Origin of the sequence: Flexivirga alba, assembly GCF_042661025.1 — a bacterium.
Taxonomy (GTDB): Bacteria; Actinomycetota; Actinomycetes; order Actinomycetales; family Dermatophilaceae; genus Flexivirga; species Flexivirga alba.
Genome location: NZ_JBHSWH010000001.1, coordinates 4,137,015 through 4,247,983, shown reverse-complemented (window position 1 = coordinate 4,247,983; position 110,969 = coordinate 4,137,015). Strand labels below are relative to the sequence as shown.

The following is a 110,969-nucleotide window of genomic DNA, read 5'->3' as shown; positions in this document are numbered from 1 at the left end:
CGACAACCTGCTCAGCGGTGACGACGGACTGCACTTCATCGATTGGGACACCGCGCTCATCGCACCAGCAGCGCGCGATGTCTGGCAGGTCGGTGGCGCGTCCGAGCTGGACCACTACCGGGAGCTGACCGGGCGCGAGCTTCCGCAGGACGAGGTGGACCACTTCCGGCGCGACTGGGACCTCGCCGAGATCTGTCTCTACACAGCGGATTTCGCCGCCCCGCACGACGAGACCGCGGACACAGCCATCATGTGGGGCGGTTTCGTCGAGTCGTTGGCAAACCTTCTCGCCGAGAGGACACAAAGAGCACCGAGGGGCCCAGAAAAACACGGACAGACCACGTGATTTCCTGGGCCTCTCGAGGCGTTTCTTGTCCTGTCGGCGACGGGGCGGTTCGGGGACGGACGCACTTAACCGGCACCTCACAGGTTTTGTTCACCGAATTGTCAGGAAGCAGACACCGGGCGGATCGCAGGTGACCTTAGCGTTCGAGCAGCGCCGGTCCGGGGGAGCGGGCCGGCCGAACCACCCCGTCACTGTTTCGTCTCCTCGTGAGGAAGTTGTTCTGTGTCTGTAGAACCCCGTCCGCGCAGCCTGCCCATGGCCGATCACGTCGTCGGCAAGCGATCGCCCGTAACCTGCCAGCTGAAGTGCGCGAACGCCTGTCTCGCGCCGGTCCCGAACACCTCGGACAACTCCACTTTCCGTGACATCGCCGGCGCCGCGCTCACCCGCCGGTCGATCCTCGGCCTGGCCGGCGCGGGTGCGATCACCGTCGCGACTGCGGTGGCCGCGGGATCTCCCGCGGCAGCTGCGACGCCGACCGGGCGCAGAATGCGCCCGGGTATGTCGTTCCGGCCGATCGATCCGGTGGCCAAAACCGTTGACAGTCTGAGTGTTCCGGACGGATGGCGGTGGGACCCGATCATTCGCTGGGGCGACCCGGTGCTGGCCGGTGCGCCGAAGTTCGACCCGTCGAACCAGAGCGCCGCCGCACAGGCGATGCAATTCGGCTACAACAACGACTACACGGACATCATCACCACTGACCGCCGTGGTCGCGAGGGATTGCTCGTGTGCAACCACGAGTACGTGAACCCGGCGATCATGTACCCGCCGACGTTGTCCGACGCCGAGCAGCGCGAGATCTCGCTGGCAGCTCACGGGTTCTCGGTCGTCGAGCTCGAACGGCCCCGCGCAGGAAAGCCGTGGCGTACCAAGGACGTTCGCAAAGCCCGCCGCAATCGCCGGATCACCGGACAGACGCCGTTCGACTTCGACGGGCCGGCCGCCGGCAGTGCGCTGCTGCGCACAAAGGGTGACCCGACCGGTGAACGGGCCTTGGGCACGTTGGGCAACTGCTCGGGCGGCACGACGCCGTGGGGGACAGTGCTGTCCGGCGAGGAGAACTTCAACGGCTACTTCCGCGCCGACGGTACAAGTGCCGAGGAGAAGCGCTACGGCCTGGCGAGTGCGCCTTCGTCATACGGCTTCGAGACGATCGACCCGCGCTTCGACGCCCGCTCCGGCACCGGCTACGAGAACGAGCCGAATCGCTTCGGCTGGATCGTCGAGATCGACCCGCACGACCCGCACTCCACGCCGGTGAAGCACACGGCGCTGGGTCGGTTGAAGCACGAGGGCGCGAACGTGATCCTGTCCCGCTCGGGCAAGGCGGTCACCTACATGGGTGACGACGAGCGCTTCGACTATCTCTACAAGTTCGTCTCCTCCGGCACCTACCGGCCCGGCGACGACCGCCGCACCCGCGAGCACAACAAAACGCTGCTCTCGCAGGGCAGCCTCTACGTTGCCCGCTTCAGCGGCAACTCGCCGGCCGGCGAGATCGACGGCACCGGAAAGCTGCCCGCCGACGGCCAGTTCGACGGCTCGGGGGAGTGGGTCGCGTTGACGAACGACGGCCGGTCGGCGGTGCCCGGCATGTCGATCGAAGAGGTGCTGGTCCACACGCGCCTGGCAGCCGACACGGTCGGTGCCACCAAGATGGACCGCTGCGAGGACGTGCAGCCGTCACCGCAGACCGGCAAGGTGTATGTCGTCTGCACCAACAACACCGATCGGGGCAAGACGGGCAAGGAAGGCCCGACCGAGCCGAACCCGCGCAACGCCAACAAGCACGGGCACATCGTGGAGCTGACCGAGCTCGGCGATCAGAGCTCGACCCGCTTCGCGTGGAGTCTGGTGCTGGTTGCCGGCGACCCCGCAGCGGCCGACACCTACTTCGCGGGATATCCCAAGGACAGGGTCTCGCCGATCTCCTGCCCGGACAACGTCGCGTTCGACAGCAAGGGCGACCTGTGGATCGCCACCGACGGGATGCCGAGCGCGATCGGGCTGGCCGACGGTCTGTTCCGGATGCCCCTGTCCGGCGCGGAGCGAGGGCACGTCGAGCAGTTCCTCGCCGTGCCCCAGGATGCAGAGACCTGCGGGCCGGTGGTTCACGACGCGGACGGTCTGGTCTTCGTCGCGGTGCAGCACCCCGGAGAAGAGGGAACCTGGGCGCAGCAGCGGTCCTACTTCCCCGACTATGTGAGCGGCAGGGCCGGGAAGGGCGAGTGGAAGGGACCACGCCCGTCGATCGTGCAGGTCTACCGGTCCTGACGTCGACCTGATGCCGAGGGAGCGGCGTGCGCGAGAGATCGCGCGCGTCGCTCCTGTTGTTGGTGACGGCTAGCCGACGGTCAGGGCCAGATGTATGACGTCCCCGAGGCCGACGGCCTCCGCACGCTGGACGGCGACCTTCACCGGCACCAGGTAGCCACCGTCACGGGGGAAGATCGACGTGGTGAACTCCGTGCCGCCGATCCGCCCATGCGCCGGGATGCAGCCCCAGCCGTAGGTCACGTCACGGGCGATCTGGGCGAGATCATCAGCCTGCTCCGGCGGCAGAGCGGCAAAGAGGTATGGCGCAGGCCCGCGCCATTCGATGATCTCCGCGTCGAACTCCAGCTCCACGTCGACAACCCTAGATGGACGGGTCACGTAACTGCGCGCCACGCAGATGTATGGCGATGCCCGGCGTCGCGATGCGCACGATCTCCTCGGGCGAGGCGTTCGCCATCGTCGGCACCTTGAGCACGTAGCGCGTCATCAGCACACCGGCGATCGTCATCAGCACACCGGTGGCACGGGCCTCAGCGTCCCGACCGGCCAGCCGACCCTTGACCCGGCCGAGCAACTCGGTCTCCAGGAATTCAACGAAGCCGCCGGTGCCGCTCTGTTTCGCAGCTGTCGCGAGCACGGTCTGGACGAGCACGGGACCGACCTCGGGGTCGTCCCAGACCCGCAACACAGTGCGCAGGATGCGCCCGGGCCATTGCTCGACGGGAGCGTCCAGTGCGTGCTCGATCAGGTCGCCGGGGCGCACCGGCAGCTCCATCGCAGACGCGAAAAGTCCCTGTTTGGAAGCGAAGTGGTAACTCAGCAGGGCGACGTCGACACTCGCGTCGGCTGCGATGGCGCGCATCGACGTAGCGGCATACCCGGCGCTCAGGAAATGGTCGCGCGCCACCTCGAGGATCTCGGCGCGCGTGTCCGGATTGCCGGCCCGACGGCCTCGCGACTTATTCATCACCGTTGAATCTACTGCTCGCCGGGGCGGACCGTCAGTCCCGACGCGGTCAGCCGGATCGCTGCGGGAAGGATTGTCATGGAACGCACCAAGGGCGCACTGGTCGCCGTGTGTGTAGGGCTCGCGACGGTGGTGTCGGCGGTGTCGTCGCTGATGGTGGCGCTGCCGGATATGGCGCGTCATACAGGAGCGTCGCAGACCGAATTGTCTTGGATAGTAGACGGTTACGCGCTGACCTTCGCCGCGCTGCTCCTGCCCGGCGGTTACCTCGGGGACCGGCTCGGACGGCGCAGGGTGTTGCTCGGCGGGCTCGGCCTGATCATCCTCGCGGCGGCCGCCGGCGCGGTGGTGACCAGTCCCGGTGCGCTGATCGCGATCCGCGTGGTGATGGGAGTGGCTGCGGCGATGATCATGCCGGCAACGCTGTCGACGATCACCGCGACCTTCCCGCCCGCGGAGCGCGTGCGGGGCGTTGCGATCTGGGCCGGATTGGCAGGCGGCAGTGCGGTTCTCGGCCTCTTCGCCGCCGGCTTGCTGCTGGAATGGTTCTCCTGGCAGTCGATCTTCTGGTTCACGGTCGTGGTCGCCGCGGTCGCGGCGGCGCTGACCGTGCGGCTGGTGCCCGAGTCGCGTGCGCCGCAGCTCGGCACCTTCGACCTCGGCGGAGCCGGACTGTCCGTCGCCGGACTCGGTGTGCTGGTCTACTCGATCATCGAGGCGCCGATCGAGGGCTGGGGAGTGCGCGCACCGTCGGCGGTCTGGTCGCCGGTGTCTTCGTGCTGGTCGTGTTCGCCGGCTGGGAACTGCGAAACAGCGCACCACTGTTGGATGTTCGGCTCTTCGCGCGGCGTGGCCTCACCGCCGGGATGCTCACCGTGTCATCACTGTTCTTCGTCTTCTTCGGGTTCATCTTCGTCTTCATGCAGTACCTGCAGTTCGTCCGCGGCTGGTCGCCGTTGGTCTCCGCATGCGCGGCAGCACCGGTGGCGGTCGGCCTGCTGCCGGCGGCGCGCCTTGCGCCATACCTGGTGGAGCGGGTGGGTGTGCGCATCCTTTGCGGTACAGGTATGACGCTCGTGGCGCTCGCAATGGCCGGGCTCGCGACCGCTGGCGCCGAGACCCACTATTGGGTGATCGCGTTGCTGCTGTGGGTCGGTGGCACCGGCATGGGTTGGGGTATGACGCCCGCGACGGCCAGCATCACCGATGCGCTTCCGGAAGCCGAGCAGGGCGTGGCCTCGGCGATGAACGACGTCGCCCGTGAGGTCGGCGGGGCACTCGGCATCGCGGTGCTGGGCAGTGTGCTCAGCGGCGGCTACCGGTCCGCGCTCGACCTGCCGCCCGGCTCCGAGCGGATCGCGGGTGCTGCACGCGAATCCGTCGGTGTTGCAACGCAAATCGGCGGTCCGGTGCGCGACGCGGCACGGGATGCCTTCGTCTCCGGCCTCGGACACACGTTCGTGCTCGCGGCCGTGATCATGGTCGTGTGCGCGGTCGGTGTGGTCACCGTGCTCGGCGCTCGCCGCAAGCCGGTCACTTCACCTCGTATGTCGCTCGTCGGCCGACGCTGAACCGCACTGCGTCCGTCAGCCGTGCCTCAGGTGTTCAGCGCCGGATCCGGTGCTGGCCTCTGTTGACGACGACCCAGGCACGGACGAACCCGGCCGCAGACAGCACCGCGCCGAGGCCTTCGGCGACGGCGCTGATCGATTTGTCGCGAAACCAGATCGGCTCGTACATCGACGGCACCGGCCCGAATGCCGGCACGGCGACGTACCTGAAGAGCATGACGGCGATGAAGGCACTACCAGCGACGACGAACGCGGCGGCGTAGGCGGCTCGGCTGCCCAGCACAAGCACCAAGAGGGCCACCACGAGTGCCGCAACCGACTCCACCCGGAACAGCAGCCCCTCACTGAGATGACCTGGCGCACTCGCCAGCGCATACCGACTCGCGAGGCGAAGGTGCACCACACCGTCTGCGACCAGGCACGCGGCAACCAGCAAGCGCAGGCACCAGCCGACAAGACGGTCGCCCGTCATCCCGATCTTCACGAGACAACCAGTGTGTCGTGCATGTTGGCGTGGTAGGTGCAGTGGAACGAATACTTGCCCGGCTTGGTCGGAGCCGTGAACGTCTTGCTGCCCCCATTACTGGGGACCACATCGTCGAAGAGGCCGGCCTTGTCCGAGGTGACCGTGTGGTTGACGTCGTCGGAGTTCGTGACGGTGATCTTTTGGCCGGGGTGCACGCTGGCCGGCACCTGATATTTGAAGTCCTTGATGGTGATCTTCGCTGTGACGGAGGTCTTGGCGGCCGCCGAGGAAGATCCGCTGGACGAGGGCGCTGGCGGCATCGAGGATGTCGAGCGGGCTGCGCTCGTGGTCGATGACCCGCCCGCTGCGGGGGTTGATGCGCCTTGTCCCGTGGACCCGTTGCCGCAGGACGCCAGAAGGATGACACTGCAGGTCGCGGCGACCGCGCCCGCTGCCAGTCGAAAAGTCATGAGGGTCCATCCAATCGGGTTGAAAATGACCGGAAGAAGATTCGGTCTCTAGGAGTTCGTCGCCCTCGCATGCACAGATTGGGGACTCGGGCGATTCGTCCGCGCGTCGTGAGCGATGAGGACCTTCGCAACAACAGACCACCCGCATCGTCCGAAGGTGAGCAATGCGGGTGGTCTGCGTTCTGGGGCGTCGTCACCGGGCCCCTGCTGTCCGTGCCGTCGAGAGGTCGTTGGTCGGGCTCAGGTGTGGTGGCTATTGATCAGGTGCGCGTAGACGACGATGTTGTCCAGGTAGTGGCCGGTGGCGCGGTCGAATTTGCCGATGCAGGAGATCAGCCGCAGGCCCGCGTGGTTGATGTTGCCGTAGACGCGGTCGGTCGGGAACTTCGCCTTCGGGTAGTGCTCGAGGCTGTCGACCCGGAAGGTCGCGACGGTGTGGTCGGCCCGCGTGACTTGGATCTGGTCACCAGGGCGTAACTCGCCGAGCCGGAAGAAGATCGATTGCGCGTCCTTCTTCTCATCGGTGTGTCCGACGATCACCGACGGGCCGAGTTGCCCGGGGGTGGGGGAGCCGGTGTACCAGCCCGCCGGCACGCCGGGGGTGGCCGGCGGAACGGCAACGGCACCATTGGAGTCCGTGCCGTAAGCGGCCAGGTGGGAGTTCTTGATCCCGATCGCCGCGATGGTCAGAGCGGTCGGTGTGGAACGGGGCAGCACCGGGCCGACGGTCGACGGAGTGGCCGAGGACGCCTTTCCGGGTGCCGTGGTCGACCCGTGCTGGGGAGTCGACGGGGCGGGCAGGTTGCCCTCCGCCGTCGTGTGCGCCGCAGAAGCAGGCGGCGTCGCGGCGTGGACCTGGCCGCGGACCCCGATGATCACCAGCACCACCGCCGCGATCGTGAGCAAGCCGGCCACCACGGCCGCCCAGCGGCGACCGTGGTGATCGGGTGTGTTCGCACTCATGCCGGATTGGTCAACCCGGTCCTCAGTGCTGCTTGCCGAAACGGCGACGGCCGGTCAGCACAGCACCGGCACCCAACAGCAGCGCACCGGCCCCATAGAACAGGCCCTGGTCCTGGATACCGGAGGTACCGCCGCCACCGGTCTGCACACCACCAGTAGGCATGGTGTTCATCTGGGACTGCACCAACTTGCCGCACAATGCGGGGGCAGTGCCGATCAGCGCCAGCTTCTTGCTCGCACCGGGCAACGTGACACCCAGGGAGTTCGCAGTCGTCAACGACGCCTTCGGTGCGGTGGCGGGGTTCAGCCCGTGCACCACGATCACTCCCTTGTTGGCCTTGATCGCCGACAACGTGGCCTGGTTGATGGTGAACGTGCGCTTGTAGGTGAAGTTCGCGCCACCGGGAGCCTTGGTCACGTCGGTCGCTGCCTTGGCGCTGGTGTCGCCCTTGACCGACAACGTCGTGCCGATCTTGCCGTACGCGGGCTGACCCTCCACGGTGCTGATCACACCGTCACCGTTGGTGTCAGCCGACGCCGTCGGGCACATTCCGCCGCCATCGATGTGCACGTGCTGCACGTGCGGGAACGGGGCCCCGGCGAACGCGACCGGAATCCCCAGCGCGTCGAGGGTCTTCTTGTCCGTCGGCAACTTGTCCGCCAGCCCTGACACGGTCTCGCTGACCGTGGCCTGATCACCCTTGATCATGATCATCACGTGGCCCGAGGCCGCACCGTTCGGCGTGTTGAGCGCAACCGGTGCCAGATTGGCCTGGTAGCTCCAGCTGTCGGCGGCATGCGCCGCCGGAACACCCGCACCCAGTGCGGCAACACACGCCGCGGCGGGGACGGCTGCCAGGAACAGCTTCTTCTTCGTCTGCATGATTGCTTCCTTCTCCATCGGACGCCGGCGGGGCGATTGCCCCACCGACTGCTTCCCGCGCCCGGATCGGCAAGGACTCCGTGCGCCACATCTGTCTGCCATGGGTATTAACCGCACAGCAGCCGTACCGATCGCCGGCCCGGGCCACCTCGGAGCTGCCGGGTTGGTCCGTGACCTTGCCGTCACGGACCAACCCTTGAGGAAGCCCGTCGTACCGACGAACACGAGTAGTTCGGTGCCGATGGGGAAACGGATGGGTCGAATTTCAGTTGCCGGTCCAGCACCCCAGCACGACTGCCGCGATGTTGTAGGCAAACGCGGCGCGGCGTGGGTAGAGCCGGGAGTCTGGCGACAGGTGCGAGGTGTCGACCCGCATGGTGTCGTTGTCCTTCTGCAGCACGACGATCCCGTCGCTGGTGCCGAATGCGCCGGGGTTCAGCCCGGCCAGGCCCTTCTCGCCCTGCACGGTCGAACGCTGCCCGGCGGTGTATGCAGTCGCCGCGCGAACATCGGCGGCTTCATGCACGGTCAGGACGATCGGGCCCGTCGGTAGGCGGTAGGTGCATGTGTAGGTGTTGTTCCGCCAGGTCGAGACCGGCTTCGGAGCCGGCTCCACCGACAGCACCGTCGTGATGTTGTCGCGCGTCTCGTCGGTGCAGATCATCTTCGCGGCCTCCGACGGCGCGGCGCGGTCGACTACATGTGCCGTGGCCGTGTTCTTGGGCGTCGCCGTGCCGGGCGCCTTGCTGGACGTCGTGCCAGATGTCGTGCTGGAGGTCGCCGGGTGCGAATTTGAGGATTTCGGCGGCGTGCTGGCGGACGCGGAGCAACCGGCGAGCGGTACTGCTGCCGCGGCAAGTAGGCATGCCGCGAGTGTCTTGGCCTTCATCGGCATACCACCCTGGTTTCTCGGCCGTGCATCCCTGGACGGGTGACGGCATGGCCAGTCCTGCGAGTGCGGCGCGCAACACCCGTGGGCACGCGGTGTGTGTGGCTTCTATGCGTTGAGGCTTGTTCTGCGTTGGCGTCGCGAGTCGCAAGCTCCCTGCGACGCCAACGCAGCTCAAGCTTCCTGTGCCTGTCCAGAATCAACTTCGTTGTCATGTGAGCTATTCGTCGCCAGTGGCCGGATCGGATGGCCGCATGGCCGAATTTGTACCGACGGGCTGATGATCCTGTTACGGGGCACCGGTGGTCAGCGCGTATCCGCCGATGACCGCCATACCTATGGCGAGCAACACCGCGATCGGGATCCGCGCCGCGAGCCGGAATCGCGCCAGCCGAGCGGCCAGCGGGATCAGCAGCGTGAAGACCGGCAGCAGGTAGCGCGGGCGCGACCCGAAGTAGCCGGACGTGCCGATCGTCATCAGCAGCAGGACAACACTGAAGACCGTGAAGCCGACCGGCAGCCCGTCGCGGACTCCCTGCCAGATCAGCCACACCATGGCGAGCAACAGCACGACGACGCCGAGTCCCTTGGCGCTTTCCAGCCCACCGGCACGCACCAAACCCCAGACCCAGTCGGCGAAGTAGCGACCACTGTCCCAGCTGCGCGCCCACCCCTCGGTCGCGTGGAAGTAGCCCATCAACTCGTGCCGGCGCACGGCGACATACGCCAGATAACCGATCAGTCCCAGCGGCGCGATGGCGATCGTGGGCACGACCCGACGCCACGACGCCCCACCTCGCAGACCGGCGACGAGCGCGGCCACACAGACCGCCGCGACGACCGCGGCACCGGTCGGACGGGTCAGTCCGGCCAACGCCGCCAGCACGCCGGCGAGCAACCACCGCCGGTCGGCGACCGCCCAGAGCGCCCACGCCGCCAGCGCGCACAGCAGCCCTTCCGTGTAGGACATCGACAACACGATCGCGTAGGGGTAGGTCGCCCACAGCACCGTCGTGATGGTCGCGGTCCGGCGATCAGTGACACGCTCGGTGGCGGCATACACACCCGCTGCGGCCGCCAGTGAAGCCAGCCAATTGATGGCCATCCCGAGATCGACGAAGGGAAGCTGAATCACCGTGTGCACTGCGCGCTCGAGCAGTGGCAGCAGCGGGAAGAACGCGTAGTCCGAATGCAGCCCGTCGTGCGCCGCAATCGTTGTGCCGTAACCGTGTTCGGCGATCCCGGCGTACCACTGCCCGTCATAACGGGTGAGCATGTGATGCAACGAGCCGGCGTCCCGCACCCGCAGCACAACGTCCAGCACGACAACCCCGAGCAGCCGGATCACCACGAACAGGGCCAGTGCGTATGCCGCCGCACGTCGCGACCCATAGCGCTCCGCCCGACCCGTCATTCGGCCAGCGTAGAGAACACCGGCCACCGGACCACTACCTTGTCCCGGTGGCCAAACAACGTGTTCCCGAAGGGCCGGCACCCGAGCCCGTCGTGCAACGTCTGCGCGTGCGCTACGCCAAGCGCGGCCGGTTGCGCTTCTCGTCCACCCGCGACTTCCAGCGCGCGTTGGAGCGTGCGGTGCGCCGGGCGCAGCTCCCAGTGGCGTTCTCCGCCGGCTTCCACCCACACCCGCGGATCAGCTACGCCAACGCGGCGCCGACCGGCACCGCGAGCGAAGCCGAGTACTTCGAGATCCAGCTGACCCGCACCTGCGAGATCGAGCAACTGCGCGCCGACCTCGACGAAGCGTTGCCGGCTGACCTGGTCATCCTCGACGTAGCCGAGTCCTTGCCCGCAGCCCTCGCCGACCGGCTGGAGGCCAGTTGCTGGCAACTGGACTTCGCCGCCGAGGAGGCCGACGACGTGGCGGCGGCGACTGCGACCGTGCTCGCCCGAGATGACGCGACCGTCTCGCGGATGACCAAGCGCGGCGAGCGGGAGTTCGACGTGCGCTCGGCGATCGCCGCACTCACCGTCGACGGTCCGCGGGTCACGATCGTGCTGCGGCACCTGACCCCGCTGGTGCGCCCCGACGACGTCGTCACCGCGCTCACGACGTATGGCGCACTGCGCCCGACACGCCCACCGCAGATCACCCGGCTGAGACAGGGTCCACTGTTGGCGGACGGCGCGATCGGCGACCCGTTGCGGTGACTTCGGGGGCGGGTCCGGGCGGCGGCCGAACGGTTGGAGGCCGATTGTGTGCGACAATGGAGTCGGTCGTCGGCAGTGCCACAACCTGCCCGACGCCCCGTTGGCAACCACTCGAGCCCGCGAGATTTCGCGACCAGCCGAGTGCAGGACCGACGGCGTCTGACTGATCAGGTGCCCGCGATATGACGCGAACCTGACGGCGTGACGTAACAGACGACTTTCGCGTCGCCACGGCGAACGTTCGACCGTGAGTGACGGCCCAACCGCAACATGCGGGTGTGCAGGCTCTGCCTCGTTGTGGGTCACCCGCATGCTTGAGGAAGAAACGAGGGCCATGGCCCCGCAAGACACCAATCCGTTCCTGGCACCCGCAGCAGACACCGCCGCGGAGGGCAGCACCAGCACCGGCGAGCAGCCCGCCGAAACCTCCTCCGCAATGAACTTCGGTCTCCTTTTCCAGGCGCCGGACCTGCAGGCCCGCGCGCCGCGGCGAGAGCCCGAGCCCGAGCGGGCACCGCAGCAGGACAACGACTCCCACGACGGCTCGGCGTCGGACGACGACAACGATGCCGACGGTCAGGGCGCGAGCCGGTCCCGCCGGCGCGGCGGTCGCGGCCGCCGTAACCAGGGCGACGCTGCTGACAACAACTCTGACAATGGCAGCGCCGACAAGGGCACCGCTGACCGGGGAAGCGCCGAGAGCGGCGACTCCGACAAGCGCGACTCCGAGAAGAGTGGCTCCGATAAGGGCGGCGCGGCCAGGGGCGGAGCGGCCAAGCGGTCCGACGGACCCAGAAGCAAGACTGACACCGCGGGGGCGGCTCCGGTCCGGACACCTCGGATGACGATGACGACTCCGATGCGCAGACCGACGGCAACGGCCGCCGCCGCACCCGTCGCCGCCGCCGCAGCGGTGGCGCCACCGAGGGTGACGACCCGCCCGGCACCGTGACCAAGGTGCGCGAACCGCGCAAGGAACGCGACGAGGTCACCGCGATCAAGGGCTCCACCCGGCTGGAAGCCAAGAAGCAGCGCCGTCGTGAGGGCCGCGAAGCCGGCCGTCGCCGTACGGTCATCACCGAGGCGGAGTTCCTCGCCCGCCGCGAGAGCGTCGACCGCCAGATGGTCGTGCGCGAGAAGGCTGGGCGCACCCAGATCGGCGTTCTCGAAGACGGCGTCCTGGTCGAGCACTACGTGTCGCGCGAGGTCCAGCAGGCGTCGATGGCCGGCAACGTCTACCTCGGCAAGGTCCAGAACGTCCTGCCGAGCATGGAGGCCGCCTTCGTCGACATCGGCCGCGGGCGCAATGCCGTCCTGTATGCCGGTGAGGTCAACTGGGACGCCGCGGGCCTCGACAACGGCCAGGCCAAGCGGATCGAGAACGCCCTCAAGGGCGGCGACACGGTGCTGGTGCAGGTGACCAAGGACCCGATCGGCCACAAGGGCGCGCGACTGACCAGCCAGGTGTCGCTGCCGGGTCGTTTCCTGGTCTACGTGCCGGGCAACTCGATGACCGGCATCTCCCGCAAGCTGCCCGACACCGAGCGCGCCCGACTGAAGAAGATCCTCAAGGAGGTCGTGCCCAGCGACGCCGGCGTCATTGTCCGCACTGCGGCCGAAGGAGCCAGCGAAGCCGACCTGCGAGCCGATGTCGAGCGCCTGCAGAACCAGTGGGAGAAGATCCAGTCCGACGCCAAGTCCGCCAGTGCGCCAAACCTGTTGCACGGCGAGCCGGACCTGACCGTCCGCGTCATCCGCGACGTGTTCAACGAAGACTTCAGCAAGCTTGTCGTTGCTGGTGACAAGGCCTGGTCGCAGGTCCAGGACTACGTGGGTTCGGTCGCTCCCGACCTCGCCGAGCGGCTGGAGAAGTGGACCGGGGAGACCGACGCCTTCACCGTGCACCGCATCGACGAGCAACTCGCCAAGGCCATGGACCGCAAGGTCTGGCTGCCCAGTGGCGGCTCGCTGGTCATCGACCGCACCGAGGCGATGACGGTCATTGACGTCAACACCGGCAAGTTCGTCGGTTCCGGCGGAAACCTCGAGGAGACCGTCACCAAGAACAACTTGGAGGCGGCCGAGGAGATCGTTCGGCAGCTGCGGCTTCGCGACATCGGCGGCATCATCGTGGTCGACTTCATCGACATGGTGCTGGAGTCCAACCGCGACCTGGTGGTCCGGCGACTGCTGGAGTGCCTGGGACGGGACCGGACCAAGCACCAGGTTGCCGAGGTGACCTCGCTCGGGTTGGTGCAGATGACCCGCAAGCGCGTCGGTTCCGGCCTGGTCGAGGTCTTCTCCGAGCCTTGTGAGCACTGTGGTGGTCGCGGGATCATCGTCCACACCGACCCGGTCGACAAGCCGTCGAGCAACACCGGCGGCGGCAACGGTGGCAATAGCGGCAGCAAGTCGCGCAAGGGCAGGGGCAAGAAGCAGGCCGACGAGCCGGTCCAGCATTCCGGGCCGACCGCGGCACAGATCGCAGCTGCGGCGCACGCCGCCGCCCAGTCCGGTGGCAAGTCGGGCGACGCAGGATCCAACGTCGAGGGTGCGGACACCGAGATCGTCGATGTCGCCCCGGTTGCGGACACGGCGGCCGACGAGCAGGCTGAGGACACTGGCAAGAAGGGCCGTTCCGCTAAGAAGCGCACCAAGAAGCAGGCCGACGCCCCAGTGGTGACCGGTCGCGCAGGCGCCCAGCGTTCGGCTGTGGCCTCTGCCGATGCTTCGGACGAGTCCACCAGCGCAACCGCGCCGGAGGAGAACGCCGCGACACAGGCTCCGGCCCGCACGATGACCGGGCGCGCCCGGCGTCGCGCGACTTCGGCCGCAGGCGCCGCCCAGCACGTGACGCCGCCGACCACGGCACCTGCAGTGACTGCACCGGTCGTCGATACCGAACCGGCCGAGCCGGCACCCCAGCCGATCACGGCTCCCGAGCCGGTCACGCCGAAGCGCAAGAAGCGTGCGCGTGTGGTGGCACCGGCCGGCCCGCCGGCACCCGAGACCGACTGAACGATTTGGAGCATCACCGGCCGGGCCCGTAAACTCGTGCCTCGGTGTGCCCACCGCGCAGGCGTCCCGGTCCTTCCGGGGTAGCTGCTTGCCGGTTCCACGACAAGTGCGCATCAATGACGAAAGAGAGTTCCGACGTGTACGCGATTGTTCGCGCAGGCGGTCGCCAGGAGAAGGTTTCCGTTGGCGACGTCCTGACCATTGACAAGGTCGCCACCAAGGCAGGCGAGAGCATCGAGCTCAAGCCGCTGCTGCTGGTCGACGGCACCACCGTGACCACCGACGCCACCAAGCTGGCGAAGGTCACGGTCAAGGCCGAGGTGATGAAGCAGGCCAAGGGCCCGAAGATCACCATCGTGAAGTACAAGAACAAGACCGGTTACCGCAAGCGGCAGGGTCACCGTCAGCCGCTGACCCAGGTCAAGGTCACCGCGATCGACGCCTGAGCGTCTCGATCCGTCCACTTCTCTTCAGTAAAGGCTTAGAAAATGGCACACAAGAAGGGTGCATCGTCGACTCGCAACGGTCGCGATTCCAATTCCCAGCGGCTCGGCGTGAAGCGCTTCGGTGGCGAGGTCGTCAACGCGGGCGAGATCATCGTCCGCCAGCGCGGCACGCACTTCCACCCGGGTGAGGGCGTCGGCCGCGGCAAGGACGACACGCTGTTCGCGCTCCGCGCGGGCGCGGTGGAGTTCGGCGCCAAGCGCGGTCGCAAGACCGTCAACATCGTGCTGGCCGAGAAGGCCGAGGCCTGAGCCAGGCTTCAGCCAGCAGAACCTCCGTCGAAAGGGGTGGGTCCGAGATTGAACGGACCTGCCCCTTGAGGCTTGTTTGCCGCTGGCGTTGCTGGTCGCAAGCTCCTTGCAACGCCAGCGGTAAACACCTCTCCTGAGCCTGCTTTGGATGAACTTCCGTCGCCGTCATACAGCACCTGCTCGATCCTGAGCAGCTTCACTAGGAGAATCCCGTTGGGCACCAATTTCGTGGACCAAGTGGTCTTGCACGTGCGCGCCGGCCACGGCGGGCACGGTGTTGCTTCGGTGCACCGGGAGAAGTTCAAGCCGCTCGGTGGGCCGGACGGCGGCAACGGCGGCAAGGGTGGCAGCGTCATCCTGCAGGTCGACCTGCAGTCGACCACGCTGCTGGAATACCACCGCAGCCCGCAACGCGTCGCGCCCAACGGCCGGCCCGGAGCCGGCGACGAGCGCAACGGCGGCGACGGTGAAGACCTGATCCTGCCGGTGCCCGAGGGCACCGTCGTGAAGAACTCTCGCGGCGAGGTGCTGGCCGATCTGGTCGGCGCCGGTGCCACTTTCGTGGCCGCGAACGGCGGCCGTGGCGGCCTAGGCAACAAGGCGCTCGCCTCACCCCGTCGTAAGGCGCCGGGATTCGCGCTGCTCGGTGAGCCCGGTGGCGAGCAGGACATCACCCTGGAGTTGAAGACACTCGCCGACGTCGCGCTGATCGGCTACCCGTCGGCCGGCAAGTCGAGCCTCGTCTCGGTCATGTCCGCGGCGAAGCCGAAGATCGCCGACTACCCGTTCACCACGCTGGTGCCCAACCTGGGCGTCGTCACCGCCGGCTCGCAGCGCTACACGATCGCCGATGTGCCCGGTCTGATACCTGGTGCGAGTCAGGGCAAGGGGCTCGGTCTGGAGTTCCTCAGACACGTCGAGCGGTGCTCGGTGCTGGTGCACGTCGTGGACTGCGCGACTCTCGAGCCGGACCGCGATCCGTTGTCCGACCTCGACGTCATCGAGCAGGAGCTGGCCGAGTATGTCGCCGACGACTCCCTCGGCGGCAAACCGCTGTCCGAGCGCACCCGCATCGTGGTGCTCAACAAGGCCGACGTTCCGGACGCGCGTGAGCTGGCCGAGATGGTCAAGCCCGACCTGGAGGCACGCGGCCTCGAGGTCCACATCGTTTCCGCGGTAGCCCACGTCGGCCTGAAGGAGCTGAGCTTCTCGCTCGCCAAACACGTCGACGAGGCACGTGCGGAGATCGAGTCCAACGTCATCCCGCAGCGAATCGTGGTGCGGCCCAAGGCCGTTGACGATTCCGGGTTCCGGATCCGCAAGGAGATGCACGGCAACGACGAGGTGTTCCGCATCATCGGCGACCGGCCGACCCGCTGGGTCCGACAGACCGACTTCGCCAACGACGAAGCGGTCGGCTACCTCGCGGACCGATTGAACCGCCTCGGCGTCGAGGAGCAGCTCTTCAAGGCCGGCGCGGTGCCCGGGTCCACGGTCCTGATCGGCCCGGAGGAGAACGCCGTCGTCTTCGACTGGGAGCCGACCATGGCCGCCGGCGCCGAGTTGCTCGGCCCACGCGGCACCGATCTGCGCCTGGAGGACGGCGATGGGCGGGCGACCCGCTCGGAGAAGCGCGACGAGTTCCACCGCCGCAAGGATGCCCAGCGCGAGGCCCGTGAGGAGCTGAACGCCGAGCGCAAGGCCGGCCTGTGGACCGACCGCGACCCCACCGTGATCGACAGTGATGAGTGACCTGCGAGCTGCTGTTGCCGCGGCCGGGACGGTCGTGGTCAAGGTCGGCTCCAGCTCGCTGACCGGCGAGCAGGGTGGCCTGGACACCGTCCGACTCACCGCGCTGGCCGACGTACTCGCGGCCCGGCGGCTGGCCGGGACCAACGTCGTCCTCGTCTCCTCCGGAGCGATCGCCGCGGGCATGGTGCCCCTGGGACTGCGCCGTCGCCCGCGCGACCTGGCCACCCAGCAGGCTGCGGCCAGCGTGGGACAGGGTGCGCTCCTTGCGTCATACAACGTGGCGTTCGGGCGGCACGGACTGACCACCGGACAGGTGCTGCTCACCGCCGACGACGTGACCCGGCGCGGGCACTACGTCAACGCCCGCCGGACCATCGAGCGGCTCCTCGCCCTCGGCGTCGTGCCGGTGATCAATGAGAACGACACGGTCGCGACGCACGAGATTCGCTTCGGCGACAACGACCGGCTGGCCGCACTCGTCGCCCATCTCATCGATGCATCCGCATTGGTGCTGCTGTCCGACGTCGATGCCCTGTATGACGCGCCGCCGTCGCACCCGGGTGCACAACGCATCGGCGAGGTACTCGACCAGGCAACCCTCGACGCCGTGGACATCGGCGGCACCGGGTCGGCCGTCGGCACGGGCGGCATGGTCACCAAGATCGAGGCAGCGCAGATCGCCACCGCGGCGGGCGTGCCCACCGTGTTGACCTCGGCCCCACTCGCCGGCGCCGCATTGGCCGGTGAGGACGTCGGCACGATCTTCGGCCCGCAGGGGCACCGGCCGAGCGCACGGCAGCTGTGGCTGCGTTATGCCACCTCGCCGCAGGGCAAGCTGATCATCGACGACGGCGCCGTCGCGGCGGTCACCCAGCGCGGTAAATCGTTGCTGCCAGCGGGGATTCGTCAGGTTGCCGGGCACTTCTCGGCGGGCGACGCCGTTGACCTGGTGGATGAGTCCGGCCAGGTCGTGGCGCGCGGCCTGGTCAACTACGACGCCAAGGAACTACCCGATTTGCTGGGCCACAACACCCACGAGCTGGCACGCACCCTCGGCCCGGCATACGAGCGTGAAGTCGTGCACCGTGACCACCTGGCAGTGCTGACGCGGCGGACAATGCGATGAACGAGGATGGTGACGTGCCAGCAGGAGAACAGACCCGGCCGATTCCGGCATCGGAGGCCGAGGCCGAGCAGCTGGCGGCTGAGGCTGTCGAGCAGGATCCGCCCACCAAGGAGTGGTGGGACGACCCTCGTATGCCGTGGAAGGGCAAGCCCGGCCGGGCCGACATGTGGTGCATCGGGCTGATCATCGCCACGGGCGCTTACGGCCTGCTCACCATCCCGGTGCGGCCGTGGATCCTGGGCAACTTCTCGGCGCCTGCACGCGACTACATCCTGGCCTGCTTCAGCGGCTCCAACATCGCGATGGTCGACATCGGCGCGCTGTCACGTGTCGGCCAGCACCAGTCACTGTGGTGGCTCGCGATCATCGCCGCATCACTGACGTCGATCAAGTTCGACTGGCTGTGGTGGTGGGCCGGGCGCCTGTGGGGTCGCGGCGTCATCGACATGATCGCGGCGCGCTCGAAGTGGGCTGCGCGCACCGCGTATTGGGCGGAGAGCGTCGCGCGGCGCTTCGGCGGTCCCGCGGTTTTCCTGGTGTGGTTCATCCCGTTGCTGCCGAGCTCGATCATCTACGCGTTCGTCGGTGATGCCCGAATGTCGTTGCGGCGCTTCCTATTCATCGATTTTCTCGCCGGGCTCGTCTATCGCGGATTGTGGATGTACCTCGGTTATCGGATGGGTGAGCCGGCCAAGGACCTGGTCAACCAGCTGGCGAAGTACAGCCTCTACCTGACCATCGGCGGCATCATCATCGTCTTCATCGGGGTCTACCGGCAGCAACGTCGCTTCGCAGCCGCGCAGCACCAGTGAGAGTTCTCGTCACGGGCGGCGCCGGCTATCTTGGTGCCGAGGTGGTCGCGCAGGCATCTGCGGCGGGCCACGAGGTGATCGCCGCTTCGCGACGGCTAAGCGGGTCGAGTAGCGGCGAGGGACGAGCCGCGTATCGAGACCCGGGCTCGTCGACGATCCACCTTGACGTGACGGATGCGGACGTATGCCGTGCGGTTGTCGCGGATGTCGCGCCGGACGTCGTCATACACACGGCGTTCGTCCAGACCGACTGGGCAACGACCGCGGACGGTGCGGTCCACGTCGCGCTTGCGGCGCGCGAGCTTGGTGCCCACCTGGTGTTCGTGTCGAGCGACGCGATCTTCTCCGGCGCCGATTCGCCGTATGACGAGCAGGCACACCCTGACCCGGTCACTCGCTATGGCGCCGCGAAGGCCGCTGCGGAGACCGCGATCCGGGCGGTCCTACCCACCGCGACGATCGCCCGCAGTTCGCTCATCCTCGGCCCGGACTCGTCCATGGAACGTCTGGTGCACGCGCTCGCAGGCGGCGACGACGGCATACTCTTCACCGATCAGATCCGCTGCCCGGTGCACCGCGACGATCTGGCCGCCGGACTGCTTGAGTTGGCGGGGAGCGGCGAGCAGGCACCTTCCACTGCGGCGGCGCCGACGCCATCAGTCGCGCCGACATGGGCCGGTTGATCGCCCAACGCGACGGGCTCGATTTCGATCGGATCCGGATCGGGTCGCGAGCGGATCTCGGTCCTGGCCAGCAGCTCGACGTGCGGCTGGACTCGCGCCATACGCAGGAACTCCTGCGCACCACCTTGAGGGGTGCGCAGGAGTTCCTAACGACGATTTGATCAGCCGTTGGTTCGTTCGTTGACGCAACCCTTGCCGGCGATGCCCTTCGGCTCCGGCATGGCGGGGCCGTCCTGCGGCTTCTCCGAGCCGACTTCGCCGCGCAACGCATCGAAGATCGCGACGCCCTGGGAGGCGAGACCGGAGATCATGTCGGACAGTCCGTCGGAGCCGTTCAGCATCGTCACCTTCGCACCGGACAGACCCATCGCGGCCTTCTCGACGATCTGCGGCAGCTGGGCGATCAGTGCCTGGTCGAGCGCAACTCGGTTGCTGCTCGCGGCGGCCTCCGCCTGGATCCGGGTGCGTTCGGCCTCAGCCTTGGCCATGATGCGCAGCCTCTCGGCATCTGCCTGGGCCGGCTTGATGACCTCGGCTACCAGTTGCTCCTCGCGCAACGAGGCCTGTCGCTGCGCCAGCTCGGTCTGCGCATTGATGACTTCCTGCTGCGACTGCGCTTGCGACAGCGGACCGGCCTGAGCTGCTTTCGCCTGTGCCGCTTGGGTTTCCGCGGCATACCCAGCCTGCGTGATCGCGGTGTCCCGCTCGTATTTCGCCTGCTGCCGGAGTGACTCCTGCTGCGCTTCGGCGGCGGCCTGGTCGGCGCTGGCCTGGGCGATCTGCGCCTGCTGCTGGATGCGCGCGTTGTGCGGTGCGGCCATTGCCTTGACGTAACCCAGGCCGCCGTCGTCGATGCCCTGGATCTGCAGCGCGTCCACGATCAGGCCCATCTTGGCCATCTCTTCCTTGGACCCGTCGAGCACTTCCATGGCCAGCTTCTGCCGCTCGGTGATGATCTCCTCGACGGTCATCGAGCCGATGATCGAGCGCAGGTGGCCGGCGAAGATTCGGCCGGTCAGGGTCGGCATCTGCCGCTGATCGGACAGGAAGCGCTGTGCTGCGTTGACGATGGACTCCGTGTCGTTGCCGACCTTTGCCGCGATGACCGCCTTGACCGTCAGGGCGATGCCCTGCTTGGTGACGCACGGTTCCTCGACCTCCGACTCGAAGAGCGACAGCGTGAGGAACTGCACCTTGCGGAAGACCGGCACCACGAATGCGCCGTGCCCGGTGACGACCTTGAACGGTGCGGTGGCCCCGCCGCGTCCACCCAGGATCAGCATCGCCTGATCGCCCTGCGGGACCCGATATCCAAACATGTTCGTCCTTCTCTTTCCCCTGAACGCCCGGTGGTCCTGCCACCGGGTCGTGAAACTGGAATACCACCACAACCCGAAGATCGGCTCGGCGGGATCGCCAGTTGCTGACGGTGCCACGAGCGGTGCTGGTTCCGTCAGAGTTTGAGCAACGAGTCCTCACGCTCGCCCCACGCTACGACGGTCACCGTGCGCGCGCCGAGATCCTCGACGACATAGACCTGTTGGTCCTTTCGCAGCGGCATTGCTGAGTATGCCGTGAACGTTTCGCTCCCGCCGCGGATCGGCACCACGACTTCTCCGGGGCCGGCCTCACCGCGGGTCGCGACCGAAAGCCGGCCCAGCCGGCCGACGGGGAGGAGTGAGGTGTGTCCATGGACCGAATCGTAAAGTGCGACCGCCATACGCGCTCGTATCCTGGAAGGATGACCAGCACGATCGACCACTCCACCCGCGCCGACGCCACGGATCGGGTCCATCAGGCCGGGGGAGCGGCGAAGGTTGCCGCCAAGTGCCTCGCAGTGCTGACTCGCGCCGGCAAGGACGCTGCACTGCACGCGATGGCCGATGCGCTGCTCGCGTCGAGCGACCGCATCGTCGCGGCGAACGAATCGGACATTCTGCGCGGCCGCGAATCGGGTATGCCGGAAGGCTTGCAGGACCGGCTGCGCCTCACCCCTGAGCGAGTAGGTGCGATCGCCGAGGCGCTGCGACAACTCGCCGGCCTGCCCGATCCGATCGGGGACGTCGTGCGAGGTTCGACACTGGCCAACGGCCTGCAGTTGCGGCAGGTCCGCGTGCCGATGGGCGTGGTGGGCATGGTTTACGAAGCACGCCCGAACGTCACCGTCGACGCCGCCGGACTCGGGCTGAAGAGCGGCAACGCGATGATCCTGCGCGGTGGTTCGGCAGCCGCGGACACCAACCGGGTGATCGTCGACGTGCTGCGAAATGCGTTGGAGACACAGGGGATTCCCGCCGACGCCGTGCAGCTGTTGGATGGTGGTCACGAGGATGTCGACGCGCTGATCACGGCACGCGGATTGGTCGACCTGGTGATCCCGCGCGGTAGCGACCGGCTGATCCAGGCAGTCGTGCAGGGCGCCACGGTGCCGGTCATCGAGACCGGCATCGGCAACTGTCACGTCTACGTCGACGCCGCCGCGGACCTCGAGCAGGCGGTCGCCATCGTGCTCAACTCCAAGACACACCGGCCGAGTGTCTGCAACTCCGCCGAGTCGCTGCTGGTGCACCGGGACATCGCGGATGTGGTGCTCCCGAAGTTGTATGACGCCCTGACCTCCGCACACGTCGTGCTGCACACGGACCAGCGCGCCTCGCGGATCGCGGCGGCGGCGGGTGCGCCATACACACTGGCGACGGAGGTCGACTTCGCGACCGAGTATCTCGACCTGGAGCTGAGCGTGGCCGTCGTCGACGACCTGGACGCCGCGATCGCGCACATCGACCGCTACGGCTCGGGGCACACCGAGGTCATCGTCACCGGCGACCGGGCCGCCGCCCGCGCGTTCGTGGCGCAGGTGGACGCTGCGGTGGTGACGGTCAACGCATCGTCGCGGTTCACCGACGGCGGCGAGTTCGGCTTCGGCGCCGAGATCGGCATCTCGACCCAGAAGTTGCACGCGCGCGGGCCGATGGGCCTGCAGGAGCTGACCAGCACCAAGTGGGTCGTCGAGGGCGACGGCCAGATCCGCTGACCGGGCTCGCCACTCCTGCTCGAGATCAATCACGGAGTCACCGGACGATACGCGTCACGGTCGATTTCGACCCTTCTGCGACTGCAGCAAAGCTGAGGCATTTCGTTGGCATCAAGGCTATGCGAGTGGAAGGACGCCTCGCTCATCTGGGCTTGGCTGTGACCTTCAGCTGTCTCAGCGCAGTGTTGGTCGTGGCTAATCGCTGACCAGCTCAATAGAGAGATCTCGCTGAGGCGTTGAAGAGCCTGTCATCTGGGAGTCGAGGTACATTTCAGACCGTGTCTGGGTGGGACGATGCGACCAACGCCGAGAAGTACTCCGAGTTCACCGACTCGTATCCGATGTACCGAGAGACCAGCCGGGACCTGGTCGCGCGGGCTGGAATTGCCGATGCGAACCGGGTAGTCGACTTGTGCTCAGGAACAGGCGAGACCACGCAGGCGCTCCTTGAGCTGATGCAGGAACGCGCGCGACTCATCGCGATCGACCGGTCCGAGGCGATGCAACGGGTGGCCCGCGAACGGATCACCGTTCCACGGGTCCGTTGGGTGCAGTGTGCGGCCGAAAGCATTGACCATCAGGTGCAGGACCAGGGCGATCGAGGACTGGACTCGCCCAGTCTGGTCGAGCTGATGGTGCAGGTTGCGGAGGCAGAGCATGACTTCGTCCGACCCACGGATGTCCGAAGGCGGCGCCTGACGATCACCTCGGTCACCGAGATGCTCGCTACGGCCGGATTGGACGCACGGTGGGAGATCGTCAGCTATCCGCGCAGCGTCCAGCAGGCTCGTGCCTGGTTATCCGTTCCGGTGTTCGGTGGGATGTTTCGGACCTTGAGCTATGAGCAGCGACTCGATGTACTGGCCAAGGCATACGACCGCGTGGACAAGGACCAGACGATGACGGGTCGTTGGCTCCTGGTCACCGCCATCAGGTGACGGCAACGTCTGCGGCGTCGAGGGCGACGGCCAGATCCGCTGACCGGTTCTCGTCGGCAGCGGGCGCTGCGGACCACGTGCGGTCCTGTAGAAGACCTGAGGGGTCGGACGGGACTCGTGGGTCGGATGCGCTGAGCTGCCGGTCGGTGATGGCGCGTCGCAACATGACGGAATTGAGTTCGCTCAGGTCAGCACCCGCGAGAGTTGCCGTCAGTCGATCCCGTTGATCGCGAGCGATCATCGGGATCGATGGCCGCTACGGCAGCGGCGACACGGATGGCATCGATTTGAAGATGCGAAATGGCTTTCGGGGCAGGCGGATTGACGGCGCGGACGACTCCAACTCAAATCGGAATCGCCGCCGTGGTGGGGCTCAAGCAGAAGCGGTCTGGTGGCCGGGCATCCGGCCGGGTGTGAGGTCCCAAACCACACGGTCGGGTCGTACCTCAGCGGTGTAGCCCTGGCGGTGCACGGTCTGGTGATGTCGGCCGCACAGCATCGCCGAATCCGTCAGGGAAGTTTCGCCGCCGGCCCACCAGGGTGTGACGTGGTGGATTTCGCAGAAACCTGGTGGCCGATCGCAGCCCGGGAAGGAACATCCGCCGTCTCGCAGGATCACTGCGACCCGGATTGCTTTGGTGGCCAACCGTTCTCGCCGGCCGACATCCAGGGGTTGGCTGGGGCCGCCGAGCACGACCGGGATCAGGTCGGCGGTGCACGCGAACCGGCGGGCAGCACCCGCGTCGAGCACGTCACCGGTGCTGGTGGTGGCGCCGTGACCGGCCAGGAGTTCCTGCAATCCCATCGTCAGCAGCACCGTCGCCGCACTCGCCTGAGTACCTTCCCCGGCCGCTGCCCGGGCACCGGCACCAACCAGGTCCATGAGCGCGTCGGCCCGGCGCTTACCCGGCGACCGCTCATCCCGCACCGGTTGCCCTGAACTTGTGGACGAATCGTCAGTGTCGTCGTCGAGGTTGAGTCCGAATGCCGCACCCGACCCGTGGCTCCGAGCGGCTGGGGCAGCCTCGGCAGCAGCGTTGTCTGCCCCTGAGGTCTCGTCGGCTCCGTCGGTCTTGCCTGTCGGGTGAGTGGGTTTCGCGGGCCGGGGTGCGGACTTGGCGTTGATCGCTTCCTTGAGGATCGCTGCGTTCGCCGGCGACAGCTCCGCCACCAACCGCGTCATCCCCGTCGCAGTGGTGGACCAAGACAACGACTCGGTGCCCTCAAGCTTCTCGTCATCCTTGGACAGTTTCTCCGGGGCGAACCGGTCGATAATCGCCCGAGTCAACCTCGTCAACCCGTCACACCCCAGCGCGGGGTCAATCCGTAGGAACCAGCCCAGCACCTCGTCACGCTCGGCGGTCGGGATCACCGGGCCGACCTTGTCCGCCTGGATCAGGGCGGTCCGCGCGGACTCCACCGAGCACGATCCCTTGAGTAGGGCTTGGGTGATGACGGTGTTCTTGCGGTGCTGGCACGCGTCGGCGACTGACGCCATCGCCCGGATCGTCTTGGGCTCCAGCCGTGTCTCGCCACTCAGCCGCCCGCTGATCCACTGCCCGGTGGTGGCCGCATCCGACCTCGTGACCGCGCCCCTGTCGACCGCGTCCGCGGCCACGATCGCGCCCACCTGTGACGACCGGCCCTGTAACCGCAACAGGATCGACATCAGCTCTGCTTCTTGGTCGTCGCCGAGCTGATGCACCGCACCCGGAACCTCGTCAATCACCTGCGCCGCAGCCTGCAGGATCCCAAGCACTTCCGGTCCCCGACCCGGCGCCGCGACCGGGGCACCATCCACCACCGAATGACTGATGCTCATGGCGTGAATCCCCTTCCCCTGTAAGCGGTTTCGCTTACTTACAGGATACCTGGGACCCGTGTTAATGGCTAGCATTTCATCGAACACATTTCGGTTAATCCGTATACGCAGCGGCCGTCGCGCTGGGTGGTTCCGGCCTGGCTCTGGGAGGCACCGACCGTGCGGCAAGATGAGGACATGACCGAGATCCGGCCCGCACGCCCGACCGACGCCGAGGACATGGTGGAGGTGCAGAACGCGATCTACCGAGCAGGTCTGCGGGCGAGCCCGGTCGACCTCGCGTCGGTCTGCGAGCGCTACTTCGACAGGGAGCACGGTGTTGCGTGCACGGTCGCCGAGCAGGAGGGCCGCGTTGTCGGCTTCCAGTCGCTCAAGCGGGCATGGCAGGGGAACCCGTACGACGTGGCTGAGGGGTGGGGGATCATCGGCACCCACATCCGGCCTGACGCCGGTCGAAGCGGACTCGGTCGCCGCCTCTTCGCCACGTCTCTGGCAGCCGCAAAGGCAGCTGGGCTGCGACATATCGATGCCACCATCGGCGCCGACAACTCGCCTGCCCTGGCCTACTACGCGGCCATGGGTTTCACGCCCTACCGGGAAGGTGGCGACGCCATCCCGCACCGCTTCGACGTCGAATAGTCGAGTTTCAGTTCACCTTCGATTTCAGCGACGACTGGACGCATCGCTGCGTCGTCGGGCAGGACAAGATCGACCCGATGGAGGAGCTCGGAATTCATCCGCGGCTGCGGTGAGTGGCCGCGACAACGACGGCTGCGGACAAAGCTGCAGCGGGCCATCGAGGGCAAGGGCTCCTTCCGGCGTTTCCGTGATCTGATCCACGACGAGGACCTTGCCGACACTTGGTACGCCTTCTCCAACGACCGCCAGTTCGGTCGCGCTCGCGCATTCCTCGCCGACCAGGGCATCCATGTGAGCAGCCCCCGCCATACCCGATAAGCTGTCGGCCATGAGGTCGTCCTTGGTCCAGATCGCAACAGACTCCACCGTGCCCAAGCTGGAGGAGAACCATCTGCCGATGCCGCACATCCTCTACGGCTTGATCGCGTTCGCTGTGTTCCTGCTGTTGCTCGGCATCCTGTGGACGTTCCGCAACACCGCCGCCAACCTGAGCGACGGTGCTGAAGGGGAGAAGGAGCACTGACCGTCCGGCTGGGGGTGATGGGCGGCACGTTCGACCCCATTCACCACGGCCACCTGGTTGCGGCCAGCGAGGTGCAGACGCGTCTCGACCTCGATGAAGTCGTTTTCGTGCCGACGGGTCAGCCCTGGCAGAAGGACGGCCGCGGTGTCACCTCGGCCGAGCACCGCTACCTCATGACGGTGATCGCGACCGCGTCCAACCCGCGGTTCACCGTCAGTCGGGTCGACATCGACCGGCCCGGACCCACCTACACACTCGACACCCTGACCGACCTGCACAAGCAGCGGCCGGACGCCGAGTTGTTCTTCATCACCGGCGCCGACGCGCTCTCGCAGATCTTGTCCTGGCACGGCGTCGACCAGATGTGGCCGCTCGCGCAGTTCATCGGCGTCACCCGACCCGGGCACGTGTTGTCCGACCGGGGTCTGCCGCCCGAGCACGTGCGGTTGATGGAGGTTCCAGCGATGGCGATCAGCTCGACGAATTGTCGCCAGCGGGTCGTCGACGACGAGCCGGTCTGGTACCTCGTGCCCGACGGTGTCGTCCAGTACATCGGTAAATATCAGCTCTACAAGCCGGAAGCCGGCGCAATGAAGGAGGCGCAAGGGTGACAGCGACCGCACGGGCCATCGATTTGGCCAAGGCCGCAGCCGCCGCGGCGGAGGACAAGCTCGCGACCGATGTCGTGGCGATCGACGTCAGCGATCAGTTGGCGCTGACGGATGTCTTCGTCGTTGCCTCCGGTGAGACCGAGCGGCAGGTGAGTGCGGTCGTGGATGCGGTCGAGGATCGCCTGCGCGAGTTGGGCAGCAAGCCGATCCGTCGTGAGGGCGGCGGCCGCGAAGGCCGTTGGGTGCTCATCGATTTCGGCGACATCGTGGTGCATGTGCTGCACGAGGACGAGCGCGAGTTCTACGCCCTCGAGCGGCTCTGGCGCGACTGCCCGACCATCGACCTGACGGCGTGAGCACTGCACGAATGAGCGCGGCGCCCCGGCGCCTGGTCGTATGGCGCCACGGTGAGACCGACTACAACGCCACCGGCCGCTGGCAGGGGCAGTTCGACGCACCGCTGTCCGACCGCGGCCGCCAGCAAGCAGCTGCTGCCGCGAAATGCCTTGCGGCATACGACGTTTCACGGATCGTTGCCTCTGACCTGAGTCGCGCAGCCGACACTGCGCGAGCGCTTGCGGACGAGACCGGGCTTACCGTGGGGTTCGACCCGCGGTTCCGGGAGATCAGTGTTGGCAGCTGGGCAGGCCTGACAACACCGGAGATTCGCGCGACACAAGGCGATCTGCTGGACCGGATCAATGCCGGCGAGGACCTGCGTCGTGGCGAGACCGGGGAGACCGTCGCCGAAGTCGCCGATCGGGTGGTGGCCGGTGCGCGGGACGTCATCGGGCAATTGGAAGCGGGGAGACCGCCGCGATCGCCACGCACGGCTTCGCTGCCCGGACCCTGTGCGCGGCGCTCGCCGGCGTACCGCAGCGGGTCGCCTTCCACGCCTTCCACGGGATGAGCAACTGCCACTGGGCGCTGCTTGTCGAGCGCGCGGGTGGCTGGCAGATCGCCGGTTGGAACGTCCAGCAGTCTGCACACGTGATGGCAGGGGCGATGTCCCGATGAGCGATGCGAAGTCGTCCAAGTTCGGCGGTCGCCGCACCATCGCGCCGCGCTGGTTCGCTCGGGCGATGTGCCTCTACCCGCCGCTGCTCGGCGCGGGCATCCGGGTGCGTGAGTTCTCCGACGACTGGACCGTATGCCGAACTCAGTTGCGGCTCAACCGTTTCAACCGCAACCAGCAGGGCACTGCGTTCGGCGGCTCGATCGGGTCGATGTCCGACGCGTTCTTCGCGCTGCTGCTGTGGAACCAGTTGGGCAAGGGCTACTACGTGTGGGACGCCAAGGCTGAAATCGACTACCTCAGCCCGGGCACCTCGACGGTGCACGGTCGCTTCGAGGTGCCACGCGAGGTGGCCGAGCAGATCCGTGCCGAGGCCGAGTCCGGGCAGAAGGTCCTGCACTGGTTCGAGACCGACCTCACCCTGGATGACGGCACCGTCGTCGCGCACGTGCGCCGCCAGGTCTACATCCGCAAGCGCCAGGACAAGCTGTTGCATGCCCGGCCCCCGTGTGCCACATGACCTGCACGTCGTCTCGACGGAGACGCTCACCCCACACCTGACCCGCGTCTGGTTCGGCGGCGACGGGTTCGACGCCATCGCCGCACGCAGTCACACCGACGCCTACGTGAAGCTGGTGTTCCTACAGCCCGGCGATGCGGATCCGATTCGGCGCACGTACACGATCCAGCGGGTTGATGACGAAAACCGTTTGTTTGCAATCGATTTCGTCATACATGGTGATGAGGGTGTCGCCGGCCCGTGGGCTGCGAACGCGGAGCCGGGGGACCGGTTGCCGATGATGGGTCCCGGCGGTGGCTACACGCCGAGCGCCGACGCCGACTTCCACCTGCTGATCGGCGACGAGACCGCGCTCCCGGCCATCAGCGCCGCGTTGCGTGCAATGCCCGATGGCGCTCGCGGCGCGGTGTATGCCGAGACCGGCGACGTCGCCGACGAGCTCGCTCTGCCGCTCCCTGAGGGTTTCGAAGTGCACTGGGTGCGCCGTATCGGTGACGATCACTCGCAGCTGCGGGACGCCGTGCTGGACGCGCCGTGGCCGGATGGCATGGTGCAGGTGTTCGCCCACGGCGAGGCGGAAGTGACGATGCGACAGCTGCGGCCCTACCTGCGGAAGGAGCGCGGCATACCGGCGGCGCTGGCGTCGATCTCCGGCTACTGGCGGCACGGTCGCAGCGAGGAGGCGTTCCGCACCTGGAAGCGTGACTTGGCGACCGAAGACGCAGCTGCGCCTGTGGGCTGACCGAGGCGTCCCCGATTTGGTGCAGCCGCCTCCGGCTGGCTAGAGTATGGCGGTCGCCGGTTCTCCGGATCGACACCCACTCTGGGGCATTGGCGCAGTTGGTAGCGCGCTTCCATGGCATGGAAGAGGTCAGGGGTTCGAATCCCCTATGCTCCACAAAACGACGAAGGACCAGGCACGTTTTTTGCCTGGTCCTTCGTCGTTTTGTGAACACAGTGGATTCGGGAGGAGCCGCAGCGGAGCGAGGACGACGGCTCCCTATGCTCCACAGATCGAAAAGGACCAGGCACGCATCGCTGGTCCCTTTTTTGCGCGTTCTGGTGGTAGGTATTGTCGTTCATAACGACCGAGGAGATGCAGGAGCACGATCGATGACGGACCAGGCTGAGGCGGCTAGGGACCTGCGGATGAGCGGGTTGCCGCGCTTGAGCGAGACTTCTGGATTCCTCGCCGACATACGGCAGGGATGGCGGACCGAAAAGCGTGATCCTGCAGTCGTTTCCGGTGCTGCTGCCGCAGCTGCCGCCCATCGCGAACGACTCGCGGCGGCCCTGCCTGGTCGGGTGATTGTGGTCGGTGCGGGCCGGTCGCCGGTGCGCAACGACGACTGCAACTACGAGTTCCGTGCCCACTCAGACTTCCTGTGGCTGATCGGAGCTCCGATCGAGAGTGCCGTGGTCGTGATCCGGACGACCGGCGGTAGGCCCGATGCGACGCTGTATCTGCCGCCGCCCGCAAAGCCAGGTAGCGCCGGATTCTTCTCTGACATCATTCACGGCGAGCTGTGGACCGGGCCGGTGCCAGGCATTGCGGACTGGGCAGATGCCCTCGGTCTCGACGTGCGACCGCTGGATGACGTCGCCGGCTTGCTCGAGTCCGAGCCATCAGTATTGGTAGGGGGATTCGTCGACGAGGGCCTTGGCGTCATACGACCTGTAGGTGACACGACTCTCGGTGAGACTCTCTCCAGGTTGCGCATGATCAAGGACGAGTGGGAGATCGCGCAGCTGCGGTCCGCCGTCGACATCACGATCGACGGGTTCCGAGCGGTTGGTGCGGAGCTGCCGACCGCCGTTCGTGGCGGCGGTGAGCGTTGGCTGCAGGGCACCTTCAACCGGCACGCTCGTACCTTCGGCAACGACGTCGGTTACGGCACGATCGTCGCGACCGGACGCAACGCCGCGGTGCTGCACTGGACCAGGTGTGACAGTGCACTAGGCGAGCGGGACGCACTGCTGCTGGACATGGGTGTGGAGGGCAAGGCCTTCTACACCGCCGACGTGACCCGAACGATCCCGGTCGCAGGAGAGTTCACGCCGGAGCAGCGGATGGTGCACGACCTCGTCGAACGCTCGCACCGCGCCGGCCTGGACGCCGTCCGGCCGGGCCGGACGTTCCAGGACTTCCACCACCGCTCCATGGAGGTGATCGCTCAGGGGCTGGCCGATTGGGGCATGCTCCCGGTCTCCGTCGACGAGGCACTGTCCCGCGACGGACAGCAGCACCGACGCTTTATCGTGTGCGGCATCGGCCACCACCTGGGCCTGGACGTGCACGACTGCTCGACGTCGACGACGGCCGATTACCAGGACGCTGCATTGCAACCGGGGATGGTGCTCACCGTCGAGCCGGGCCTCTACTTCCACGCCAACGACGAGCAGGTTCCTCCGGAGCTACGTGGCATCGGTGTCCGGATTGAGGACGACCTCGTCGTCACCGAGTCGGGCATCGACGTCCTGTCGGACGCGTTGCCCATCGACGCGGCCGGGTTGGAGCGGTGGACCAGCGAACAACTGCGCGGTTGACCGACGCAGTGGCTCGGCCCGTGGTGTGTATGGCGATGTCCGACGCCGCCTACCGCACCGCGTTCGACGAGGCGAGCCTCGGTCGGCTCCGGAACGTGGCAACAGTGCTGACGAACGACGCGGGTGAGCCACGACTCTTGCAACGTTTCGACAGCAAGGATGTCGACCTGCGGGCGGTGGAGATCCTGATCACCGGCTGGGGCGTCCCACGCATCGATGCAGACGTCCTGCGGCACTTCGAGAGGCTGCGGGCGATCGTCCACGCGGCCGGGTCGGTCAAGGCCTTCCTGGACGCCTCAGCGTGGGACGCCGGTCTCCAGGTGTCCAGTGCGGCCGAGGCAAACGCGGTGCCTGTCGCCGAATTCACCCTGGCCACAGTCATTCTCGCGTGCAAACGGTTCTCGCGACACCTTGCGTCATACCAGGCGACCGGAGAGAAGCGATCGTTCGACGAAGCGGCGCTAACCCACGGCACCCACGGCGTCACGGTCGGGGTGGTCGGTGCCTCCCGGATCGGCCGCCGGGTGATCGACCTGTTGCGCGTGCTCGACGTCTGCGTGCTCGTCAGCGATCCCTTTCTCGATGAGGACGGGGCACGGCGTGCCGGTGCCGAGCTGGTCGAGCTGCCCGACCTGTTGCGACGCAGTGACTTCGTCACGCTGCACGTGCCCGCGATCCCGTCGACCCGGCACTTGATCAACGACCGATCGCTGGCGTTGATGCGCGACGGCGCCGTCCTGATCAACACGGCGCGGGGCAGTCTGGTCGACACTGCCGCCCTCGAGCCGCACGTCGTCTCCGGACGGTTGGACGCCTACCTGGATGTCACGGATCCGGAGCCTCTTCCTGCGGACAGCCCGCTCTTCGGGCTCCCGAATGTCGTTCTCACACCACATATCGCGGGTTCGATGGGTAACGAAGTGCTGCGGATGGGCGTGACCGCCGTCGACGAGGTGGAGCGTGTTGCGCAAGGGCGCCCGCTACGGTTCCCGGTGCTGGCGAGCGAGCTGACCCGCATCGCGTGAGGTGGCCGAGTCCGCCAATATGTGACACAAAATTATCAGGACGCAAACGAATGGTTATGCTTTGAACGTGTCCCAGATATTCGACTTTCCGAACCCGGTCAACGAGAAGGCTGCTCGCACGGTTGCGGCGGGCGTCGTTGTCCTCAGCATCCTGGGCGCGATCACCGGCTGGTGGATCGTCCTGCTGGTGCTCGCCTTTGGTTTCGCCGCCAGGGTCGCCGGCGGTCCAAGGTTCAGCCCGCTCGGCCAACTCGCGACGAGGGTCATCGCTCCACGACTCGGCACCGCCAAGCTCGTCCCGGGGCCACCCAAACGGTTTGCCCAAGCCATCGGGCTCGCCTTCTCAGGCGCTGCCCTTGTGCTGAACCTGGTTGGACTGCAGGGGGTTTCAACGGTTCTGCTGGTCGTGCTCGCCGTCTTCGCGACCTTGGAGAGCGTGCTCGGCTTCTGCGCCGGGTGCTTCGCCTTCGGTCAGTTGATGCGCGCCGGCGTCATACCCGCGGAGACCTGCGAAGCGTGCGCGGACATCAGCCTGCGTGCGAAGGTCCGCGCCTGACGTAAGACGCGGGGGCCAGCAGTGCTCACGCCTGCCGGAAGACCTGCCGCATCCGGCCCAACCCGGTCATCTCGGCCTCGACCACGTCACCGTCCCGCAGGTACGGCTTGGGGTCTGCCTGCCCCATGGCCACCCCGCCGGGCGTGCCGGTGTTGATGACGTCCCCGGGGTGGAGCACCATGACCTGGCTCAGGTAGTGCACGACCGTGGGCACATCGAAGATCAACTGGTCGGTGTTGCTGACCTGGCGGTCGGATCCGTTGACCTGCAACCGAATCGGAGCATTCGACGGGTCGAACTCGTCGGGCGTGACAAGCCACGGCCCGAGTGGATTGAAGCCCTCGCAACTCTTCCCCTTGTCCCACTGGCCGCCGCGCTCGAGTTGCAGCTCGCGCTCCGAGACGTCGTTGGCCATTGCGTAGCCGGCGATGTGCTCGGCCGCCTGCTCCGGTCCGTCCAGGTAGCGAGCGGTCCGGCCGATGACGATGGCGAGCTCGACTTCGTAGTCCGTCTTGCTGCTCCCGCGCGGGATCGGGATGTCGTCGTCCGGACCGACCACGGTCCACGGGTCCTTCATGAAGACGATGGGCTCGGTCGGGATCGCCGCACCGGTCTCTGCGGCGTGGTCGCGGTAGTTGAGTCCGATGCAGACGACCTTGCCGGGCCGCGAGACCGGCGGACCGACCCTGGTCCCCGCGAGGTCGACCACCGGCAGGCGGCCCTCAGCCACCGCTGCGGCGACACGCGCCAGCGAGTCGCGCTCGAGCGTTCGGTGGTCGTAGTCCGGCACCACTGACGAGACGTCGACGACAGAGCCGTCCGGCGCGAACGCGGCCGGGCGCTCCTCGCCAAGATCGCCAACCCGAAGTAGTCGCATGGTTGTCCTGCTTTCGTCAGTCGGTGCCGTGGACCAGCAGTCGGCCGGCCGGCTTGTCGCCGTCGACGGCCACACCACGCACGAACGTGCGGCGCACGACGCCGGTGAGGTGCTTGCCGTCATACGCCGAGACGGGATTCTTGTGCTGGAGTCGGGCGGCGTCCACGACGAACTCCTCGTCGGGCGCGAAGACCGCGAGGTCCGCGTCATACCCGACCGCGAGCTTTCCCTTGTGGCGCAGGCCAATTCGGTCGGCCGGGCGGGACGTCATCCACTCCGAGACAGTCGCCAGGTCGATGCCGCGACGTCGCGCCTCGGTCCAGACGGCGGGCAGCGCGAGCTGCACCGACGCGATGCCGCCCCACGCAGTGCCGAAGTCACCGTGCTCGAGGTCCTTCAGCTCGACCGTCGAGGGAGAGTGGTCGGACGCGATGTAATCGATCGTGCCGTCGGCCAGTGCATCCCAAAGCAACTCGCGGTTCGCGGTCTCCCGGATCGGCGGGCAACACTTGTATGCCGTGCCACCACCGGGCACATCCTCGGCCGACAGCGTCAGGTAGTGCGGGCAGGTCTCGGCCGTGATGTCGACACCGTCGTGCTTCGCGGCGCGCAGAGTAGGCAGCGCATCCGAGGAGGACAGGTGCAGGATGTGCGCCCGGGCGCCGCTGTGCCGCGTGCGCTCAACGACCTGGGCGATGGCGAGGTTCTCGGCCTCGCGCGGTCGGGAGTTGAGGAAATCGGCATAACGCGTGCCGTGTGCCGGCGTCGCGGCGCCGATGGTCGCCGCGTCTTCGGCATGCACGATCATCAAGCCGTCGAACTCGGCGATCGCGGTGAGGTAGTCCTGCAGAGCGTCGGGTGTCAGGGGAGGGAACTCATCGACTCCCGAGTCCAGCAGGAAGCACTTGAAACCGAACACTCCTGCGTCGTGCAGCCCGCGCAACTCCTCCCGATTGCCCGGCACGGCACCGCCCCAGAAGCCGACGTCGACGAAGACCTGGCCGGAGGCGACCATGCGCTTGTAGTCCAGTGCCGGCCCGGTCACCGTGGACGGGATCGAGTTGAGCGGCATGTCGATGATCGTGGTGACACCCCCGGCTGCAGCCGCGCGGGTCGCGGTCGCGAAGCCCTCCCACTCGGTGCGCCCGGGTTCGTTGACGTGCACGTGCGCGTCGACGACACCTGGCATGAGGACCTCGTCGGGACCCAGAACGACCACGGCGGGTGCCTGCAGGCCGGTGCCGAGCGGCTCGATCGCGGCGATCCGGCCACCGGAAATGGCGACCTCGCGAGGAGACTCGCTTCCGTCGACCAGCACGCGAGCACCGCGTAGGACGAGGTCGAGACCGCCCGCGGTGCTGGTGGCTCCAGCGTCGGCCGAACGTGGATCTCCATGCGCAGCAGTGAAATCGGCGATCTGCTGCCGAACCACATCTGGCTGGTTGACGTGCGCCAAAGTGGGGGACTCAGTCATCGGCTCTCCTTGGTAGCGATCCAGCGACCGATCTGCTCACCGGTCAGGGTCAAGAGTGCGGCCGCGTTCGCGATGCTGCGCGCAACGTCCGACTCCAGGTCGGCGAGCGTCCACACAGCATCGAAGCCGCCCGCGACCACTTGATTCTCGTCCAGTGTGCTCACACCGCACACGGCCACGACATGCGGCACACCAGCCGCCCGTGTGATGCGGGCAACGCCCACCGGGGTCTTGCCGGACAGGCTCTGCTCGTCGAGGCTGCCCTCGCCGGTGATCACCAGGTCGGCGCCGCGCACGCGCTCGGCGAGGCCGACGAGATCTGCCACCAGCTCCAGCCCGGTCTGCGGAGTCGCACCCAGTATGGCGAGTGCGGCGAAGCCGACGCCTCCTGCCGCACCGGCCCCGGGCGTGGCTGCCGCGTCATCGACCACCGAACCGATGGTCGCAGCCAACGCCCGGGCGTAGTGGGCGAGTGCGTCGTCGAGCTGCCGGACCTGGTCGGGGCTCGCGCCCTTCTGCGGACCGAAGATCGCGGCGGCACCGGTCTCGCCGAGCAGAGGGTTGTCGACATCCAGCGCGACGACGAAGTCGGTGCGGACGAGGCGAGGGTCCAGACCGGCAAGGTCGACTCGAGTGAGGTCGGCCAGCGCCGCGCCGCCATCGGGCAGCCGGCGCCCAGCTGCGTCGAGGAAACGCACGCCGAGAGCGGCAAGCAGCCCAGCGCCCCCGTCGGTGCACGCGCTGCCGCCGAGCCCGAGCACGATCCGGGTGCAGCCCGCGTCGAGTGCCGCGGCCACCAGCTCGCCGGTGCCTCGGCTCGTCGCGGTCACCGGTGCAAGGGAATCCGTTGGTAACAGGGCAAGTCCGGACGCCGTCGCCAGCTCGACGACGGCGGTGTCGCCGCGTATTGCGAGGACCGCCTCGACCGGCTCACCGATCGGACCGGTCACCGTATGCCGCGAGGCGGTGTAGCCGGCCCGCAAAGCGGCATCGACGGTGCCGTCGCCACCGTCCGCCATCGGCACCAACTCCACGTCGGCCGCGGTGACCCGCGCGATCCCGGTGGCCAGCGCCTCGGCCACGGCATCGGCAGGCAGGGACCCCTTGAATTTGTCCGGGGCGATGATCACTCGCACTGCGCGCTCCGATCGGCTTCTGCCTGCTCGATCACCCGATCGGCAGGATTGCGGTGGGTGCGTCGGCCGCTGACAGTGCGATCTCCTCGAATTCGGTGACCGTGTCAATGCCCGCAGCACCCATGGAGATGTTAGTGACCCGCTCCATGATGACCTCGACGACGACGGGCACCTTCAGCTCAGCTGCCATCGCGCTCGCTTTGCGGAATGCCGCCTCCAGGTCCTCCGGCTGGTGGACCCGAATCGCCTTGCAGCCCAGTCCTTCCACGACCTTGAGGTGGTCCACGCCATACCCCTCGACCTCCGGAGAGTTGATGTTCTCGAAGGCGAGTGACACGTAGTAATCCATGTCGAAGGCACGCTGCGACTGGCGGATCAGCCCGAGGTAGGAGTTGTTCACCAGCACGTGGACGTAGGGGATGTTGTGCTGCGCTCCGACGGCCAGCTCTTCGATGAGGAACTGGAAGTCGTAGTCACCCGACAGGGCAACGACCGGCTGCTCCGGCTTCGCCGTCGCGACGCCCAGCGCTGCGGGCAGCGTCCAGCCCAGTGGACCGGCCTGGCCGCAATTGATCCAGCGGCGCGGACCGAAGACGTGCAGCAACTGCGCACCGGCGATCTGGGACAGGCCGATCGTCGACACATAGGTGGTCTCGCGGCCGAACGCGGCGTTCATCGCCTCGTAGACCCGCTGCGGCTTGATCGGGACGTTGTCGAAGTGGGTCTTGCGCTGCAGGGTGGCCTTGCGCTGCTGGCAGTCCTTGGCCCAGACGGCGTTGTCCGGCAACGGGCCGTCCGCTTGGCGACGGCTGGCCTCGGCCAGGAGGGCATCCAGGAAAGCGCCCGCATCGGAGACGACTCCGTAGTCGGGTGCGAAGACGCGACCGATCTGGGTCGGCTCGATGTCGACGTGGACGAACGTACGCCCCTGCCGGTAGACATCGAGTGCGCCGGTATGACGATTGGCCCACCGGTTGCCGACACCGAGCACGAAGTCGGAGGCGAGCAGCGTCTCGTTGCCATAACGGTGTGCCGTCTGGAGTCCGACCATGCCGGCGTGCAGCGGGTGGTCGTCGGGGATGATGCCCCAACCCATCAGGGTGGGAATGACTGGTATGCCGAGCAATTCGGCAACCTCGACCAGCTTGTCGGACGCGTCGGCATTGATGATGCCGCCGCCGGCGATCAGCACCGGACGCTCCGCCGCCAGCAGCAGATCGAAGACCTTCGCGACCTGTGCCTGCGTCGCGGCAGGGCGGGTGACCGGCAGCGGCTCGTAGGTGTCGATGTCGAATTCGATCTCGGCCTGCTGCACGTCCAGCGGCAGGTCGATCAGCACCGGGCCGGGCCGGCCTTCACGCATCAGCCAGAACGCCTTCGCGAACGTGCCGGGGACCTGCGCGGCTTCCTTCACGGTGACCGCCCACTTGGTGACCGGTGCCGCGATCGACGCGATGTCGACGGCTTGGAAGTCCTCCTTGTCCAGCTTTGCGATCGGTGCCTGACCGGTGATCGCGAGGATCGGCGTCGAGTCGGCGCCGGCGGAGTAGAGACCGGTGATCATGTCGGTGCCCGCCGGGCCGGACGTGCCCAGGCACACACCGATGTTGCCTGGCGCGGCCCGCGTGTAACCCTCGGCCATGTGCGAGGCAGCCTCGACATGTCGGGCGAGGACGTGCCGCATCCCACCGTGGCGACGCATTGCGGCATACAGCGGGTTGATTGCTGCCCCCGGCAGACCGAAAGTCTGTGTGGCGCCTTCCTTCTCGAGGATGAGGACTGCTGCGTCAACCGCCTGCATGCGTGTCATCGCGACTCACCTTCATTCTTCGTGCTGCGGCCGGACAGCTGCTCCACGAGCAGCAGCAGCGCGGAGTGGTCGAGGCCGCCGTGGCCGAGGTTGCGCAGGTCCTGCACGAGTTGAGCGGTCTGACTGCCGAGTGGGATGGCGACGCCGGCCGCGCGCGCCGAGTCGAGCACGATGCCCATGTCCTTGTGGTGCAGGTCGATGCGGAAGCCGGGCTCGAACTCGCGCTTGATCATCGAGGCCGCCTTGCGGTCCAGGATCCGGTTGCCCGCGAGTCCACCGGCCAGCACCTTGACGGCCGCGGTCGTGTCCACGTCATACGCCTCGAGGAAGACCAAAGCCTCTGCGACGAGCTCGATGGTCCCGGCGACGATCAACTGGTTCGCAGCCTTGACGGTCTGTCCGGATCCGCTCGGGCCGACGTGGACGACTGTGCTGCCTACGGTTTCGAGGATCGGCCGGACTGCCTCGAGGTCGCCGGAGTCGCCGCCGACCATGATCGACAACGTGCCCTCGACGGCACCGGCCTCACCACCGGAGACCGGCGCGTCGAGCGCTTTCAGGCCGGCAGCCTTCGCGTCCTCGGCGACTTCGCGGGCGATGTCCGGACGGATCGTCGAGCAGTCGATCCAGGTCGCTCCCGCCTTGGCGGACGCGATCAGGCCCGGCTCGTCGTCCGTGCCACGTGCGACCGCAGCGACGTCGGGGGAGTCTGGGACCATCGTGACGATGACGTCGGCATCCTGCACGGCGTCGGCAACGGACGTGGCGCCCTTGCCACCGGCTGCGACGAGCTTGTCGATCGCCTCCTGCCCGCGGTTGTATCCGACGACCTGGTATCCCGCGCCGACGAGGTTGGCGGCCATCGGCGCACCCATGATGCCGAGGCCGATGACGGCGACGGTGGTGTTGGTGTTGTTCATGATCTGGCTCCTTGGAAATGTATGGCGGACAGGCGTTTTCAGCGCGCCAGCCAGGCGAAGGGGTCTGCGTCGTCGCTCTTGTACTCGAGGCCGATCGGGCCGTCGTAACCACCCTGCTGGGCGGCCTTGATCCAGGTGTCGAGGGAAGTTGCCCGGTGCCCGGAGCGCCGCGGCCGGGTGAGTCAGCGATCTGGATGTGCCCGAAGTCCTGGGCGTGATCAGCGATGACAGCGGCGACGTCGTCGCCGTTGACCGCCAGGTGGTAGAAGTCGGCCAGTAGTCGGACGTTGCCCGCGCCGACCGAATCGATGACGGCCAGTGCGTCGGCAGCCGTCTTCAGGGGGTAGGCGTCGGCGCCGGACACTGGCTCGAGGAGCACCGTGCCACCGAAGGCATCGACAGCCTTTGCCGCATAGGCAAGATTGGCCCGAGCAGCCTCGGCCTCGGCGGCCTCGTCCGCCCCATCGGTGTGCAGCCCGTAGAGCGCGTTGAAGTGCTTGCAGCCGAGGCGTTCGCCGATCTCCACGACGACGGCGACGTTGGCCTGGAACTCCTCCTGGCGGGCCGGGTTGTTCACGATGCCGCGCTCACCCGCCGGCATGTCACCGGCGAAGAAGTTGAGGCCGGTCAGCTGAACGCCGGCGTCCTCGACGGCGGCGACGAAGGCGTCGACCTGGTCGACCGACGGCGTCGCGGTCTGCGGCCACGGCCACCAGAATTCGACGGCATCGAATCTGGCGTCCCGGACAGCAGCCGGCCGCTCGAGCAGTGGCCGGTCGGTCAGCAGGATCGAGGCGTTCACGGTGTGTCGGGTCATGCCTGGCGCCTTTCATTAAATTCCACGATACGAAAACTAAATATTGAATGATGGAAGTGTGCCAAGATGAGAGCCGTTCCGTCAAGGGTGTTGTCCCGTATTGCCGTCGCTTCCGCGCGCGGTGATCCGCTTGCGGCATACTGCGACGAAATTCCGGCGGCAGTCGCCGCCGTCCCCGCACCGGTTCCACTTTTGATCAACCGCACCAGATCGGAGAGGTTTTATGACTCACACCAGCCCCGGATACTCGGTCACGTTGCGCGTCGGACTCACGCCCGGGAAGCGCACGGCAAGTGATCTCGCGGCCGCGGTCGCCGACGCGGGTGCGTCAGTGACCGCACTGGACGTCACCGAGTCCACCCCGGACGGTCTGGTCGTGGACGTCACCTGTGACACCACGGACGAGAACCACGCCGAACGCATTCGCGAATCCCTCATCGCCGCAGGCGGATACGACGTTCGCAAAGTGAGCGACCGGACCTTCCTGATGCACATCGGCGGCAAGCTGTCGGTCGAGCCGAAGGTCGAGTTGCGCACGCGCGACGACCTGTCGCGCGCCTATACGCCGGGTGTTGCACGCGTGTGCCTGGCGATCGCGAAGAACCCTGAGGACGCTCGCCGACTGACGATCAAGCGCAACACCGTGGCCGTGGTCACCGACGGCACCGCGGTGCTCGGCCTGGGCGACATCGGCCCGGAGGCCGCGCTGCCGGTGATGGAGGGCAAGGCGGCGCTGTTCAAGCAGTTCGGGGGCGTCGACGCCTGGCCGGTCTGCCTCGACACCAAGGACACCGAGGAGATCATCTCGATCGTCAAGGCCCTGGCGCCGGTCTACGGCGGCGTCAACCTGGAGGACATCGCGGCACCTCGCTGCTTCGAGATCGAGCGCCGGTTGCGCGAAGAGTTGAGCATCCCGGTCTTCCACGACGACCAGCACGGCACCGCGATTGTGGTCCTCGCCGCGCTGATCAACGCGCTACGCGTCGTCGACAAGAAGATCGAGGACGTCCGCATCGTCATCTCCGGTGTTGGGGCAGCGGGTCACGCCATCATCAAGTTGCTCGGCGCCCAGGGTGCGTCGGACATCGTGGGCTGCAGCCGCTCGGGCGCCATACATCGCGGTGGGACCTACCAGGACGAGCACCGTCAGTGGATCGCTGAGCACACCAACCCGCGCGAAGTGACCGGATCGCTCGCCGACGCTCTGGTCGACGCCGACGTCTTCATCGGAGTCTCCGGCCCGAATATCCTGGGGGAGCAGGAAATTGCTCGTATGGCGGACGACTCGATCGTCTTCGCGCTGGCCAACCCCGACCCGGAGATCCCGGCCGCCGAAGCCGCCAAGCACGCGGCTGTGGTCGCGACGGGCCGCAGCGATTTCCCGAACCAGATCAACAACGTGCTGGCGTTCCCCGGTCTCTTCCGTGGCCTGCTCGACGCGGCCGCGCACAAGATCAGCACCGAGCTGCTGGTCGCGGCGGCGAGGGCGATCGCCGATTCAGTTGGCCCGAGCGAGCTCAACGCCAGCTACATCGTGCCGAGTGTCTTCGACGCCGCGGTGGCCCCGGCCGTCGCCGAGGCGGTGCGCCGGACGGTCGAGTCCCAGCGCCGCTGATCAGGTAGTGGCGAGAGGTCAACGACGCCGCAGTAGTGCGATGCGTGCCAAGTTGCTTGACAGTCGCTTCGCGCCTGACCAGCAACTTTGCCCCACATCCGTACCTGCCTATTTCTGACTCACTGCAGTAGGTGTGTCACGGCAGCGGCCGTCGGCACGCTGTCACCGAAGGTCCAGACGACGTTTCGTGCTCCGAACAGTTCCTCGGTGCCGGTCGCGTAGCCGAGGACGAGCACCAGGGCGTTCGGGCTGACCGCGAGCGCGGCCCGAAGCTGCTCGTCCTCCGCCGCGTCGTGTCCGGGGGACCCCGTCACGACCACACCGGCCGACGGCAGGCCGGCCCGCAAGGCGAACTCGCTGTCGTCTGCGTGTCCTTCGACAGCATCGGGGAGCACGAAGGCCGACGTCACAGAGGAGCCCGGTGCGGTATCGAGCACAGCCTGGACCGTCAGCGCCGGGAGCGCACCCGCCGCGACATTGCGCTGTCGTCGGATATCGAGTATTTGCAAGGGCTTTGGCGCGATCTGGATCGAACCTCGAGTGGCCAGCGACCGGCGTGCGACCGATAGGTCCGCCGACCGATCGATCATCGGCAGGTCCGCCGACCGCGACTGCCGCCAGCGTCGCAACGCATCGATTCGGTCGGCCGCCTCCTCGAGCCGCTCGACCGGTAGGCGGCCCTCGTCGATGGCCCGCACCAACGCGGTGCGCGCTTCGGTGAAGACCTGCAGGTCCTTGTCCGGGCTCGTCGCGCCCAGCACCGGATTGCCCAAGCCGAGCAGGTCGGCGCCGGCGAGCAGTGCCTGGACACAGCCCTCACCCAGCCCGATCGTGTCGCGGATCGCACCCATATCGAGCGCGTCGGTCATGATCACCCCGTCGAAACCGAGCTCGTCCCGCAGCATGGACAGGACCGGTGCGCTGATCGTGGCGGGTCGCGACGGGTCCAGCGCGGGCAGGATGACGTGCGCGGTCATCACCGCGCGCACGCCGGCGCGCACTGCCGCAGCGAACGGCGCGAGCTCACGCTCCCGGAGCAGCTCGATGGGGGCATCGACCCGCGGCAGCCCGACGTGCGAATCCACTGCAGTGTCACCGTGACCCGGGAAGTGCTTGGCCGTTGCGGCGACGCCGGTCGACTGCAGGCCCTCGGCATACGCAATGGCATGTCGGGCGACCAGTTGCGGTGTCGCGCCGAACGAACGCACCCCGATCACCGGGTTGCTCGGGTTGCTGTTGACGTCGACGACCGGAGCCAGGTCGATGTCAATGCCGGACGCGCGGAGGTCCGCGCCGATGGCGGTGCCGACTGCACGAGTGGCGTCGACGTCGTCAACCCGGCCGAGCATCGCGGCTCCGACATGTGGTGAGCCGGATCGTGCACCGAGCCGGCTGACGATGCCGCCCTCCTCGTCGGTCGCGATGAGCACGTCACCCAGGTCGTGCAGTTGCCTCGACAGTGCCGCCGTCGTCTCGACGTCACCGATGTTGTGGCTGAAGTAGACGACACCACCCAACCCGCGCCCGACGGCGTCGGCCAGCCAGCGCGGTGGTTCCTGTAATCCGGCGAACCCGGGTTGCAGGACGGTGTGGACCAACTGGTCGACCCGTCGGTCGACGGTCATTTGACAGCGCCGGACACGAGACCGGCGCCGAGGCGCCGCTGGGCGAGTACGAAGACAATCACGACGGGAAGAGTAACGATAGTTGAGGCCGCCATCAGCCCTCCCCAGTCATTCGTGTTGGCCGTTGAGAAGTGCTGCAGTCCAATCCCGACCGTCAGCACGCTGTCCTTGGACAGGAAGGTCAAGGCGAAGGTGAACTCCTCCCACGCCATCACGAACGAAAACGCTGACGTGGCAACGAGTCCCGGCACCACAAGCGGCAACAGGATCGACCGGAACATCCGCCACCACCCGCACCCGTCCAGGTATGCCGCCTCCTCCAACTCGCGGGGCACTGCGGCGACGAAGCCGCGCAGATTCCAGATCGCGAACGGCAGTGAGAAGGCGATGTAGACCAGAATCAACCCGAGCAGCGAGTTGAGCATCTTCCAGTCCTTCATCTGCAGGAAGAGCGGGATGACCAGCGCCTCGGCCGGGAGCATCTGCACCACCAGGATCAACACCAGCATCGTGGAGCGGAACCGGAACCGGAACCGGGCGATGGCGACGGCCCCCAGCAGGGCCAGCGCTCCGGAGATCACGACGACCGCAACCGTGACGATCGCCGAGTTGAGCAGGTAGCGACCGAAATGGTTGTCCGAGAACACGCGGGTGAAGTTGTCGAAGGTGACGTGCTCGGGCAGCAGGTTGTCGGTGCCCGAACCGTTCCGCGCGTTGAACGCCGTGCTGAGCATGAAGTAGACGGGGAAGAGGGTGAAGAGCAGAAGCGCGACGACTGCGGCCGTCTTGCCGATCGTGCGCCAGGGGAGTTGGTCCTCATCCGGTCTCATCCTCCCGGAACATCAGTCGCAGGTAGGCCAAGGTGATCGCCAGCAGGACCAGCGTGAGCAGCACCGCGATCGCCGAGCCGAGGCCGTACTTCGTCTGATTGATCGACGAGACGTAGGACCAGACACCGAGATTGAACACATCGGGGTTGCTGCCGTCACCGCCCGGCATCAGGTAGATCTGGGTGAACACCTTGAAGTCCCAGATGGTCGACAGGATGGTGACCACCGCGAAGACCGGCCGCAGCAGCGGCATGGTTACTGACCAGAACCGCCGCCAGGCCGACGCGCCGTCGATCTTGGCCGCTTCGTGCAGCTCGGTCGGCACGGTGAGCATCCCGGCGAAGAGCGTCACCGCCACGAACGGGAAGCTATGGTGCACGACGTTGAGCAGCACGATCGCGTAGAACGACCACCGGTCAGTGAACCAGTTGTGCCCCTCCGGCCCGATCAGGCCGAGCCCCTCCAGTAGGTGTTTCACGACCCCGTCGTCCGGTGCGAAGATCCACGTCCAGACGTAGGTGTCCGACACGGCCGGGATCGCCCAGGCGATCAGGATCGACCCAATGATCAGGGCCCGGACCTTCGAGCCGACATTGAGCAGCAGCAACGCGACCAGCGTGCCGAGCACAATCGTGCAGAACACCGCAAGTGCAGCAAACACAACGGTATTGGGCAGGATCGTCTTCCACAGGTATGACGCGGGCAGGCCGGGTGCCCCGGAGAAGATCTGCTTGTAGTTGTCGAAACCGATGCCCACCGGGTGCCCGCTGATCACCTCGCGCAGGTTGTAGCGCTGGAAGGACAGGACCGTCACCCGAACGATCGGGTAGAGCAGCAGTCCGGCAATGACGATCAGCGGGCCGGCCAGCAGCAGCCAGGGCCGTGACTTGGAGATAGGCACGTAGTGGTTCTTCGGTGTCGGGTCGGTCGGCGGTCAGTTCTTGGCGTTCAGCGTGGAGGTGATCGCCTCGGACGCCTTCTTCGTCGCCGCCGGGACCGACGTGCCGGTCAGGATCGACTGCAGCATCGCGGTGATCGTCTTGTTGCCCTCGACGGTGCCCCATTGCGGCGCGCTCGGGACGTTCCGCCCGCCCTTGAGCATCGCGGTCGCGAACGGCGCAACGAGCTGGTCGGAGCTGTCGGCATACGGCTGCAGGGCAGTCTTGGTGGTCGGGAAGTAGCCGGTCTGGTCGGCCCACTTCTTGGCCAGGTCACCCGTGGTCATCATTTGGATGAACTTCCAGGCCAGGTCCTGCTTCTTGCTGGTCGCCATCACCGACAGGTTGGATCCGCCGAGGAACGCCGGTGCGACGCCGCCGTCCTTGCCGGGGATCGCGAACGCGCCGATCTTGTTCTTCAGGTCGGGGTTCTGCTCGATCGCTGTCTTGGGCGTCCAGTTGCCCTGGATGACCATCGCCGCCTTGTCCTTGGCGAACGCGTCGAGCAGGTCGGTCTCCTTCCAGGTGGAGGCTGCGGTCGTCGACGAGCCGTCCTTCAACGCCAGGTTGGTGTAGAACTGCAAACCCGCCTGGGACTGCTTGGAGTCCAGCGTGCTCTTCCACTTACCGCCGTCCTTGACGGCGAAGTCGCCGCCGGCGCCCCAGATGAACGGAGCCGAGGCGTATGACGAACCGCCCGCGATCGGCATCGCCGCCATCTTCGGCTCCTTGGCCTTCAGCGTCTTGACGGCCTGCTCCAGCTGCGCCCAGTTCGTCGGAACCTTGATGCCGTCCTTGGTGAAGATGTCCTTGCGGTAGACGATGCCGCGCACACCGGCATACCAACCGACGCCGTACTGCTTGCCGTCATACGTGGCAGAGTCCTTCAGCGCCTGCAGCTCGTCCTTGCCCATGCCGGAGGAGGTGACCTGCTTGGTGATGTCCGCCAGGCCGCCGGCCGCCGCGAACTCCGGGGTCCAGGTGGTGCCGATCTCGGAGACGTCCGGGCCGCCGCCGCCCGCGAAGGAGCGCACCAGCCGGTCGTGCGCGTCGGCCCACTCGACTTCCTGGATGTTCAGCGTTGCGCCGGTCTGCTTCTTGAACTCCGCCTTCGCAGTCGCATAGAACGTCGAGGAGTCCGGGTTGGTGCCCTTCATGACCCAGAAGGTCAGTGACTTGGCGCTGCCGCCTCCGCCTGCAGTGGCGCCGGCCCCGGAGCCGCCCGAGCCACTCGAGCCGCCGCTGTCGCCGCAGCCGGCGAGGGCAAGGGTGAGTGCGGTGAGGGACGCGAGTGCGGCAGCTGTGGTGGTGCGCATGGGTTCTCCTTGATGACGGGTGATGACGGGTGACGACGGGTGAAATACGGGGTGGACCGACCCCGGGACAGGGTGACCCTACGGAAAATTCGATTCGTAAGGGCAGAGTAAAGGAAAATTGTTTCCGTCAAGGCTCTCGAGCCCACCGGATGTGGCGCGTCTTCCCGTAGCTGCACGGAGGATGTTCGATGGGCAGATGATGACCATCGATCAGGACAGCGCGGTCCCGCCTTACCGGCAGATCTGCGATCAACTCGCGGCGCGCATCGAGTCCGGTGAGTTGGCGGTCGGAGCTCGGCTCACCTCGGTGCGCGGGCTGGCCGCCGAGCTCGGCCTCGCGCCGGGAACCGTGGCCAAGGCCTACACCGAGCTGGAGGCTGCTGGCCTGGTCGAGGGGATGGGTCGGGCAGGCACGCGAGTGGCCGCGGGAGGAGACGGTACGAGGGCGCTGGCTGCGGCTGCGGCAGCCGATTTCGCGACGAAGGTATGTCGGCTCGGGCTCGGCACCGAGGAGTTGTTGCGCATCGTGCGCACGAGTCTCGAACAGGCCTGACCCGCAGGCAGATCCGGGCCGGGGCGGGAGTGTGTGCGAAGTCACCTGCGCCCGGTTGGCGGTCGAAGGTATGGCGGAGGTAAAATTTCGATAACGAAGAATTCGTTATCGAACTCGTCTCGAAGGAGAGACCAGCATGACCTCGCTCGCCCGCGCCATCCGTACCCACCGTGAAACTGCCCGTAGTCGGCGGGCACTGCTGGACGCTATTCGGGGCGCCTCCACGCAGAGCGCCAGGGACGACCTGGTGATGGCGATGCAGCGGGCCAACGCCAGGAGCTGACAACCCTCTCCCCACGATCGAGGGGACCCGAACCGCATCGAGCGGACCGGAAATCTCACAGGATTTCCGGTCCGCTCGTTCTGTTGTGGGTCCGCTCGATCGGGAGGGAGCCTACTTCAGCTCGCTGGAGCTCAACTCCAAGAGGCGACGAGCCACGACGAGCAGTTGGATCTGCTGCGTGCCCTCGAAGATGTCCAGGATCTTGCTGTCCCGGGCCCACTTCTCCAGCAGCTCGGTTTCGGCGTATCCCGTTGCGCCACAAAGCTGTACGCAGGTCAATGCCACCTCGACGCAGGTGCGGCCGGCCTTCGCCTTGGCCATCGACGCCTGCATCGAGTTCGGCTTGCCGTTGTCGGCCATCCAGGCAGCCCGCATCGTCAGCAGGTATGCCGCCTCGTAGTCGGCCTCCATCTGCAGCAGGCGCGCCGCGGCATACGGCTGGGTGTGCAGGGGTGCGTCGGGGTCCGCGGTGAGGCCGGCCTTGCCGAGCAGCTCCGTCGCGAGGTCGAGGCTGGCACGGGTGAGGCCGACGGCCATCGCGGCGACGAGCGGGCGCGTGTTGTCGAAGGTCTGCATGGCGCCACCGAAACCGCCCTCGGTCCGGATCTCCGGGTCGCCGAGCAGGTCCTCTGCCGGCACCCGGCAGTTGTCCAGTGAGAAGGCTGCAGTGTCCGAAGCACGTATGCCGAGCTTGTGCTCCAGGCGGACCAGCTTCAGGCCGGGGTTGTCCCGGCGTACGACGAACGACTTGATCGCCTTCTTGCCGAGTGACCGGTCGAGCGTCGCCCAGACGACGACCAGCTCGGCGCGCTCGCCGCTCGTGACGAAGATCTTCTCGCCGTTCAGGACGTATTCGTCGCCGTCCTTGGTCGCCGTTGTCCGGATGGCGCCGGAGTCGGAGCCGGTGTCCGGCTCGGTGATCGCCATGGCAGCCCACTTGCTGCCGTAGCGCTCCTTCTGCTGGTCATTGGCGACGGCAGCGATCGCGGCGTTGCCGAGTCCCTGGCGGGGGAGCGTCAGGGTGAGCCCGACGTCGCCGCGGCAGGTCTGCATGATCGACAGGACCGACGACAGGTTCGAGCCGTTGACGGTCTCCTTGGTCTTGGCGCCACGCGAGCCGGCACCGACGCCGGCCGGCTCCTTGGCACCGCCGCTCGTCGTGCGCGCACCGGCGCCCTGCGATGCGCCTGAATCGGACAGGCCGTCGATGACTGCGGACATCAGGTCGAGTTCGCGCGGGTACTCGTGCTCGGCGAGGTCGTACTTGCGGCTGATCGGGCGGAAGACCTCGTCCGCCAGACCGGACGCCTGCTTGAGCAGCGGGATGAACTTCTTCGGAACCTCAAGGTCGATCATGCGTGAAATCCTTTGGAGTGGAAAGCGTTTCGAGTCGTGTGGCGGCAGCTCATACGAGGAGCGCGCCTTCCATGAGGCCGGCGCCGCGCAAGTCGCGGTACCACCGCTCGTTGGCGAATTCCTTGACGAAGCCGTGGCCGCCGAGCAACTGCACCCCGTCGGACCCGATCTGCGCGCAGTACTTCTCGGTCAGTGCTCGGGCGTGGGCGATCTGCTCGCTCGCGTCGAGGCCACGGTCGAGGCGCGACGCCGCACGCCATACGACCAGGCGCAGGCCGTCGAGCTCGATGGCGATGTTGGCGACGGTGAACGCAACTGCCTGGCGGTAGGCGATCGGCTCGCCGAACGCCTTGCGCTCCTTGGTGTAGGTCTTCACCTGGTCGAGGACGGCTTGCGCGGTGCCGACCGCGGCCGCGGACCACGCGAGGCGGGCACGGGCGACCGCGTCGGTGTGGTCGTCGGCGGTGCCGAGCAGGTTCGAGACGGGCACGCGGACCTGCTCCAGGTGCAGAGTGCCGGTGTGTGCCGCACGCACGCCCATCGCCGGGTTGTCGGAAACGGTGACACCCTCGGTGGTCGGCGGCACGATTACCAGACGGGCTGCGCCGTCGATCATCGCCGAGACGATGAAGAGATCGGAGGTCGCGGCGCCAGGCACGAGCGCCTTGGTGCCGTCGAGGACGACCCCGTCGCCGTCGATGCGCCCTGTCGTTTGCGGCTTCGCCGGGTCGAACAGCGGCTGCGGCTCCATCAGTGCGACTGCGCCCGTGGCGGGAGCGGTCTCATCGGTGAAGGCCGGCAGGTATGTCGCCTGCTGGTCCGAATCGCCATAGTTCACAAGGCAGTTCGCGACGGCCGCTGGCGACATCACCGCGACTGCGAGACCCATGTCGCCACGAGCCAACTCCTCCAGCACGAGGACGCTGGTCACCGCGGACGCTTCTTCGGCGACACCGCCGAGCTCGGTGGGGACACCGAGCAGCGCCATACCCATTTGGGCGGCCTGCTGGCGCACCGAGTCAGGCACGGCGCGCTCGGCGTCTGCTGTCGAAGCAGCCGGGCGGAGCACCTCGTCGGCCAGCTCTCGGGCCGCCTCGCGGATCATCTCCTGGTCATCGCTCGGGATCAGGTCGAACTGCACCCGCGGCTTGGCCGGCTTGCTGCGGGTCGGGGATCCGGATCCGCTCTTGGCGCTGAAGGCGCGTCCGGCAGCCACCTGGGCGCGAAAGCCCTGGCGGGCGCCGCGGTAGAGGACCTTCTCGACCTTGGCGCGCAGCGCGGGATTCTTCATCGCCTCCAGGCCGCCGGCGCGGGTGATGAGGCGCATGCCGAAGGACTGTCCGCGGTCGGCGAGGGTCGGCTTGGATTGCGGGTGGCTCATGGTTGCCTTTCGGTGCAGGCGGGATGTTCTTGTAACTTACGGTACCGGAAACATCGAGTATCGGGTACCCGCACCCGGCAAAAGGCAGGTCGCAATCAGGCGTATGCCGCGCGGAGGGCGGCGGCGGCTTGGGGGACTGCCGATAGTGCGGGCATTCCCGCGCACGATCTGCAGGACGTCGGCGGGCGCAACTGTGATTGACGCATGAGGACCAGCAGGAGGTGCGGCGGGGCGCACTTGCTGCTGGTCCGTAATCTCGGTGCCGGTGCCCGGTTGGTCCGGGACGGCAGAAAGTGCGGAGCACACTCGCGCACGATCTGCATGGCCGCGGCGCCCGCACCCCCTGCAGAGAGTTCGCACCCCATAGCAGCCCGAATGTCACCGATGTGCCGAGACATCACGGGCCTCGAAACGGGCCTCGAAACGGCCGGATCTCCTCTTCGCTCAGCGCTGCTCGCGTCCGCTTGGGGAAGGAAGGGCGAGGAGGAGCTACTCGTGAGCCGCGCGCACCGCGTCGGCGACGAGGTCGAACTTCGCGCGCGGCAACACCGAGCCCTCGCGCCGGATGGTCTCCTCGGACAACCGGATCACCCGATTGACGCGCACTTCACTCGGGCGGCGCGTCGGGTCCCAGTCGCCGGTGCCGATGTCACACCAGAGCCGGCCGGCGCGGCGTTCTTGCTCGGTATCGCGGTCGTGGTCCTTGCTGGTCAGCATCAGAGCGAGCAACCACCGGCCGTCGCGGCCGACGAGCAGGACCGGCCGGTCCTTGCCCTGGCTGTGATCCTCCTCGAAAGGCACCCAACCCCAGACGATTTCGCCCGGGTCGGGTTTGCCGTCGGGCTTGGGTGCGTAGGTCATGGTCGGAGCCCCGGAGTAGTCGCCGGGGTAGGCCGACGCCGGATGCGCGGGCTGAGCGCGAGCGGTTGACGGGCGCTCTCCGCCCGCCGGCCGACCGGACGGCCGGTGCCGCTCGGACTTGCGAAGTGAATCGCGCAGCACGTCGCCAAGGACGCGGGTGGCGGTCCGGGCCAGGTTGAAACGGGACGTCATGGTGTCACCAGGCTCTCCACGGGCAGCCCGCGAATCGAGGCGTCGAGGACAGTTGCGGTGTGTGCCATCGGGATCGGTGTGCCGAGCCGCTCCAGGGCGTTGGCGATCTGCATCAGGCAGCCGGGGTTGGCGGTCACGATCAGGTCGGGCTTCGTTGCCATGATGCTGCGTGCCTTGGCCTCGCCCAGCTCGGCGGCGGTTTGCGGGTGCAGGATGTTGTAGACCCCGGCGGAGCCGCAACAGATGGCGGCGTCCGGGATCTCGACCAGTTGCACGCCGGGGATCGCGCGCAACAGCTCACGCGGTTGCGAGCGCACTCCTTGTGCGTGGCCGAGGTGACAGGCGTCGTGGTAAGCGATGCGCATTGGCAGCGGATGCCGGGTCGCGACGGTGCCGAGCTCGGTGAGCACTTCACTCAGGTCACGCACGTTCGACGCGAACGCTTCCGCGGATTGCGTTGTGGCGTCGTCATTCTCGGCGGCGAAGAGCGGCCCGTAGTCCTTCATCGCACTGCCACAGCCGGCCGCGTTGGTCACGACGGTCTCGATCTCGGGCGCAGCATCGAAGGTCGCCATCGTCTGCTGGGCGAATCGTTGTGCCTCCGCCTCGCGGCCGGAGTGACTGCTGAGCGCACCGCAACACCCTTGCCCGCTGGGTATGACGACGCGGCATCCCTCGGCCGCCAGGACGCGAGCGGTCGCGGCATTGACGTCGGAGAAGAAGACGTCCTGGACACAGCCGGTCAGCAGGCCGACCACTGCACGCTGCTCGCCGACAGCGGGTACCACCGCCGGCAACTTCTCCGCTGTCCCGAGTTTCGGAGTGAGTCGCTCCATCGCGGCCAGGCCGGGGAAGAAGCGGTCAAGGAGTCGGGTCCGTCGCAGCGCGCGGTCGAGGCCGAGACGCTGGGTCGCCCGCAGTGGTCCGCGCAGCTTGCGTAGGCGTGCGGGGTAGGGGAAGAGGCTGAAGATCGTTTCACGCAAAGCCTTTTCGGAGCGGGACCGCTCATGCCGCCGCTCGACCTGGGCGCGGGTCTGCTCCAGCAGCCGGTCGTACTGCACCCCACTCGGGCAGGCAGTGACGCACGACATGCAACCCAAGCACGCGTCGAAGTGCTCCACCATCTGATCGGTGAGTGGTGCTCCCTCCAGCCCGGCCTGCATCAGGTGGATGCGGCCGCGCGGTGAGTCCATCTCCTCACCCCACAGCTGGTATGTCGGACAGGCGGGCAGGCAGAAGCCGCAGTGCACACAGTCGGCGATGAGTTCTTGCGAGGGCGGGTTGTGTGCGTCAAAGGCGCCGGCAAGCTCGTTCAACGGACCTCCGGTCATCAGATGCCTCCCACGAATCGGCCGGGGGCGAGCTGCCGACCCGGGTCGAACTGCTGCTTGAGTCGGCGCATCACCGGAAGCCCGTCGACCGGGCCCCAGACGTCAATGTCGTAACGGAGCGAGAGCGGTGCGGTCAACAGGACCACCGCCCCGCCCTCACGTGCCGCGAGCGGGCGCAACAACTGCAACGTCGCGGCGAGCGCTGCTGCCGACACATCCGCGGGTGCGGCGGCGTAGAGGACGCCGGTGCCCGCCGCGCCACGCACGTGGAGTCCGAGTTCGGTTGCTGCGTCGGCGATTTCAGCGACCGCACCAAGGCGGCAGGTGATCTTGAGAGCGATGCCGGTGCCATCGGTCGGGCACGGCAGCAGCCACGGCCAGTCGAGGTCGGGGACCACTTCGGTGGTGGTTCCGAACTCGTCGCGTGCGGCTTCGACGCGACCGGGGACTCCGTCGGCGGTGCCCTCGATCAGCAGCGCCACCGTCGTGAGTTTGCCCGGCTGCCAGTCGATTTCGAGTGCCGCGGGAGCCAGCTGCGAATGACACAGCCGCGCAAGGAGTGGTTCGAGCTCGTCAGAACGAACCGATGCGGTAACCCAGGAACGGGTTTCGGGGACAGGGTGCAGCCGGAAGGTCGCCTCGGTGATGACGGCGAGCGTGCCGTAGGAGCCGACGAGCAGCTTGCCCAGGTCGTAGCCCGCGACGTTCTTGACGACCTTGCCACCGGAGTGCGCGATGGTGCCGTCGGCGAGGACGACGGTGATACCGATCAGCAGGTCGCGGGCCGTACCGTGCAGCAGCCGGTGCGGTCCACTCGTGTTGGTCGCCAGGACGCCACCGATGGTGCCGCCCTGCACCGGCTCGTCGAGACTGAGCAACTGGCCGCTGTCGCGAACGTGCTCCTGGAGATCTGCGAGCGGCATACCGGCCCCGGCGCGGACGATGAGATCACCCGGCTGGTGCTCGATCAGCCGGTCCAGGGCCCGGGTATCCAGCACCAGATCAGGGGCAGGGCACACTCCGCCGAACGTCTGTTTGGTGCCGTTGCCGCGCACCACCGTCACGGCACTGCGTTCGTCGACCGCGCGCAGCACCGTCGAGACCTGCTCGGTGGTCGTCGGGCGAGCGACGCATCCGGGCACATGGCCATCGAGGGCATCGGAGTGTTCGCCGGGTCGCACGTCGACACCCAGATCGTGCAGCGGAGTGATCAGATCCATCGTCAGAAGACCTCGCCCAGCCCGGCGGCCTGCACCGGATGCGCGGCGTGCCGCTTGCCCGGGACCTCACCGCACAGGCGCGGAGTGGGAAAGACCTTGCCGGGGTTGGAGATTCCCGTCGGGTCGAAGGCGCAGCGTACGAGTTGCATGGTGTCCAGGTCGTCATCGGTGAACATCTTGGGCATGTGCTTGGCCTTGTCGGCGCCGACACCGTGCTCGCCGGTGATCGAGCCGCCGTGCGCCAGGCACAGGTCGAGTATGGCGCCGGACGTCTCCTCGGCGGCCGCCGCCTGACCGGGCACACGCTCATCGAAAAGAACCAGCGGATGCAAGTTGCCGTCACCGGCGTGGAAGACGTTGGCCACCCGCAGACCGCGCTCTCGAGCGAGGGCGGTCATCGACCGCAACACCTCCGGCAGCGCCGTGCGCGGAATGACGCCGTCCTGCACGATGTAGTCGGGGCTGATCCGGCCGACGGCGGCGAAGGCTGACTTCCGACCGCGCCAAATGGCCTGGCGTTCCTCATCATCGGCGGCGATCCGGATCTCGAACGCCCCGGCGTCGCGGCAGTGTGCCTCTGCGGCAGCCAGTTCCACCGACACCTCGTGCTCGGGCCCGTCCAACTCGACCACCAGCACCGCACCCGCGCCCTGCGGGTAGTTGCAGGCGACCGCGGCCTCGGCGGCCTCGATCGCCAGCGCATCCATCATCTCGATTGCCGCAGGCACGATGCCCGCGCCGATGATCGCCGAGACCGCCGCACCCGCGGAGTCGGTGTCGGCAAATCCCGCGAGGAACGTCTGGACCGCGGCCGGAGAGCGGGTCAGTCGCACGGTGACCTCGGTCGCGATGCCGAGCGTGCCCTCGGAGCCGACGAAGGCGCCGAGCACGTCGTAACCCGGCGCGTCTGGCGCAGTGCTGCCGAGGGTGGTGCGTTCGCCGTCCGGTAGGACGACCTCGGCCGCGACGACATGGGTGACGGTGAAGCCGTATTTCAGGCAGTGCGCACCACCGGAGTTCTCGGCGACGTTGCCGCCGATGCTGCACACCTGCTGGCTGGAGGGGTCCGGTGCGAAGTAGTAACCCTCCGGGCGAGTGCGCGTCGAGACGTTGAGATTGATGACACCCGGGTCGACGACGGCCCGCTGATCACGCGCGGAAACGCTTCTGATCTCACGGAATCCACTCATGACGATCAGCACACCGTCGGCGTGGGGAGTGCTCCGCCGGACAGCCCGGTGCCCGACCCGCGTGCCACGAACGGCACGCCGTGCTCGGCGCAGGCACGCACGGCGCGTTGAACGTCGTCGGCGCTGCGCGCAAGGACCACCAGAGCGGGGGTCACCCGATAGAGCAGCAGCCCGTCGCAGTCGTAGGTGGCCAGTTGGGTCGGGTCGTCGATGACGGCCTCGGACGCAAGCACCGACCGCAGCTGTGCGGTGACAGCTGCGATCGGTGTTGGGTTGTTCGTCATACAAAATCAGGGCATGCGTGCGTATGCCGGGAGCGTGAGGAAGTCGGCGTAGTCGTCCGCGACGGCAACCTGCAGGAAGGTCGCCTTGGCTTCGTCGTAGTCGGCCGCGTCGCCAGGCAGATCGGCGATCACCTCGTCCACCAGCTTCAGCACCAGCGCCTCGGTGACCTGCTCGCCGGTGTCGGCGAGCTTCACGTCGTTCTGGATCTGCTGCCAGATCTGCGAACGGCTGATCTCGGCAGTGGCGGCGTCCTCCATCAGGTTGTAGATGCCGACGGCGCCGCGACCGGCGAGCCAGGACTTGAGGTACTGCAGTGCCACGTCGATGTTGCTGCGCAGGCCGGCAGAGGTGACGTCGCCCGGAGTTGACTTCACGTCGAGCAACTGCGCCGCCTGCACGTTGGCCTCCGGCACGTTGTCGATCTGGTTGGGCTTGTCGCCCAGCACCTTGGTGAAGACCTCCTTGCAGGTCTCGACCATCGCCGGGTGGGCCACCCACGAGCCGTCGAAGCCGTCACCGGCCTCGCGGGACTTGTCGGCGGTGACCTTCTCGTAGGCCGCCTTGTTGACCGACTCGTCCTTGCTCGGGATGAATGCCGCCATACCGCCGATCGCGGACGCACCGCGTCGGTGGCAGGTGTTGACCAGAAGCTGGGTGTAGGCCTTCATGAACGGAACCGTCATACCCACCGAATTGCGGTCCGGCACAATGTAATCCGCGCCTCGCGTGCGGTAGGTCTTGATGACCGAGAAGAGGTAGTCCCAGCGGCCGGCGTTGAGGCCGGAGGAGTGATCACGCAGCTCGTAGAGGATCTCTTCCATCTCGAACGCGGCGGGCAGCGTCTCGATCAGGCAGGTCGCGCGGATGGTGCCCTGCGGTATGCCGAGCCGGTCCTGCGCCAGTTTGAAGGCGTCGTTCCAGAGACGCGCCTCCTTGTGGCTCTCCATCTTCGCCAGGTAGAAGTAGGGGCCCTTGCCGGCGTCGATCTGCTTCTGCGCGCACGCGGCGAAGTAGAGCGCGAAGTCGACGAGCGACCCGGAGGTCTCCTCACCGTCGACCAGGATGTGCTTCTCCGGCATGTGCCAGCCGCGAGGCCGCACGATGATCGTCGGCCGCTGCTCCGGCGCGACGAGCTTGTATTCCTTGCCTTCGGCGCTGGTGAAGTCGATCGTGCCGTCGAGCGCGTCCTTGAGGTTCAGCGGACCCTCGACGACGTTCTCCCACAGCGGGGTGTTGGCGTCCTCCTGGTCGGCCAGCCATGCCCTGGCGCCGGAGTTGAGCGCGTTGATCGTCATCTTGCGGTCGGTCGGGCCGGTCATCTCGACGCGGCGGTCCTCCAGACCGGGCGCCAGCGGGGCGACCTTCCACTCGGGGTCCTCGCGGACCGAGCGGGTCTCGGCCAGGAAATCCAGATCGTTGCCGGCCGCCACGTCGGCGACGCGCTGCTTGCGGGCCTCGAGGGCCTCGAGGCGACGGGGGTTCAGCTCGCGATGCAGCTCGGCGATGAGCTCCAGCGCGGTCGTGCTGAGGATCTCGGCATACCTCGGCTGGATCGGGCCAGTGACTTGCACGCCGTTCGGAAGTTTCGGCGTGGTCTCGTCGGACATTGGTACAACCTCCACAATGTGATGTGAAACTTTCGCATGTCGGAATTCTCTGGCTCGCTACGGGCAGCCTAGCGTGCGCCCTCCCGACGATCATTTCGGCCCTCACCGGGCCACGCAAGTGGCTGTCCGCTGGACGTCTTCACACCGCGAATGGCGGGTGAGTCCTGTCACGTCGGCTCGATCTACTCGCGAGTAACCGCCGTGACACGGAACCCTGGGTCAGTGACAACCTCGCTGGCCCCGCGCCGACCCGCTGCCGATGGCGACGCACCGCTGTCCGCGCTGCGCGTGCGGGTCGCGCTGTTCGCCCTCGCGCTGGGTGGTTTCGCCATCGGGACAACGGAATTCGTCACGATGGGACTGCTGCCGCAGATCGCTGACGGTGTGCACATCAGCATCCCGACCGCTGGTCACGTCGTCTCGGCATACGCGCTGGGGGTTGTGGTCGGAGCACCGCTGGTCGCGATGCTTGCCGCCGGCGTGCGCCGCAAAGTCGTCCTGGTCGCACTGATGGCGGCGTTCGCGGTGGGCAACGTCGGCTCGGCGCTCGCGCCCAACTACTCATTGCTGCTCGTCGCGCGCTTCGTCAGCGGACTGCCGCACGGCGCCTTCTTCGGAATCGGTTCGGTGGTGGCCGCGTCTCTCGTGCCGCGGCACCGGCGCACATCGGCCGTGGCGATGATGCTGGCCGGGTTGACCGTAGCGAACATCGTGGGCGTCCCACTGGGGACGCTGCTCGGACAGCACCTCGGTTGGCAGTGGCCCTACGTCTTCGTCGGCGTGGTCGCGCTGGTCACGGTGGTGGCCGTCCTTGCCTGGGTGCCGATGCAGTCGGCGGACGCCGGGGCGTCCGCACGATCGGAGCTGAGTGCGCTGGCGCGCCCGCAGGTGTGGCTGACGCTCGGTGTCGGGACCGTCGGTTTCGGCGGCATGTTTGCGACCTTCTCCTACATCACCCCGACGATGACGCACCTGGCCGGCTTCCAGGACGCCGCGGTGCCCCTGATCCTGGTCGCGTATGGCGTTGGTATGACGCTTGGCACGATGCTCTCGGGACGTGTCGCGGCATACGGGATGTTGCGCGGGATGATCGCGATGCTGGCGGCGATCGCGGTGCTGCTGGCGGTCTTCGGCGTGCTGGCCCAGGCCCGGCCGACCGCGGTGCTGGCTGTCTTCCTGCTCGGTCTCCTACCCTCCGTGCTCGTGCCGTTGCTGCAGACCCGACTGATGGATGTTGCGAACAAAGGGCAGTCGCTGGCGGCCGCGTTGAACCACTCGACGCTGAACATCGCCAACGCGCTGGGTGCGTGGCTGGGCAGCGTCGTGCTCTCCCACGGCCTCGGCTACGAGTGGCCCAGCCGGGTCGGCGCCATGCTGGCTGTCGCCGGCATCGCGATCGCCGGCGTCAGTGCACTGCTCGCGCGCCGGGAGAAATGAAACTCGTCCGCCTGCCGGTGATCTGCTGAGTTCGGACGAGGGCGCCTGCCATGGGAGACTGTGGCAAGTCACCTACTCCCGCCGTTTTCGAGGTAAGCCCCGTTGTCACCCATGGCTCGTCAGGCGCTGCCGCCCGCCGCAACGCCACCGGACCTGATCCGGAATTTCTGCATCATCGCGCACATCGACCACGGCAAGTCCACGCTGGCCGATCGGATGCTGCAGATCACCGGCGTCGTGGACCAGCGGGCGATGCGTGCGCAGTACCTCGACCGGATGGACATCGAGCGGGAGCGTGGCATCACGATCAAGAGCCAGGCGGTCCGTATGCCGTGGGAGGCGGACGGAACCACCTACTGCCTCAACATGATCGACACACCCGGACACGTCGACTTCACCTATGAGGTGTCGCGCTCGCTGGCGGCCTGCGAAGGCGCCGTCCTGCTGGTCGACGCGGCACAGGGCATCGAGGCGCAGACCCTGGCGAACCTCTACCTCGCCATGGAGAACGACCTGACGATCGTCCCGGTGCTCAACAAGATCGACCTGCCGTCGGCTCAGCCAGAGAAGTATGCCGAGGAGCTCGCGGGCCTCATCGGGTGCGACCCGTCCGAGGTGCTGCAGGTTTCGGGCAAGACCGGCGTGGGCGTCGAACCCCTGCTGGACGAGATCGTCCGGCAGCTCCCGGCACCGCAGGGTGATGCCGACGCTCCGGCACGGGCGATGATCTTCGACTCGGTCTACGACACCTACCGCGGTGTGGTGACCTACGTGCGTGTCATCGACGGGTCGTTGAGCCCTCGCGAACGCATCGAGATGATGTCGACCGGCGCCATACACGAACTGCTCGAGATCGGTGTCAGCTCACCGGAGCCGAAGCCGTCTGACGGTCTCGGCGTGGGTGAGGTCGGCTACCTCATCACCGGTGTGAAGGATGTGCGCCAGTCCCGTGTCGGTGACACGGTCACCACGGCCCGCCGTGGCGCGACCACCGCATTGGGGGGTTACCGCGACCCGAAACCGATGGTCTACTCCGGCCTCTATCCCATCGACGGCTCGGACTACCCGATCCTGCGAGATGCCCTGGACAAGCTGAAACTCAACGATGCGGCACTGGTCTACGAGCCGGAGACGTCGGTGGCACTCGGCTTCGGGTTCCGGATCGGCTTCCTGGGCATGCTGCACCTGGAGATCGTCCGCGAGCGACTGGAGCGCGAGTTCGACCTCGATCTGATCTCGACCCTGCCGAGCGTGGTCTATGACGTGCGGCTCGACGACGGGCAGACGGTCACGGTGACCAACCCCAGTGAGTTCCCCGACGGCAAGGTCTCGGCCATCACCGAGCCGGTGGTGCGCGGCACGATCCTGGCGCCCAGCGAGTTCATCGGCGCGGTCATGGAGCTGTGCCAGTCGCGGCGCGGGACGCTGCGTGGGATGGACTACCTGTCGCCCGAGCGAGTGGAGATGCGCTACACGCTGCCGCTCGCCGAGATCGTCTTCGACTTCTTCGACGCATTGAAGTCCAAGACCCGCGGATATGCCTCTCTCGACTACGAACCCGACGGCGAGCAGGAGGCCGACCTGGTCAAGGTCGACGTGCTGCTGCAGGGCGACAAGGTCGACGCGTTCTCCAACATCGTGCACCGCGACAAGGCCTATGCGTATGGCGTGTCGATGGCGACCAAGTTGAAGGAACTCATCCCGCGGCAGCAGTTCGAGGTGCCGATCCAGGCCGCCATCGGCACGCGGGTGATCGCCCGGGAAAACATCCGCGCCATCCGCAAGGACGTGCTGGCCAAGTGCTACGGCGGCGACATCAGCCGTAAGCGCAAGCTGCTGGAGAAGCAGAAGGAAGGCAAGAAGCGGATGAAGATGGTCGGCTCCGTCGAGGTCCCGCAGGAGGCCTTCATCGCCGCGCTGTCGCAGGACACCGGCGCCGTGGAGAAAGCGAAGAAGTAAGTGCCGCAACAGGATTCGGCGTCTTTGTCTGCTTCGACTCATCTGGCGAGGACTCGGTCGTTCACGCGTCGCGGCGGCCGGATGGCCGAGCGGCATCACCGCGCGCTGGCTGATCACGGCCCGGCATACCTGCTGGACGTCCCGATGGTTGGCGAGGGCACGACCGTGGAGCCCGACTTCCGGCTCGACGTGGCAGCGGCCTTCGGCCGGACGGCGCCGCTGGTCGTCGAGATCGGCTCCGGTGGCGGCGACTGTGTGGTGCACGCCGCGAAGCAGCACCCGGACTGGAACTTCCTGGCGATCGAGGTCTGGGTTCCGGGAGTGGCCCAGACGATCGCGAAATGCGTCCACGAGGGTGTCGACAACGTGCGGTTGATCTGCGCCGACGCCGCCCAAGCGCTGCCCAGCATGCTGGGGGCTGGGAGCGTGCGGGAGGTGTGGACCTTCTTCCCCGATCCGTGGCCGAAGTCCAAGCATCACAAGCGCCGGCTCGTGCAACCGGACTTCGCCGACAAGGTCGCCGATCTGCTGGAGCCGGAAGGCAATTGGCGGCTTGCCACTGACTGGGCCGACTACGCGTGGCAGATCCGGGACGTGGTCGAGGGGTGTGCCGGGCTGGTCAATCCGTATGCCGGACGACTGGCCGACCCGGGTGATGTCGAGGTCGATCCGCGCGGCGACCATGGCGGCTTCGCACCGCGTTTCGAGGGGCGCGTCGAGACCCGTTTCGAGCGCAAGGGGCTTCGGGTGGACCGCGTCGTGCGGGACGTGGTCGGGACGCGCCGCCCTACCAGTCAGTAACATAGCTTCATGACCTCGACGTACCAGCTCTATCAGCGCTTGACCGCCAAGCCGTTCGGACGGCAGCTCTTCGCCCTGGGCTTCATGGCGCGAGCGCCATACTTCGCAACCGTGCAGCCACAGGTCCGTGAGATGGCACCCAATCGCGGGGTGGTGCGCATCCGTAAGTGGCGAGGCGTGCAGAACCACATCGGCACGATCCACGCTATTGCGGTGGCCAACGGTATGGAAGCGGCGATGGGACTGCTCGCCGAGGCGTCCGTCAAGCCCGGGACTCGCTGGATTCCCAAGGGGATTCAGCTCGACTACATCACCAAGGTGCCCAGTGCGGTTGACTGCATCGCCGAGACGGATCCGGCCGACTGGGACCAGCCGACACCGCACGAGGTGCGGGTGCGGGTGACCGGGAAACTCGCTGACGGCACCGAGGTGGTCAAGGGCGTCATACCGCTATGGGTGACCGAGAACCGTCGCTGACCGTCAGCTGCGCTTGGCAATTGCGACGAGTTCCGCGGGGGCGCCACGTAAGCGGCGGGGCCCGGTCCACACCGCGCGCAGCTGCCGACGCAGGCCGAGCGTGGTGCGAACCTCGCACAAGGTGCCGGTGGCGAGCGCGTCGGACACCGCGAGGCGGCTCAGCACAGCCGGCGCGGTGCCCGACAGAACGCTGACTCGCACCGCTGCGTTGCTCGCGAGCTCGACCATCGGTCGGGCCGGCGCGCCGAGGGCTTCGTCGAGCGCGACGCGCGTGCCAGAGCCGGGTTCGCGCATCACCAGCGGGGTTTCGCGTAATTCCAGCTCCGTCACTGGGGATCGCCGGCGGGCCCACCTGTGCTGCGGAGGCACGACGAGAACCAGCTCATCGTGAGCGACCACCAGGTGGTTCACCCCGCGAGGTGGGCGCGGGCCTTCGATGAACCCGAGGTCGCACCTGGCCTCGTGCAAGTCGTCGAGGACGTCGTGTGTGTTGTGCACGTGGACCTCGACGCGCACCTCCGGATGCGTTTCGCGCAAGGCTCCGAGCCACGAGGGCAAGAGGTGCTCGGCGACAGTCTGACTCGCCGCGACGACGATCGACTCCGCGCTATCGGTGGCGAGCGACCTTGCGCCTTCTGACAATTCGCGAGCCGCTTGTATGACGTTCCTGGACCATTCGACGACCAGCAGGCCGGAGTCGGTCAGCGTCGACCCGTGCGTCGAGCGGTGCAGCAGGGTCACCTCGAGGTGGCGTTCCAGCCGGGCGATCGATCGGCTCGCATTGGGCTGAGCGACACCGGTGGCACGGGCGCCGGCCGACAGGCTGCCGTGATCGGCGACCGCAACGAGCAGCTCGAGCGCGCTCAAGTCCGGCCAGTTCGTCATATGCGGAGGATATACCCGGCATGGAGATATGACGGCTACCGCTTCGATGGATGGTGGCTGAACCTTGAAGAGTGGCAATGACGGTGAAATCTCAGGGTCGGTCTCGATACGCCGCTCGTCCCTCGCGGCACTCGACCCGCAAGGATGACGGGTCTCGATACGCCGCTCGTCCCTCGCGGCACTCGACCAGCGAGGGAGGCGGGTCTCGATCCGCTTATCTGCCCGGGCTCGCTGTCGCGGTCGTCATCGCTTGTGTCGCAACGCTGCTCGGTCATTTTGCCCCCGTCATCGGCGGTCCGGTCTTCGGGATCGTCATCGGCATCATCGCCGGAAGCGCCATCCCGGCGCTGCACGGTGACCGTCGCTTCGCCCCGGGTGTGGCCTTCGCGGGAACGGGCGTCCTGCAGTTGTCGATCGTCGTCCTGGGGACCGGACTGTCGCTTTCGCAGGTGGTGCACGTCGGTGGTGACTCGTTGCCGGTGATGCTCGGGACGTTCGCCGTCGCGATCGGCGGGGCGTTCGTGTTCGGACGCTTGCTCGGCATCAACGGTGAGTTGGCCACCCTCATCGGGGTAGGCACGGGTATCTGTGGCGCCTCTGCCATCGCCGCGACGACGGCCGTCATACGCCCGAAGCAGTCGAATGTCGCCTACGCCATCGGCACCATCTTCACGTTCAACATCCTTGCGGTGCTGCTGTTTCCGCCGATCGGGCACCTGATCGGCATGACGGGCCACTCCTTCGGGCTGTGGAGCGGGACGGCGGTCAACGACACATCGTCAGTGGTCGCTGCGGCATACAGCTTCGGCGACGGCGCGGGGCCGTACGCGATCGTGGTCAAGCTGACCCGCTCGCTGATGATCATCCCGATCGTCGTCGTGCTCGCGTTCGTGACGGCACGTCGCGAAGCCGCGAACAACGGTGAGCGGGCGAAGATCCCGTGGCGCAAGGTGGTGCCGGCCTTCCTCATCGGCTTCCTGGTCGCCGCGGCGCTCAACTCGATCGGGGCGATCCCCACGGCGTGGCACGACGGATTGACCTTCGCCGGAACGTTCCTGATCACCGTCGCCCTCGCTGCGATCGGAGTGGGCCTGCGGCCCGCTGCGCTCCGTGCAGCCGGCGCTCGCCCGCTCGCCCTCGGCGCGATGTTGTGGGTGTGCGTATCGCTCGCCAGCCTCGGTCTGCAGGCTGTGACCGGCACGCTCTGAGGGTGCGGTCGATCAGCTGCGAGAACGTATGGCGGCCAACGAGATCCGGGCATGCTTATGCAGCTCGGCATCGACCGTGACGCCGGCGGAACGCAGGTTCATGCAGACCGCACCGAGTGTCCCGTCTGCCATGGGTAGGACGGGTCCGCCCCACCCGCGTTCGCGCAGCAGCCCGGTGACGGTGGTGCGCAAACCCTCCTGGTGGAAGAGCACGCTGCCGCCGACTACCAGCGGCGCATCGCGGTCGGCAGAGGGGAGGGCGGTCACGGTGTCCGCGAGACAGACGCCGGCGTCGTCGACGATCGATCGAGCGACGTCGTCGATGTCGGCGTGATCGAAGGCCAGCGGTGCAAAGCGTGCGATGCCGGGCGTCGGGATCGCGTAGAGGTTCGCCACGAGTTGGTCGAGCAGCACGTCCTTGTCGGCGGCTCGGTCGCCGGTGACACCGGCGGCGGGAAGCAACACATCGGTGAGGGAGGTCTGCGGGCCACGGCCGTCGAGGTCCGCGGTGACCGCACGCACGACGCGGCGGGCGATCCAGTAGCCGGATCCGTCGTCGCCGAGCAGCCAACCGCGGCCGTCGCCGCGGGCTGTAGTCACGCCGTCGTGGACGACGATCGCCGCGGCCCCGGTGCCGGAGACCAGGGCGGCACCACTGAGCTGCGCCGTGCCCGCGAAGAACATCGCCTCCAGGTCGCTGCCCAGGTGCAGGGTCGCACCGACACCGAGTTGTTGCAGGCCACGCTCGACCCCGGTCAGACCGACCGCGGAGCCGGCCATGGCGGCGAGGGCGTGACCGATCTCGCCGGGCCCCGCGCCAGCCTGGCCCAATGCCTCGGTAGCTGCCGAACGCATAGCATTCGCAACGCTTTCCACACCGGAAGCGGTCGGATTGCCGCCGCCGGCGACGGCATACCCGGAGCACGTGCCCTCGGCGTCGTGGACGAGCGCGCGTGTGGAGGTGCCACCCGCATCGACGGTGAGGAAGAGGCTCATGGGTCATTCATACCGGTCGCCGGTCCTCGGGGAGGCGTCCGGGTTCGGAGCGGCTCCGAGTTCTGCGGACCTACGATGGTGCGGTGCCCTCAGCCCTGCCCGACGGAGAACCCGTCCCGTCCGATGGTTCGCTGCCTGCAACGGCTCTCACCGGGCTCGCGGAGCGGCAACTGGGCATCTACCTGCATGTGCCGTTCTGCTCGGTGCGTTGCGGTTACTGCGATTTCAACACCTACACCGTCAGTGAACTCGGCGGTCACGGCGCCGGCATCTCGACGTATGCCGATGCGGTTGTCGCCGAGCTGAACCTGGCACGACATGTGCTGGGTGACGCCACGCCCGCAGTCAGCACTGTCTTCGTCGGCGGTGGCACACCGACGATGCTGCGCGCCGGTGATCTGGTGCGCATGCTGGGTGAGGTTCGCTCCGGCTTCGGTCTGACGGATGACGCCGAAGTCACGACCGAAGCAAACCCGGACACTGTGGATCCTCAGGTCGCGGCGGCGCTCGCTGCCGGAGGCTTCAACCGGGTCAGCCTCGGCATGCAGTCGGCCGTCCCGCATGTTCTCGCGACTCTGGAACGAACCCATGACCCCGCCGGGGTCGCAACCGCGGTGCGCGCGGTGCGCGAGGCAGGCATGCAGGTGAGTCTGGATCTCATCTACGGCACGCCGGGGGAGAGCACGGACGATTGGCGGCGCAGCCTCGACGCCGCCGTCGAGTTGGAACCGGACCACATCAGTGCCTACGCACTCGTCGTCGAGCAGGGCACCAAGCTTGCCACGCAGGTACGCCGCGGCCTGGTCGAGATGCCGGAGGACGACGACGAGGCGACGAAGTACGAAATCGCCGAATCGGTCCTGTCCGCAGCGGGTTTCGACTGGTACGAGATCAGCAACTGGGCGCGGCGACCCGACGCCCGGTGCCGACACAACGAGCTCTACTGGCGCGGGGACCACTGGTGGGGTGTCGGCCCCGGCGCACACAGCCATGTCGGAGGGGTCCGCTGGTGGAACGTGAAACACCCTGCGCCCTATGCGGATCGGGTCATGGCGGGCACCTCGCCCGGCGCAGGTCGCGAGCTGCTCACTGCCGAGCAGCGGTATGACGAGAAGGTCTTGCTCGGCATACGGCTGACCGAGGGCCTGCCGCTCGATGCACTTCACGCGCCCGGTCGGGCTGCCGTCGCCGGGCTCATCGCGGACGGTCTGCTCGACGGCGCTGCTGCCGTCCGGTGGGAGCGTCCCGCGGCCCGGCTGACGCTGCGCGGTCGCCTGCTCGCCGACACGGTGGTCCGCGTCCTACTGGGCTACTGACCGATCGGTGGCAGCTCCGCCGGCAGGTCGAGTGCGGTGAAGTGCTCGACACCGAGGAAGGACGTGATGCCCGAGATCCGAGCGTCACGGAGGGTGAGGACGGTGATGGCCCACGCTCCATGTGAGGGAGCACCGTCCGGGCGCAGGTAACAGGCGACCGCCGGCTGCGCGTTCACGCTCGTGGGCAGGGTCCGCCAGCTTCCGCAGTTGCCCATCGGCACCTGCGCGGCGAAGTCGCCGACTGCCGTCAGTCCGGCATACCAGTGGGGCATCGGTGGCATCGCCCAGGTGACGTCCTCGGTCACCAGGTCGATGAGCGCGTCGGTGTCGCGGTGCTCAAGTGCCGTGGTGAAGCGTTGGACGACCGCATTCAGCTGCCGATCACCGATACGCCGGGCGGTGGCCTGCTGCGACGGGTCTGGTACTCGTCGAGTGACCGTCGCCCGGGCTCGCTGCAGCGCACTGTTGACCGATGTCGTCGTGGTGCGCATCATCGTCGCGATTTCCTCGGCGGGGAAGCCGAGCACGTCGAAGAGCAGGAGCGCGGCACGTTGATTTCCCGGTAGGTGCTGGAGTGCCGCAACGAAGGCGAGCTCCACCGCCTCCCGTTCCTCGTAGCGTGCTGCGGGCGATGTTGTGCCCTGCCGCGCGTGACCGACATACGGACCGAGCCAGGCGACGTCACCGCTCGGTGCATCGTCGACCACCGCCCGGGCACTGGCCGGTCCGAGATCGACGGGCATCGCCCGCCGGCCACGGGCACGGGCGAGGTCGATGCACGAGCGCGTGGCCACCGTGTAGAGCCAGGTCCGCAGCGTACTGCGGCCCTCGAAGTCGCCCAGGCCACGCCATGTCTTGACCAGCGCGTCCTGCAGCGCGTCGTCGGCGTCGTGGGACGCGGCGAGCATTCGGTAGCAGTGCGCGTGGAGCTCGGGAAGCAGCGGTCGCACGAGGCGGTCGTATGCCGCACGGTCGCCCCGGCGGGCCAGCGCGAGGTCGCCGTCGGCGCCGGATGACCCCGTGACCGAGGGTTCCCGGGAAGAAGTTTCGCTCACCCCGATGAGTATGCCGCGAACGCGACGTCTCACTCATGAGGCTTGTTCTGCGTTTGCGTTGCGAGTCCTGAATCAACTGCCATTTCCGGAACACGAGCGACGGGCCACGGGACCCGCAGAAGGAGCTGAAGCATGAACACAACTGTCGAGGTCGGTGCGGATGTCGAGAAGGCGACGCTGACGACATATCTGCACGAGCAGCGTGCGGCGGTGCTCGCGATCGTGGATGGCCTGGACGACGTGGCCATGCGGACGCCGGTGGTGCCGTCGGGGTGGTCGCCGATCGGGCTGATCTGGCATCTGGGTGGAGCCGAGATGTACTGGTTCCAGATCGTGTTGGCCGGCCGGGTGCCCGACGACGACGGCGAGGACGAGCCGGACGACGAGGATCCGGATGAGGGGTTCCGCACCGACGAGCCGGTCGCCGAGGTGCTTGCCGCCTACCGTGCGCAGTGCGCCGAGTCGGACGAGGCGCTCGCCTCGGTCTCGCTGGATGACGCGCCGCGCGGCCCCGTCGTCCCGGAGCACACCGAGCTCGCCACCAGTGTGCGAACCATCGTGTTGCACATGATCGAGGAGACCGCCCGGCACGCGGGTCATCTGGACATCGCGCGCGAACTCCTCGACGAACGCACCGGACTCGGCCCGCGGTAGGAGGATGGGCTCGTGGACATGGGACGGGGTATGGAGTGACTGACACGGGTTTGAAGGCAACGACCCTCGCGGCGCTGCAGGACGCACGGGACCACGTGCTCGAGGCGGTCGATGGACTCGGTCCGGCAGACCTGCGGCGTGCCGTATTGCCCAGCGGGTGGAACATGCTGGGGCTGGTGAATCACCTCACAGTCGACGTGGAGCGGCTCTGGTTCAGCGCCGTGGCGGCGGGCGACCCGGCCGCGATCGCGCAGTTCGACGCGCCGTCGAACGCCTGGCACGTCCCGCCGGACGTGCCGCCGGACGCCGTGCTCACGGCCTACCACGACGAGTGCGCGAGGGCGGATCGTGTCCTTGCGGACGCGGACTTCGGCGCACCTCCGGCGTGGTGGCCGGCCGACCAGTTCGGCGACTGGCGATTGGCATCGGTGGGCGAAGCGGTCTTGCATGTGATCGTCGAAACCGCCTCGCACGCGGGCCAACTGGACGCCGCGCGCGAACTCATCGACGGGCACCAGTGGCTGGTACTCACCTGATGCTGAACGGGTGCACTGACTCAGGGGGCGTCACACCTGCAGGTCCAATCCGAAGTCGTGACACGTCACGCTGTGGGTGAGGGCGCCGATCGAGATCGCGTCAGCGCCTGCGCGGGCGAGTTCCTGCACGGTCTCCTCGTCGACGCCTCCGGAGACTTCGGTGATCAGCGGCGCCGGGTGACGCCGGATGTGGGACACACCCGTGGCGACCTGCCATGCCTCCATGTTGTCCAGCAGCACCGCGTGTACGACGGGCGCCAGCCCCTGCTCGATGCGCTCGACGTCGAACGCCAGCAATGTGTCGAGTTGCTCGATGGTGTCGACCTCGATCTCGACCCGCACGAGGTGACCGCTGTCGGCTGCGAGCCGCTGCAGGACGGGCAGCAGGCCACCGCCCAGACCGATGTGGTTGTCCTTGACCAGGATTGCGTCATACAGGCCGAAGCGGTGGTTGGTGCCGCCACCGTGCAGCACGGCGCGCTTCTCCAACTCGCGCAGGCCTGGGGTGGTCTTGCGCGTGTCGACGATGCGTGCCTTCGTCCCGTCGACGAGGTCGACGAAAACGCTGGTGCGAGAAGCGATTCCGGTGAGATGGCCAAGAAGGTTGAGTGCAGTGCGCTCGGCGGTCAGCACCGACCGTGCCGAACCGCTGACGGTGGCAACGAGGTCACCGGCCGCGAGCTTGTCGCCCGCCTGCTTGGCCCACTCGATCTGCAGGGACGGGTCGACGGCCAGGAAAGTGGCTGTGGCGGCATCGCCGCCCGAGAGGACTCCCTCCTCCCGGCTGACGATGTATGCCGTGCCCAGGGCGTCCTCCGGCACGGTCAACCGGGTGGTGAGATCGCCACCCAGACCGAGGTCTTCGGTCAGCGCGGTTTGCACGACGCGGTCGAGCCCTGGCGAAAAGACGTTCCCGGCCGGCGGGGTGGTGGTCATGCGCTAACTCCTTGCGGTGCAACGGAATCGGTGCGGCGGTGCGCGCCAATGCTGACGGGATGGGTGAGCGCCGAGCGGGCGATGAGCCAGGCGACATACGCGACGTCGTCACCGGTGTGGGGGGCGAGCGTCTCGACAGCACGCTCCAGGGTCTCACCGTCGCGCAGTACGCCGCACGCGCTGCCGAGCAGCGCGCGCACGTCCTGCACCGGCATGGCTGCCGAGCCGTCGCGGGGGAGTACCGTCGCGCGGTCGACCGGCGGGATGGAGTCGGTCCACCGGTCGGCGGACAAGTTGCACGCGTCCTGCGCTGCGGCGCGGCCGGTCACAACCGCCTCGAGCAGCGAGTTGGAAGCGAGTCGGTTGGCGCCGTGGAGGCCGGTGCGGGAGACCTCGCCGATGGCCCAAAGGCCCGGCACCGAGCTGCGGCTGTGCTGGTCGACGGTGATGCCCCCATTGAGTAGTGCAGGGCCGGCCGGACCGGCAGAAGGTCCGTCGCGATGTCCAGTCCGCACGCGGCGGCAAGACCGGCGACGGCAGGGAATCTGGTTGTCACGTCAGGGATTTCGCGCGCGTCCAGGCGGACCGTACGGCCGGCGGTGAGCTGCTCCCAGACTGCGGCGGCCACGACGTCACGCGGCTGCAACTCCTCGACGAACCGGGTGCCGTCGGCCAGCAGGGTGGCGCCGGCGCCACGCAACGCCTCGGTCAACAGCGGCATCGGGTCTCGCGGCACGTCGAGAGCGGTGGGGTGGAACTGCACCAGGTGCAGGTCGTCGGTGCGCGCACCGATCCGGGCAGCGAGGGCCACGCCCTGGCCGAGCGCGGTTGTCGGGTTGGTGGTGTGCGACCAGAGACCGCCGAGCCCGCCGGTGGCGAGCACCACCCGTTCGGTCTCGATCGCCTCTGCCGCACCGTCTTCGCGTCGCACGATCACACCACTCACCGAGCCGTGTGCATCGGTGAGAATCTCGACCAGCGAATGGTTTTCGCGCACGTCGATCGTGGGGAGTGCAGAACTGCGGACGCCATACAGGCGGTGATGGCGGCGCCGCTGTGGTCCCCGGCGTGGGCAACGCGCGGTCGGCTGTGGCCGCCTTCGAGTGCCAGGTCGAGGCTGCCGTCGGCGGCGCGGTCGAACGGCACGTCGAGCTCGGTCAGCAAGCGCACGACGCCGGGTGCGTCAGCGGTGATCCGGTCGATCACGGCGCGATCGCCGGCGAATGCTCCGGCGCGCCAGGTGTCATCGGCGTGATCCTGGGTGGAGTCGTTCGGCGAGATTGCAGCTGCGACGCCGCCCTGCGCCCACATGCTCGCGGCGCCCGAGGTGAGCGACTCCGCCGTGACCAGGATGCACGGCTCGGTGGCCGCCCAGGCGCAGGTGAGTCCGGCGAGGCCGGAGCCGACGATGACGATGGGGTTCTGCTTCATCAGTGCACCTCTAACATGCGGTCGATGGCGCGGCGGGCGGCTGCGGCGACTGTGGGGTCGACCTCGATCTCCACGGTGCCCGTCTCCAGCGCATTTCGTATGGCGCCCAACGTGTTTCGCTTCATGTGCGGGCACAGGTTGCACGGGCGGACGAACTCCAGATCGGGGTGCTCTGCGGCGATGTTGTCGCTCATCGAGCACTCGGTGATCAGCGCGACCTTGGCGGGGTGCTCAGTCTCGACATACCGCTGCATGTCCGCGGTCGAGCCGGCGAAGTCGGCCTCCGCGACTACCTCCGGCGGGCACTCGGGGTGGGCCAGCACGGTGACTCCGGGGTGTCCCTGCCGGATCTGCACGATGTCCAGCGGCGTGAAGCGCTCGTGCACCTCACACGCGCCCGGGTGTGTGATGACCTCGACGCCGGTCAGGGCGGCGATGTTCCGGGCGAGGTACTGGTCGGGGATCATGATGACCTTGTCGACCCCGAGCGACTTGATGATCTGAACCGCGTTGCCAGAAGTGCAGCAGATGTCGCTTGCGGCTTTCACTGCCGCCGAGGTGTTGACGTAGGTGACCACGGGAGCGCCCGGGTGCTCTTTGCGAAGCTGTGCAATGTCTTGCGGCGTAATGCTTTCCGCGAGCGAACAGCCCGAGCGAAGGTCAGGCAGCAGCACGCGCTTGCTCGGGTTGAGCAGCTTGGCGGTCTCGGCCATGAAGTGCACACCGGCGAGGACGATCGTGCCGGCTGTGACGGTCTGGGCCTCTCGGGCCAGCGCCAGCGAGTCGCCCTTGATGTCGGCGACGCCGTGGAACACCTCGGGCGTCATGTAGTTGTGCGCCAGGATCACGGCATCCTGCTCGTGCTTCAGTCGCTGGATCGCCTCGATGTCTTCGGCATACATCGCCCACTCGACCTCGGGGATCACGTGCTGCACGGTCTCGTATGCCGCCGCGTGGTCGTAGGACAACTCGCTGATGCTCACTGTCGACTCCCTTGAAATGCTCAATATGAGTAAATGCTGAAACTGAGCATAACACCGATCCTGGCGTGGTACTGATCGGGTCCCATGGCAGGTGACGGCCAAGACCACATCGGCTGACCGAAGAGTGGACGCCGCGGAGACGACGACCTGCGAGCAGTCGGAGCAGAAGGCTCAGCGGGGAGTGGGAGTTTGGTGCCGACCTGGGCGCGCTCTTCACGGACCGAGCCCCGGAAGCGGTAGAGCTTGGCGGGGCGACCGCCGGTCTCGTGCGAGACGCCACCGGTGGGCTCAACCAGTTCGTGCTGCACCTCGACCGCGCGGCGGAAGTTCTGCTTGTGCACGTGCTGGCCGGCGATGGCCTCGACCGTCTCTTGCAGCGCCAGCAGGGTGAATGTCTCCGGCATCAGCTCGAAGATCACCGGCCGATACTGCAGCTTGGCCCGAATGCGAGAGAGGCCGGTGGCCAGGATGCGCCGGTGGTCATGCAGCATCGGGCCGGCTGTGAGCGCGGATATCCTTGCAGCGGAAGGCGATTCGGCGACAAGCCCCGTCTCCCAGAGCAGCTCGTAACGCTGCAGTGCGAGGTCCGGTCGCCACGGCCGTTCGTCATACGCGAACAGGAATCGGCAGCGGTCCAGCCGCTCCGCGGAGTTGGCCGACCAGCGTCGCAGTGCGCGCTCGATCTCCTCTCCGAGGCGATCGGCGCCAGAGTCGCCAAGGTGCCTGCGGTCCTCCCAGGGCAGCAGGTCGTAGAGGGCCGACCAGTCGGTCGGCCGCACGCTGCCGGCGATCGGTGCGCGGGCCAGCCCGAGGTAGGAGATCGACACCACGCGCCGGTCGTCACTGGAGCGGCCGAGGTCAGCGAAGGTGTAGAGCTGCTCGACATACCCAAGATCGAATCCGCTGTGTTCGCGGGCGAATTCGCGGACGCCGGACTGCAGCGACTCCTCCTCGACGCGCAACGGGCCCGCCGGGAGGGCAGGCGGTTGTCCCGCCGCCAGCACCCATGGCCGGCCGTCGTCCACGGCCAGCACCACGGCCACGAGCTCGGCGCTGAGTCCGACGTCATTCATGCTGAGCCGTCACGAAGTCGATGAGTTCCTCCACGCGGCCGAGCAACTCGGGCTGCAGGTCGGTGTAACTGCGCACAGTGCCGAGGATGCGCCTCCAGCCCATCGCGACGTCAGCCTGTGTCTCGTGCGGCCAGTCGAGCGCTGCGAGGATGCCGTGCTTCCACGAGGTGCCGCGGGGGATGACCGGCCATTTCGTCCAGCCGAGCCGCTCGGGCCGCACCGACTGCCACACATCGACATACGGGTGGCCGAGCACGAGCACGTCCCGCCGCGCCTCGGGTATGGCGAGGGCGTCGGCGACGATCCGCGCCTCCTTGGTGCCCGGGACGAGGTGATCGACCAGGACGCCCATCCGCCGATCCGGAGTGGGCGCGAAATCCCGGATGACAGACCGCAGGTCATCGACACCGTGCAACGGCTCGACGACGACGCCTTCGACACGCAGGTCGGCTCCCCATACCTTCTCGACGAGCTCGGCATCGTGCTTGCCCTCGACGAAGATCCGTGACCCGCGAGCGACACGTGCGGGCGCATCGGCGACGGCACGGGAGCCGCTGGCGGTCTTCGACGCAGCGCTGCGTGCCGCCTGCAACGCCGCGGCGTCGGCCTTCGAGGTGGGCGCTGTCAGCTCGACGGGTTTGCCGTCGATGAGAAACCCCGGTCCCATCGGGAAGGCGCGGCTGCGTCCGTGCCGATCCTCCAGGTGGACCACGCGCAGCCCGCCGGACTTCTCGGCCGAGATGACCGCGCCGCACCAGCCGGTCTGGACTTCCTCGACCACCAGGCCGGTCTCGGCCGGTACCTGCTCCGAGCGACCCCGCGGCGGCTTGCGCCAATCACCGGAGAGGACATCGGCGCCATATCTGTCGGTCACGTCGCGAAGGGTAGTCGGCATCACTCGTGAAGTCGCGGAGGATGAGGTCGGGAAGACTAGTCGGGGATTCGGCCTCGTGGTTGGAGGCAAGTAGACTTGGCACTCGACATACTTGAGTGCCAGCGCGCGGACGATGCAGGGAGGTGGACATGAGCGACGAACGCAGGCTGCAGGTGCTGCGCGCGATCGTGCAGGACTACGTGTCGACCTCCGAGCCAGTCGGTTCCAAGGCCCTGCTCGACCGGCACCACCTCGGTGTCAGCGCCGCGACCGTGCGCAACGACATGGCCGTCCTCGAGGAGGACGGCCTGATCGCGGCGCCGCACACTTCGGCCGGACGCATCCCGACAGACGCCGGCTACCGGCTGTATGTCGACAAGCTCAGCCAGATCAAGCCGCTGTCGCGCGCCGAGCGCACTGCCATCGAGACGTTTCTGGTCCGATCGGTCGACCTGGACGACGTGATTTCGCGCACGGTCCGCCTGCTGTCCACGTTGACCGGGCAGGCGGCCGTCGTTCAATATCCGTCGCTCAACGCTGCGCTGGTGCGCCACGTCGAGCTGGTGCCGCGCTCGGCCGACCGCCTGACTCTCGTGGTGATCCTGTCCACCGGTCAGGTCGACCAGCGGGTCGTCGAGCTCGACCGGTCGCTGACCGAGGTCGAGGCCGATGAGCTGATCCAGCAGCTGCGGTCGGGGCTCAACGACAAGAGTGTCGGCCTGCGTCGCGCTGTCGCAGCGGGAGCGTTGCGCGAGTGGTCGGCGCAGCTGGTCGACGATGTCACGGATGCCCGGCCGGTGGTCATCGACGCGGTTGCGGCGGCGTTCGCCGAGGAGCGGGAGGACCGCGTGGTTCTCGGTGGCACGGCCAACCTGGTCCGGTCAAGCGACTTCGCGATGTCCCTGGGGCCGTTGCTCGATGCCCTTGAGGAACACATGGTGCTGCTGCGGTTGTTGACCCAGGCGGGTGGCGACCCGACCGACGGTGTCGCTGTCCGGATCGGCACCGAGAATTCCATCAGCGGCCTCAGCGGGACCTCTGTCGTGAGCACGGCATACGACGCGGGCAGCTTCGCGAGCCTGGGAGTGCTCGGCCCGACCCGCATGGATTACCCCTCGACCATGGCGGCGGTGCGTGCAGTGGCACGCTATGTCGCCGACATCCTCGACAACTGACCTCGAACAGCTCGAAGGAACTTCGTGAACGACTACTACGGCGATCTGGGCATCGCACAGAACGCGAGCCCGGAAGAGATCAAGCGTGCCTACCGCAAGCTGGCACGCAAGCTGCACCCGGACGTCAATCCGTCCGAGGAGGCGTCCGACCAGTTCAAGAAGGTCGCCCAGGCGTATGACGTGCTCGGTGATGCCGAGAAGCGGCGTGCCTACGACATGGGCAGCGACCCCTACGCCATGGCCGGTGGCGGCGCGGGCTACGGCCAGGGCTTCTCGTTCTCCGACATCATGGACGCGTTCTTCGGCGGCAACGGCGCAGCGCAGGGTGGCCCGCGCTCCCGTATGCAGCGTGGTCAGGATGCGCTCATCGCGGTCGAGATCGATCTGGGCACAGCAGTTTTCGGCGGTGCGGAAGAGCTCACCTTCGACACAGCTGTCGCGTGTTCGGTGTGTCACGGCGACGGCGCGCGGCCGGGCACCGGCAAGCACACCTGCGACATCTGCCACGGCAGCGGTCAGGTGCAGGAGGTGCAGCGGTCCTTCCTCGGTCAGGTCATGACCACGCGTCCGTGCCAGGCCTGCCGCGGATACGGCGAGATCATCGACGACCCATGCTTCAACTGCTCGGGCGAGGGCCGCGTGCGCGACCGTCGCACGATCACCGTCAAGGTGCCCGCCGGTGTCGACACCGGCACCCGCATCCAGCTCACCGGCGAGGGCGAGGTCGGCTCCGGTGGTGGTCCTGCCGGCGACCTGTATGTCGAGGTGCGGGTCCGCAAGCACGCGACCTTCCAGCGCCGCGGCGACGACCTGCACTGCTCGGTCGAGTTGCCGATGACTGCTGCCGCGTTGGGCACCGCGCTGCCGCTCGAGACGTTCGACGGCGAGCGGGACGTGACGATCCCGCAGGGCACCCAGCCCGGCGACGTGATCACCCTGCGCGGGCTCGGCGTCACGCACCTGCGTTCGCAGGTCCGCGGTGACCTGCTGGTGCACGCCAACGTGCGAGTGCCCACCAAGCTGGACCCTCAGCAGGAAGAGTTGCTGCGGTTGCTGGCCAAGGAGCGCGGCGAGGAGCGCCCCGAGGCGCGCTTCGGTCGCGTCGAGAAGGGCCTGTTCGGCAAGCTGCGCGACGCCTTCCAGGCCAAGTAGCAAACGCGTGACCTCCCGCCTGTTCTTCGCTGCGCCCGGAGCGCTCGACGGATCGGTCGTGGGCGACATCGTCGCGGTGTCCGGTGACGAGGCACGTCATGCCGTGGTGGTCAGTCGACTCCAGGCCGGCGAAACCGTGCAGGTCGCCGACGGCTCCGGGCGGGTCGCCGAAGGTGAGATCGTCACCGCGGTTCGCGACCAGCTCACGATTCGGGTTGGTTCGTTGCGCGAATCCGACCAGCCGACAACCCGATTCGTGTTGATGCAGGCACTGGCCAAGGGCGGTCGCGATGAGCAGGCGATCGAGGCTGCTGTCGAGTTGGGTGTCGACGCGGTAATCCCCTGGCAGGCGGACCGCAGCATCGTGCAATGGCGGGGCGACAAGGCCGTCAAGGCTCACCGCAAGTGGGAGTCCCTGGCCTTGGCCGCGAGCAAGCAGTCCCGGCGGTCCACGGTGCCGGTGGTCGAGCAGTTGCTGACGAGTCGGACCGCTGTCACTCGCCTGCAGGAGGCGGACGCAGTCGTCATACTCCATGAGGACGCGGAGCAGTCGATCGCCGAATTCGATGCGCCCGCAGGCGAAGTCGTCGTGGTGGTCGGTCCGGAGGGTGGCATCACGCCCGACGAGCTGACAGCTTTCGAGGGTGTCGGCGGCTGCGCCATACGCCTGGGGCCGACGGTGTTGCGCGCCTCGAATGCCGGGCCGACCGCGCTCGCGGTCCTGCTCGCGCGCACCCGCTGGTGACTACCCGGCCAGCTGATCGGAGATCGCGGGTGCCAGCCGGGCGAACCCTTCGGCGCCTGAGTCGGTGACCGCCAACTCCCGTGGCCGCGGTCCGCTGCGGACCCATTCCCGCTCGCGCGCGGCAGTGAGGATCGCCGCGCCGAGGGCGCCGGCCAGGTGCTCCTGCTGCTCGGTCCAGTCCAGACAGAAGCGCAGTGTCGGCCGGGAGAGACCCTCGACATACGCGAGATCGATGCCCCACGAACGCAATTCGTCGTTCGCGAGCGGGCCGAGGGTGAAATGCCCTGCACCGACGGGTGCAGATAGCCGGTCGGTACTGCGGCGGCGGGTGTCCGCGTGTGAGTCGAGGGGGACCAGCACCTCGGTGTCGATCAGCGCCGCGGTGACTGCGACGCCGAGCCGACCGGCGAAGTGGTCGTAACAGGTGCGGGCCATGCGCAGCCGCTGCAGCCGGGTGCCGGCTCGCAGTGAGGTAATGGGCGGCAGGGGAGTCATCGCGCAGAGTGCTTCATAGGCGGCGGCGACCTGCCGGTCGGCCAGGTAGTAGAACCGGTGTCGTCCACTCACCTCGACGCGCACGATTCCGGCGTCGAGCATCTTGCGCAGGTGACCGCTCGCGGTCGCGGCACTCACCCCCGCCTCCGCCGCGAGCCGCGAGGCAGGCATCCGCCGGCCGTCGATGAGTGCGCCGACCATCCGGGCACGCGCCCGGTCGGCGAACAGCGCTGCGACGTCACTCACTTCGTGTATGCCGGTGCCTTTCGTCATACGACCATTCTGAGGCCCGGACGTTTCGGCGACCACCGAAGCTTCGGCGCAGCACGCTCGAACGTATGACGACAACCGATCTCGGCACGACCGCGGCGACCACGACGAAGCGCGGCGGCCTGATGATCCTGTGTGCGGCGATGTTCCTGGTCCTGCTGGACGTGTCGATCGTCAACGTCGCGCTGCCGAGCATCGAGCACGGGATGGGCGGCGGCACCGCCGGCGCGCAGGCCGTCGTCGACAGCTACACGGTGCCGTTGGCAGCGCTGCTGCTGACCGCGGGAACAGTGGCCGATCGGTGGGGCGCGCGGCGTTCGTTCGTCGCGGGTCTGGTGGCCTTCGGTGTCGGATCGGTCGGTTGTGCGGCGGCAATCACGTTGCCAATGTTGGTGATCGGCCGGTTGGTGCAGGAGTCGGCGCCGCCGCGATGCTGCCGGCCAGTCTGGCGTTGATAACGGCGATATGGGAAGGCAGCGAGGAACGGGCGCGCGCGATCGCGATCTGGTCCGGTGTGTCCGGCTCGGCGGTGGCCGTCGGTCCGTTGGTCGGCGGTGGGCTGATCGGGCTGGGCGGTTGGCGACTGATCTTCCTGATCAATCTCCCCGTGGTGATCGTGGCAACGGTGGGTGCCGGCCGGCTGCCGACCGGTCACCGGCAGGAGCGGCCGCTCGACTGGTTCGGGGCGGTGTCGTCGACCGTCGGTCTCGCTGCGGCCATCGGCGGGCTGATCGAGGTGGGCCGGGCGGGGCTCACCGTCGTTGGACTGCTGCTGGTCACCTGTGCCGCCGTCAGTCTGCTCGCGTTCGTTGCCGGCCAGCGACGAGTCCGGGCGCCGATGGTGCCGCGTGACTTGTGGCGCAACCCCGAGCTGATGCGGTCGTGCGCCGGATCGCTCGGGATGAACCTCGTCGGCAACGGGTCGCTGCTGGTCCTCGCCTTCCTCCTCCAAGTGGTGCAGGGGCGTGGTGCGTTCGCCGCCGGGCTCGCGACCCTGCCGATCTTCGCGCCGCTGACCCTCGTGCCGCTGCTCGGGCGTCACTGGATGGTGCGAATGCGCCCGAACCGGTTGGTACGGGCCGGTTTCGCGGTCGGCGTGGTGGGCCAGATCTGCCTTGCGGTTGCCGTATGGCGCGCGCCGGGTTCGGTGCTGCCCCTGATCCCCGGGATGCTGCTCGCGGGCGTGGCCCTCGGGATGCTGGTGATGCCGCTGGTCGCCACGGCGGTGGCGGCAGCGCCGTCATACAGCGGGGTGGTGGGTGGCCTGAACAACGCCGCGCGGCAGACCGGTACGTCGTTCGGGGTGGCGCTGTTCGGTGTGATCGCCGGATCGGTCGGCGCACCCGGCGCCACCACTCGTATGGCGTGGTGTTTCGTCGTCGGTGCGGGCATCTGGCTGGTCGCGGGGCTGCTGGCGGGACGCAATTGATTCGAGTGTGTCGTGCTGCGCCCGTAGACTGGGAACACGATGACAAGTGACCACCATGATCCCCAGCCCGGAGCGCTGAACCGGCCGACCGGCGACACCGGCCCAGGCGCGACGGGCGACGTTCAGGCCGAGCACACCGTCGAGATCGCGCCGGACGTGTCGATGGTGACCCTCCTCGGGCCGCGCGACGAGCTGTTGCGCACGATGGAGCGGGCGTTCCCGAAGCTGACGATCCACGTGCGTGGCAACGTCTTCCACCTCGCCGGGCCACCCGCCGACATGGCGCTGGTCGAGGAGCTGCTCGACGAGTTGCTGACCGTGATCGACGCGGGGCAGCAGCTCAACCGCGATGCCGTGGAGCGCTCGATCGGCATGCTGCGTGCGCGGACTCGCGAGCGTCCGGCCGACGTGCTGACCATGAACATCGTCAGCAACCGCGGACGCACCATCCGGCCCAAGACCCTCGGCCAGAAGGAGTATGTCGACGCGATCGACGGTCACACGGTTGTCTTCGGCATCGGACCGGCAGGCACCGGCAAGACCTACCTGGCGATGGCCAAGGCGGTCGCCGCGCTGCAGGCCAAGCAGGTCAGCCGGATCATCCTGACCCGGCCGGCCGTCGAGGCCGGCGAGAGGCTTGGTTTCCTGCCCGGCACGCTCAACGACAAGATCGACCCCTACCTGCGCCCGCTGTATGACGCCCTCCACGACATGATCGACCCCGACTCGATCCCGCGGCTGATGGCCAGCGGCACGATTGAGGTCGCACCGCTGGCGTATATGCGTGGTCGCACCCTGAATGACGCGTTCATCATTCTCGACGAGGCCCAGAACACCTCGGCCGAGCAGATGAAGATGTTCCTGACCCGTCTGGGCTTCGGCTCCAAGATGGTGGTGACCGGTGACGTGACGCAGGTCGATCTGCCCGGTGGTACGGCGTCCGGGCTGCGGGTCGTGCAGGACATCCTCGACGACGTCGAGGACATCCACTTCTCCAGGCTGACCGCCCAAGACGTCGTGCGGCACCGGTTGGTCAGTGCGATCGTCGAGGCCTACGAGGAGTTCGACGCCCGCGGAGCAGCCGCCCGTCCGACCAACGTCGTCCGCGCCGATCGGCGGGATCGCCAAAAATGAGCGTCGACCTGCTCAACGAGACCGACTTCGAGGTCGACCTCCCCGAGTTGCATGAGTGCGCCGTCTACGTGTTGCACGAGCTCAATGTGCACCCAGAGGTCGAGCTCTACATCGGCATCATCGACGAGTCCGCGATGGAAGTCCTGCACAAGCAGTGGATGGACCTACCCGGTCCGACCGACGTGATGAGCTTCCCGATGGACGAGCTGCGCCCCGGCAAGGCCGGTGACGAGCCGGTCGAAGGAGTGCTCGGCGACATCGTGCTGTGCCCGACCGTCGCTGCGAAGCAGGCAGCCGAAGCCGGTCACACGACGGCCGAAGAGCTGTTGTTGCTGACCGTGCACGGTCTGCTGCACCTGCTCGGCTTCGATCACGCCGAGCCGGACGAGCGTCGCGAGATGTTCTCGCTGCAGCGCACGCTGCTGCTCACCTTTTTGGCCGGCCGTGAGCGGCAGGGTGAGGATGTGCGCATCATTCCGCCTACCGGCGAGTGACACCGCCGATGGTTCTCCTCTTCCTCGCGGCACTGGTCTCGGTCGTCCTCGGCTTCGCCTTCGCGGCCATCGATTCCTCGCTCAGCCGGGTCGGCCGCCATACCGCCGAGGACCTGGTCGAGCAAAAACGCCGCGGCGCCGACGCGCTCAGCCGACTTGTCGAGGACAGCTCTGCCGTCGCGATGGTGCTCGCCTTCCTGCGTGTTGGGGCCGAAGCCACCGCCGCGGTGCTGGTCACCCTCGCCGTTCGGGAGGCCGTGGACAGCTTCTGGGTCGCGCTCCTGGTCGCGGTGGTCGTCATGGCGATCGTCTCGTTCGTGCTGGTCGGTGTGTCACCCCGCACGCTGGGTCGGCAGCACGCCATCTCCGTCGCGTTGGGTTCGGCGGCGGTTGTGCTGTGGCTGCACCGCGTCCTCGGCCCCATCGCCCGTGCCCTGGTCGCGGTCGGCAACGCCGTGACGCCAGGTCGTGGCTATCGCGACGGTCCGTTCGACACTGAGGAAGAGCTGCGCGAATACGTCGATCTGGCAACGGATTCGGAGCTGATCGAGGACGACGAACGCAAGATGATCCAGTCTGTCTTCGAGCTCGACGAGACGGTCGTGCGAGAGCTGATGGTGCCGCGCCCGGACATGCTCACCATCGACGCCGGCAAGACGTTGGGCCAGGCGATGCGGTTGTTCCTGCGGTCCGGTTTCTCCCGGGTCCCGGTGACTGTCGGTAGCCCGGACGCCATCGACGGAGTTCTCTACTTCAAGGATGTCGCGGCGCGCGTTTTCCGGCACGACGAGATGCTCGACCGGCCGGTCGCCTCCGTCATGCGGGACGTGACCTTCGTGCCGGACAGCAAGCCCGCCGACGACCTGCTGCGCGAGATGCAGCTGGCGAGAAGGCATTTCGCCGTCGTCATCGATGAGTATGGCGGCACTGCCGGGTTGGTCACCCTCGAGGACATCATCGAAGAGGTCGTCGGTGAGATCGACGACGAGTTCGACCGGGTCACACCGGGCCCCGAGCCGCTGCCCGACGGCACGGTCCGTGTCCCGGCGCGTATGGCGGTCGATGACCTGGCCGAATATTTCGACGTCACGATCGAGGACGACGACGTCGAGACGGTCGGTGGCCTACTGGCCAAGCTGGTCGGCCGCGTGCCGATCCCGGGCGCCGCCGCACAGGTGGAAGGCCTGCGACTTGTCGCTGAGCGACTGGCCGGCCGACGGCACCAGATCGCGAGCGTGCTCGTGGAGCGCGTGCCGGCGAACGACGGGTCCGAACACGACGGCAACAGCACTGAGACAGGGGCGGATGCCGAAACGCCGGCCGCCATACAGCAGGATGGACGCACGTCGGCAAAGGATGTACTGCAATGAGTGAAGTTGGAAGTTCGTCACAGGAGAGCAAGCCTTATCGTGCTGGGTTCGCCTGCCTCGTCGGGCGGCCGAATGCCGGCAAGTCGACACTGACCAACGCCCTCATCGGGCAGAAGGTCGCGATCACGTCGAGCAAGCCACAGACGACACGGCACACGATCCGGGGTATTGCGACCACGCCGGAGGCCCAGCTGATCCTGGTGGACACCCCGGGGCTGCACAAGCCGCGCACCCTGCTCGGCCAGCGGCTCAACGACGTCGTGCGCGAGACCCTGATGGATGTCGACGTGATCGGCTTCTGCCTGCCGTGCGACCAGCGGATCGGCCCGGGTGACCAGTTCATCGCCGCCGAGCTGGCCGAGTTGCGTCGCGGCCGCAAGCGTCCGGTGATCGCGCTCGCCACCAAGTCCGACACCGTCGACCGTGAGCGGCTCGCCCAACACCTTGTCGCCATCGATCAGCTGGGGGAGTGGCAGGAGATCGTGCCGTGCTCGGCCACCGGTGGCGAGCAGGTCGGGACGGTGCTCGAGGTGCTGATGAAATACCTGCCCGAGTCGCCCAAGCTCTACCCCGACGGTGTGCTGACCGACGAGCCCGACGACGTCATGGTCGCCGAGTTGGTGCGGGAGGCCGCGCTGGAAGGCGTGCGCGACGAGCTGCCGCACAGCATCGCCGTGGTCGTCGACGAGATGTTGCCGCGCGAGGGCCGTCCCGCCGATCGTCCGCTGATGGACGTGCGGGTCAACATCTTCGTCGAGCGGTCCAGCCAGAAGGCCATCATCATCGGCCGCGGCGGCTCGCGACTGCGCGACGTCGGAACCCGGGCGCGCGTCGCGATCGAGGAACTGCTCGGGCAGAAGGTCTTCCTCGACCTGCACGTCAAGATCGCCAAGGACTGGCAGCGCGACCCCAACCAGCTATCAAAATTGGGCTTCTAAGATGCGCCGATTCGTTCCTCATCGCCGCATCGAAACCGATACTTTTTCTCCGTCCTCCGGCCGGGAGGTCTAAATGGCGCGCGATCGGGAGAGTCTGGCCTGGGCCGAGTTCGGCGAAGTACTGCGGTTGCCGGTCGATCCGGAGCGTGACTACGTTCACGGGATCCCTTGGGAAGCAGCGGGTTTCCTGCCGCAGCTGCCGCTGATCGACATCGGGTCCGGTAGCGGGCTGACCACGGTCACTCTCGCCGAGAAGTTCGCGCAGGCCGAGATCATCTCGGTCGAGCCCGAGCCGTTGACCCGTTCGCTGCAGATGCTGCGCATCGCCGAACGTGAGGACATCCGGGCTCGCACGACCGTGCTGCCGGAGTCGATCCTGGACGCCTGGCTACCGGACAAGTGTGGGGGAGCGCTGCTCTTCAACGTCATCTATTTCCTCGGCGGCCGGGACCGTGACGCGTTCTGGCAGCGGATGGCGAAATTTCTGGCGCCGGGTGCACCGATCCTGATGAGTCGCTCGTATGGCGGAGTCCCGTCCGAACCGGTCGAACGAAAGCTGGTGAACTCCGCCCGGATGGGCCGACACGAATACCAACGTTGGTTCGAGTCCCAGCCGGTGCCAGACGGCCGGGTCGAGATAACCAACATCTTCCGAGTGCTGCGCGACGGCGAGCAGGTGCGGGAAGTCGTGTCGACCATTCACGCCTTCGGCCTGGACGAGGAGATCGTGCTCGGTGAAGTGCCGATCGGGCACTTCGGCATCGAGGAGATCGACGAGCGCTACTTCGCGATCCGGCGACTGCCCGACATCAAGAGGTAGGCAGCTGCCGGTCACGCGTCTACGCGCAGCGCCGTGACCGGAGACGTTGCGATGGCTCGCCGGGCCGGCGGCTGGGAGGCCAGCAGTATGACGGCCAGTGCTCCGACGACGATGGCGACCAGCACGAGCCAGGGCAACCCCCAGACGAAGCCGTTGTTCTGGTTGCCGATCAGCGCTTGTGCACCGGCGGATCCGTAACACAGCCCGAGAGCGATCCCGGATGCCGCTGCGGCGGCCGACATCGCCATCGACTCCTTGGTGATCATCGAGCGCACCTGGGCGCCGGTGAAGCCGAGCGCACGCAGTAGCCCGATCTCCCGGCGCCGCTGGATCACCGTGAGTGACATGGTGCTGACGAAGCCGATGGCGGCGATCAGCGACGAGACGACCCCGACGGTGATGGTGACGGTCGAGGCGACGGTCAAGACCTGATGGGCTTCGTGCCGCTGGGTGGTGGTGATGTTGTGCCACCCGGCGACTGCTGTCTGAAGGGCGGAGGCGCCGGACGCGATGGTCACCACCAGCGTGACGCCGACGAAGAGGCCGAGCGTGGATCGCGTGGTACGAGCCGGGTCGGTGACCGCGTTGCGTCGGGCGATCACACTCGCCGCGTCGACGCCGGTCAGTCGGCCCAGGACAGCGACGATGCCGGGCAGCACGAAGCGGGCGCCGGCCAACAGTCCGGTGGACGTCGTGCACGCGGCGACGAAAGCGACGAGGAAGCCTGCGGCGCCGCCTTGCTCGCCGAGCGCCATCGCCAACGCGAAGAGCGCGGTGCCAGTGATGATCAGCGCCATCGAGAAGATGATCCGCAGACGACCCGGTCGTCCTCCCGGAACTCGCGCACCCGTGGTCCCGGCCAACGCATCCGCGGGCGAGACCTTCAGCACCTGACGGGAGCCGACCCAGCCGGCGACCGCGGCCACGACGGTGACCGCCACGGCGGCGACGGGCGCGCCAACGGAGAGCCACGGGTAGTCGGCATCAGGCAGGTGTCCTTGTTGCACCAGCACGATGCGGACCACGTCAACTGCGGCCGTCGCTGCGACGACACCGATCACGCTGCCCAACAAGCAGATTCGAGCCGTGCTCCCGGCGACCGAGCGGCGGAGGTCTGCGCTCTTGGCACCCAGCAGACGTAGGGTCGCGATGTGTTGCAGTCGTCCGGCAATGACAGTGGTGACACCGGCGGAGATGACGACGGCGGCGACATACAACGCCATACCGATGAAGACGACGGACACCACGGTGAGTAGCAGATTGACCGAGCCGCCGGTGTCCTTACTGATGGCCGACAGCATGGAGCTGCAGGTGAGCAGTGCCCCGGCATACGCACCTGACAAGCCGGCCACGAGGCCCACGGTGCCGAGCTCGCGGGCGGAGCCGAGCACGAGATTGCGCTTCATGCCGGGACACCTTCGGCGGTGAGCAGCAGCTGGGAGATCTGCTGCGGAGAGAGCCGGCCGTGATCTGCAACGACCCGGCCGTCGGCGAGCACGAGCACTCGATCGGCGTATGACGCAGCGATCGGGTCATGACTCACCATCGCGATCGTCTGACCGTATTCCGTTGCCGCAGAACGCATCAGCTGCAGCACCTCGCTGGATGACCGGGTGTCCAGGTTGCCGGTGGGCTCGTCGGCGAAGATGATCGCCGGGCGCGGCGCCAGGGCACGCGCGATGGCGACGCGTTGCTGTTGACCGCCGGAGAGTTCGGCAGGCTTGTGACCGATCCGTTCGGTGAGCCCGAGGACGTGCACCAGGTGATCGATCCATTGCTGTTCGTCGGGCGACACCCGGTGCCCGGCGAGTTGGAAGGGCAACACGATGTTCTCGGCGACCGTGAGTGTCGGGACCAGGTTGAAGGACTGGAAGACGAAGCCGACCTGTCGGCGGCGGAGCATGGTCCGGGCCGTGTCATCCATGGTGTGCAGCGGCTGTCCGTCGAGGAACACTCCGCCCGAAGTCACGTCGTCCAAGCCCGCCGCGACGTTCATGAAGGTTGACTTGCCGGAGCCGGACGGGCCCATGATTGCAGTGAATTCGCCGCGTCGGACGTCGACGTCGACCTCGGCCAGTGCGTGCACCGCACCTGCGCCGGTGCCGTAGCTCTTGCTGACCTGTCGGAAGGAAACGACCGATGGGTCGTTGGGTCTGGTGGGTGTGGTGAACATGCCTCAAGCGTCGCTGGGCCGTGGGTTCAGCACATCGGGCGCACGAGCGAATTCGGCTACACCTTCAGATGTATGACGCGCCGGTGCGCCATACATCGCAAGGTCTCAAAGAAGTCCGTGCTCGTAGCAGTAGACGACCAGTTGCACCCGGTCGCGCAGCTGCAGCTTGGCCAGGATGCGGGACATGTGTGTCTTGACGGTCGCCTCGGAAAGATATTCGGCAGAGGCGATTTCGGCGTTGGACATGCCCTGCGCAGCGCGCTGCATGATCTCGCGTTCGCGCGCGGTGAGCTGGTCGTACTCGCGTCCTGGAGTTCGGTTTTGATTGCTGCGGAACCGCTCGAAGAGCGATTTGGTCGCGTTTGCCGCAACGACCTGGCTGCCCGCAGCCACCGCGCGGATCGCGCCGAGCAGGAACTCCGGCTGAGCGTCTTTCAGCAGGAAGCCGCTGGCGCCGGCGTCGATGGCGTCCGCGACCGCGGCGTCGAGGTCAAAAGTGGTCAGTACCAATACTTTCGGGGCTCGCTCGCCGAGCTTCTCGCACACGGTGCGCGTTGCGGTCACGCCGTCGACGCGTGGCATACGGACGTCCATCAGCACGACGTCGGGCGAGGTCCGCTGGACCAGCTCGAGGGCGTCGGCGCCGTCGGCGGCCTCGCCCACGACGATCAGGTCCGGCTGGCTGCCGATGACCAGGCCCAGCCCACTGCGGAAGAGCGCCTGGTCGTCGATCATCGCGACCCGGATCGGTGAGTTCGTCACGTGCTGGCCGACTCCTTCGCGTCTTGCGTGCTGTCCGCGGCACTGCGTTGTGGATCGGGTATGGCGGCATCGACCACCCATTCGCCACCGACCTGCCGTGACTCGAGGCGGCCGCCGGAGATGGCCGCTCGCTCCATCATGCCGATGATGCCGTGCCCGGTGCCGTCGCCAGGAGCGCCGACCGCATTGACGACGCGCAGCCGGTAACCACTGGTCCAGTCCTGCTCGACCTGGACCGGTTGCCCCAGATCGCCGTGTTTGAGCGCATTGGTGAGTGCCTCGCTGAGGAGCCGGTACGCGGTCAGGGCAATCAGGGACGAGCCTGCGGCGTCACCGGTGCGCCTTTCCTGAATCCGCATGCCCGTCAAGCGCATTCGTTGCATGAGGCGCTCGGCCTGCTCGTACCCGGGTGTCGACTGCTCGGCGTCGTTGTCGCGCAACTCGGCGAGGATGGTGCGCAGGTCGGCGATGGTCGAACGAGCGGTCTCGGCGATCACTTCGAGCGCTTGCTCGGTGGCGTCCGGGTCCGCACGCAGCGCATAGCGTGCGCCGTCGGCCTGTGCTGCGACGACTGCCCACGAGTGCGCGACGATGTCATGCATGTCGGCGGCGACTCGGCTGCGTTGCAGCTCATGCTCGTAGCTCTCGGCGAGCCGGCGTTGCTCCACGCGGTCGAGCTCGGACTGAATGGACCGCCGGCGTTGCAGCCGGAGGAAGCCTGCGACCCAGCCGCCACCGCAGACCAGCACTGCCATGGCGGTGACTGCGCCGGCGGAGAAGACGCGCGCCCTCGTCGAGCTCCCGGTGTCGACGAGCGTCGTCATCCAGACAAGCAGGCACGCACAGCCGACGCCGCCGGCGACCAGCCCGAAGCGGCGCACCGCGGCCCGTGGGTGAGCGCCCAGCACGAAGAAGAGGGCGGCATACGCCACGTCGGCGACGAACAGTTGCAGCGACCACCCGGGATGGGCGAACTGTATGACGGCGGCGGCCGTCCCGAGGAGCACCATGGCCGGCAGGCTGAGGCGTCGCACCGCCATCGCCCCCGCCAGCACGAGGACAACGCCGAGCTGCGCGAGGCCGACGTGCGCGTAGACAATGCCGATCAACAATGCGAAAGCCGCGGCACAACTGAGATCGAAGATCAGCTGCCGACGCGTGGGTCGGCCCTGTTCCCAGATCTGCGGCATGCATCCAGTGTGACCGAAGCTCGCGGTCGCAGCATCGCCCGCAGGTTGTATGCCGGTCCATCTGGTGGACGTGCAGTCCGTCTCGTGGACAGGGTTCGGCTCCGTGCCGTAAAATCCGGGACGTGCGTGCGGCATACGACCTCCTTCTTGGCTGCCGCGGCGAGGCCTGATTCGGCCGTCCTCGCCGCGGAGTGCTTGCTGCCCGGGCCGAAGCCCAGCACCCACCAAGAAGGCGAGTCATGAAGCACCCTCAGCAGCCGACCTCCCTGCCGACCGGCAAATACGTACCGTTCCACGAGCAGATCAAGGTCGAACTCCCTGACCGCCAGTGGCCGAGCAAGATCATCAGCAAGGCACCGCGCTGGTGTGCGGTCGACCTGCGGGACGGCAACCAGGCCCTCATCGACCCGATGAACGCCGAGCGCAAGAAGCGGATGTTCGACCTGCTGGTTGCCATGGGCTACAAGGAGATTGAGGTCGGCTTCCCCAGCGCCAGCCAGACCGACTTCGACTTCGTGCGTGAGTTGATCGAGGGCGGCCATATCCCCGACGACGTCACGATCCAGGTGCTGACGCAGTGCCGTGACCAGCTGATCGAGCGGACGTTCGACTCGATCCGCGGCGCCAAGCAGGCGATCGTGCACTTCTACAACTCGACCAGCATCCTGCAACGCCGGGTGGTCTTCGGCCTGGGCGAGGACGGCATCGTGGACATCGCCACGCAGGCCGCACGTTTGGTCAAGAAGCTCGAGGAGACGATCCCGGACACCGACGTCTATTACGAGTATTCGCCAGAGTCCTACACAGGCACCGAGCTGGAGTTCGCGGCCCGGATCTGCAACGCGGTCATCGAGATCATCGACCCGACACCGGACCACCAGATGATCATCAACCTGCCGGCGACGGTGGAGATGGCCACTCCGAACGTCTACGCCGACTCGATCGAGTGGATGTCGGCGCACCTGGATCGTCGCGAGTCAGTGATGCTGAGTCTGCACCCGCACAACGACCGCGGAACCGGTGTTGCCGCAGCGGAATTGGGCTATCAGGCGGGCGCGGACCGCATCGAGGGCTGCCTCTTCGGCAACGGCGAGCGGACCGGCAACGTCGACCTGGTCACCCTGGGTCTGAACCTCTTCAGCCAGGGCATCGACCCGCAGATCGACTTCTCCAACATCGACGAGATCCGACGCACCGTCGAGCACTGCAACCAGTTGCCGGTGCACGAGCGTCACCCGTATGGCGGGGACCTGGTCTTCACCGCGTTCTCCGGATCGCACCAGGACGCCATCAACAAGGGCTTCGCCGACATGCAGCGCCAGGAGGCGGAGACGGGCAAGTCGATCAACGACCTGGTGTGGGGCGTGCCCTACCTGCCGATCGACCCGCACGACGTGGGGCGTTCCTACGAAGCGGTCGTACGCGTCAACAGCCAGTCGGGCAAGGGCGGCGTCGCCTACCTGCTCAAGACCGAGCACCAGCTGGATCTGCCACGCCGACTGCAGATCGAGTTCAGCGCCGTGGTGCAGCAGCACACCGACGCAGCCGGTGGCGAGGTTACGGCCGAACGTCTCTGGGAAGCGTTCCAGGACGAATACCTGCCGAGCACCGGCGAGGGCGAATCCGCCTGGGGCCGCTTCCAGCCGGTGACGCACACCCTCGAGAGCGGCGAGGACGGTCGCGACCGCATCGTCGCGAAGATGACCGATCACGGTGAGCAGATCACCGTGGAGGGCGAAGGCAATGGTCCGATCGACGCGTTCATCGCTGCGCTCGCGACGATCGATGTCGACGTCCGGGTGCTGGACTACGCCGAGCACACCCTGTCGACCGGTGGCGACGCCCGCGCTGCGGCATACCTCGAATGCGCGATCGGAGACCGCGTCCTCTGGGGTGTCGGCGTGCACAGCTCGATCGTGAAGGCGTCGCTCACCGCGATCCTGTCCGCGATCAACCGCGCCGAGCGCGACGCGGCCGTTGCGGGTTGAGTAGTCGGAGGAACGAAGTGGGGGAGACGTATCGAAACCGGCGTCCCAGGCTGATCCTGCTCAATGGGGTTCCCGGCGTGGGCAAGTCGACGCTCGCCCGTGAGTATGTCGCCGCTCGTCCTGGCACGCTGAATCTCGACATCGACGTGCTGCGCACGATGCTCGGCGGTCCCTGGGAGGAGACCGCCGGGCTCCGGCGCTCGCTGGCGCTGCGGATCATCGAGGTTCATCTTGAGAGCGGCCACTCGCTGACCTCGAGTGGATTCTGCAGGCGGAGTAGCTACTGCATACCTTCGGTGAGCACTTCGTCCATGGCATCGAGCGTTGCCTGATCACCGGAACGGGCGAGATCGGCATGGGTCGGGCGGTTCCAGAGCCAAAGGTCCAGGTCTGCTGCGGTGCCCGAGATGGTAGCCGTCGCAGTGGCATTCGGCGCCGAGCGGAAGTTGGCGTCATCGATCTCCTCGCCGTCGATCGTGGCGGTTTCTCGACCGAGCTGCAGCACCCAGCGACGATCGACGTCGGCGGCGACCAGCTCGACCACCCGGTCCTTGGCCGGAGCGAAGGTCACCAACGGGTGGTCGCGGCCGTACATCACGTCGACGACCTCGTCGATGCCATCGGCACCGAGGTCGGGATCGATGGCCGAAACATCGCCGCCAGCAGTGAGCTCGGCGTCGACCCGATGGATCAGCGCTTCGTGTGCCTGGCGGCGGCGGATGTAACCGGCCGTGTGCAGGGCCTCGTCCACCGTCCACATCCAACGTGTGTCGCCCGCCGGAGTGGCATCCAAAGTCTCCTGCAGCGCCTTGCTCGCGTCGTCGAAGGCCGTGAGTGTCGACTCGTGGCCCTCCGGTCGCTGCGGGTGGTCGAGCCCGTCGGGTTCGGAGACGTTCTGGGACACGATCGTGCCCCAGAACCACTGCACCTCCGCGAGGTGCCACAACAAGTCATCGGTCGACCAGTCGGGACAGGTCGGCACCGTGCGGTCGGGGCAGTCGGCCAGTGCCGCACGGAACAGTGCGGATTCGTTACGGATGGTGGCCAGGAAGTCGGGAGTCGTCATACCCAAGGACATTAGGGGCGCATCCGGACAACTCGCGACCGAATTGCGGCCAAGCCTTAAGCTCTCGGGCATGACACAACCAGGGGACCCTTCGAACAACCTATGGCAGACGCCCGATGGCAACCAGCAAGCACCCGGTCAGCCACCGATGTGGCAGCAGCCCCCTCGCCGCAGGGTTACCAGCAGCCGCAAGGCTTTCCGCAGCAGGGCTATGGGCAGCAGCCGCAGGGCTACCAGCAGCAGGGCCAGTTCGGGCCGGAAGGCACCATCGAGCTGACGTTGCAGGGCAACGCGTTGACCTCCAACATGCTGACCCCGCAGGTGCAGATCGACGGTTTCCCGGTACCGGCGTCATACGGACTCAACCGGCTGCCGGTCCCGGCCGGACGACACACGGTCAGCGCGTACGCAACCTGGCTGGTGAAATACGGTCAGGCGTCATACGACGTCGATGTGCAGCCCGGCCAGTCGGTGCCGGTCTTCTACGCGGCGCCGATGATCCAGTTCCTGAAGGGTGCGATGGGCCCCACCAAGCAGAAGCGTGGTGGCAAGGGCTTCTTCATCGGGTTGATCGCGGTCCTGGTGCTGATCGTGATCCTCGTGGTCGTCATCGCGTCCATCGCGGGTTCCTGAGACTCAGCGCAATGGTGACGCCATGGCGTCATACAAGATCTCCGAAATGTCACTGGCCGTCTCGAACGCGCGGCTGCGTTCGGCTGTGTAATCGCGGGCGACCACGTATCCGCGGCGGTGCGGTGTGCGAGTGAGGATGGCGGCGCTGTAATCGCGACCGTTGCCGGCGATGTGCCCGATCGAATTGGTGCGGTAGCCGTCATCGCGACTGCCCCAGCCGTTCTTCGTGTTCCACGCGACGGTCGATGGCAGCGGCGGGGAGCACACGCCCCAGCGTTGCGACGGAATCACTTCTGTCATCAGGTGTTTTCAGATAATCGCGGTTTGCCGCCGTGAGGATCCGGGTGGTCCAGATGCCGCGGAGCAGCTTGAGCTGGTCGGTGGGTGTCGTCGTCGAGTAGCCCCACCAGTTGCTGGAGCCTTCCGTCGTCCCTTCTCGTATGACGGTGCTCGTGAGGCCGAAGAGCCGGGCGACCCGCCGCACCTGTGCGACGCCGACCCAAGTCAGCAGAGCGTCGGCGGCCTTGTTGTCGCTCTCGGCCATCATCGCGCGTGCCAGGCCGGCCTGCTCCGGGGTCAGGCTGAGCGACTGCTCCTGGCACCGTCGCAGCACGGCCGCCAGGAGCAGCACCTTGATGATGCTGAACGTCTCCGTGCGCCAGCTGCCCTCGTGGGTGAAGGTCGCGTTGACCCGATGGTCGTAGAGCGCGACTCCGAGACGGATGCCTCGGCTGCGTTGGTATGCCTCGAGTTTCGCGCTGAGCTGGGCTGGGGTCCGCGGGGTGGACACGGTTGGCGGTGCACTTGCCGTAGCTGTCGTGGAGGAGGACAGCGGTGCGTCGATCGACGGCGTGGCACTGCGCGTCGCCGACGACTTCCCGGGACCGTGTGCCTGGTGTTCCGCGACTCCGACCAGCACGGCCCCGCCGACTCCGAGTCCGCCTGCGACCAGCAGGCGGCGACTCACCGTGGGTTTGCCCATGCCCAGCCACGGTACGGGGTCAGGACGAACGAAGGATCAGGCCAGTGGCTGTGCCAGGGCGGCATACAGAATCTTCGAGACGCCGTTGACGGTGTCCCGGCCGTAATAGAACCCGCTCGGCGCCCGGCTCAGTATCACTGCGTTGTAGTTCCGGCCGTTGCCATAGATGTGGCCGATCGAGTTCAGCCGGTAGCCGCCGGTGCGCGGCCCCCAGCCGTTCTTGGTGTTCCAGACATTGCTCGTCGGCAACGGGGAGCGCTCACACCCCAGCGTTGCGATGAAATCACCTGTGCCATAAGGCGTTTGAGATATTCGCGATTGGCTACTGAGATCACCGAGGTGCCCCAGATGATGCCGGTCATCAGCACGATCTGGTCCTGGGCCGTGGTCGTGGAGTAGCCCCACCAGTTGCTCGCACCCGCGGTCGTGCCGCCCTGTATGACGGTGCTCTTCATCCCGTAGAGCCCGGCCACGCGTCGGACGTTCGAGACGCCGGCCCAGCTCAGCAATGCGTTCGCCGCCGTGTTGTCGCTCCGGGTGATCATCGCGTAGGCCTGCGCGACCTGCGTCGTGGTCAGGTTGACGTGGCGCTCCTGGCACCGGCGCAGCACCGTCGCCATGATCAGAACCTTGACGATGCTGAGGGTTTCGTTGCGCCAGGTCCCCTGGTAGCTGAACGTCTTGTAGTTGCGCCGGTCGTAGAGGGCAACGCTGAAGGTGCCGCCCCGACTGGCTTGGTACGCCTTCAGTTTCGCGGTCAGTTGCGCCGCCGTCATGGTCGCGGCGTCGGCGGGCGAGGTTCCGAGCAGCGCCGCGCCAGCCGTCGAGAGCCCGCCCGCAATGACCAGTCGTCGGGTCATGGTGGAGTGATTCATGCGCGGACTGTAGTGGTGCCCAGGCAGCGTGTGTTCGGTTTCGCCAGATATTGCGGCTGCGCGATGGGTGACCAGGGATGGAGCGAGTGGACAACCTTCGAGTCGCACACGTAACACCGAGTCGCCCACCTGCAGGTGTGCGGCTCGCAGGTACGTGCGCGACTCGGCCCCGAAGGCTCCGTGGAGCTCAGCGCACGTCGTAGGGGCGGAACTGGATGCTGATCCGCGGCCCGGTCGCCTTGGTGCTCTTGGGGATGGCGTGCTCCCAGGTGCGCTGAGCCGAGCCACCCATGACGATGAGGTCGCCGTGCCCGAGCGTATGGCGGATCGACGCGCCACCACACACGGGGCGCATCGCGAAGGTGCGTGGCTGACCGACCGACACGATCGCGATCATCGTGTCCTGGGTGTTGGAGCGACCGATGCGGTCACCGTGCCACGCCACCGAGTCACGACCGTCGCGATAGAGACACATGCCGGCCGTCGTGAAAGGCTCGCCGAGCTCCTTCGCGTAATGCTCTGATAACGCCGAACGCGCCTGTGTCAGAACCGGATCGGGCAGCTTCTCGTGTTGGTGGTAGAAGCGCAGCAATCGGGGAGTGGCGACCTCGCGGTCGTACATCTGCCGTCGCTCGCCCTGCCAATCGACGCCCGCACTACCGCCCAGCGACAGGCGGGTGAAGAGCTCGTCCGCGCCGGTCAGCCACCCGGGCCGCAGGTCGATCCACGCGCCACGCGTGAGCTCCACTCGCCGGATCGCTCCGGCCAGCGGCCGGAGTCCGACCTCGTCCACCTGATCGAGCAATGACCCTTGGAGTGCCATGTTCACGACTCCAGAGTAGACAGGAATTCGAACAAATGTCTAGTCGTTTGTGGTCTCCAGTGCGGCGCGCGCGGCGTGATACCCACCGAGGCCGCTGACCCCACCGCCTCGCCGGGATCCCGCTCCTGCCAGCAGGATTCCGTCGTCCGGTGTGGCCACACCCCAACGCTGCGCAGGCGTGTCCAGCGGTTCGTCATCGGACGCCCAGGGCCAGGAGAGCGGGCCATGGAAGATGTTGCCGCCAGGCATACGCAGGATGTCCTGCAGGTCACGGGTGGTCTTGGTCTCGATGCACGGATTGCCGTCGTGGTCGGCAAGCACGACGTCCTCGATGGGCTCGGCCAGCACACTGGAGAGCGAGTCGAGCACGGCACGTTGCAACCGGTCGCGCTCGGCGGCTCCGCCGGCAAGTAGGCGGTCGGGGGTTTGCAGCGAGAAGACGGTGAGCGTGTGCGCACCGGACTCCCGCAGCTGCGGTGACAGGATGCTCGGGTCGGTCAGGGAGTGACAGTAGATCTCGGCAGGCATCGGCGACGGGATCTCGCCGGAAAGTGCCTGTCGGTAAGCAGTTTCGAGACCGGAGTAGGTCTCGTTGATGTGGAATGTCCCGCCGAACGCAGCCGCCGGATCGACGCCGGACTCGCGCAGTTTCGGCAGTCGGCTCAGCAGCAGGTTGACCTTGACCTGTGCACCCTCGGCGGCAGCGGGAGTCCGGCCGCGCAACTCGTCGAGCACTCCCGGCGCCGCTGCCCACAGCACCTGTTTGGCGTCCGCGACATACTCCTCGTCGCGGTGCACCCAGCGCACCGACCCGTCCTCGACGCCGGTCACCTCGCAGTCGGTGCGGAGCTCGGCTCCCGCGTCGCGAGCGGCTTGTTCGAGTGCGCCGGACACGGCACCCATCCCGCCGACCGGCACGTCCCAGTCGCCGGTGCCGCCGCCGATCACGTGGTAGAGGAAGCAGATGTTCTGCTGCAGGTCGGCGTCGTGGGCGCCGGCGAAGGTGGAGATCAACCCGTCGGTCAGGATGACGCCGCGCACCAGGTCGTCCTGCACCGCGGATTCGATGGCCTCACCGAGCGGCCGGTCGAGGAAGTCGCGCACGATCGCGTCGTCGCCGATGGCGCGGGAGACTTCGGAGCGTCGTCGCAGCGGCTCGGTCACGGTGGGCCAGAGCGCCTGCGCCATACGGCTTGCGCGGCCGTAGAAGTCGTCCCAGCCGGCAACGTCGCCACCGGCGCCGACAGCTGCGAAGGACGCCGCGGTCGCTGCCGCGTCACCGTGATCCACGAGCAGACCGGTGTCACCCCCGGCACCGGCGTGTATGACGCAAAGCGCCTGCGTTTCAACGAGATCCGCAAGCCCAGGTCGTCGATGATCTGCTGGGGGAGCAGGCTGACCAGATAGGAGTAGCGCGACAGGTGCGCGCCCATGCCGGGGAAGGCGTCGGCCGACACCGACGCGCCACCGAGGGCGGCCTGCCGCTCCAGCAACAGGACGGACCGCCCCGCCTTGGCCAGATAGGCGGCCGCGGTCAGGCCGTTGTGACCGCCGCCGACGACGATGACGTCATACCGAGTGCGTGACATGGGGGCAGCGTATGCCGGGGACCGCGCGCCTGCGGGCGTTCTGCCCGGCATCAGGGACAATGGACCCGTCATGGCTACTTATCGCGACGTCGGCATCGTGCTGCGCACCCACAAGCTGGGGGAGACCGATCGCATCGTCACCATGCTGACCCGTGGCCGTGGCGAGATCAGAGCCGTGGCGAAGGGCGTGCGCCGCACCAAGTCGAAGTTCGGGGCACGCCTCGAGCCCGGGATGATCGTCGATCTGCAGTGCTACGAAGGCCGCTCGCTGGACACCGTCACCCAGGCCGAGATCATCGCCCCGTATGGCGAGCGCCTGGTCCACGACTACGGCGCGTTCACCGCGGCGAGCGCGATGCTGGAGACCGCCGAGCGGCTGGTCGAGGAGCGTGAGGCCGTGCCACAGCAGTTCAACCTGCTGGCCGGCGCACTGGCGTCCCTGGCGCACCGCGAGCACGACGCGACCCTGGTGCTGGACTCCTACCTGTTGCGCGCCGTCGCGATCGCCGGCTGGGCGCCCAGCTTCGTGGACTGCGCGGGATGCGGGGCAGCCGGCCCGCAGCGCGCATTCAACCTGGCTTCCGGTGGTGCTGTTTGTTATTCGTGCCGCACACCGGGCAGCTCGGCCCCGCGACCGGAGACCTTCGCGTTGCTGGCGGCGTTGCTCACCGGTGACTGGGATGTCGCCGATGCGAGCAGCTCGGGCGCCCGCCGGGAGGCCAGCGGGTTGGCCGCGGCATACGTGCAGTGGCACCTGGAGCGTGGCGTGCGATCGTTGCGTCTCGTGGATCGGACCTCGACGCTGGAAACCTCTCGATGACCGAGCGACCCTTCGCGCACCCGAGCGGTGCGACGCCTCCCGTCATACCCGCGCGACTCGTGCCGCAGCACATCGCGATGGTGATGGACGGCAACGGCCGCTGGGCCAACCAGCGCGGGCTGCCGCGCACCAAGGGTCACGAGGCGGGCGAAGCGCAGCTGATCGATGTCATCGCCGGCTGCATCGACGCGGGCGTGAAAAACCTGTCGGCATACATGTTCTCGACCGAGAACTGGCGCCGCTCGCCCGACGAAGTGCGCTTCCTGATGGGCTTCAACCGGGACGTCATCCGCCGCCGGGTCGACCTGCTGCATTCGTGGGGCGTGCGCTGCCGCTGGTCGGGGCAGCGGCCGCGGCTGTGGCGCTCGGTGCTCAAGGAGTTGCAGCGCGCCGAGGAGATCACGGCCGGTAACACCGTGATGACCCTGCAGATGTGCGTCAACTACGGCGGCCGCGCCGAGATCGCCGATGCCACTCGACGGATCGCCGAGCAGGTGCAGGCCGGCAAGCTGAAGCCGTCCTCGATCAGCGAGAAAACCATCGCCCGCAACCTCACCTGGCCGGACATGCCGGACGTCGACCTCTTCGTGCGGTCCTCCGGCGAGCAGCGCACCAGCAACTTCATGCTCTGGCAGTCGGCGTATGCCGAGATGGTCTTCCTCGACACACTGTGGCCCGACTTCGACCGGCGAGACCTGTGGCGCGCCATACAGATCTATGCAGAACGGGACCGGCGTTTCGGCGGCGCGATCGACGCATCGAAGAGCTGAAAAGTCACTGATCGGCCGGAGCCGGCGGGAAGTGCCGCGGCACGAACGCGACCAGCAGCACCGAGGTCACCACAGCGGCGGTGAGCAGCCCGACGAACACCAGGTGCGTCGACTCGTGCACTCGTGTTGCCTGCGACGCATGCGCGTGGGCGCGTAGACCCGCGTTGAAGATCGCGCCGTATGCGGCCGCTCCCAGGCTCTGTCCCAGGAATCGGGAGAACATCGTCCCGCCGGTGATCGTGCCGCGCTGGGACCAGCCGACGGTGTTCTGGAGGCCGACGATCAGTGGGGTGAACAACAGGCCCATGCCTCCGCCCATGACCGCGGTGCAGAGCACCGGCTGCCACACCGCGGCATCGGAGTGTAGGAGCGACAGGCCAATCGCCGCGGCGATCGCCACCAGCGCCCCGATCAGCGCCGTGTCGCGGAACCCGATGCGCAGGTACAGCCGCGCGGAGTAGGCGGAGGTGACCGGCCACGTCATGCTCATCGAGGCCGCCATGAAGCCGGCCGCGACCGGAGACAGGCCCAGCACCTGTTGGCCCCAGTTGGGCAGGTAGACCGACAGCCCGATCACGATCATCCCGGCGGTGGCCGTTGCGGCGTATGTCGCCACGGTGAGCCGCCGGGTCCACAGCCACGTCGGCAGCATCGGCTCGGCGGCACGACGCTCGACCAGCACTGCAGCAGCCCCGGCCACCAGCGCGACGGCGAAGGTCGTGATGCTTCCGGCGGAGTCCCACGCCCAGGTCGAGCCGCCTTCGAGGAGGCCCAGGATCAGCAGGCCGATCGACAGCAGCACCAGGCTTGCTCCGGCGTAGTCGATGCGATGCCGCGTGCGCACGACGTCCTCGTTCAACCCGCGGAGGATCAGCACGAGGGCGAGTGCGCCGATGGGTAGGTTGATCAGGAAGATCCAGCGCCACGAGGCGTACTGCGCGAAGAGGCCGCCGACCGCCGGGGCCACCACTGCCGAGATGCCCCACACGCTGGACAGGTAACCCTGGATCCGGCCGCGTTCCTCCACCGTGTAGAGGTCGCCGGCGACGGTGTTGACCGTGGCCCCGATCGACCCAGCGCCCAGTCCTTGCAAGGCGCGGAAACCGATCAGCGCCACCATGTCCCACGACGCGGCCGACAGGGCCGACCCGACGAGGAACAGCACCACACCGAAGACCAGGATCGGCTTGCGGCCGTAAAGGTCGGCCAGCTTTCCGTAGATCGGGATCGTCACCGTCTGCGCGAGCAGGTAGACCGAGAAGACCCAGCCCACCTCGTCGATCCCGCCGAGGTCGCCGACGACCTGCGGGATCGCGGTCGCCACGATCGTGGTGTCCATCGCGACCAGCGCCATACTGAGGACCAGGGCGATCAGCACGGGAGTGCGGTGGTCCTGCCTCATGGATGGCACCTGACCAGAAAACCACAACGCGCCGGCGGCCTCACGCCGGGAGTCACAACAGGCTCGCTTCAGGCTGGGACAAGCAATTGTAGGCGTAAGGCCTGGTTGACCTGGGTGTAATCTATTACGTAATAGACGTAATAGGAGACACCATGAGACTTAACAGCAAGGGACAGGTCACCATCCCCGCGAAGTTGCGTGCCAAGCACGGCTTCGTCGACGGAGATGAGGTCGATGTCATCGAGGAGGGGGACTTCTTGCGCATCGTGCACAGCGGCGCGCCGAACACCCGCGGTGAGCGACTGGTTGCACGCATGCGCGGCAAAGCCGGATCCGGGCCCACTACCGACGAGCTGATGGCGCTCCTGCGCGATGACTGACATCTCGACACTGGTCGACAGCAACGTTCTGCTCGATGTCACGACCGACGATGCGCGGTGGAGCGACTGGTCGGCGACGACTCTCTCGCGCGCTGCCGATGCCGGGCGATTGGTCATCAATCCGATTGTCTATGCGGAAGTCTCGGTCCGCTTCACCTCGATCGAGTTGCTGGACGAGGTGCTTCCGGAGACGAGTATTCGCAGGGAGCCGCTGCCGTTTCCGGCCGGGTTCGTTGCAGGGAAAGCATTCCTGGCCTACCGCAAGAGGGGCGGGGCAAAGCCGACTCCGCTGCCCGACTTCTACATCGGCGCACACGCTGCCGTCGCCGGATACCGGCTACTGACCCGGGATGCTCGGCGCTACCGAACCTACTTCCCGCAACTCGAACTCATCGCGCCGAATGGTTGATCCGGACGCGGTTAAGTCAGCAGCGGGTCAGCGCTTAGCCGCGCAGTCCGCACATACCCCGAAGATCTCCACGGTGTGCTCCACCTCGGTGAAACCGTGCTCTGCGCTGACCGTCGCGGCCCAGCGTTCCACTTGCGGGCCTTCCACCTCGACGGCGCGGCCACAGCGGCGGCATACGAGGTGATGGTGGTGCCCGGTGCTGCACCGGCGGTAGATGAACTCCCCGTCCGGGGCGCGTAACACGTCCAGCTCGCCGTCGGCCGCCATCGTCTGCAGGATCCGGTAAACCGTTGCCAGACCGACGGATTCGCCGCCGTCCTTCAGAGACGAGTGCAGCTCCTGGGCGGAGACAAAGTCCGCCTGGTCACGCAACTGCTCCGAGACGGCGACCTGCTGGCGGGTCGTGCGCCGGGCCGGCTGCTTGCCTGCCACGGCGTTCACATCCCAGCGCTGACGATGGCCAGGGCGAGCGCAAGGAGTAGCACCGTCGCGCGCATCATCCGCTCGATCGGCTGGATGCGCGGCCAGGCCAGATAGAGCAGCCATGCGACGACAAGAGCGCAGACGCCGAAGCAGACCGTGCCGACCAGACCACGGAAGACCGCGCCGATCACCAGCAGGAGCAGCACGACGACAGCGGGCAGCGCGCGCGGACCACGGGCGATCCGCTGCAGCAGCGGATCGCTGGCGTGTTCGACGCGGACACGGAACGGCGACGTTCTGACGGTCGGGCGGGAAGTAGCTGACATCCACCCCAGGATATCTGCCACGACGGGCAGCCCATGACCGATGTCATGGGCACGTCATGATCGGCGGCAGGGGCCGGGAGGCGCGGGCTACGGAAGAGTGCTTGACATGATGACGACACAGCAGCCGGGAGCTACGAGCATCCCGGATCCACAGGGGGCGCCGGCGATCGAACTCGTCGGCCTGGAGAAGCATTTCGGGTCGGTGCAGGCGGTGCGCGGCCTCGACCTGACCGTCGAGCAGGGCGAGATCGTCGCCTTCCTCGGTCCGAACGGCGCCGGCAAGACCACCACCATTGACATGATGCTCGGACTGTCCACCCCGAGCGCCGGGAGTGCGCGGGTCTTCGGCATGGAGCCGCGGGACGCCATCGGCCGTGGCCTGGTCGCGGCGGTCATGCAGACCGGGGGACTGTTGAAGGACCTCACGGTCCGCGAGACCGTCGAGCTGACTGCCAGCCTCTTCGTGCAGACCCGGTCGGTGGACGAGTGCCTCGAGCGGGCCGGCATCTCCGACATCGGCGACCGGCGTGTGCAGAAGTGCTCCGGTGGCCAGCAGCAGCGGCTGCGCTTCGCGATGGCACTGGTGTCCGATCCGGCGCTGGTCGTGCTCGATGAGCCGACCACCGGCATGGACGTCACGGGTCGCCGCGACTTCTGGTCCGCGATCCGCCAGGATGCGCAGCGCGGACGCACGGTGCTCTTCGCGACGCACTACCTGGAGGAAGCCGACCAGTATGCCGACCGGATCATCCTGGTCCGGAAGGGTCAGATCGTCGCCGACGGCACGGGCGCGCAGATCAAGGCGATGGCCACCGGTCGCACCGTCCGCGCCACGATGACCGGCCTCAGCGACCGCGAGTTGGCCGGCATACCCGGCGTGGATTCCGCCCAGCTGCAAGGCGACACGGTCACCCTGCACTCCAAGGACAGCGACGCCGTGGCCCGCTTCCTCTTCGCCAACACCAACGCCCGCGACGTGGAGATCACCGCTCGCGGCCTCGAGGACGCCTTCATCGCCCTGACCGGCGACGACGAGCAAGGAGCCTGACCGATGACCGACTACACAGCACTTCGGGCGATTCCGACCGCCGAACACATCGACCTGGATCGCAAGGTTCCCGCGCACGGCGGTTTCAACATGCGACTGTTGCGCATCGAGCTCGTGCGGGTGCTGCGCAACAAGCGCACCCTGATCTTCACCATTCTGCTGCCGCTGGTCTTCTACGTGGCGTTCGGCGTCCCGCAGTCCGGGCGGTGGCCGGGGACGGACTTCAATCCCAAGACCTACGAAATGATCAGCTTCGCTTTGTATGGCGCCCTTGCCGCCTCCTGCGCCATCGGGGCCGGCGTCGCGGTCGAGCGGGCGCAGGGCTGGAGCCGACAGCTGCGACTGACTCCGCTCAGCGGCCCGTCATACATCGCGGTCAAGGTGATCACCGCGATGATCACGGCCGCGCTGCCGGTGATCATCGTCTTCATCATCGGCGCATCCACCGGGGCCACGATGTCGACCGGCGCCTGGCCGATCACCCTGGTGCTGACCTGGATCTGCGGCAGCCTCTTCGCGTCGCTCGGTCTCTTCGTCGGCTACCTGGTGCCATCCGAGAATGCCATGCAGATCCTGGGCCCGGGCATCTCGCTGCTCGCCTTCGCGGGTGGCATTTTCTACCCGCTCGCGGTGATGAGCGACACCATGCGCACTGTGGCCTCGTTCACTCCGATGTGGGGTCTGTCGCAGATCGCGCGCTACCCGATGCTCGGCGGGTCGTTCGACCCGATGTGGTTGGTCAGCGCGGTGCTGTGGATCGGACTCTTCTTCGCCGGTGCCGTATGGCGCTTCCGCCGCGACACCAGCCGCGTCTGACCGAACTTTGACAGACTGAACCCGATGAACGACAAAGCCGACCGGCCGACCCCGCAGTGTCCTGCGGGGTCGGCCGCTGCCGCCCGTGACGAGGACTCCGAGGAGTCGCGCAGCAACCGTTTCCTGATGCTCTTCTGGTCCGGCATCTGGCTCTTCTGGATGCTGACTCCGTTCATCGACTCGATCCGCCGGATCGACACGGTTGGCGGGACGGCCGGCGTGATCGTGGTGCCGCTTTTCTGCGTGGTCTACCTCTGGCATTTCTACGAGTGCCGAGGAGCGTTCTTCCGCCTCGCGAACCCGAGAGGCTTCGAGCCGCGGCGCGTCGATCTGGCCCGTTATGCACTGCTCGCGTTGGTCGCGCTACTGTGCGTGATCGCGACCGGCCAGCCCGGTTACACCGCGGCGATCTTCTTCGCGTTGTCCGGGCTGTGGACCCTGCGACTGAGGCTCGGCTGGTTGGTCGTCGTAGCCGTCGGAGCCGTTTATCCCATCCTGTGGGCCGTCGCGGGATGGGCGACGGACCCGAGCACGTTCATCGGCCTGGGTTTCGGAGCCGTCGCCATTTCGGTCGGTATGACGGCCGGGCGGCGACAGCACCAGCTGCGAGAGTCACGCCGGGTCAACGCCGACCTGATGGTGCAGCAGGAACGCAACCGGATGGCGCGAGACCTGCACGACATCCTGGGACACTCGCTCACCGTCATCACCGTGAAGTCCGAGCTGGCGGGACGGTTGATGGATACCGGTGCGACTGAACGGGCCCGCGCCGAAGTGGCCGATCTGGAGCGGCTGTCGCGGACCGCGCTCGCGGACGTGCGCCGAGCGGTCGAGGGCTATCGGGAGATCTCGTTGTCCGGCGAGCTGGCCCGGGCGAAGGAGGCGCTCGCGGCGGCCGGCATCACCGGTCGCACACCGACGGCACTCGATCAGGTGCCGGCCGATCTGGTCGAACCCTTCGCGTGGACGGTCCGGGAGAGCGTCACCAACGTGCTGCGACACAGCAGGGCGTCCACCTGCACCATCAGCGTCACGCCGTCGTCCATCACCGTGCAGGACGATGGTGTGGGGACGACCGGGGGCAAGGGCGACGGCAATGGCTTGGCCGGGCTGCGGGAGCGGGCACTTGCCGCCGGCGCAGTGTTGATCACCAAATCGGTTGAGCCGCATGGGTTCTCGGTCACCGTCGCTGCGAGTTCGGACATCTCACACGTTGATGTCGGGGCGGACGCCGAGGCCGACGCTGTGCGTCATACAGTCGGGCGACGGTCAGGGGAGGCAATGGCATGAGCATCAAGGTGATGCTCGCGGACGACCAGGCGCTGGTGCGCGGGGCGCTTGCCGCACTGCTGGAACTGGAGACCGACCTGACGGTCGTCAGCGAGGTGGGTGACGGCACCGAAGTCGTCGCCGCGGCGCGGGAGAGCCACCCCGACGTGGTCCTGATGGACGTCGAAATGCCGGGCATGGACGGCATCACCGCGACCGCCGAGCTGCGCAAGGCTGTGCCCACGATCCGCGTGCTGATCGTCACGACCTTCGGCCGGCCCGGCTATCTGCGGCGCGGATTACAAGCAGGCGCAGCGGGATTCGTGGTCAAAGACACTCCCGCCCGAGAGCTGGCCGACGCGGTACGACGGGTGCATCAGGGGCTGCGCGTCGTCGACCCAGCGCTGGCCACGGACAGCCTGATCGCGGGGGAGTCGCCATTGACCGCGCGCGAGACCGACGTGCTGCGGACCGCACGCGGCGGTGGCACCGTCGCCGACATCGCCGGGGCGCTCTTCCTGTCCGAAGGCACCGTGCGCAATCACCTGTCGGCGGTCATCGGCAAGACCGGCGCCCGCACTCGGGCCGAGGCAGCGCAGATCGCCGAATCCAACGGCTGGTTGTAGGGCGTCAGCAGTCGAGGTCACTGAACAGCAGATCGCTACGGGTGGGATCAGCCGACGAGATCGTCGGTGACCAGCATCGTCGCACCGCCGGTGGCGAAGTTGGCGACGTCCGCCACAGCGGCCTGTCCCTGGGGCGACCCAGTTCCGGCAGCGAGCGCTTCCTGCGACTCGAAGTTCAGGACAGCCACCAAGTAGTAGGGCGGCTCGGAACCGTCGGTCGTGGCGCAATGACCGGCATGCCAGCCCTGCAGGCCTGGAATCTTGTCGACGAGCGGCTGGTGGATCGACGTGTAATGACTGTCGAAAGCGGCGGGTTCGTCGGGCTGGCCGTAAGTGACGATCAACTGAGGCACGCGTCTTCCTAACATCACGTGATTCTTGGTCTGTTCAGGAGTTCGTCGAACTCCAGACAGGCCAGACTTGCACGTTTGCGCCAGGGGCGACAGGACTTGCGCGGAGTGACCGCTCACCCGCCGCCGGCGACCGCCCGCGGTAGCCACGGGAGACGAATCGTCAGCGACTTGTGATCGGCCAGCCGGTGATTCGCTTCGGGCGCGGCGGTGCGTACGTGCGCACCTTGGAGGTGCGCAGGCCGAGTCGGTGCAGGCCCTCGGCGATGGTGACGGCAGCGGCCACGCCGTCGACGACCGGGACGCCGGTGCGTTCCTTGACCTGAGCTTCCAGGTCGGCCATGCCACCGCAGCCGAGACAGATGACCTCGGCGCGGTCCTGCGTCACGGCGAGCTCGCATTCGCGCACGATCGCTTCGATGGCCCGCTCGGGCTCGGATTCCAACTCCAGCACTGCCATTCCGGAGGAACGGACCGACGCGAGCCGTCGGTCGAGTCCGGCCAGCATCAGCCGGTCCTCGATGAGCGGCACAGTTCGGTCCAGCGTGGTGACGACACTGTACTTGTGGCCGAGGAACTGCGCAGTCGATGCAGCGGCCTCGGTGATGTCGACGACCGGCACGTCGAGCAGTTCCTGCAGGCCTTCGCGACCGTGCTCGCCATACCCGGCCTGTATGACGGCGTCGTAGTCGCCGTCATACCCGACAACCGCGTCCATGACCGCGACGGCGGCCAGGTAGCTCTCCAGGTTGCCCTCGCAGGACTCCGCGCCGAAATGCGGTGTGAGCGCAACGATCTCGGTGCCTGGTGCGGCGGCAACGCGCGCGGCCTCACCGATGGTTTTGGTCATGGTCTCGGTCGTGTTCACGTTGACCACCAGGATCTTCATCGGCCCGCCCCTGCCCGCTGTTCCTCGGCGCGGTCGACCAGAGTCTGGACGGCGCCGCCTGGCACGACGACCACCGGAACGGGTGACTCATGCACGATGCGCATCCCGGTCGAGCCGAGGAACACACGGCGTCCGGCACCCATGTCGCTGGAGCCGACGACGAGCACGTCACCGTCGTCCCAGCCGACGTGCTCGATGGCGTCCGCCCAGTCCTCTCCGAACCCGACGACGGTCTCGCCGATCTTCGGGGCGTTCGGGAGAGCGCGCACTTCTCCCAGTGCCTCCACGGCACTGTCTCGGACGTCAGCCGTCACCCTCGCCCGCAGTTCGTCCTGCGCGATGAGGTCGGTCGTCAGGCTGCGCGGCTGCAGAGAGAAGGACGTCAGGCGTAGTTCGGCGGACATCTCCGTGCAGAGACCCGCTGCGGCGAGAACGAGGCCGGACTTGCCGGCGACACCGCCGTATGCCGCGCTCACGCGCGTCACCCGATCTTGCTGTTGGGTGCGAAAACCCCGTGGTGCCAACGCAATCGGGACAGGGCTCGAGTGCACCAGATGGTTGGTGACGCCACCGAGGCTGACTCGGCCCAGCACGCCGCGGGAGGCATTGCCCACCACGATCACATCCGCGGACTCGTGCTCGGCAAGTTCGACGAGGCCACCGGGCACCGAGCGAGCGTCGTGGATGCGGAAGTCGACCTCGACATCGGTCGGGGCATCCCGTTTCGCCTCATCCAGCTCAGCGACCAGTTGCTGGCGAAGCAGGCTGGTGTACTGAAAGTCGACTCGTGCGACGGACGGGGCCGATGGCGCTTCCATCACCATCGTGACCAGCAGTCGCGAGTTGGTCGAGCGCGCGAAGAAGGCTCCCAGGCGCAGTGCTTCGAGGCCGGTGACGCCGGGCTGATACGCGACGATCGTTGTCATGAGGGTTCTCCTTCGACGTGAGGGGTGGGCCGTCAGGTGATGTGCTGTCAGTGGTGGGCTTGCACGGCGATCGCTTCGCCGTCGACGTCACGGAAGGTGCGCGACCGGTCGGCGACGATGAGGTAGAGGACGAAAGCCAGTCCGGCGGCAATGAACCAGGAGAACGGCCCGTACGTGCTCAGTGCGCGTAGTTCGTGGATCTGCCCGGAGAACGCGAAGGCGATCGAGATCAAAGCCGAGGGCACCAGCGCGATGACAGCCCGCTTGTTGACGCCCTTGCTGTAGAAGTAGTCACCCTCCGGGTCGAACGTGTAGAGGTCGGGAATGTTGACCTTCTGCTTGCGCAGGACCCAGTAGTCGGCCATCACGATGCCGAAGAGCGGACCTAGGACGGCACCCAGACCACCGAGGAAGTAGTTGATCACCGTGGGGGAGTTGTAGAGGTTCCACGGGAGTATGACGAACCCGATGACGCCGGAGATGATGGCCGCCTTGCGGAAGTTCAGCTTCTTGGGCGAGAGATTCGTCAGTGCGTATGCCGGGGCGACGAAGTTCGCCATCAGGTTGACGCCGATCGTGAGGACGACCAACGCGAGACAGGCCAGTACGAGGAACGGCGTGGCGAAGGTCTGCACGACGTCCTCGGGGCCGGCGATCACGTGGCCGTCAACGGTGAAGCGACCACCCGCCAGCAAGAGCACGATGCAACCGAAGAAGAGCATGTTGACGGGTATGCCGGCGACGTTGCCCAGCACGACGGATCGTTTCGACTTGGCCCCGCGGGTGAAGTCGCAGAAGTTGAGCACGAACGTCCCGTAGATGGCGACCCAGCCGGAGGCTCCGGCGAGGATCTCGTGCCACATGTCCCAGCCGTGCAACGCCCACGGCTTGCCGTCCAGCGTCGCCTTCGGTTCCCAGGTGATGTGGCCCTTGGCCTGGATGACCACGGCAATGGCCATGAGCAGGAACGTGACCAGGATGATCGGCCCGGAGTACGCCTCGAACTTGCGGACCATCTCGATGCCGTAGCAGGCGATGATCACCTGGATCACCCACAGCACGGCGAAGCAGATCCAGCCCAGCTGGTTCAGGCCGAGGAGCTTGTGCTCGGTCAGCGTCTTCGCGCCGGGGAACAGCGCCAGCACCAGGATGTTGCAGACCAGGGATGCGAGATAGGTCTGGATACCGAACCAGGCGATGGCCACACCGCCCCGGAACAGCGCGGGGATGTGCGCGCCGCGCACGCCGAAACTGATTCGGCTCATGACCGGGAACGGCACGCCGACCTTGTAGCCGACGAATCCGGAGATGGTCAGCAGCACCAGCAGGAAGAGCGAACCGAACCCCATCGCCAGCAGGATCTGCCAGCCACCCAGCCCCAGAGCGAACAGCCCGATCGCGAAGGTGTAGTTGCCGAGACTGTGCACGTCGTTCGCCCAGAGGGTGAAAATGTTGTAGCCACTCCAGGTACGACCCTCTCGCTTCGACGGCGCGATGTCGTAGTTGTAGAGACGCTGGTCGCACGTGGGCACCACCACCTCGGTCGTGACCACGTCGGGCACGCTGTACTCCAGTGGCTGGTCCAAGCGTTCGGTGTTCGACATCCCGCCTCCTAAGCGATGCTGAGCAATCTAGGAGCGCGGACCCGCTGGTAGTACGGGCCGACAGATATATCCGTCAGGAGACAGATATATCTCCCTGGCCATTGCGCGCTTCGTCGATGTATGCCGTCAGTCGTCCGTGGTGGCCACGAGCGGCCGCGCTGAGGCGTGCACCATCGCGGTGCAGGAAGGCGTCGAGCATGAGTGCGTGATCGGTCTGCAACTCCGCTCGCTGCGCCGAGTCGAGCAGACTCATCGCCTGGGAGGGCTCGGTGAGATCGGCAACCAGACCGAGCATGTGCAGCAGCCGCGGCATACTGCACGGGGCGAGCAGCGTCTCGTGGAAAGCGCGGCTGAGGATCTGGTAGCGGTGCACGTCGTCGGCGTCGATCGCCTCGGTGAGGTCCCGGTGGATGGCCTGGGCGCGGGCGTCGTCGTCAACGGTGGCGGCCGCGGTGGCTGCCTCGATCGCGGCGGCCTCCAGCGCACCACGCACCAGGTAGAGCTCGTGCAGCTCCGGCCCGCTGAGCACGGTGACCGTGTAGCCACCGCGCGGCTGGTGGCGGACCAGCCCCTCGCCGATGAGCGTCTTGAGTGCTTCGCGCACCGGGATCCGACTCACCTGGAAGAAGGCACCGATCTCGTCGACCGGCAGGGTGACTCCCGGCTTCATCTGCCCGGCGACGATCACCCGCCGCAACTCGCTCAGCACGTAAGGGCCCGTCGCGTATCCCTCGGGTCGACGAAGTTGAGTCACCCAGTCACTCGCATCAGCAGCCATCCGTCCCAGTATCCCGCCGCGCAGCGGATTTTGGCTGTATGCCGCCCTCCTGGGACCATGTATGACGACATGACCGACACTCTCGCCCCGACGCCCGTGCTTCCGCCGCTGCAGATCGGCAGGCACACGATCGCCTCACCCGTGGTGCTGGCGCCGATGGCGGGCATCACCAACCGGGCGTTCCGCCGCCTCTGTCGCAGGTATGGCGATGCCGGTTCGGCGGCGGGCGGTGCGTCGGGAGCGACCAGCCTCTACGTCAGCGAGATGATCACCTCTCGCGCGCTGGTCGAACGCAATCCGATGACGATGCGTCTCATCGAACACGACTCGGACGAGTCGCCGCGCTCCATCCAGCTCTACAGCGTCGACCCGGAGACCACCGGTCGTGCGGCGCACCTGCTGGCCAGCGAAAACCGTTGTGATCACATCGATCTCAACTTCGGTTGCCCGGTTCCGAAGGTCACCCGCAAGGGCGGCGGTTCGGCCCTGCCGTGGAAGACCGACCTATTCCGGGGCGTCGTGTCGGCGGCGGTCAAGGCCGCTGCGCCATACGACATTCCCGTGACGGTCAAGATGCGCAGGGGCATCGACGAGGAGCACCTGACCTTCCTGGAGGCCGGCCGGATCGCCGAGGGTGAGGAGCGGCTGCCGTCGCGTTGCACGCGCGCACTGCCGCGCAGGCCTACTCCGGCACCGCGCAATGGGACGCCATCGCCCAGTTGAAGCAGACGGTCACCAGCATCCCGGTGCTCGGCAACGGCGACATCTGGTCGGCCGAGGACGCGATCCGGATGGTCCAGGAGACCGGTTGCGACGGCGTCGTCGTCGGTCGCGGCTGCCTCGGCCGCCCGTGGCTGTTCACCGACCTGGCCGCGGCGTTCGCCGGGGTTCGACCAGGGTCCAGCCGACCATGCGGGAGGTGGCCGAGACGTTGCGCTTGCACACGGTCTATCTCGCCGAGTTCTTCGAGTCCGAGGACAAGGCCTGTCGCGACATACGCAAGCACATCGCCTGGTACTTCAAGGGATTCAGAGTCGGCTCGGAGTTGCGCGCCGGCCTCGGCCTGGTCAAGTCCCTCGCATCTCTGGATGCCCTGATCGACAGCCTCGACCTCGACCAGCCCTGGCCGGGAGAGGCATCGGAAGGTCCGCGAGGACGCGCGGGCTCCGAGCGGCACGTCGTGCTGCCCGAGGGCTGGCTCGACTCGCGCACCGTCGACGATGCGACCCGCCGTGACGTGGCGGCCGCCGAAGAGTTCAACAGCGGCGGCTGAGACTCGTCAGCCCGGGATGACCGAGCCGATCACGTCCGCGACCTCGCGCGCCGTCCATTGCATCGTTGCCGAGCCGACCGAGATTTCGGTCCATGACCACCCCGGCACGTCGGCACTCATCCAGCCCCGAACTGTCAGGACCCGGTCGCGCTCCAACACTCCGATCACGTTCTCGTTCAACGTTTCTGGGTCTCCCGCCGCATATATGACGAAGTCCCGAGTGTGCGGCGGGTCCGGTATGACGCGCACCCCTCGCTCGTCCAGGAGTGCCGCGATCTCGACGGCGCGATCGTGGTATTCCGCCATCCGCGGTAGGTGCTCGTCGAGCCCGGCGAGCGCGGACGCGGCATACGCCGTCATGCCGTAGAGCGTGCCCCCGAGCCGGCGGCGCCACTGACGCGCCTCGGCGACGAAGTCCTCCGGTCCGGCCAGCGCAGCGCCGGCGAACGCACCGAGTCCCTTGTAGAACGAGACGTAGACGCTGTCGGCCAGGGCAGAGACCTCGGCGAGCGATGCGCCGAGGTGGGGCGTGGACTCCCAGAGGCGTGCGCCGTCCAGATGGAGCGGCACTTCGCGATCTCGGCAACGAGCGCTGAACGCGGCCAACTCGGTGAACGAGGGCAACACGAAACCGGCCTCACGCAACGGCAGCTCCAGCAGCGCGGCGCCGAGCCTGCCAGGTATGGCGTCCAGGTGTTCGACCGTGGGCAATTGCCGACCGGTGCCGAGTCGTTCGTAGCGCAGGTCATGCAGCAGCGCCGGCCCGTCCAGCTCGTGTCGCAGCAGGTGCGAGAGATCAGGGATCGCCACCCGCCGGGAACCGGAGCGGTCGGTCCAGCACCGCAGCGCGGCCTGCTGCGCCATGACTCCGCTCGGGAAGAACGCCACCGCGGGTTTGCCGAGCAGGCTCGCCACCCGCGATTCGAGTTCGGAAATGAGACCGCCCTCGCCATACCGGTCCCAATCGGCCGTTGGGTCAACGCTTTCCGCGGCGGCGTTCAGTGCCTCGCTCGGGGTGCGGACGTCGTGGCCGAGCATCCGGCGAGCGCCCGGTGCGGCGGCGGCGAACCGCGCCGCACGGGACGAGGCATCCGTGGTCGTGTCGTTGCTGACTGGGGGCATGACCTCATCCTGCCGGAGAGGCCTCCTCGACGCAGGGCTGGTCGGTGGTCGCAACTGCCGGGGTGACAGGTCGTTCGCGGCGGATGGCGCGGTAGACCAGCGACGCCCCGGCGGCGCCGAGCGCCCAGAGCACGTGCGGGCCGTTCATCACCAGCAGCACGCTCACACTGAGGAAGGCAATCACCGCCGTCCACCAGGCAACGCTGCGTCGAGGCAGGAGACGCACGGCGGCCGCCGTGCCGATCACGTAGACGGTGGTGAAGCAACCGGTGGTGAGCAGCATGAGCTGCGTCAGATCGAAGTGGAAGATCTCGTTCGCGAGCAGCGAGCCGAGAGCGAGTCCGGTCACCACGGCCAGGCTGCGTCGAGGAACCGCCCCTGCCGCCGATCCCTTCGCCAAGCCGGCCGGAAGCGCCCCGTCGGCCGCGAGGGCTGCACCCAGCCGCGATCCACCGGCGAAGTACGCGTTCATGGTGCCGACGGTCAGCATCACCGCGATGACCGCGGTGACGATGCGGGCCGGTCCACCGACACCGACCACGAGCAATGCGGACAGTGGCGCCGAGGTGTCGGCTGCTGCCGGACCGAGCACGAGGACGGTCGCTGCTGCGAGGGCGAGGTAGAGGACGCTGACCACGGCGAGGGCGATGGCTGTCGCCCTCGGCAGGTCACGTCGCGGGTTGCGGTATTCACCGGCGAGCGGGGCAATTGCTTCCCAGCCCGCGAAACCCCACACCAGCAGCGCGGCGGCGGCTCCGATGGCGCCGATCCCGTGTGGTGCGAACGGATCGAGGTGTGCAGTGGTCCCGTGCGGCGCCGCGACCAGGACGGCGACGGAGATCAGGGCGGCGAGGACTGCGGTCAGCACGAGTTGCACGCGACCGGACAGGCGCAGGCCGGCGGCGTTCAGCAGTCCGACGCCGACGATGAGGCAGGTCGCGGTGGCGACAGCCGTCATACGGCCGCCGCCGATGGCGTCGCTGACGTAGGCACCGGCCATCAGGCTGGCCGGAGGAG

General features: G+C 67.3%; 113 protein-coding genes, 1 tRNA gene and 7 pseudogenes (2 of these 121 cut by a window edge). 60 read left to right on the top strand and 61 right to left on the bottom strand.

Annotated elements, in window-relative coordinates; genetic code table 11:
- Nucleotides 1-346, top strand: the 3' end of a protein-coding gene (locus tag ACFQDH_RS21175; RefSeq protein WP_382404348.1) for a phosphotransferase. It extends 638 nt beyond the left edge of the window; the window shows 346 of its 984 coding nt (coding positions 639-984); its start codon lies off the left edge, out of view; it ends in the stop codon at nt 344-346.
- A gap of 255 nt (nt 347-601) precedes the next feature.
- Nucleotides 602-2,623: a PhoX family protein gene (locus ACFQDH_RS21170; protein WP_382404347.1), complete on the top strand. Its 2,022-nt coding sequence runs from the start codon at nt 602-604 to the stop codon at nt 2,621-2,623.
- 69 nt (nt 2,624-2,692) lie between these two features.
- Here ACFQDH_RS21170 and ACFQDH_RS21165 read toward each other — a convergent pair whose 3' ends face one another.
- Complete coding sequence (locus ACFQDH_RS21165; protein ID WP_382404346.1) at nt 2,693-2,977, bottom strand: DUF1905 domain-containing protein; 285 nt, start codon at nt 2,975-2,977, stop codon at nt 2,693-2,695.
- Nucleotides 2,978-2,987: 10 nt separating this feature from the next.
- Nucleotides 2,988-3,593, bottom strand: coding sequence for a TetR/AcrR family transcriptional regulator (locus tag ACFQDH_RS21160; protein ID WP_382404345.1), 606 nt, complete (start codon nt 3,591-3,593; stop codon nt 2,988-2,990).
- Between the two features lie 78 nt (nt 3,594-3,671).
- Between ACFQDH_RS21160 and ACFQDH_RS21155 the strand changes: the two are divergent.
- Both ACFQDH_RS21155 and ACFQDH_RS21150 read left to right on the top strand, forming a co-directional pair.
- Nucleotides 3,672-4,247: pseudogene (locus ACFQDH_RS21155) on the top strand (MFS transporter); the annotation flags it as partial.
- The gene (locus tag ACFQDH_RS21150; RefSeq protein ID WP_382404344.1) at nt 4,136-5,164 is read left to right on the top strand and encodes an MFS transporter; all 1,029 of its coding nucleotides are present in this window, start codon (nt 4,136-4,138) and stop codon (nt 5,162-5,164) included. The pseudogene ACFQDH_RS21155 and the gene ACFQDH_RS21150, both read left to right, overlap by 112 nt.
- A gap of 34 nt (nt 5,165-5,198) precedes the next feature.
- On the opposite strand, the gene ACFQDH_RS21145 is transcribed toward ACFQDH_RS21150, so the two are convergent.
- The 6 genes from ACFQDH_RS21145 to ACFQDH_RS21120 all read right to left on the bottom strand — a co-directional run bounded on the left by ACFQDH_RS21145 (nt 5,199) and on the right by ACFQDH_RS21120 (nt 10,249).
- Nucleotides 5,199-5,648 (bottom strand): hypothetical protein, encoded by a 450-nt coding sequence (locus ACFQDH_RS21145; protein ID WP_382404343.1) that lies wholly within the window; start codon nt 5,646-5,648, stop codon nt 5,199-5,201.
- Complete coding sequence (locus ACFQDH_RS21140) at nt 5,645-6,100, bottom strand: cupredoxin domain-containing protein (RefSeq protein ID WP_382404342.1); 456 nt, start codon at nt 6,098-6,100, stop codon at nt 5,645-5,647. The genes ACFQDH_RS21145 and ACFQDH_RS21140 overlap by 4 nt, the downstream gene beginning before the upstream one ends.
- Before the next feature lie 240 nt (nt 6,101-6,340).
- Complete coding sequence (locus tag ACFQDH_RS21135; protein WP_382404341.1) at nt 6,341-7,063, bottom strand: class F sortase; 723 nt, start codon at nt 7,061-7,063, stop codon at nt 6,341-6,343.
- 22 nt (nt 7,064-7,085) lie between these two features.
- Entirely contained in the window at nt 7,086-7,946 is an 861-nt protein-coding gene (locus ACFQDH_RS21130; RefSeq protein WP_382404340.1) for a hypothetical protein, read from the bottom strand.
- 265 nt (nt 7,947-8,211) lie between these two features.
- Nucleotides 8,212-8,835 carry a hypothetical protein gene (locus tag ACFQDH_RS21125; RefSeq protein ID WP_382404339.1) on the bottom strand — a complete coding sequence of 208 codons (624 nt, stop codon included), beginning with the start codon at nt 8,833-8,835 and terminating at the stop codon, nt 8,212-8,214.
- Between the two features lie 289 nt (nt 8,836-9,124).
- Complete coding sequence (locus ACFQDH_RS21120) at nt 9,125-10,249, bottom strand: glycosyltransferase family 39 protein (RefSeq protein WP_382404338.1); 1,125 nt, start codon at nt 10,247-10,249, stop codon at nt 9,125-9,127.
- Between the two features lie 47 nt (nt 10,250-10,296).
- Between ACFQDH_RS21120 and ACFQDH_RS21115 the strand changes: the two genes are divergently transcribed.
- The 10 genes from ACFQDH_RS21115 to ACFQDH_RS21070 all read left to right on the top strand — a co-directional run bounded on the left by ACFQDH_RS21115 (nt 10,297) and on the right by ACFQDH_RS21070 (nt 19,311).
- Nucleotides 10,297-11,004 carry a TIGR03936 family radical SAM-associated protein gene (locus ACFQDH_RS21115; protein ID WP_382404337.1) on the top strand — a complete coding sequence of 236 codons (708 nt, stop codon included), beginning with the start codon at nt 10,297-10,299 and terminating at the stop codon, nt 11,002-11,004.
- Nucleotides 11,005-11,338: 334 nt separating this feature from the next.
- Nucleotides 11,339-11,956, top strand: coding sequence for a hypothetical protein (locus ACFQDH_RS21110; protein WP_382404336.1), 618 nt, complete (start codon nt 11,339-11,341; stop codon nt 11,954-11,956).
- Nucleotides 11,957-11,961: 5 nt separating this feature from the next.
- Nucleotides 11,962-14,022, top strand: a complete 2,061-nt coding sequence (locus tag ACFQDH_RS21105) for an Rne/Rng family ribonuclease (protein ID WP_382404335.1) — start codon at nt 11,962-11,964, stop codon at nt 14,020-14,022.
- A 137-nt stretch (nt 14,023-14,159) separates the two neighbouring features.
- On the top strand, nt 14,160-14,468 hold the full coding sequence (rplU, locus tag ACFQDH_RS21100; RefSeq protein WP_382404924.1) for a 50S ribosomal protein L21: 309 nt from the start codon (nt 14,160-14,162) through the stop codon (nt 14,466-14,468).
- 42 nt (nt 14,469-14,510) lie between these two features.
- Nucleotides 14,511-14,777 carry a 50S ribosomal protein L27 gene (rpmA, locus tag ACFQDH_RS21095; protein ID WP_382404333.1) on the top strand — a complete coding sequence of 89 codons (267 nt, stop codon included), beginning with the start codon at nt 14,511-14,513 and terminating at the stop codon, nt 14,775-14,777.
- Nucleotides 14,778-14,990: 213 nt separating this feature from the next.
- Entirely contained in the window at nt 14,991-16,529 is a 1,539-nt protein-coding gene (gene obgE, locus ACFQDH_RS21090) for a GTPase ObgE (RefSeq protein ID WP_382404332.1), read from the top strand.
- Nucleotides 16,522-17,655: a glutamate 5-kinase gene (gene proB, locus ACFQDH_RS21085; RefSeq protein WP_382404331.1), complete on the top strand. Its 1,134-nt coding sequence runs from the start codon at nt 16,522-16,524 to the stop codon at nt 17,653-17,655. Before obgE ends, proB begins: the two co-directional genes overlap by 8 nt.
- Before the next feature lie 14 nt (nt 17,656-17,669).
- Nucleotides 17,670-18,467 carry a DedA family protein gene (locus tag ACFQDH_RS21080; protein ID WP_382404330.1) on the top strand — a complete coding sequence of 266 codons (798 nt, stop codon included), beginning with the start codon at nt 17,670-17,672 and terminating at the stop codon, nt 18,465-18,467.
- The gene (locus ACFQDH_RS21075; RefSeq protein ID WP_382404329.1) at nt 18,464-19,150 is read left to right on the top strand and encodes a sugar nucleotide-binding protein; all 687 of its coding nucleotides are present in this window, start codon (nt 18,464-18,466) and stop codon (nt 19,148-19,150) included. The genes ACFQDH_RS21080 and ACFQDH_RS21075 overlap by 4 nt, the downstream gene beginning before the upstream one ends.
- A complete protein-coding gene (locus ACFQDH_RS21070) occupies nt 19,138-19,311 on the top strand; it encodes a hypothetical protein (RefSeq protein ID WP_382404328.1) in 174 nt (57 codons plus the stop codon). Before ACFQDH_RS21075 ends, ACFQDH_RS21070 begins: the two co-directional genes overlap by 13 nt.
- Here ACFQDH_RS21070 and ACFQDH_RS21065 read toward each other — a convergent pair whose 3' ends face one another.
- Both ACFQDH_RS21065 and ACFQDH_RS21060 read right to left on the bottom strand, forming a co-directional pair.
- Complete coding sequence (locus tag ACFQDH_RS21065) at nt 19,312-20,469, bottom strand: SPFH domain-containing protein (RefSeq protein WP_382404327.1); 1,158 nt, start codon at nt 20,467-20,469, stop codon at nt 19,312-19,314.
- A gap of 134 nt (nt 20,470-20,603) precedes the next feature.
- Nucleotides 20,604-20,870, bottom strand: coding sequence for a hypothetical protein (locus ACFQDH_RS21060; protein ID WP_382404326.1), 267 nt, complete (start codon nt 20,868-20,870; stop codon nt 20,604-20,606).
- 21 nt (nt 20,871-20,891) lie between these two features.
- Here ACFQDH_RS21060 and ACFQDH_RS21055 point away from each other — a divergent pair, with 21 nt between their 5' ends.
- Nucleotides 20,892-22,184, top strand: a complete 1,293-nt coding sequence (locus tag ACFQDH_RS21055) for a glutamate-5-semialdehyde dehydrogenase (RefSeq protein ID WP_382404325.1) — start codon at nt 20,892-20,894, stop codon at nt 22,182-22,184.
- 278 nt (nt 22,185-22,462) lie between these two features.
- Nucleotides 22,463-23,122, top strand: coding sequence for a methyltransferase domain-containing protein (locus tag ACFQDH_RS21050; protein ID WP_382404324.1), 660 nt, complete (start codon nt 22,463-22,465; stop codon nt 23,120-23,122).
- On the opposite strand, the gene ACFQDH_RS21045 is transcribed toward ACFQDH_RS21050, so the two are convergent.
- Together ACFQDH_RS21045 and ACFQDH_RS21040 are read right to left on the bottom strand one after the other, a co-directional pair.
- Complete coding sequence (locus tag ACFQDH_RS21045; RefSeq protein WP_382404323.1) at nt 23,115-23,363, bottom strand: hypothetical protein; 249 nt, start codon at nt 23,361-23,363, stop codon at nt 23,115-23,117. The genes ACFQDH_RS21050 and ACFQDH_RS21045 overlap by 8 nt on opposite strands.
- 132 nt (nt 23,364-23,495) lie before the next feature.
- Entirely contained in the window at nt 23,496-24,944 is a 1,449-nt protein-coding gene (locus tag ACFQDH_RS21040; protein WP_382404322.1) for an HNH endonuclease signature motif containing protein, read from the bottom strand.
- A 177-nt stretch (nt 24,945-25,121) separates the two neighbouring features.
- On the opposite strand from ACFQDH_RS21040, the gene ACFQDH_RS21035 reads away from it, so the two are divergent.
- The 12 genes from ACFQDH_RS21035 to ACFQDH_RS20980 all read left to right on the top strand — a co-directional run bounded on the left by ACFQDH_RS21035 (nt 25,122) and on the right by ACFQDH_RS20980 (nt 32,380).
- Nucleotides 25,122-25,583 (top strand): GNAT family N-acetyltransferase, encoded by a 462-nt coding sequence (locus ACFQDH_RS21035; RefSeq protein ID WP_382404321.1) that lies wholly within the window; start codon nt 25,122-25,124, stop codon nt 25,581-25,583.
- A gap of 328 nt (nt 25,584-25,911) precedes the next feature.
- Nucleotides 25,912-26,106, top strand: a complete 195-nt coding sequence (locus ACFQDH_RS21030; protein WP_188838242.1) for a hypothetical protein — start codon at nt 25,912-25,914, stop codon at nt 26,104-26,106.
- Entirely contained in the window at nt 26,103-26,717 is a 615-nt protein-coding gene (gene nadD / locus ACFQDH_RS21025; protein WP_382404923.1) for a nicotinate-nucleotide adenylyltransferase, read from the top strand. Before ACFQDH_RS21030 ends, nadD begins: the two co-directional genes overlap by 4 nt.
- Nucleotides 26,714-27,073 (top strand): ribosome silencing factor, encoded by a 360-nt coding sequence (gene rsfS, locus ACFQDH_RS21020; RefSeq protein WP_382404320.1) that lies wholly within the window; start codon nt 26,714-26,716, stop codon nt 27,071-27,073. The genes nadD and rsfS overlap by 4 nt, the downstream gene beginning before the upstream one ends.
- The gene (locus ACFQDH_RS21015) at nt 27,070-27,627 is read left to right on the top strand and encodes a histidine phosphatase family protein (RefSeq protein ID WP_382404319.1); all 558 of its coding nucleotides are present in this window, start codon (nt 27,070-27,072) and stop codon (nt 27,625-27,627) included. Before rsfS ends, ACFQDH_RS21015 begins: the two co-directional genes overlap by 4 nt.
- The gene (locus ACFQDH_RS21010; RefSeq protein WP_382404922.1) at nt 27,537-27,734 is read left to right on the top strand and encodes a histidine phosphatase family protein; all 198 of its coding nucleotides are present in this window, start codon (nt 27,537-27,539) and stop codon (nt 27,732-27,734) included. The genes ACFQDH_RS21015 and ACFQDH_RS21010 overlap by 91 nt, the downstream gene beginning before the upstream one ends.
- Nucleotides 27,731-28,252, top strand: coding sequence for a DUF4442 domain-containing protein (locus ACFQDH_RS21005; protein WP_382404318.1), 522 nt, complete (start codon nt 27,731-27,733; stop codon nt 28,250-28,252). Before ACFQDH_RS21010 ends, ACFQDH_RS21005 begins: the two co-directional genes overlap by 4 nt.
- On the top strand, nt 28,227-28,994 hold the full coding sequence (locus ACFQDH_RS21000) for a siderophore-interacting protein (RefSeq protein ID WP_382404317.1): 768 nt from the start codon (nt 28,227-28,229) through the stop codon (nt 28,992-28,994). The genes ACFQDH_RS21005 and ACFQDH_RS21000 overlap by 26 nt, the downstream gene beginning before the upstream one ends.
- A gap of 83 nt (nt 28,995-29,077) precedes the next feature.
- Nucleotides 29,078-29,150, top strand: a tRNA-Ala gene (locus ACFQDH_RS20995).
- Between the two features lie 215 nt (nt 29,151-29,365).
- Nucleotides 29,366-30,799, top strand: coding sequence for an aminopeptidase P family protein (locus tag ACFQDH_RS20990; RefSeq protein ID WP_382404316.1), 1,434 nt, complete (start codon nt 29,366-29,368; stop codon nt 30,797-30,799).
- On the top strand, nt 30,796-31,824 hold the full coding sequence (locus ACFQDH_RS20985) for a hydroxyacid dehydrogenase (protein WP_382404315.1): 1,029 nt from the start codon (nt 30,796-30,798) through the stop codon (nt 31,822-31,824). The genes ACFQDH_RS20990 and ACFQDH_RS20985 overlap by 4 nt, the downstream gene beginning before the upstream one ends.
- 67 nt (nt 31,825-31,891) lie before the next feature.
- Complete coding sequence (locus tag ACFQDH_RS20980) at nt 31,892-32,380, top strand: DUF4395 domain-containing protein (RefSeq protein WP_382404314.1); 489 nt, start codon at nt 31,892-31,894, stop codon at nt 32,378-32,380.
- A gap of 25 nt (nt 32,381-32,405) precedes the next feature.
- Here the strand turns inward: ACFQDH_RS20980 and ACFQDH_RS20975 are convergent, their stop codons facing one another.
- The 6 genes and pseudogenes from ACFQDH_RS20975 to ACFQDH_RS20950 form a co-directional block, all read right to left on the bottom strand.
- Nucleotides 32,406-33,257, bottom strand: a complete 852-nt coding sequence (locus ACFQDH_RS20975; protein WP_382404313.1) for a fumarylacetoacetate hydrolase family protein — start codon at nt 33,255-33,257, stop codon at nt 32,406-32,408.
- 16 nt (nt 33,258-33,273) lie between these two features.
- Nucleotides 33,274-34,731 carry an allantoinase AllB gene (allB, locus tag ACFQDH_RS20970; RefSeq protein ID WP_382404312.1) on the bottom strand — a complete coding sequence of 486 codons (1,458 nt, stop codon included), beginning with the start codon at nt 34,729-34,731 and terminating at the stop codon, nt 33,274-33,276.
- On the bottom strand, nt 34,728-35,867 hold the full coding sequence (locus ACFQDH_RS20965) for a glycerate kinase (RefSeq protein WP_382404311.1): 1,140 nt from the start codon (nt 35,865-35,867) through the stop codon (nt 34,728-34,730). Before ACFQDH_RS20965 ends, allB begins: the two co-directional genes overlap by 4 nt.
- A gap of 31 nt (nt 35,868-35,898) precedes the next feature.
- Nucleotides 35,899-37,677: a glyoxylate carboligase gene (gcl, locus tag ACFQDH_RS20960; protein WP_382404310.1), complete on the bottom strand. Its 1,779-nt coding sequence runs from the start codon at nt 37,675-37,677 to the stop codon at nt 35,899-35,901.
- On the bottom strand, nt 37,674-38,597 hold the full coding sequence (locus ACFQDH_RS20955; RefSeq protein WP_382404309.1) for a 2-hydroxy-3-oxopropionate reductase: 924 nt from the start codon (nt 38,595-38,597) through the stop codon (nt 37,674-37,676). Before ACFQDH_RS20955 ends, gcl begins: the two co-directional genes overlap by 4 nt.
- A gap of 38 nt (nt 38,598-38,635) precedes the next feature.
- A pseudogene (locus ACFQDH_RS20950) lies at nt 38,636-39,414 on the bottom strand (hydroxypyruvate isomerase family protein).
- A 223-nt stretch (nt 39,415-39,637) separates the two neighbouring features.
- On the opposite strand from ACFQDH_RS20950, the gene ACFQDH_RS20945 reads away from it, so the two are divergent.
- The gene (locus ACFQDH_RS20945; RefSeq protein WP_382404308.1) at nt 39,638-41,029 is read left to right on the top strand and encodes an NAD-dependent malic enzyme; all 1,392 of its coding nucleotides are present in this window, start codon (nt 39,638-39,640) and stop codon (nt 41,027-41,029) included.
- A 119-nt stretch (nt 41,030-41,148) separates the two neighbouring features.
- Here the strand turns inward: ACFQDH_RS20945 and ACFQDH_RS20940 are convergent, their stop codons facing one another.
- Genes ACFQDH_RS20940 through ACFQDH_RS20925 form a run of 4 tightly spaced genes read right to left on the bottom strand, consistent with a single transcriptional unit; the run spans nt 41,149 to nt 45,738 of the window.
- Nucleotides 41,149-42,654 (bottom strand): glycoside hydrolase family 3 N-terminal domain-containing protein, encoded by a 1,506-nt coding sequence (locus tag ACFQDH_RS20940; RefSeq protein WP_382404307.1) that lies wholly within the window; start codon nt 42,652-42,654, stop codon nt 41,149-41,151.
- Complete coding sequence (locus ACFQDH_RS20935) at nt 42,651-43,484, bottom strand: carbohydrate ABC transporter permease (RefSeq protein ID WP_382404306.1); 834 nt, start codon at nt 43,482-43,484, stop codon at nt 42,651-42,653. Before ACFQDH_RS20935 ends, ACFQDH_RS20940 begins: the two co-directional genes overlap by 4 nt.
- A complete protein-coding gene (locus ACFQDH_RS20930) occupies nt 43,471-44,385 on the bottom strand; it encodes a carbohydrate ABC transporter permease (RefSeq protein ID WP_382404305.1) in 915 nt (304 codons plus the stop codon). Before ACFQDH_RS20930 ends, ACFQDH_RS20935 begins: the two co-directional genes overlap by 14 nt.
- A gap of 33 nt (nt 44,386-44,418) precedes the next feature.
- Entirely contained in the window at nt 44,419-45,738 is a 1,320-nt protein-coding gene (locus ACFQDH_RS20925; protein WP_382404304.1) for a sugar ABC transporter substrate-binding protein, read from the bottom strand.
- A gap of 196 nt (nt 45,739-45,934) precedes the next feature.
- Here ACFQDH_RS20925 and ACFQDH_RS20920 point away from each other — a divergent pair, with 196 nt between their 5' ends.
- Together ACFQDH_RS20920 and ACFQDH_RS20915 are read left to right on the top strand one after the other, a co-directional pair.
- A complete protein-coding gene (locus ACFQDH_RS20920; protein WP_382404303.1) occupies nt 45,935-46,291 on the top strand; it encodes a GntR family transcriptional regulator in 357 nt (118 codons plus the stop codon).
- Nucleotides 46,292-46,427: 136 nt separating this feature from the next.
- On the top strand, nt 46,428-46,574 hold the full coding sequence (locus ACFQDH_RS20915; RefSeq protein ID WP_382404302.1) for a hypothetical protein: 147 nt from the start codon (nt 46,428-46,430) through the stop codon (nt 46,572-46,574).
- A gap of 111 nt (nt 46,575-46,685) precedes the next feature.
- Here ACFQDH_RS20915 and ACFQDH_RS20910 read toward each other — a convergent pair whose 3' ends face one another.
- From ACFQDH_RS20910 to aceB, 8 genes and pseudogenes are all read right to left on the bottom strand, one after another.
- Nucleotides 46,686-47,930 carry an acyl-CoA dehydrogenase family protein gene (locus ACFQDH_RS20910; RefSeq protein WP_382404301.1) on the bottom strand — a complete coding sequence of 415 codons (1,245 nt, stop codon included), beginning with the start codon at nt 47,928-47,930 and terminating at the stop codon, nt 46,686-46,688.
- A 49-nt stretch (nt 47,931-47,979) separates the two neighbouring features.
- Nucleotides 47,980-49,311, bottom strand: a complete 1,332-nt coding sequence (locus tag ACFQDH_RS20905) for an acyl-CoA dehydrogenase family protein (protein WP_382404300.1) — start codon at nt 49,309-49,311, stop codon at nt 47,980-47,982.
- A gap of 489 nt (nt 49,312-49,800) precedes the next feature.
- Nucleotides 49,801-50,364, bottom strand: a complete 564-nt coding sequence (locus ACFQDH_RS20900; RefSeq protein ID WP_382404299.1) for a type II toxin-antitoxin system PemK/MazF family toxin — start codon at nt 50,362-50,364, stop codon at nt 49,801-49,803.
- Nucleotides 50,361-51,695 (bottom strand): (Fe-S)-binding protein, encoded by a 1,335-nt coding sequence (locus ACFQDH_RS20895; RefSeq protein ID WP_382404298.1) that lies wholly within the window; start codon nt 51,693-51,695, stop codon nt 50,361-50,363. Before ACFQDH_RS20895 ends, ACFQDH_RS20900 begins: the two co-directional genes overlap by 4 nt.
- Nucleotides 51,695-52,915, bottom strand: coding sequence for an FAD-binding oxidoreductase (locus ACFQDH_RS20890; protein ID WP_382404297.1), 1,221 nt, complete (start codon nt 52,913-52,915; stop codon nt 51,695-51,697). Before ACFQDH_RS20890 ends, ACFQDH_RS20895 begins: the two co-directional genes overlap by 1 nt.
- A gap of 2 nt (nt 52,916-52,917) precedes the next feature.
- A complete protein-coding gene (locus ACFQDH_RS20885) occupies nt 52,918-53,748 on the bottom strand; it encodes an FAD-linked oxidase C-terminal domain-containing protein (RefSeq protein ID WP_382404921.1) in 831 nt (276 codons plus the stop codon).
- 150 nt (nt 53,749-53,898) lie between these two features.
- Nucleotides 53,899-54,389 (bottom strand): annotated as a pseudogene (locus ACFQDH_RS20880) (FAD-binding oxidoreductase); the annotation flags it as partial.
- Nucleotides 54,390-54,395: 6 nt separating this feature from the next.
- Nucleotides 54,396-55,997: a malate synthase A gene (gene aceB, locus ACFQDH_RS20875; protein WP_382404296.1), complete on the bottom strand. Its 1,602-nt coding sequence runs from the start codon at nt 55,995-55,997 to the stop codon at nt 54,396-54,398.
- Between the two features lie 222 nt (nt 55,998-56,219).
- Between aceB and ACFQDH_RS20870 the strand changes: the two genes are divergently transcribed.
- The 4 genes from ACFQDH_RS20870 (at nt 56,220) to ACFQDH_RS20855 (ending at nt 60,671) form a co-directional block, all read left to right on the top strand.
- On the top strand, nt 56,220-57,434 hold the full coding sequence (locus tag ACFQDH_RS20870; RefSeq protein WP_382404295.1) for an MFS transporter: 1,215 nt from the start codon (nt 56,220-56,222) through the stop codon (nt 57,432-57,434).
- Nucleotides 57,435-57,545: 111 nt separating this feature from the next.
- Nucleotides 57,546-59,393 carry a translation elongation factor 4 gene (lepA, locus tag ACFQDH_RS20865; protein WP_382404294.1) on the top strand — a complete coding sequence of 616 codons (1,848 nt, stop codon included), beginning with the start codon at nt 57,546-57,548 and terminating at the stop codon, nt 59,391-59,393.
- A gap of 81 nt (nt 59,394-59,474) precedes the next feature.
- Nucleotides 59,475-60,194: a tRNA (guanosine(46)-N7)-methyltransferase TrmB gene (gene trmB, locus ACFQDH_RS20860; RefSeq protein ID WP_382404293.1), complete on the top strand. Its 720-nt coding sequence runs from the start codon at nt 59,475-59,477 to the stop codon at nt 60,192-60,194.
- Between the two features lie 9 nt (nt 60,195-60,203).
- A complete protein-coding gene (locus ACFQDH_RS20855; RefSeq protein WP_382404292.1) occupies nt 60,204-60,671 on the top strand; it encodes a hotdog fold domain-containing protein in 468 nt (155 codons plus the stop codon).
- Between the two features lie 3 nt (nt 60,672-60,674).
- On the opposite strand, the gene ACFQDH_RS20850 is transcribed toward ACFQDH_RS20855, so the two are convergent.
- Nucleotides 60,675-61,556, bottom strand: coding sequence for a LysR family transcriptional regulator (locus ACFQDH_RS20850; RefSeq protein ID WP_382404291.1), 882 nt, complete (start codon nt 61,554-61,556; stop codon nt 60,675-60,677).
- Nucleotides 61,557-61,633: 77 nt separating this feature from the next.
- Here ACFQDH_RS20850 and ACFQDH_RS20845 point away from each other — a divergent pair, with 77 nt between their 5' ends.
- Nucleotides 61,634-62,764, top strand: a complete 1,131-nt coding sequence (locus ACFQDH_RS20845; RefSeq protein ID WP_382404290.1) for a YeiH family protein — start codon at nt 61,634-61,636, stop codon at nt 62,762-62,764.
- A 12-nt stretch (nt 62,765-62,776) separates the two neighbouring features.
- Here the strand turns inward: ACFQDH_RS20845 and ACFQDH_RS20840 are convergent, their stop codons facing one another.
- Complete coding sequence (locus tag ACFQDH_RS20840) at nt 62,777-63,760, bottom strand: N-acetylglucosamine kinase (protein WP_382404289.1); 984 nt, start codon at nt 63,758-63,760, stop codon at nt 62,777-62,779.
- A gap of 83 nt (nt 63,761-63,843) precedes the next feature.
- On the opposite strand from ACFQDH_RS20840, the gene hemW reads away from it, so the two are divergent.
- Complete coding sequence (gene hemW / locus ACFQDH_RS20835) at nt 63,844-65,076, top strand: radical SAM family heme chaperone HemW (protein WP_382404288.1); 1,233 nt, start codon at nt 63,844-63,846, stop codon at nt 65,074-65,076.
- Here hemW and ACFQDH_RS20830 read toward each other — a convergent pair.
- Nucleotides 65,070-66,131 (bottom strand): sigma-70 family RNA polymerase sigma factor, encoded by a 1,062-nt coding sequence (locus tag ACFQDH_RS20830; RefSeq protein ID WP_382404287.1) that lies wholly within the window; start codon nt 66,129-66,131, stop codon nt 65,070-65,072. The genes hemW and ACFQDH_RS20830 overlap by 7 nt on opposite strands.
- A 132-nt stretch (nt 66,132-66,263) precedes the next feature.
- On the opposite strand from ACFQDH_RS20830, the gene ACFQDH_RS20825 reads away from it, so the two are divergent.
- Both ACFQDH_RS20825 and ACFQDH_RS20820 read left to right on the top strand, forming a co-directional pair.
- A complete protein-coding gene (locus ACFQDH_RS20825) occupies nt 66,264-66,785 on the top strand; it encodes a DinB family protein (protein WP_382404286.1) in 522 nt (173 codons plus the stop codon).
- A 35-nt stretch (nt 66,786-66,820) separates the two neighbouring features.
- On the top strand, nt 66,821-67,321 hold the full coding sequence (locus ACFQDH_RS20820; RefSeq protein WP_382404284.1) for a mycothiol transferase: 501 nt from the start codon (nt 66,821-66,823) through the stop codon (nt 67,319-67,321).
- 30 nt (nt 67,322-67,351) lie between these two features.
- On the opposite strand, the gene nadC is transcribed toward ACFQDH_RS20820, so the two are convergent.
- From nadC to ACFQDH_RS20785, 7 genes and pseudogenes are all read right to left on the bottom strand, one after another.
- Nucleotides 67,352-68,257: a carboxylating nicotinate-nucleotide diphosphorylase gene (gene nadC, locus ACFQDH_RS20815; RefSeq protein ID WP_382404283.1), complete on the bottom strand. Its 906-nt coding sequence runs from the start codon at nt 68,255-68,257 to the stop codon at nt 67,352-67,354.
- A complete protein-coding gene (locus tag ACFQDH_RS20810; protein ID WP_382404948.1) occupies nt 68,254-68,586 on the bottom strand; it encodes a hypothetical protein in 333 nt (110 codons plus the stop codon). Before ACFQDH_RS20810 ends, nadC begins: the two co-directional genes overlap by 4 nt.
- Before the next feature lie 72 nt (nt 68,587-68,658).
- Nucleotides 68,659-69,305, bottom strand: a pseudogene (locus ACFQDH_RS20805) (FAD-binding protein); the annotation flags it as partial.
- Nucleotides 69,200-69,688, bottom strand: a complete 489-nt coding sequence (locus tag ACFQDH_RS20800) for an FAD-binding protein (RefSeq protein ID WP_382404282.1) — start codon at nt 69,686-69,688, stop codon at nt 69,200-69,202. The pseudogene ACFQDH_RS20805 and the gene ACFQDH_RS20800, both read right to left, overlap by 106 nt.
- A complete protein-coding gene (gene nadA, locus ACFQDH_RS20795) occupies nt 69,688-70,671 on the bottom strand; it encodes a quinolinate synthase NadA (protein WP_382404281.1) in 984 nt (327 codons plus the stop codon). The genes ACFQDH_RS20800 and nadA overlap by 1 nt, the downstream gene beginning before the upstream one ends.
- Nucleotides 70,672-70,691: 20 nt before the next feature.
- The gene (locus ACFQDH_RS20790; protein WP_382404280.1) at nt 70,692-71,744 is read right to left on the bottom strand and encodes an NUDIX hydrolase; all 1,053 of its coding nucleotides are present in this window, start codon (nt 71,742-71,744) and stop codon (nt 70,692-70,694) included.
- A complete protein-coding gene (locus ACFQDH_RS20785) occupies nt 71,737-72,618 on the bottom strand; it encodes a DUF3097 domain-containing protein (RefSeq protein WP_382404279.1) in 882 nt (293 codons plus the stop codon). The genes ACFQDH_RS20790 and ACFQDH_RS20785 overlap by 8 nt, the downstream gene beginning before the upstream one ends.
- 149 nt (nt 72,619-72,767) lie before the next feature.
- Between ACFQDH_RS20785 and hrcA the strand changes: the two genes are divergently transcribed.
- From hrcA to ACFQDH_RS20770, 3 genes are read left to right on the top strand one after another with little or no spacing between them, the layout of a single operon-like run.
- Complete coding sequence (hrcA, locus tag ACFQDH_RS20780; protein ID WP_382404278.1) at nt 72,768-73,793, top strand: heat-inducible transcriptional repressor HrcA; 1,026 nt, start codon at nt 72,768-72,770, stop codon at nt 73,791-73,793.
- 24 nt (nt 73,794-73,817) lie between these two features.
- Complete coding sequence (dnaJ, locus tag ACFQDH_RS20775) at nt 73,818-74,945, top strand: molecular chaperone DnaJ (protein WP_382404277.1); 1,128 nt, start codon at nt 73,818-73,820, stop codon at nt 74,943-74,945.
- A gap of 7 nt (nt 74,946-74,952) precedes the next feature.
- A complete protein-coding gene (locus ACFQDH_RS20770; protein WP_382404276.1) occupies nt 74,953-75,690 on the top strand; it encodes a 16S rRNA (uracil(1498)-N(3))-methyltransferase in 738 nt (245 codons plus the stop codon).
- Here ACFQDH_RS20770 and ACFQDH_RS20765 read toward each other — a convergent pair whose 3' ends face one another.
- Nucleotides 75,691-76,458 carry an ArsR/SmtB family transcription factor gene (locus ACFQDH_RS20765; protein WP_382404275.1) on the bottom strand — a complete coding sequence of 256 codons (768 nt, stop codon included), beginning with the start codon at nt 76,456-76,458 and terminating at the stop codon, nt 75,691-75,693.
- A 65-nt stretch (nt 76,459-76,523) separates the two neighbouring features.
- On the opposite strand from ACFQDH_RS20765, the pseudogene ACFQDH_RS20760 reads away from it, so the two are divergent.
- From ACFQDH_RS20760 to ACFQDH_RS20735, 6 genes and pseudogenes are all read left to right on the top strand, one after another.
- Nucleotides 76,524-77,884 (top strand): annotated as a pseudogene (locus tag ACFQDH_RS20760) (MFS transporter).
- Nucleotides 77,885-77,923: 39 nt separating this feature from the next.
- Entirely contained in the window at nt 77,924-79,018 is a 1,095-nt protein-coding gene (locus ACFQDH_RS20755) for a PhoH family protein (RefSeq protein ID WP_382404274.1), read from the top strand.
- Nucleotides 79,015-79,512 (top strand): rRNA maturation RNase YbeY, encoded by a 498-nt coding sequence (gene ybeY, locus ACFQDH_RS20750; RefSeq protein WP_382404273.1) that lies wholly within the window; start codon nt 79,015-79,017, stop codon nt 79,510-79,512. Before ACFQDH_RS20755 ends, ybeY begins: the two co-directional genes overlap by 4 nt.
- Before the next feature lie 8 nt (nt 79,513-79,520).
- On the top strand, nt 79,521-80,882 hold the full coding sequence (locus tag ACFQDH_RS20745; protein WP_382404272.1) for a hemolysin family protein: 1,362 nt from the start codon (nt 79,521-79,523) through the stop codon (nt 80,880-80,882).
- Complete coding sequence (gene era / locus ACFQDH_RS20740; protein ID WP_382404271.1) at nt 80,879-81,820, top strand: GTPase Era; 942 nt, start codon at nt 80,879-80,881, stop codon at nt 81,818-81,820. Before ACFQDH_RS20745 ends, era begins: the two co-directional genes overlap by 4 nt.
- A gap of 73 nt (nt 81,821-81,893) precedes the next feature.
- Complete coding sequence (locus ACFQDH_RS20735) at nt 81,894-82,640, top strand: class I SAM-dependent methyltransferase (protein ID WP_382404270.1); 747 nt, start codon at nt 81,894-81,896, stop codon at nt 82,638-82,640.
- Nucleotides 82,641-82,651: 11 nt separating this feature from the next.
- On the opposite strand, the gene ACFQDH_RS20730 is transcribed toward ACFQDH_RS20735, so the two are convergent.
- The 4 genes from ACFQDH_RS20730 to ACFQDH_RS20715 form a co-directional block, all read right to left on the bottom strand.
- Nucleotides 82,652-84,046, bottom strand: a complete 1,395-nt coding sequence (locus ACFQDH_RS20730) for an ABC transporter permease (RefSeq protein WP_382404269.1) — start codon at nt 84,044-84,046, stop codon at nt 82,652-82,654.
- Nucleotides 84,043-84,813: an ABC transporter ATP-binding protein gene (locus ACFQDH_RS20725; protein WP_382404268.1), complete on the bottom strand. Its 771-nt coding sequence runs from the start codon at nt 84,811-84,813 to the stop codon at nt 84,043-84,045. The genes ACFQDH_RS20730 and ACFQDH_RS20725 overlap by 4 nt, the downstream gene beginning before the upstream one ends.
- Nucleotides 84,814-84,918: 105 nt before the next feature.
- On the bottom strand, nt 84,919-85,575 hold the full coding sequence (locus ACFQDH_RS20720) for a response regulator (protein WP_382404267.1): 657 nt from the start codon (nt 85,573-85,575) through the stop codon (nt 84,919-84,921).
- Nucleotides 85,572-86,765 carry a sensor histidine kinase gene (locus ACFQDH_RS20715; RefSeq protein WP_382404266.1) on the bottom strand — a complete coding sequence of 398 codons (1,194 nt, stop codon included), beginning with the start codon at nt 86,763-86,765 and terminating at the stop codon, nt 85,572-85,574. The genes ACFQDH_RS20720 and ACFQDH_RS20715 overlap by 4 nt, the downstream gene beginning before the upstream one ends.
- Nucleotides 86,766-87,004: 239 nt before the next feature.
- On the opposite strand from ACFQDH_RS20715, the gene leuA reads away from it, so the two are divergent.
- Nucleotides 87,005-88,753 carry a 2-isopropylmalate synthase gene (gene leuA / locus ACFQDH_RS20710; RefSeq protein ID WP_382404265.1) on the top strand — a complete coding sequence of 583 codons (1,749 nt, stop codon included), beginning with the start codon at nt 87,005-87,007 and terminating at the stop codon, nt 88,751-88,753.
- Nucleotides 88,754-88,770: 17 nt separating this feature from the next.
- Entirely contained in the window at nt 88,771-89,085 is a 315-nt protein-coding gene (locus tag ACFQDH_RS20705) for an AAA family ATPase (protein WP_382404264.1), read from the top strand.
- Here the strand turns inward: ACFQDH_RS20705 and ACFQDH_RS20700 are convergent.
- Entirely contained in the window at nt 89,034-89,819 is a 786-nt protein-coding gene (locus ACFQDH_RS20700; RefSeq protein ID WP_382404262.1) for a maleylpyruvate isomerase family mycothiol-dependent enzyme, read from the bottom strand. The two genes, ACFQDH_RS20705 and ACFQDH_RS20700, sit on opposite strands and share 52 nt — an antisense overlap.
- Nucleotides 89,820-89,969: 150 nt before the next feature.
- On the opposite strand from ACFQDH_RS20700, the gene ACFQDH_RS20695 reads away from it, so the two are divergent.
- Nucleotides 89,970-90,452, top strand: coding sequence for a hypothetical protein (locus ACFQDH_RS20695; RefSeq protein ID WP_382404261.1), 483 nt, complete (start codon nt 89,970-89,972; stop codon nt 90,450-90,452).
- 199 nt (nt 90,453-90,651) lie between these two features.
- Here the strand turns inward: ACFQDH_RS20695 and ACFQDH_RS20690 are convergent, their stop codons facing one another.
- From ACFQDH_RS20690 to ACFQDH_RS20670, 5 genes and pseudogenes are all read right to left on the bottom strand, one after another.
- Nucleotides 90,652-91,434: a serine hydrolase gene (locus ACFQDH_RS20690; protein WP_382404259.1), complete on the bottom strand. Its 783-nt coding sequence runs from the start codon at nt 91,432-91,434 to the stop codon at nt 90,652-90,654.
- Nucleotides 91,435-91,470: 36 nt separating this feature from the next.
- Nucleotides 91,471-91,683: a hypothetical protein gene (locus tag ACFQDH_RS20685; protein WP_382404258.1), complete on the bottom strand. Its 213-nt coding sequence runs from the start codon at nt 91,681-91,683 to the stop codon at nt 91,471-91,473.
- On the bottom strand, nt 91,617-92,309 hold the full coding sequence (locus tag ACFQDH_RS20680) for a serine hydrolase (protein ID WP_382404257.1): 693 nt from the start codon (nt 92,307-92,309) through the stop codon (nt 91,617-91,619). The genes ACFQDH_RS20685 and ACFQDH_RS20680 overlap by 67 nt, the downstream gene beginning before the upstream one ends.
- A gap of 187 nt (nt 92,310-92,496) precedes the next feature.
- The gene (locus tag ACFQDH_RS20675) at nt 92,497-93,132 is read right to left on the bottom strand and encodes an alpha-ketoglutarate-dependent dioxygenase AlkB (RefSeq protein ID WP_382404920.1); all 636 of its coding nucleotides are present in this window, start codon (nt 93,130-93,132) and stop codon (nt 92,497-92,499) included.
- Between the two features lie 39 nt (nt 93,133-93,171).
- A pseudogene (locus ACFQDH_RS20670) lies at nt 93,172-94,721 on the bottom strand (phytoene desaturase family protein).
- Between the two features lie 70 nt (nt 94,722-94,791).
- On the opposite strand from ACFQDH_RS20670, the gene recO reads away from it, so the two are divergent.
- Together recO and ACFQDH_RS20660 are read left to right on the top strand one after the other, a co-directional pair.
- Nucleotides 94,792-95,541 (top strand): DNA repair protein RecO, encoded by a 750-nt coding sequence (gene recO / locus ACFQDH_RS20665; protein ID WP_382404256.1) that lies wholly within the window; start codon nt 94,792-94,794, stop codon nt 95,539-95,541.
- Nucleotides 95,538-96,311 carry an isoprenyl transferase gene (locus ACFQDH_RS20660; RefSeq protein ID WP_382404255.1) on the top strand — a complete coding sequence of 258 codons (774 nt, stop codon included), beginning with the start codon at nt 95,538-95,540 and terminating at the stop codon, nt 96,309-96,311. Before recO ends, ACFQDH_RS20660 begins: the two co-directional genes overlap by 4 nt.
- Before the next feature lie 4 nt (nt 96,312-96,315).
- On the opposite strand, the gene ACFQDH_RS20655 is transcribed toward ACFQDH_RS20660, so the two are convergent.
- Nucleotides 96,316-97,713, bottom strand: coding sequence for an MDR family MFS transporter (locus ACFQDH_RS20655; RefSeq protein WP_382404254.1), 1,398 nt, complete (start codon nt 97,711-97,713; stop codon nt 96,316-96,318).
- Between the two features lie 152 nt (nt 97,714-97,865).
- On the opposite strand from ACFQDH_RS20655, the gene ACFQDH_RS20650 reads away from it, so the two are divergent.
- Nucleotides 97,866-98,093, top strand: coding sequence for an AbrB/MazE/SpoVT family DNA-binding domain-containing protein (locus tag ACFQDH_RS20650; protein ID WP_382404253.1), 228 nt, complete (start codon nt 97,866-97,868; stop codon nt 98,091-98,093).
- A complete protein-coding gene (locus ACFQDH_RS20645) occupies nt 98,086-98,502 on the top strand; it encodes a type II toxin-antitoxin system VapC family toxin (protein ID WP_382404252.1) in 417 nt (138 codons plus the stop codon). The genes ACFQDH_RS20650 and ACFQDH_RS20645 overlap by 8 nt, the downstream gene beginning before the upstream one ends.
- Before the next feature lie 27 nt (nt 98,503-98,529).
- Here the strand turns inward: ACFQDH_RS20645 and ACFQDH_RS20640 are convergent, their stop codons facing one another.
- Complete coding sequence (locus ACFQDH_RS20640) at nt 98,530-98,934, bottom strand: Fur family transcriptional regulator (RefSeq protein ID WP_382404251.1); 405 nt, start codon at nt 98,932-98,934, stop codon at nt 98,530-98,532.
- A 5-nt stretch (nt 98,935-98,939) separates the two neighbouring features.
- Nucleotides 98,940-99,251: a DUF6703 family protein gene (locus tag ACFQDH_RS20635; protein WP_382404250.1), complete on the bottom strand. Its 312-nt coding sequence runs from the start codon at nt 99,249-99,251 to the stop codon at nt 98,940-98,942.
- Between the two features lie 106 nt (nt 99,252-99,357).
- Here ACFQDH_RS20635 and ACFQDH_RS20630 point away from each other — a divergent pair, with 106 nt between their 5' ends.
- The 4 genes from ACFQDH_RS20630 to ACFQDH_RS20615 are packed head-to-tail and all read left to right on the top strand — an operon-like array spanning nt 99,358 to nt 103,010.
- Nucleotides 99,358-100,299: an ABC transporter ATP-binding protein gene (locus ACFQDH_RS20630; protein ID WP_382404249.1), complete on the top strand. Its 942-nt coding sequence runs from the start codon at nt 99,358-99,360 to the stop codon at nt 100,297-100,299.
- A gap of 3 nt (nt 100,300-100,302) precedes the next feature.
- Nucleotides 100,303-101,115 carry an ABC transporter permease gene (locus tag ACFQDH_RS20625; protein WP_382404248.1) on the top strand — a complete coding sequence of 271 codons (813 nt, stop codon included), beginning with the start codon at nt 100,303-100,305 and terminating at the stop codon, nt 101,113-101,115.
- Nucleotides 101,116-101,139: 24 nt separating this feature from the next.
- Complete coding sequence (locus tag ACFQDH_RS20620; protein ID WP_382404247.1) at nt 101,140-102,405, top strand: sensor histidine kinase; 1,266 nt, start codon at nt 101,140-101,142, stop codon at nt 102,403-102,405.
- On the top strand, nt 102,402-103,010 hold the full coding sequence (locus tag ACFQDH_RS20615) for a response regulator (protein WP_382404246.1): 609 nt from the start codon (nt 102,402-102,404) through the stop codon (nt 103,008-103,010). Before ACFQDH_RS20620 ends, ACFQDH_RS20615 begins: the two co-directional genes overlap by 4 nt.
- A 47-nt stretch (nt 103,011-103,057) precedes the next feature.
- Here ACFQDH_RS20615 and ACFQDH_RS20610 read toward each other — a convergent pair whose 3' ends face one another.
- The 5 genes from ACFQDH_RS20610 to ACFQDH_RS20590 form a co-directional block, all read right to left on the bottom strand.
- Nucleotides 103,058-103,363: an EthD family reductase gene (locus ACFQDH_RS20610; protein ID WP_382404245.1), complete on the bottom strand. Its 306-nt coding sequence runs from the start codon at nt 103,361-103,363 to the stop codon at nt 103,058-103,060.
- Nucleotides 103,364-103,523: 160 nt separating this feature from the next.
- A complete protein-coding gene (locus tag ACFQDH_RS20605) occupies nt 103,524-104,249 on the bottom strand; it encodes an aspartate/glutamate racemase family protein (protein ID WP_382404244.1) in 726 nt (241 codons plus the stop codon).
- The gene (locus ACFQDH_RS20600) at nt 104,246-105,175 is read right to left on the bottom strand and encodes a universal stress protein (RefSeq protein WP_382404242.1); all 930 of its coding nucleotides are present in this window, start codon (nt 105,173-105,175) and stop codon (nt 104,246-104,248) included. Before ACFQDH_RS20600 ends, ACFQDH_RS20605 begins: the two co-directional genes overlap by 4 nt.
- Nucleotides 105,176-105,222: 47 nt before the next feature.
- Complete coding sequence (locus ACFQDH_RS20595; protein WP_382404241.1) at nt 105,223-106,779, bottom strand: NCS1 family nucleobase:cation symporter-1; 1,557 nt, start codon at nt 106,777-106,779, stop codon at nt 105,223-105,225.
- 73 nt (nt 106,780-106,852) lie between these two features.
- The gene (locus tag ACFQDH_RS20590; RefSeq protein ID WP_382404240.1) at nt 106,853-107,557 is read right to left on the bottom strand and encodes a GntR family transcriptional regulator; all 705 of its coding nucleotides are present in this window, start codon (nt 107,555-107,557) and stop codon (nt 106,853-106,855) included.
- A gap of 57 nt (nt 107,558-107,614) precedes the next feature.
- Between ACFQDH_RS20590 and dusB the strand changes: the two are divergent.
- A pseudogene (gene dusB / locus ACFQDH_RS20585) lies at nt 107,615-108,830 on the top strand (tRNA dihydrouridine synthase DusB).
- A 6-nt stretch (nt 108,831-108,836) separates the two neighbouring features.
- Here dusB and ACFQDH_RS20580 read toward each other — a convergent pair.
- Both ACFQDH_RS20580 and ACFQDH_RS20575 read right to left on the bottom strand, forming a co-directional pair.
- Nucleotides 108,837-109,952, bottom strand: coding sequence for a threonine aldolase family protein (locus ACFQDH_RS20580; RefSeq protein ID WP_382404238.1), 1,116 nt, complete (start codon nt 109,950-109,952; stop codon nt 108,837-108,839).
- A gap of 4 nt (nt 109,953-109,956) precedes the next feature.
- Nucleotides 109,957-110,969, bottom strand: partial view of an amino acid permease gene (locus ACFQDH_RS20575; protein WP_382404237.1) — the 3' portion only. 289 nt of this gene lie beyond the right edge of the window; 1,013 of the gene's 1,302 nt are visible here — the last part of the coding sequence; its start codon lies beyond the right edge, outside the window; its stop codon occupies nt 109,957-109,959.

What these genes read in the sequence shown, in the direction of transcription:
- ACFQDH_RS21170 (WP_382404347.1), top strand. Translation starts at nt 602, where the DNA reads ATGGCCGATCACGTCGTCGGCAAGCGATCGCCCGTAACCTGCCAGCTG.
- ACFQDH_RS21160 (WP_382404345.1), bottom strand. Translation starts at nt 3,593, where the DNA reads ATGAATAAGTCGCGAGGCCGTCGGGCCGGCAATCCGGACACGCGCGCC.
- ACFQDH_RS21150 (WP_382404344.1), top strand. Translation starts at nt 4,136, where the DNA reads ATGGTTCTCCTGGCAGTCGATCTTCTGGTTCACGGTCGTGGTCGCCGC.
- ACFQDH_RS21140 (WP_382404342.1), bottom strand. Translation starts at nt 6,100, where the DNA reads ATGACTTTTCGACTGGCAGCGGGCGCGGTCGCCGCGACCTGCAGTGTC.
- ACFQDH_RS21135 (WP_382404341.1), bottom strand. Translation starts at nt 7,063, where the DNA reads ATGAGTGCGAACACACCCGATCACCACGGTCGCCGCTGGGCGGCCGTG.
- ACFQDH_RS21130 (WP_382404340.1), bottom strand. Translation starts at nt 7,946, where the DNA reads ATGCAGACGAAGAAGAAGCTGTTCCTGGCAGCCGTCCCCGCCGCGGCG.
- ACFQDH_RS21125 (WP_382404339.1), bottom strand. Translation starts at nt 8,835, where the DNA reads ATGAAGGCCAAGACACTCGCGGCATGCCTACTTGCCGCGGCAGCAGTA.
- ACFQDH_RS21120 (WP_382404338.1), bottom strand. Translation starts at nt 10,249, where the DNA reads ATGACGGGTCGGGCGGAGCGCTATGGGTCGCGACGTGCGGCGGCATAC.
- ACFQDH_RS21110 (WP_382404336.1), top strand. Translation starts at nt 11,339, where the DNA reads ATGGCCCCGCAAGACACCAATCCGTTCCTGGCACCCGCAGCAGACACC.
- rpmA (WP_382404333.1), top strand. Translation starts at nt 14,511, where the DNA reads ATGGCACACAAGAAGGGTGCATCGTCGACTCGCAACGGTCGCGATTCC.
- proB (WP_382404331.1), top strand. Translation starts at nt 16,522, where the DNA reads ATGAGTGACCTGCGAGCTGCTGTTGCCGCGGCCGGGACGGTCGTGGTC.
- ACFQDH_RS21070 (WP_382404328.1), top strand. Translation starts at nt 19,138, where the DNA reads ATGGGCCGGTTGATCGCCCAACGCGACGGGCTCGATTTCGATCGGATC.
- ACFQDH_RS21065 (WP_382404327.1), bottom strand. Translation starts at nt 20,469, where the DNA reads ATGTTTGGATATCGGGTCCCGCAGGGCGATCAGGCGATGCTGATCCTG.
- ACFQDH_RS21060 (WP_382404326.1), bottom strand. Translation starts at nt 20,870, where the DNA reads ATGGCGGTCGCACTTTACGATTCGGTCCATGGACACACCTCACTCCTC.
- ACFQDH_RS21055 (WP_382404325.1), top strand. Translation starts at nt 20,892, where the DNA reads ATGACCAGCACGATCGACCACTCCACCCGCGCCGACGCCACGGATCGG.
- ACFQDH_RS21045 (WP_382404323.1), bottom strand. Translation starts at nt 23,363, where the DNA reads ATGATCGCTCGCGATCAACGGGATCGACTGACGGCAACTCTCGCGGGT.
- ACFQDH_RS21040 (WP_382404322.1), bottom strand. Translation starts at nt 24,944, where the DNA reads ATGAGCATCAGTCATTCGGTGGTGGATGGTGCCCCGGTCGCGGCGCCG.
- ACFQDH_RS21035 (WP_382404321.1), top strand. Translation starts at nt 25,122, where the DNA reads ATGACCGAGATCCGGCCCGCACGCCCGACCGACGCCGAGGACATGGTG.
- ACFQDH_RS21030 (WP_188838242.1), top strand. Translation starts at nt 25,912, where the DNA reads ATGAGGTCGTCCTTGGTCCAGATCGCAACAGACTCCACCGTGCCCAAG.
- ACFQDH_RS21005 (WP_382404318.1), top strand. Translation starts at nt 27,731, where the DNA reads ATGAGCGATGCGAAGTCGTCCAAGTTCGGCGGTCGCCGCACCATCGCG.
- ACFQDH_RS21000 (WP_382404317.1), top strand. Translation starts at nt 28,227, where the DNA reads ATGCCCGGCCCCCGTGTGCCACATGACCTGCACGTCGTCTCGACGGAG.
- ACFQDH_RS20990 (WP_382404316.1), top strand. Translation starts at nt 29,366, where the DNA reads ATGACGGACCAGGCTGAGGCGGCTAGGGACCTGCGGATGAGCGGGTTG.
- ACFQDH_RS20975 (WP_382404313.1), bottom strand. Translation starts at nt 33,257, where the DNA reads ATGCGACTACTTCGGGTTGGCGATCTTGGCGAGGAGCGCCCGGCCGCG.
- allB (WP_382404312.1), bottom strand. Translation starts at nt 34,731, where the DNA reads ATGACTGAGTCCCCCACTTTGGCGCACGTCAACCAGCCAGATGTGGTT.
- gcl (WP_382404310.1), bottom strand. Translation starts at nt 37,677, where the DNA reads ATGACACGCATGCAGGCGGTTGACGCAGCAGTCCTCATCCTCGAGAAG.
- ACFQDH_RS20955 (WP_382404309.1), bottom strand. Translation starts at nt 38,597, where the DNA reads ATGAACAACACCAACACCACCGTCGCCGTCATCGGCCTCGGCATCATG.
- ACFQDH_RS20945 (WP_382404308.1), top strand. Translation starts at nt 39,638, where the DNA reads ATGACTCACACCAGCCCCGGATACTCGGTCACGTTGCGCGTCGGACTC.
- ACFQDH_RS20940 (WP_382404307.1), bottom strand. Translation starts at nt 42,654, where the DNA reads ATGACCGTCGACCGACGGGTCGACCAGTTGGTCCACACCGTCCTGCAA.
- ACFQDH_RS20935 (WP_382404306.1), bottom strand. Translation starts at nt 43,484, where the DNA reads ATGAGACCGGATGAGGACCAACTCCCCTGGCGCACGATCGGCAAGACG.
- ACFQDH_RS20925 (WP_382404304.1), bottom strand. Translation starts at nt 45,738, where the DNA reads ATGCGCACCACCACAGCTGCCGCACTCGCGTCCCTCACCGCACTCACC.
- ACFQDH_RS20920 (WP_382404303.1), top strand. Translation starts at nt 45,935, where the DNA reads ATGATGACCATCGATCAGGACAGCGCGGTCCCGCCTTACCGGCAGATC.
- ACFQDH_RS20915 (WP_382404302.1), top strand. Translation starts at nt 46,428, where the DNA reads ATGACCTCGCTCGCCCGCGCCATCCGTACCCACCGTGAAACTGCCCGT.
- ACFQDH_RS20910 (WP_382404301.1), bottom strand. Translation starts at nt 47,930, where the DNA reads ATGATCGACCTTGAGGTTCCGAAGAAGTTCATCCCGCTGCTCAAGCAG.
- ACFQDH_RS20905 (WP_382404300.1), bottom strand. Translation starts at nt 49,311, where the DNA reads ATGAGCCACCCGCAATCCAAGCCGACCCTCGCCGACCGCGGACAGTCC.
- ACFQDH_RS20900 (WP_382404299.1), bottom strand. Translation starts at nt 50,364, where the DNA reads ATGACGTCCCGTTTCAACCTGGCCCGGACCGCCACCCGCGTCCTTGGC.
- ACFQDH_RS20895 (WP_382404298.1), bottom strand. Translation starts at nt 51,695, where the DNA reads ATGACCGGAGGTCCGTTGAACGAGCTTGCCGGCGCCTTTGACGCACAC.
- ACFQDH_RS20890 (WP_382404297.1), bottom strand. Translation starts at nt 52,915, where the DNA reads ATGGATCTGATCACTCCGCTGCACGATCTGGGTGTCGACGTGCGACCC.
- aceB (WP_382404296.1), bottom strand. Translation starts at nt 55,997, where the DNA reads ATGTCCGACGAGACCACGCCGAAACTTCCGAACGGCGTGCAAGTCACT.
- lepA (WP_382404294.1), top strand. Translation starts at nt 57,546, where the DNA reads ATGGCTCGTCAGGCGCTGCCGCCCGCCGCAACGCCACCGGACCTGATC.
- trmB (WP_382404293.1), top strand. Translation starts at nt 59,475, where the DNA reads ATGGCCGAGCGGCATCACCGCGCGCTGGCTGATCACGGCCCGGCATAC.
- ACFQDH_RS20855 (WP_382404292.1), top strand. Translation starts at nt 60,204, where the DNA reads ATGACCTCGACGTACCAGCTCTATCAGCGCTTGACCGCCAAGCCGTTC.
- ACFQDH_RS20850 (WP_382404291.1), bottom strand. Translation starts at nt 61,556, where the DNA reads ATGACGAACTGGCCGGACTTGAGCGCGCTCGAGCTGCTCGTTGCGGTC.
- ACFQDH_RS20845 (WP_382404290.1), top strand. Translation starts at nt 61,634, where the DNA reads ATGACGGTGAAATCTCAGGGTCGGTCTCGATACGCCGCTCGTCCCTCG.
- ACFQDH_RS20840 (WP_382404289.1), bottom strand. Translation starts at nt 63,760, where the DNA reads ATGAGCCTCTTCCTCACCGTCGATGCGGGTGGCACCTCCACACGCGCG.
- ACFQDH_RS20825 (WP_382404286.1), top strand. Translation starts at nt 66,264, where the DNA reads ATGAACACAACTGTCGAGGTCGGTGCGGATGTCGAGAAGGCGACGCTG.
- nadC (WP_382404283.1), bottom strand. Translation starts at nt 68,257, where the DNA reads ATGACCACCACCCCGCCGGCCGGGAACGTCTTTTCGCCAGGGCTCGAC.
- ACFQDH_RS20800 (WP_382404282.1), bottom strand. Translation starts at nt 69,688, where the DNA reads ATGAAGCAGAACCCCATCGTCATCGTCGGCTCCGGCCTCGCCGGACTC.
- ACFQDH_RS20790 (WP_382404280.1), bottom strand. Translation starts at nt 71,744, where the DNA reads ATGAATGACGTCGGACTCAGCGCCGAGCTCGTGGCCGTGGTGCTGGCC.
- hrcA (WP_382404278.1), top strand. Translation starts at nt 72,768, where the DNA reads ATGAGCGACGAACGCAGGCTGCAGGTGCTGCGCGCGATCGTGCAGGAC.
- ACFQDH_RS20765 (WP_382404275.1), bottom strand. Translation starts at nt 76,458, where the DNA reads ATGACGAAAGGCACCGGCATACACGAAGTGAGTGACGTCGCAGCGCTG.
- ACFQDH_RS20755 (WP_382404274.1), top strand. Translation starts at nt 77,924, where the DNA reads ATGACAAGTGACCACCATGATCCCCAGCCCGGAGCGCTGAACCGGCCG.
- ybeY (WP_382404273.1), top strand. Translation starts at nt 79,015, where the DNA reads ATGAGCGTCGACCTGCTCAACGAGACCGACTTCGAGGTCGACCTCCCC.
- ACFQDH_RS20745 (WP_382404272.1), top strand. Translation starts at nt 79,521, where the DNA reads ATGGTTCTCCTCTTCCTCGCGGCACTGGTCTCGGTCGTCCTCGGCTTC.
- era (WP_382404271.1), top strand. Translation starts at nt 80,879, where the DNA reads ATGAGTGAAGTTGGAAGTTCGTCACAGGAGAGCAAGCCTTATCGTGCT.
- ACFQDH_RS20735 (WP_382404270.1), top strand. Translation starts at nt 81,894, where the DNA reads ATGGCGCGCGATCGGGAGAGTCTGGCCTGGGCCGAGTTCGGCGAAGTA.
- ACFQDH_RS20730 (WP_382404269.1), bottom strand. Translation starts at nt 84,046, where the DNA reads ATGAAGCGCAATCTCGTGCTCGGCTCCGCCCGCGAGCTCGGCACCGTG.
- ACFQDH_RS20725 (WP_382404268.1), bottom strand. Translation starts at nt 84,813, where the DNA reads ATGTTCACCACACCCACCAGACCCAACGACCCATCGGTCGTTTCCTTC.
- ACFQDH_RS20715 (WP_382404266.1), bottom strand. Translation starts at nt 86,765, where the DNA reads ATGCCGCAGATCTGGGAACAGGGCCGACCCACGCGTCGGCAGCTGATC.
- leuA (WP_382404265.1), top strand. Translation starts at nt 87,005, where the DNA reads ATGAAGCACCCTCAGCAGCCGACCTCCCTGCCGACCGGCAAATACGTA.
- ACFQDH_RS20700 (WP_382404262.1), bottom strand. Translation starts at nt 89,819, where the DNA reads ATGACGACTCCCGACTTCCTGGCCACCATCCGTAACGAATCCGCACTG.
- ACFQDH_RS20690 (WP_382404259.1), bottom strand. Translation starts at nt 91,434, where the DNA reads ATGGGCAAACCCACGGTGAGTCGCCGCCTGCTGGTCGCAGGCGGACTC.
- ACFQDH_RS20680 (WP_382404257.1), bottom strand. Translation starts at nt 92,309, where the DNA reads ATGAATCACTCCACCATGACCCGACGACTGGTCATTGCGGGCGGGCTC.
- ACFQDH_RS20675 (WP_382404920.1), bottom strand. Translation starts at nt 93,132, where the DNA reads ATGGCACTCCAAGGGTCATTGCTCGATCAGGTGGACGAGGTCGGACTC.
- recO (WP_382404256.1), top strand. Translation starts at nt 94,792, where the DNA reads ATGGCTACTTATCGCGACGTCGGCATCGTGCTGCGCACCCACAAGCTG.
- ACFQDH_RS20660 (WP_382404255.1), top strand. Translation starts at nt 95,538, where the DNA reads ATGACCGAGCGACCCTTCGCGCACCCGAGCGGTGCGACGCCTCCCGTC.
- ACFQDH_RS20655 (WP_382404254.1), bottom strand. Translation starts at nt 97,713, where the DNA reads ATGAGGCAGGACCACCGCACTCCCGTGCTGATCGCCCTGGTCCTCAGT.
- ACFQDH_RS20650 (WP_382404253.1), top strand. Translation starts at nt 97,866, where the DNA reads ATGAGACTTAACAGCAAGGGACAGGTCACCATCCCCGCGAAGTTGCGT.
- ACFQDH_RS20645 (WP_382404252.1), top strand. Translation starts at nt 98,086, where the DNA reads ATGACTGACATCTCGACACTGGTCGACAGCAACGTTCTGCTCGATGTC.
- ACFQDH_RS20635 (WP_382404250.1), bottom strand. Translation starts at nt 99,251, where the DNA reads ATGTCAGCTACTTCCCGCCCGACCGTCAGAACGTCGCCGTTCCGTGTC.
- ACFQDH_RS20630 (WP_382404249.1), top strand. Translation starts at nt 99,358, where the DNA reads ATGATGACGACACAGCAGCCGGGAGCTACGAGCATCCCGGATCCACAG.
- ACFQDH_RS20625 (WP_382404248.1), top strand. Translation starts at nt 100,303, where the DNA reads ATGACCGACTACACAGCACTTCGGGCGATTCCGACCGCCGAACACATC.
- ACFQDH_RS20620 (WP_382404247.1), top strand. Translation starts at nt 101,140, where the DNA reads ATGAACGACAAAGCCGACCGGCCGACCCCGCAGTGTCCTGCGGGGTCG.
- ACFQDH_RS20615 (WP_382404246.1), top strand. Translation starts at nt 102,402, where the DNA reads ATGAGCATCAAGGTGATGCTCGCGGACGACCAGGCGCTGGTGCGCGGG.
- ACFQDH_RS20605 (WP_382404244.1), bottom strand. Translation starts at nt 104,249, where the DNA reads ATGAAGATCCTGGTGGTCAACGTGAACACGACCGAGACCATGACCAAA.
- ACFQDH_RS20600 (WP_382404242.1), bottom strand. Translation starts at nt 105,175, where the DNA reads ATGACAACGATCGTCGCGTATCAGCCCGGCGTCACCGGCCTCGAAGCA.
- ACFQDH_RS20595 (WP_382404241.1), bottom strand. Translation starts at nt 106,779, where the DNA reads ATGTCGAACACCGAACGCTTGGACCAGCCACTGGAGTACAGCGTGCCC.
- ACFQDH_RS20590 (WP_382404240.1), bottom strand. Translation starts at nt 107,557, where the DNA reads ATGGCTGCTGATGCGAGTGACTGGGTGACTCAACTTCGTCGACCCGAG.
- ACFQDH_RS20580 (WP_382404238.1), bottom strand. Translation starts at nt 109,952, where the DNA reads ATGCCCCCAGTCAGCAACGACACGACCACGGATGCCTCGTCCCGTGCG.